The 113,279-nt window shown below is 72.6% G+C and carries 98 protein-coding genes, 1 tRNA gene and 2 pseudogenes (2 of these 101 running past the window's edge); 50 read left to right on the forward strand and 51 right to left on the reverse strand.

All coding sequences use genetic code 11. The features are described from left to right. On the forward strand, positions 1-1,615 hold the 3' portion of the coding sequence (locus tag ACQZOG_RS04685) for a putative bifunctional diguanylate cyclase/phosphodiesterase (protein WP_193455305.1). The gene continues 275 nt to the left of window position 1, outside the view; only the last 1,615 of its 1,890 coding nucleotides appear in the window; its start codon lies off the left edge, out of view; the stop codon is at positions 1,613-1,615. On the opposite strand, the gene ACQZOG_RS04690 is transcribed toward ACQZOG_RS04685, so the two are convergent. From ACQZOG_RS04690 to ACQZOG_RS04710, 5 genes are all read right to left on the reverse strand, one after another. After that, positions 1,591-2,724, reverse strand: a complete 1,134-nt coding sequence (locus tag ACQZOG_RS04690) for an LLM class flavin-dependent oxidoreductase (RefSeq protein ID WP_051747621.1) — start codon at positions 2,722-2,724, stop codon at positions 1,591-1,593. The genes ACQZOG_RS04685 and ACQZOG_RS04690 overlap by 25 nt on opposite strands. 135 nt (positions 2,725-2,859) lie before the next feature. Then, entirely contained in the window at positions 2,860-4,209 is a 1,350-nt protein-coding gene (locus tag ACQZOG_RS04695) for an AAA domain-containing protein (protein ID WP_193455304.1), read from the reverse strand. Continuing rightward, positions 4,206-5,807 (reverse strand): hypothetical protein, encoded by a 1,602-nt coding sequence (locus tag ACQZOG_RS04700; RefSeq protein ID WP_430741302.1) that lies wholly within the window; start codon positions 5,805-5,807, stop codon positions 4,206-4,208. Before ACQZOG_RS04700 ends, ACQZOG_RS04695 begins: the two co-directional genes overlap by 4 nt. Continuing rightward, positions 5,798-6,946, reverse strand: a complete 1,149-nt coding sequence (locus ACQZOG_RS04705) for a hypothetical protein (RefSeq protein WP_359519424.1) — start codon at positions 6,944-6,946, stop codon at positions 5,798-5,800. The genes ACQZOG_RS04700 and ACQZOG_RS04705 overlap by 10 nt, the downstream gene beginning before the upstream one ends. After that, positions 6,897-7,850 (reverse strand): phosphatase PAP2 family protein, encoded by a 954-nt coding sequence (locus tag ACQZOG_RS04710; RefSeq protein ID WP_033274735.1) that lies wholly within the window; start codon positions 7,848-7,850, stop codon positions 6,897-6,899. Before ACQZOG_RS04710 ends, ACQZOG_RS04705 begins: the two co-directional genes overlap by 50 nt. 185 nt (positions 7,851-8,035) lie before the next feature. Here ACQZOG_RS04710 and ACQZOG_RS04715 point away from each other — a divergent pair, with 185 nt between their 5' ends. Beyond that, positions 8,036-8,632, forward strand: coding sequence for a histidine phosphatase family protein (locus tag ACQZOG_RS04715; RefSeq protein ID WP_037639727.1), 597 nt, complete (start codon positions 8,036-8,038; stop codon positions 8,630-8,632). A gap of 134 nt (positions 8,633-8,766) precedes the next feature. Here ACQZOG_RS04715 and ACQZOG_RS04720 read toward each other — a convergent pair whose 3' ends face one another. Beyond that, positions 8,767-9,363 (reverse strand): TetR/AcrR family transcriptional regulator, encoded by a 597-nt coding sequence (locus ACQZOG_RS04720; RefSeq protein ID WP_058916220.1) that lies wholly within the window; start codon positions 9,361-9,363, stop codon positions 8,767-8,769. A 122-nt stretch (positions 9,364-9,485) separates the two neighbouring features. On the opposite strand from ACQZOG_RS04720, the gene ACQZOG_RS04725 reads away from it, so the two are divergent. Then, entirely contained in the window at positions 9,486-10,058 is a 573-nt protein-coding gene (locus tag ACQZOG_RS04725; RefSeq protein ID WP_033274732.1) for a hypothetical protein, read from the forward strand. Between the two features lie 69 nt (positions 10,059-10,127). Here ACQZOG_RS04725 and ACQZOG_RS04730 read toward each other — a convergent pair whose 3' ends face one another. Continuing rightward, on the reverse strand, positions 10,128-11,582 hold the full coding sequence (locus ACQZOG_RS04730) for a hypothetical protein (protein WP_430741303.1): 1,455 nt from the start codon (positions 11,580-11,582) through the stop codon (positions 10,128-10,130). Between the two features lie 284 nt (positions 11,583-11,866). Between ACQZOG_RS04730 and ACQZOG_RS04735 the strand changes: the two genes are divergently transcribed. Together ACQZOG_RS04735 and ACQZOG_RS04740 are read left to right on the forward strand one after the other, a co-directional pair. Continuing rightward, positions 11,867-12,256 carry a hypothetical protein gene (locus ACQZOG_RS04735; protein ID WP_106963411.1) on the forward strand — a complete coding sequence of 130 codons (390 nt, stop codon included), beginning with the start codon at positions 11,867-11,869 and terminating at the stop codon, positions 12,254-12,256. A gap of 61 nt (positions 12,257-12,317) precedes the next feature. Then, complete coding sequence (locus tag ACQZOG_RS04740) at positions 12,318-13,187, forward strand: spermidine synthase (RefSeq protein ID WP_430741304.1); 870 nt, start codon at positions 12,318-12,320, stop codon at positions 13,185-13,187. A 17-nt stretch (positions 13,188-13,204) separates the two neighbouring features. Here the strand turns inward: ACQZOG_RS04740 and ACQZOG_RS04745 are convergent, their stop codons facing one another. Continuing rightward, entirely contained in the window at positions 13,205-13,762 is a 558-nt protein-coding gene (locus tag ACQZOG_RS04745) for a hypothetical protein (RefSeq protein ID WP_033274729.1), read from the reverse strand. A 145-nt stretch (positions 13,763-13,907) separates the two neighbouring features. Here ACQZOG_RS04745 and ACQZOG_RS04750 point away from each other — a divergent pair, with 145 nt between their 5' ends. The 3 genes from ACQZOG_RS04750 (at position 13,908) to ACQZOG_RS04760 (ending at position 17,198) form a co-directional block, all read left to right on the forward strand. Further along, the gene (locus tag ACQZOG_RS04750; protein WP_156703063.1) at positions 13,908-14,642 is read left to right on the forward strand and encodes a response regulator transcription factor; all 735 of its coding nucleotides are present in this window, start codon (positions 13,908-13,910) and stop codon (positions 14,640-14,642) included. Beyond that, complete coding sequence (locus tag ACQZOG_RS04755) at positions 14,639-16,048, forward strand: sensor histidine kinase (protein ID WP_430741305.1); 1,410 nt, start codon at positions 14,639-14,641, stop codon at positions 16,046-16,048. Before ACQZOG_RS04750 ends, ACQZOG_RS04755 begins: the two co-directional genes overlap by 4 nt. A 112-nt stretch (positions 16,049-16,160) precedes the next feature. Continuing rightward, positions 16,161-17,198 (forward strand): chitinase, encoded by a 1,038-nt coding sequence (locus tag ACQZOG_RS04760; RefSeq protein WP_033274726.1) that lies wholly within the window; start codon positions 16,161-16,163, stop codon positions 17,196-17,198. 259 nt (positions 17,199-17,457) lie between these two features. Here the strand turns inward: ACQZOG_RS04760 and ACQZOG_RS04765 are convergent, their stop codons facing one another. From ACQZOG_RS04765 to ACQZOG_RS04780, 4 genes are all read right to left on the reverse strand, one after another. Then, entirely contained in the window at positions 17,458-18,897 is a 1,440-nt protein-coding gene (locus ACQZOG_RS04765) for a GH1 family beta-glucosidase (protein ID WP_037639718.1), read from the reverse strand. Between the two features lie 114 nt (positions 18,898-19,011). Further along, positions 19,012-19,917, reverse strand: coding sequence for a carbohydrate ABC transporter permease (locus ACQZOG_RS04770; protein ID WP_033274724.1), 906 nt, complete (start codon positions 19,915-19,917; stop codon positions 19,012-19,014). Positions 19,918-19,928: 11 nt separating this feature from the next. Next, entirely contained in the window at positions 19,929-20,939 is a 1,011-nt protein-coding gene (locus tag ACQZOG_RS04775) for a carbohydrate ABC transporter permease (protein WP_058916217.1), read from the reverse strand. Between the two features lie 5 nt (positions 20,940-20,944). Then, positions 20,945-22,303 carry an ABC transporter substrate-binding protein gene (locus tag ACQZOG_RS04780; RefSeq protein WP_033274722.1) on the reverse strand — a complete coding sequence of 453 codons (1,359 nt, stop codon included), beginning with the start codon at positions 22,301-22,303 and terminating at the stop codon, positions 20,945-20,947. Between the two features lie 342 nt (positions 22,304-22,645). Between ACQZOG_RS04780 and ACQZOG_RS04785 the strand changes: the two genes are divergently transcribed. After that, the gene (locus tag ACQZOG_RS04785; RefSeq protein ID WP_033274721.1) at positions 22,646-23,701 is read left to right on the forward strand and encodes a LacI family DNA-binding transcriptional regulator; all 1,056 of its coding nucleotides are present in this window, start codon (positions 22,646-22,648) and stop codon (positions 23,699-23,701) included. Between the two features lie 116 nt (positions 23,702-23,817). Here ACQZOG_RS04785 and ACQZOG_RS04790 read toward each other — a convergent pair. The 4 genes from ACQZOG_RS04790 to ACQZOG_RS04805 form a co-directional block, all read right to left on the reverse strand. Continuing rightward, a tRNA-His gene (locus ACQZOG_RS04790) sits at positions 23,818-23,890 on the reverse strand. A 119-nt stretch (positions 23,891-24,009) separates the two neighbouring features. Further along, positions 24,010-24,612 (reverse strand): oligoribonuclease, encoded by a 603-nt coding sequence (gene orn, locus ACQZOG_RS04795; protein WP_191883461.1) that lies wholly within the window; start codon positions 24,610-24,612, stop codon positions 24,010-24,012. A 155-nt stretch (positions 24,613-24,767) separates the two neighbouring features. Next, positions 24,768-26,003: a helix-turn-helix domain-containing protein gene (locus tag ACQZOG_RS04800; protein ID WP_191883462.1), complete on the reverse strand. Its 1,236-nt coding sequence runs from the start codon at positions 26,001-26,003 to the stop codon at positions 24,768-24,770. Between the two features lie 378 nt (positions 26,004-26,381). Beyond that, the gene (locus ACQZOG_RS04805) at positions 26,382-26,639 is read right to left on the reverse strand and encodes a hypothetical protein (RefSeq protein ID WP_037639714.1); all 258 of its coding nucleotides are present in this window, start codon (positions 26,637-26,639) and stop codon (positions 26,382-26,384) included. 394 nt (positions 26,640-27,033) lie between these two features. On the opposite strand from ACQZOG_RS04805, the gene ACQZOG_RS04810 reads away from it, so the two are divergent. Continuing rightward, entirely contained in the window at positions 27,034-27,561 is a 528-nt protein-coding gene (locus tag ACQZOG_RS04810) for a universal stress protein (RefSeq protein ID WP_033274717.1), read from the forward strand. A gap of 123 nt (positions 27,562-27,684) precedes the next feature. On the opposite strand, the gene glmS is transcribed toward ACQZOG_RS04810, so the two are convergent. From glmS to ACQZOG_RS04875, 13 genes are all read right to left on the reverse strand, one after another. Then, entirely contained in the window at positions 27,685-29,502 is a 1,818-nt protein-coding gene (gene glmS, locus ACQZOG_RS04815) for a glutamine--fructose-6-phosphate transaminase (isomerizing) (RefSeq protein ID WP_037639712.1), read from the reverse strand. Positions 29,503-29,514: 12 nt separating this feature from the next. Beyond that, on the reverse strand, positions 29,515-29,772 hold the full coding sequence (locus ACQZOG_RS04820; RefSeq protein WP_006131553.1) for a hypothetical protein: 258 nt from the start codon (positions 29,770-29,772) through the stop codon (positions 29,515-29,517). Positions 29,773-29,847: 75 nt separating this feature from the next. Next, positions 29,848-30,738: a DUF4429 domain-containing protein gene (locus ACQZOG_RS04825; RefSeq protein WP_430741306.1), complete on the reverse strand. Its 891-nt coding sequence runs from the start codon at positions 30,736-30,738 to the stop codon at positions 29,848-29,850. A 126-nt stretch (positions 30,739-30,864) separates the two neighbouring features. After that, entirely contained in the window at positions 30,865-32,637 is a 1,773-nt protein-coding gene (locus tag ACQZOG_RS04830; protein ID WP_387786186.1) for an IucA/IucC family protein, read from the reverse strand. Further along, a complete protein-coding gene (locus ACQZOG_RS04835) occupies positions 32,634-33,176 on the reverse strand; it encodes a GNAT family N-acetyltransferase (RefSeq protein WP_230228100.1) in 543 nt (180 codons plus the stop codon). The genes ACQZOG_RS04830 and ACQZOG_RS04835 overlap by 4 nt, the downstream gene beginning before the upstream one ends. Then, positions 33,173-34,465: a lysine N(6)-hydroxylase/L-ornithine N(5)-oxygenase family protein gene (locus ACQZOG_RS04840; RefSeq protein ID WP_351033362.1), complete on the reverse strand. Its 1,293-nt coding sequence runs from the start codon at positions 34,463-34,465 to the stop codon at positions 33,173-33,175. The genes ACQZOG_RS04835 and ACQZOG_RS04840 overlap by 4 nt, the downstream gene beginning before the upstream one ends. Then, entirely contained in the window at positions 34,449-35,891 is a 1,443-nt protein-coding gene (gene desA / locus ACQZOG_RS04845; RefSeq protein ID WP_033274711.1) for a lysine decarboxylase DesA, read from the reverse strand. Before desA ends, ACQZOG_RS04840 begins: the two co-directional genes overlap by 17 nt. A 159-nt stretch (positions 35,892-36,050) precedes the next feature. Next, positions 36,051-36,920, reverse strand: a complete 870-nt coding sequence (locus tag ACQZOG_RS04850; protein ID WP_033274710.1) for a siderophore-interacting protein — start codon at positions 36,918-36,920, stop codon at positions 36,051-36,053. 67 nt (positions 36,921-36,987) lie between these two features. Beyond that, the gene (locus ACQZOG_RS04855) at positions 36,988-38,031 is read right to left on the reverse strand and encodes an ABC transporter substrate-binding protein (RefSeq protein WP_037639702.1); all 1,044 of its coding nucleotides are present in this window, start codon (positions 38,029-38,031) and stop codon (positions 36,988-36,990) included. Positions 38,032-38,226: 195 nt separating this feature from the next. Further along, positions 38,227-39,387, reverse strand: a complete 1,161-nt coding sequence (locus ACQZOG_RS04860) for an acyl-CoA dehydrogenase family protein (protein WP_033274770.1) — start codon at positions 39,385-39,387, stop codon at positions 38,227-38,229. 5 nt (positions 39,388-39,392) lie between these two features. Then, entirely contained in the window at positions 39,393-40,340 is a 948-nt protein-coding gene (locus ACQZOG_RS04865; RefSeq protein WP_203550774.1) for a hydroxymethylglutaryl-CoA lyase, read from the reverse strand. Then, on the reverse strand, positions 40,337-42,361 hold the full coding sequence (locus ACQZOG_RS04870; protein ID WP_203551755.1) for an acetyl/propionyl/methylcrotonyl-CoA carboxylase subunit alpha: 2,025 nt from the start codon (positions 42,359-42,361) through the stop codon (positions 40,337-40,339). The genes ACQZOG_RS04865 and ACQZOG_RS04870 overlap by 4 nt, the downstream gene beginning before the upstream one ends. Positions 42,362-42,387: 26 nt before the next feature. After that, entirely contained in the window at positions 42,388-44,004 is a 1,617-nt protein-coding gene (locus tag ACQZOG_RS04875) for a carboxyl transferase domain-containing protein (protein WP_033274706.1), read from the reverse strand. A gap of 87 nt (positions 44,005-44,091) precedes the next feature. On the opposite strand from ACQZOG_RS04875, the gene ACQZOG_RS04880 reads away from it, so the two are divergent. The 3 genes from ACQZOG_RS04880 (at position 44,092) to tesB (ending at position 46,884) form a co-directional block, all read left to right on the forward strand. Continuing rightward, the gene (locus tag ACQZOG_RS04880) at positions 44,092-44,688 is read left to right on the forward strand and encodes an SACE_7040 family transcriptional regulator (RefSeq protein ID WP_033274705.1); all 597 of its coding nucleotides are present in this window, start codon (positions 44,092-44,094) and stop codon (positions 44,686-44,688) included. A gap of 127 nt (positions 44,689-44,815) precedes the next feature. Further along, entirely contained in the window at positions 44,816-45,973 is a 1,158-nt protein-coding gene (locus ACQZOG_RS04885) for an acyl-CoA dehydrogenase family protein (RefSeq protein ID WP_033274704.1), read from the forward strand. A gap of 35 nt (positions 45,974-46,008) precedes the next feature. Next, entirely contained in the window at positions 46,009-46,884 is an 876-nt protein-coding gene (tesB, locus tag ACQZOG_RS04890; protein ID WP_351033374.1) for an acyl-CoA thioesterase II, read from the forward strand. 61 nt (positions 46,885-46,945) lie between these two features. Here the strand turns inward: tesB and ACQZOG_RS04895 are convergent, their stop codons facing one another. Continuing rightward, on the reverse strand, positions 46,946-47,734 hold the full coding sequence (locus ACQZOG_RS04895; protein WP_037639690.1) for a phosphatase: 789 nt from the start codon (positions 47,732-47,734) through the stop codon (positions 46,946-46,948). 87 nt (positions 47,735-47,821) lie between these two features. Beyond that, the gene (locus ACQZOG_RS04900) at positions 47,822-48,793 is read right to left on the reverse strand and encodes an NAD(P)-dependent alcohol dehydrogenase (protein WP_430741307.1); all 972 of its coding nucleotides are present in this window, start codon (positions 48,791-48,793) and stop codon (positions 47,822-47,824) included. 97 nt (positions 48,794-48,890) lie between these two features. On the opposite strand from ACQZOG_RS04900, the gene ACQZOG_RS04905 reads away from it, so the two are divergent. Next, positions 48,891-49,574, forward strand: a complete 684-nt coding sequence (locus ACQZOG_RS04905) for a TetR/AcrR family transcriptional regulator (RefSeq protein WP_051747620.1) — start codon at positions 48,891-48,893, stop codon at positions 49,572-49,574. Between the two features lie 565 nt (positions 49,575-50,139). Here the strand turns inward: ACQZOG_RS04905 and ACQZOG_RS04910 are convergent. Beyond that, positions 50,140-51,618: a helix-turn-helix domain-containing protein gene (locus tag ACQZOG_RS04910; RefSeq protein ID WP_430741308.1), complete on the reverse strand. Its 1,479-nt coding sequence runs from the start codon at positions 51,616-51,618 to the stop codon at positions 50,140-50,142. A 185-nt stretch (positions 51,619-51,803) separates the two neighbouring features. Between ACQZOG_RS04910 and ACQZOG_RS04915 the strand changes: the two genes are divergently transcribed. From ACQZOG_RS04915 to ACQZOG_RS04940, 6 genes are all read left to right on the forward strand, one after another. Then, positions 51,804-53,282, forward strand: a complete 1,479-nt coding sequence (locus ACQZOG_RS04915) for a sodium:solute symporter (RefSeq protein WP_430741309.1) — start codon at positions 51,804-51,806, stop codon at positions 53,280-53,282. 55 nt (positions 53,283-53,337) lie between these two features. Further along, on the forward strand, positions 53,338-54,306 hold the full coding sequence (gene speB, locus ACQZOG_RS04920) for an agmatinase (protein WP_033274697.1): 969 nt from the start codon (positions 53,338-53,340) through the stop codon (positions 54,304-54,306). Then, on the forward strand, positions 54,303-55,988 hold the full coding sequence (locus ACQZOG_RS04925) for a thiamine pyrophosphate-binding protein (protein ID WP_430741310.1): 1,686 nt from the start codon (positions 54,303-54,305) through the stop codon (positions 55,986-55,988). Before speB ends, ACQZOG_RS04925 begins: the two co-directional genes overlap by 4 nt. A 922-nt stretch (positions 55,989-56,910) precedes the next feature. Next, positions 56,911-57,117, forward strand: a complete 207-nt coding sequence (locus tag ACQZOG_RS04930; protein WP_380825845.1) for a hypothetical protein — start codon at positions 56,911-56,913, stop codon at positions 57,115-57,117. A 205-nt stretch (positions 57,118-57,322) separates the two neighbouring features. Further along, on the forward strand, positions 57,323-57,742 hold the full coding sequence (locus tag ACQZOG_RS04935) for a hypothetical protein (RefSeq protein ID WP_033274695.1): 420 nt from the start codon (positions 57,323-57,325) through the stop codon (positions 57,740-57,742). Beyond that, positions 57,739-59,946 carry a tetratricopeptide repeat protein gene (locus tag ACQZOG_RS04940; RefSeq protein ID WP_380825848.1) on the forward strand — a complete coding sequence of 736 codons (2,208 nt, stop codon included), beginning with the start codon at positions 57,739-57,741 and terminating at the stop codon, positions 59,944-59,946. Before ACQZOG_RS04935 ends, ACQZOG_RS04940 begins: the two co-directional genes overlap by 4 nt. A 26-nt stretch (positions 59,947-59,972) precedes the next feature. On the opposite strand, the gene ACQZOG_RS04945 is transcribed toward ACQZOG_RS04940, so the two are convergent. Both ACQZOG_RS04945 and ACQZOG_RS04950 read right to left on the reverse strand, forming a co-directional pair. Further along, positions 59,973-60,194 carry a DUF397 domain-containing protein gene (locus tag ACQZOG_RS04945; RefSeq protein ID WP_193468007.1) on the reverse strand — a complete coding sequence of 74 codons (222 nt, stop codon included), beginning with the start codon at positions 60,192-60,194 and terminating at the stop codon, positions 59,973-59,975. Beyond that, positions 60,187-60,981 (reverse strand): helix-turn-helix domain-containing protein, encoded by a 795-nt coding sequence (locus ACQZOG_RS04950; protein WP_430741311.1) that lies wholly within the window; start codon positions 60,979-60,981, stop codon positions 60,187-60,189. The genes ACQZOG_RS04945 and ACQZOG_RS04950 overlap by 8 nt, the downstream gene beginning before the upstream one ends. 77 nt (positions 60,982-61,058) lie before the next feature. Between ACQZOG_RS04950 and ACQZOG_RS04955 the strand changes: the two genes are divergently transcribed. Further along, positions 61,059-61,538, forward strand: coding sequence for a hypothetical protein (locus ACQZOG_RS04955; RefSeq protein WP_261675075.1), 480 nt, complete (start codon positions 61,059-61,061; stop codon positions 61,536-61,538). Beyond that, on the forward strand, positions 61,535-61,903 hold the full coding sequence (locus tag ACQZOG_RS04960) for a hypothetical protein (RefSeq protein WP_033274691.1): 369 nt from the start codon (positions 61,535-61,537) through the stop codon (positions 61,901-61,903). Before ACQZOG_RS04955 ends, ACQZOG_RS04960 begins: the two co-directional genes overlap by 4 nt. A gap of 60 nt (positions 61,904-61,963) precedes the next feature. Here the strand turns inward: ACQZOG_RS04960 and ACQZOG_RS04965 are convergent, their stop codons facing one another. Continuing rightward, positions 61,964-62,800, reverse strand: coding sequence for an endonuclease I family protein (locus ACQZOG_RS04965; protein ID WP_033274690.1), 837 nt, complete (start codon positions 62,798-62,800; stop codon positions 61,964-61,966). A gap of 215 nt (positions 62,801-63,015) precedes the next feature. Here ACQZOG_RS04965 and ACQZOG_RS04970 point away from each other — a divergent pair, with 215 nt between their 5' ends. The 3 genes from ACQZOG_RS04970 (at position 63,016) to ACQZOG_RS04980 (ending at position 68,813) form a co-directional block, all read left to right on the forward strand. Further along, positions 63,016-66,723, forward strand: coding sequence for an ABC transporter ATP-binding protein (locus ACQZOG_RS04970; protein ID WP_033274689.1), 3,708 nt, complete (start codon positions 63,016-63,018; stop codon positions 66,721-66,723). 160 nt (positions 66,724-66,883) lie between these two features. Further along, complete coding sequence (locus ACQZOG_RS04975; RefSeq protein ID WP_033274688.1) at positions 66,884-67,273, forward strand: hypothetical protein; 390 nt, start codon at positions 66,884-66,886, stop codon at positions 67,271-67,273. Positions 67,274-67,379: 106 nt separating this feature from the next. Then, entirely contained in the window at positions 67,380-68,813 is a 1,434-nt protein-coding gene (locus tag ACQZOG_RS04980) for a S28 family serine protease (protein ID WP_359519462.1), read from the forward strand. A gap of 13 nt (positions 68,814-68,826) precedes the next feature. Here the strand turns inward: ACQZOG_RS04980 and ACQZOG_RS04985 are convergent, their stop codons facing one another. The 3 genes from ACQZOG_RS04985 to ACQZOG_RS04995 all read right to left on the reverse strand — a co-directional run bounded on the left by ACQZOG_RS04985 (position 68,827) and on the right by ACQZOG_RS04995 (position 72,814). Further along, complete coding sequence (locus ACQZOG_RS04985; protein WP_051747619.1) at positions 68,827-69,453, reverse strand: hypothetical protein; 627 nt, start codon at positions 69,451-69,453, stop codon at positions 68,827-68,829. Between the two features lie 254 nt (positions 69,454-69,707). Then, the gene (locus ACQZOG_RS04990) at positions 69,708-71,552 is read right to left on the reverse strand and encodes a glycoside hydrolase family 3 protein (protein WP_382001882.1); all 1,845 of its coding nucleotides are present in this window, start codon (positions 71,550-71,552) and stop codon (positions 69,708-69,710) included. Between the two features lie 344 nt (positions 71,553-71,896). After that, a complete protein-coding gene (locus ACQZOG_RS04995) occupies positions 71,897-72,814 on the reverse strand; it encodes a LysR family transcriptional regulator (protein ID WP_037639664.1) in 918 nt (305 codons plus the stop codon). A gap of 106 nt (positions 72,815-72,920) precedes the next feature. Between ACQZOG_RS04995 and ACQZOG_RS05000 the strand changes: the two genes are divergently transcribed. The 4 genes from ACQZOG_RS05000 to ACQZOG_RS05015 all read left to right on the forward strand — a co-directional run bounded on the left by ACQZOG_RS05000 (position 72,921) and on the right by ACQZOG_RS05015 (position 77,254). Then, the gene (locus tag ACQZOG_RS05000; RefSeq protein ID WP_359519465.1) at positions 72,921-73,856 is read left to right on the forward strand and encodes an EamA family transporter; all 936 of its coding nucleotides are present in this window, start codon (positions 72,921-72,923) and stop codon (positions 73,854-73,856) included. 597 nt (positions 73,857-74,453) lie between these two features. Beyond that, positions 74,454-75,311 carry a CPBP family intramembrane glutamic endopeptidase gene (locus tag ACQZOG_RS05005; protein ID WP_430741312.1) on the forward strand — a complete coding sequence of 286 codons (858 nt, stop codon included), beginning with the start codon at positions 74,454-74,456 and terminating at the stop codon, positions 75,309-75,311. A gap of 22 nt (positions 75,312-75,333) precedes the next feature. Next, positions 75,334-76,560, forward strand: a complete 1,227-nt coding sequence (locus ACQZOG_RS05010; RefSeq protein WP_430741313.1) for a sensor histidine kinase — start codon at positions 75,334-75,336, stop codon at positions 76,558-76,560. Positions 76,561-76,564: 4 nt separating this feature from the next. Further along, positions 76,565-77,254 carry a response regulator gene (locus ACQZOG_RS05015; protein ID WP_037639656.1) on the forward strand — a complete coding sequence of 230 codons (690 nt, stop codon included), beginning with the start codon at positions 76,565-76,567 and terminating at the stop codon, positions 77,252-77,254. Between the two features lie 411 nt (positions 77,255-77,665). Here ACQZOG_RS05015 and ACQZOG_RS05020 read toward each other — a convergent pair whose 3' ends face one another. Both ACQZOG_RS05020 and ACQZOG_RS05025 read right to left on the reverse strand, forming a co-directional pair. Continuing rightward, positions 77,666-78,466, reverse strand: coding sequence for a sugar phosphate isomerase/epimerase family protein (locus ACQZOG_RS05020; RefSeq protein ID WP_430741314.1), 801 nt, complete (start codon positions 78,464-78,466; stop codon positions 77,666-77,668). Between the two features lie 225 nt (positions 78,467-78,691). After that, positions 78,692-79,738 (reverse strand): LacI family DNA-binding transcriptional regulator, encoded by a 1,047-nt coding sequence (locus ACQZOG_RS05025; RefSeq protein ID WP_203550787.1) that lies wholly within the window; start codon positions 79,736-79,738, stop codon positions 78,692-78,694. Between the two features lie 291 nt (positions 79,739-80,029). Between ACQZOG_RS05025 and ACQZOG_RS05030 the strand changes: the two genes are divergently transcribed. Genes ACQZOG_RS05030 through ACQZOG_RS05040 form a run of 3 tightly spaced genes read left to right on the forward strand, consistent with a single transcriptional unit; the run spans position 80,030 to position 83,165 of the window. Beyond that, entirely contained in the window at positions 80,030-81,181 is a 1,152-nt protein-coding gene (locus ACQZOG_RS05030; protein ID WP_430741315.1) for a Gfo/Idh/MocA family protein, read from the forward strand. Further along, positions 81,178-82,335: a dihydrodipicolinate synthase family protein gene (locus tag ACQZOG_RS05035; RefSeq protein WP_033274676.1), complete on the forward strand. Its 1,158-nt coding sequence runs from the start codon at positions 81,178-81,180 to the stop codon at positions 82,333-82,335. Before ACQZOG_RS05030 ends, ACQZOG_RS05035 begins: the two co-directional genes overlap by 4 nt. Next, positions 82,332-83,165 (forward strand): sugar phosphate isomerase/epimerase family protein, encoded by an 834-nt coding sequence (locus tag ACQZOG_RS05040; RefSeq protein ID WP_430741316.1) that lies wholly within the window; start codon positions 82,332-82,334, stop codon positions 83,163-83,165. The genes ACQZOG_RS05035 and ACQZOG_RS05040 overlap by 4 nt, the downstream gene beginning before the upstream one ends. Before the next feature lie 208 nt (positions 83,166-83,373). On the opposite strand, the gene rbsD is transcribed toward ACQZOG_RS05040, so the two are convergent. The 6 genes from rbsD to ACQZOG_RS05070 all read right to left on the reverse strand — a co-directional run bounded on the left by rbsD (position 83,374) and on the right by ACQZOG_RS05070 (position 89,790). After that, positions 83,374-83,763 (reverse strand): D-ribose pyranase, encoded by a 390-nt coding sequence (gene rbsD, locus ACQZOG_RS05045; protein WP_037639647.1) that lies wholly within the window; start codon positions 83,761-83,763, stop codon positions 83,374-83,376. Next, a complete protein-coding gene (locus tag ACQZOG_RS05050; RefSeq protein WP_430741317.1) occupies positions 83,760-84,665 on the reverse strand; it encodes a ribokinase in 906 nt (301 codons plus the stop codon). Before ACQZOG_RS05050 ends, rbsD begins: the two co-directional genes overlap by 4 nt. Positions 84,666-84,738: 73 nt before the next feature. Then, positions 84,739-86,697: an ABC transporter permease/substrate-binding protein gene (locus tag ACQZOG_RS05055; RefSeq protein WP_359670574.1), complete on the reverse strand. Its 1,959-nt coding sequence runs from the start codon at positions 86,695-86,697 to the stop codon at positions 84,739-84,741. Further along, positions 86,687-88,219 (reverse strand): sugar ABC transporter ATP-binding protein, encoded by a 1,533-nt coding sequence (locus tag ACQZOG_RS05060; protein WP_397663463.1) that lies wholly within the window; start codon positions 88,217-88,219, stop codon positions 86,687-86,689. The genes ACQZOG_RS05055 and ACQZOG_RS05060 overlap by 11 nt, the downstream gene beginning before the upstream one ends. Further along, positions 88,216-89,256, reverse strand: a complete 1,041-nt coding sequence (locus tag ACQZOG_RS05065; protein ID WP_397663460.1) for a LacI family DNA-binding transcriptional regulator — start codon at positions 89,254-89,256, stop codon at positions 88,216-88,218. The genes ACQZOG_RS05060 and ACQZOG_RS05065 overlap by 4 nt, the downstream gene beginning before the upstream one ends. Positions 89,257-89,427: 171 nt before the next feature. Further along, positions 89,428-89,790, reverse strand: coding sequence for an ATP-binding protein (locus ACQZOG_RS05070; protein ID WP_397663457.1), 363 nt, complete (start codon positions 89,788-89,790; stop codon positions 89,428-89,430). 89 nt (positions 89,791-89,879) lie between these two features. On the opposite strand from ACQZOG_RS05070, the pseudogene ACQZOG_RS05075 reads away from it, so the two are divergent. The 7 genes and pseudogenes from ACQZOG_RS05075 to ACQZOG_RS05105 form a co-directional block, all read left to right on the forward strand. Then, positions 89,880-90,065: pseudogene (locus ACQZOG_RS05075) on the forward strand (Scr1 family TA system antitoxin-like transcriptional regulator); the annotation flags it as partial. An 8-nt stretch (positions 90,066-90,073) separates the two neighbouring features. Beyond that, positions 90,074-90,271: a DUF397 domain-containing protein gene (locus tag ACQZOG_RS05080; protein ID WP_033274669.1), complete on the forward strand. Its 198-nt coding sequence runs from the start codon at positions 90,074-90,076 to the stop codon at positions 90,269-90,271. Between the two features lie 134 nt (positions 90,272-90,405). Further along, positions 90,406-91,053, forward strand: a complete 648-nt coding sequence (locus ACQZOG_RS05085; RefSeq protein ID WP_037639641.1) for a hypothetical protein — start codon at positions 90,406-90,408, stop codon at positions 91,051-91,053. Between the two features lie 44 nt (positions 91,054-91,097). Beyond that, positions 91,098-91,844: a hypothetical protein gene (locus ACQZOG_RS05090; protein ID WP_430741318.1), complete on the forward strand. Its 747-nt coding sequence runs from the start codon at positions 91,098-91,100 to the stop codon at positions 91,842-91,844. Positions 91,845-92,064: 220 nt separating this feature from the next. Continuing rightward, complete coding sequence (locus ACQZOG_RS05095) at positions 92,065-92,520, forward strand: VOC family protein (protein ID WP_033274666.1); 456 nt, start codon at positions 92,065-92,067, stop codon at positions 92,518-92,520. 37 nt (positions 92,521-92,557) lie between these two features. Further along, the gene (locus tag ACQZOG_RS05100) at positions 92,558-92,905 is read left to right on the forward strand and encodes a GntR family transcriptional regulator (RefSeq protein WP_037639637.1); all 348 of its coding nucleotides are present in this window, start codon (positions 92,558-92,560) and stop codon (positions 92,903-92,905) included. Positions 92,906-92,997: 92 nt separating this feature from the next. Then, complete coding sequence (locus ACQZOG_RS05105; RefSeq protein ID WP_430741865.1) at positions 92,998-93,918, forward strand: DUF1648 domain-containing protein; 921 nt, start codon at positions 92,998-93,000, stop codon at positions 93,916-93,918. Here the strand turns inward: ACQZOG_RS05105 and ACQZOG_RS05110 are convergent. After that, positions 93,887-95,014 (reverse strand): epoxide hydrolase family protein, encoded by a 1,128-nt coding sequence (locus ACQZOG_RS05110; protein ID WP_033274665.1) that lies wholly within the window; start codon positions 95,012-95,014, stop codon positions 93,887-93,889. The genes ACQZOG_RS05105 and ACQZOG_RS05110 overlap by 32 nt on opposite strands. Before the next feature lie 104 nt (positions 95,015-95,118). On the opposite strand from ACQZOG_RS05110, the gene ACQZOG_RS05115 reads away from it, so the two are divergent. After that, positions 95,119-95,595 carry a MarR family winged helix-turn-helix transcriptional regulator gene (locus ACQZOG_RS05115; protein WP_037639634.1) on the forward strand — a complete coding sequence of 159 codons (477 nt, stop codon included), beginning with the start codon at positions 95,119-95,121 and terminating at the stop codon, positions 95,593-95,595. Between the two features lie 200 nt (positions 95,596-95,795). On the opposite strand, the gene ACQZOG_RS05120 is transcribed toward ACQZOG_RS05115, so the two are convergent. Then, positions 95,796-96,368, reverse strand: coding sequence for a CGNR zinc finger domain-containing protein (locus ACQZOG_RS05120; RefSeq protein WP_037639632.1), 573 nt, complete (start codon positions 96,366-96,368; stop codon positions 95,796-95,798). 160 nt (positions 96,369-96,528) lie between these two features. On the opposite strand from ACQZOG_RS05120, the gene ACQZOG_RS05125 reads away from it, so the two are divergent. The 6 genes from ACQZOG_RS05125 to ACQZOG_RS05150 all read left to right on the forward strand — a co-directional run bounded on the left by ACQZOG_RS05125 (position 96,529) and on the right by ACQZOG_RS05150 (position 103,718). Further along, on the forward strand, positions 96,529-96,993 hold the full coding sequence (locus tag ACQZOG_RS05125; RefSeq protein ID WP_037639631.1) for a VOC family protein: 465 nt from the start codon (positions 96,529-96,531) through the stop codon (positions 96,991-96,993). 137 nt (positions 96,994-97,130) lie between these two features. Next, positions 97,131-98,048 (forward strand): pyridoxamine 5'-phosphate oxidase family protein, encoded by a 918-nt coding sequence (locus tag ACQZOG_RS05130; RefSeq protein ID WP_430741319.1) that lies wholly within the window; start codon positions 97,131-97,133, stop codon positions 98,046-98,048. A gap of 233 nt (positions 98,049-98,281) precedes the next feature. Continuing rightward, on the forward strand, positions 98,282-98,491 hold the full coding sequence (locus tag ACQZOG_RS05135) for a ferredoxin (RefSeq protein WP_163089180.1): 210 nt from the start codon (positions 98,282-98,284) through the stop codon (positions 98,489-98,491). After that, positions 98,488-99,726 (forward strand): NAD(P)/FAD-dependent oxidoreductase, encoded by a 1,239-nt coding sequence (locus ACQZOG_RS05140; protein WP_037639626.1) that lies wholly within the window; start codon positions 98,488-98,490, stop codon positions 99,724-99,726. Before ACQZOG_RS05135 ends, ACQZOG_RS05140 begins: the two co-directional genes overlap by 4 nt. Before the next feature lie 130 nt (positions 99,727-99,856). Next, entirely contained in the window at positions 99,857-102,250 is a 2,394-nt protein-coding gene (gene recD2 / locus ACQZOG_RS05145) for an SF1B family DNA helicase RecD2 (RefSeq protein WP_033274658.1), read from the forward strand. Between the two features lie 178 nt (positions 102,251-102,428). Then, positions 102,429-103,718 (forward strand): citrate synthase, encoded by a 1,290-nt coding sequence (locus ACQZOG_RS05150; RefSeq protein ID WP_024887427.1) that lies wholly within the window; start codon positions 102,429-102,431, stop codon positions 103,716-103,718. Positions 103,719-104,525: 807 nt separating this feature from the next. Here the strand turns inward: ACQZOG_RS05150 and ACQZOG_RS05155 are convergent. Next, the gene (locus ACQZOG_RS05155; RefSeq protein WP_401455310.1) at positions 104,526-106,793 is read right to left on the reverse strand and encodes a heavy metal translocating P-type ATPase; all 2,268 of its coding nucleotides are present in this window, start codon (positions 106,791-106,793) and stop codon (positions 104,526-104,528) included. 159 nt (positions 106,794-106,952) lie between these two features. Continuing rightward, positions 106,953-107,192 (reverse strand): heavy-metal-associated domain-containing protein, encoded by a 240-nt coding sequence (locus tag ACQZOG_RS05160; RefSeq protein WP_401455307.1) that lies wholly within the window; start codon positions 107,190-107,192, stop codon positions 106,953-106,955. A gap of 203 nt (positions 107,193-107,395) precedes the next feature. Between ACQZOG_RS05160 and ACQZOG_RS05165 the strand changes: the two genes are divergently transcribed. Continuing rightward, positions 107,396-108,439: a zinc-dependent alcohol dehydrogenase family protein gene (locus tag ACQZOG_RS05165; protein WP_397663444.1), complete on the forward strand. Its 1,044-nt coding sequence runs from the start codon at positions 107,396-107,398 to the stop codon at positions 108,437-108,439. Positions 108,440-108,503: 64 nt separating this feature from the next. Here ACQZOG_RS05165 and ACQZOG_RS05170 read toward each other — a convergent pair whose 3' ends face one another. Then, positions 108,504-108,695, reverse strand: a complete 192-nt coding sequence (locus ACQZOG_RS05170) for a helix-turn-helix transcriptional regulator (protein WP_033274654.1) — start codon at positions 108,693-108,695, stop codon at positions 108,504-108,506. Positions 108,696-109,154: 459 nt separating this feature from the next. Between ACQZOG_RS05170 and ACQZOG_RS05175 the strand changes: the two are divergent. The 3 genes and pseudogenes from ACQZOG_RS05175 to ACQZOG_RS05185 form a co-directional block, all read left to right on the forward strand. After that, a pseudogene (locus ACQZOG_RS05175) lies at positions 109,155-109,283 on the forward strand (5-deoxy-glucuronate isomerase); the annotation flags it as partial. A 179-nt stretch (positions 109,284-109,462) separates the two neighbouring features. Next, a complete protein-coding gene (mmsA, locus tag ACQZOG_RS05180; protein ID WP_033274653.1) occupies positions 109,463-110,965 on the forward strand; it encodes a CoA-acylating methylmalonate-semialdehyde dehydrogenase in 1,503 nt (500 codons plus the stop codon). A 133-nt stretch (positions 110,966-111,098) separates the two neighbouring features. Continuing rightward, a protein-coding gene (locus tag ACQZOG_RS05185) for an alpha/beta fold hydrolase (protein WP_430741320.1) crosses the window boundary here: on the forward strand, positions 111,099-113,279 show its 5' portion. Its footprint extends 465 nt past the window's final position; 2,181 of the gene's 2,646 nt are visible here — the first part of the coding sequence; it begins with the start codon at positions 111,099-111,101; its stop codon lies beyond the right edge, outside the window.

Genomic DNA, 113,279 nt, shown 5'->3' on the forward strand with positions numbered 1-113,279 from the left:
CCTCACCGGCGCCGTCGCCGCCGACCTGGTCGACCTCGCCTCCGACGCCCGCACCTGGCACGCCTACCGCGAACTGCTGCGCGGCCGCCGCGCCCGCCTGCGCTGCACCCGCCGGCTGAAACACCCCGAGGGGCACGCCCTGTGGGTGCGGGTCACCGTCGCCCCGCTGCCCCCCGACGACGGCGGCGTCCTGGTGTCCGTCGCCGACATCAGCGACCACCGCGCCCTGCAGGCCCGGCTGCGCCACCTCCGCATGCACGACCCGGTGACCCGGCTGCCCAACCGCACCCTGTTCTTCGAACGCCTGACCAGCGCCCTGGAGGCGGAGTCGTACGCGGAGAGCGGCACCGGCCGCATCGGCGTCTGCTACCTCGACCTGGACGGCTTCAAAGCCGTCAACGACACCCTCGGCCACCGCGTCGGCGACCAGCTGCTCGCCGCCGTCGCCGACCGGCTCACCCGCTGCGCGCAGGACGCGGGGCGGGCCCGGGCCGGTATCCCTCTGGTCGCCCGGCTCGGCGGCGACGAGTTCGCCCTGCTCGTGGAGGACTCCACCGGCACCGAACAGCTCGCCGACCTCGCCGAGTCGCTGCTCGACGCGATCCAGGAGCCGTTCGACGTGTCCGGCCGCCGCCTGAAGGTGTCCGCCTCCATCGGCGTGGTCGAGCGGCACGCCGCCGGAACCACCCCCACCGCGCTGATGCAGGCCGCCGACACCACGCTGTACTGGGCGAAGGCCGACGGCAAGGCCCGCTGGACGCTGTTCGACCCCGAGCGCAACGCCAACCGCGTCACCCGGCAGGCCCTCGCCTCCTCCCTCCGCCCGGCCATCGACCGCGGCGAGTTCGCCCTGGAGTACCAGCCGCTGGTCGGCATGGACGACGACCGCGTGCACGGCGTGGAGGCCCTGATCCGCTGGCACCACCCCCGCTTCGGCACGCTCACGCCGAATCGGTTCATCTCCCTGGCGGAGGAGGACGGTTCGATCGTGCCGCTCGGCCGCTGGGTGCTGCGCACCGCCTGCCGTCAGGCGCGCGACTGGCAGATCCAGCACCCGGACGAGCCGCCGATCTTCGTCAGCGTGAACGTGGCGGTCCGTCAGGTCTGGGACTCCGACCTGGTGGCGGACGTCGCCGACACCCTGAAGGAGACGGGGCTGCCCCCGCATCTGCTGCAGCTGGAGCTGACCGAGTCCGCGGTGATGGGCTCCTCGGGCCGGCCCCTCCAGGCGCTCAAGGCCCTCAGCGACATGGGCGTGCGCATCGCCATCGACGACTTCGGCACCGGCTACTCCAACCTCGCCTACCTCAGCAGGCTGCCGGTGTCGGTGCTGAAGCTCGACGGCTCCTTCGTCCGCGGCTTCCAGATCGAGGACCGCGCCGCCAAGACCAGCCCGGCGGACGAGGTCATCGTCGAGGCGATGGTGCAACTCGCCCACCGGCTGGGGCTGACGGTCACCGCGGAGTGCGTCGAGACCTCCGCGCAGGCCACCCGGCTGCGCCGGATCGGCTGCGACACCGGCCAGGGCTGGCTGTACTCACGGCCCGTCCCGGCCGACCGCATCTCCGAACTGCTCGGCACACCCGGGGTTCAGGCGGGCGTCGGCAACCCGTAGGCGTCGGCGATCAGTTCGTACGACCGCACCCGGACGTCACCGCCGTGCGCGTTGGCGGTGAGCATCAGCTCGTCGGCGCCGGTGCGCTTCTGCAGGTCGTCCAGACCGGCCCGGACCTCGTCCGCCGTGCCGTGGATGACGTTGGCGTTCCAGGACTCCACGAACTCCCGCTCCATCGGGCTGAAGTCGTACGCCTCCGCCTCCTCCGGCGTCGGCACGAGCCCCGGGCGTCCGGTGCGCAGCCGCACCATGTTCAGGGCGGCGGCCAGCACCTGGCGACGCGCCTCCTTCTCCTCGTCGGCGGCGAGCGCGGCGACCCCGATCAGCGCGTAGGGCGCGTCGAGCACCTCGCTCGGCCGGAAGCTCTCCCGGTACAGGTCGAGCGCGGGGACCGTGTTCTGCGCGGAGAAGTGGTGGGCGAAGGCGAACGGCAGGCCGAGCATGCCGGCCAGCTGCGCACTGAATCCGGAGGAGCCGAGCAGCCACACCGGCGGCCGGTGCGGGGACTGCACCCCGCCGGGCGAGGTCGCCTGCACCGGTCCGGGGACGGCGTGGATGCGCCGGTAGGGGTGCCCGTCCGGGAAGTCGTCGTCGAGGAAGCGGGTCAGCTCGGCGAGCTGCTGCGGGAAGTCGTCGGCGCCCTCGTTCAGCCGGTCGGTGCGGCGCAGGGCGGCGGCGGTCGCGCCGTCGGTGCCGGGGGCCCGTCCGAGCCCCAGGTCGACCCGCCCCGGAGCCATGGCCTCCAGCGTGCCGAACTGCTCCGCGATCACGAGGGGCGCGTGGTTGGGCAGCATCACACCGCCCGACCCGAGCCGGATCCGCTCCGTGTACGCGGCCAGGTGCGCGAGGATCACCGCAGGCGAGGAGGAGGCCACGCCCGGCATGGAGTGGTGCTCGGCCACCCAGTACCGGTGGAACCCGCGCGCCTCGGTGAGCTTCGCCAGGTCGACGCTGGTGCGCAGCGCGTCGGACGCGGTCCGCCCGGCCCCCACGGTCACCAGATCGAGCACGGAGAGGGGCACGGGGGCGGTGCCGTGTGCCGTGCCCCTGATCTCGTCGCCTGCGGTCACGTGGGTGCCTCCTGTCGGACGTCCTCGCACTCGGTGCATGTGCGGTGGGGGAACAGGGGGTGGTCCCCGGTTATTCCCCGGTCAGGGACAGGCCGGCTCACCCGCGGAACACCTCGCTCCGTCGTCGGCCGACGGTCTACGGGGACCCCCACTTCTGTCGCCGGAAGCCGCTCCCTACGGCTGCCACCGCACCCTGTGCTCCGCCAGATGCGACAGCACCGCGTGGTTCGCCTCCCAGCCGTCCGGGAACTTCACCAGCGTCCCCAGCTGGACCGGTTCCGTGGACGGGTAGTCGTCCAGGAGGTCCGTCACGCCCTCGCGGCAGACCACGATGCACGCGTGGCGGTGGCGGGAGGCGAGGACGCAGAGGCGGCCCGTCTCCAGGTGGAACGCCGTCGCGTCGGGGCGGCCGGACAGCGGGTGGAGGACGACCGTCACGTCGTACTCCCGGCCCTGGAGCCGGTTCGCCGTGTCCACGGTCACGTCCGTCACACCCAGGTCCGCCAGCGCCGCACGGATCGCCGCCGCCTGGTCGCGGTGGGCCGTGCCGACCGCGACGCGGTCCGCGGTGAGCGGCGTCGGGTCGGGGGAGCGCTCGGAGACCGCCGCGCCGCCTCGATCCAGCAGCCGGCGAACCACCTGCGCGACCGCCCCCACCGCCTCCGGGTCGGTGCGCGGGGTGTGGCGGGCGGGCAGCTCCAGCAGTCCCCAGCCGGACTCGGCGGCCTCGTCGATCACCCGGTCCGGGCCCGATCCGTCCGACGGGACGGCCAGGGTCAGGGCGCGGTCGCCATGGTCCGTGCCGCTGCGGAACGGCGTGAACGGGTAGAACGCGTCCGACACCAGCGGCGCCGCCGAGGCGGGCAGCCGCCAGGACACCGGAAGCCGGTGCTGCGGCAGGTCGGGGTTGTGCGCGAGCAGCGTCGTCACGGCCGAGCCCGACGGGTCGTACGACAGCCCCGCCCACTGCTCGGCGCCCACGATGGAGAACGGGTCCAGCTGACCCGGGTCGCCCACGAACAGCGCCCGCTCGAACAGCCCGGCCACCGCGAGCAGCGCGTCCGAGCGCATCTGGTACGCCTCGTCGACGATCGCGTGCCGCCACGGCTCCACGTTCTTCACGTGCGCCCACTTCGCCGCCGTCGACAACACCACCGGCAGCCCGGCGAGGTCCGCCGCCTTCGCCGACGTGCGCACCTGCTCCAGGCCGTCCAGCGCCTTGTCGTACGGGTCGGAGTCGCTGCTGTGCAAGCGGCCCACCGGCAGGTCGGGGTTCTTCTCGGCGAGGCGCAGCACCAGGTCGTCCACCTGCGCGTTGGTCTGCGCGACCACCATCAGCGGGCGGCCCGCCTCCGCCAGCTCCAGCGCCGCGCGCACCACCAGCGTGGACTTGCCGGCGCCGGGCGGGGAGTCGACGACGACACCACGCGCGGGGCCGTGGAGCGTGTCGTGGAGGATCGCGTCCGTGGCGCGGGCGGCCGCGGAACCGGGGTCGAACACCGTCTCCTCGACGGGGGCGGTCACAGCACGTCCTCCTCGGTCACCGGGTCGGCGGGCTCGGGGGCGGGCTCCTCACCGGGCGGCCCGCCGTGGGTCCACGGCGTCTCCTCCGGGTCGGGCAGCTTGGCGCCGCCGCGCGGCTCGTGCTCGAAGAGCGTGAAGCACAGCCGGTCGCCCTTCTCCGGCACCGAACCGGGCTCCGGCTCCTTGCCCCGCCCCATCTTGTCCATGATCCGCAGCACCAGCAGGCCGTCCTCGGGCCCCGCCGCGTACTCCACGAACTCCGCCGTCTGCGGCTTCCCGCCCAGCGAGCGGTACGCCTTCACCCGCTCGCCCAGGTGCGGCCGGTCGTCCGTGCGGACCGTGACCAGCGGGCGCGGGCTCGGCCGCTTGCTCTCGCTGTACGCCATCACCACGTCGACGACCTCCCCGGCGAACGCCTCACCGGACAGCCGCCGGGCCGCCATCACCAGCGGGTCGTCGAGCGCCTCCTGCGCCTCCAGACGCGCCTGCTCCCGCTCGCGGGCCGCCAGCTTGTTCGCCGCCGTCACCGCGTCGTCGCGGCGCGGCTGCGGCGGCTCCCCGGCCGCCACCCGGTCCCGGTGGCTCGTGAACGACCAGCGGTCGCGCGTCCAGCGGTCCTCCACGCGGGCGCCCTCCGGCAGCTCCCGCAGCAGGTCCAGGCCCCGCCACACCGCGTCCCAGGTGGGCCGCGTGCGGCTCTCCACCAGGGCGCGGATCTCCCGCTCGGCGGCGGTCAGCGCGCCCAGCCGGTCGTCGGCCTCCACGCCGTCCTCGGCGGCGGCGAGCGCCGTCCGCGCGCGGTCGTAGCGCTCGATGGCCGGGGCGAGCAGCTTGTTGTCGAACGCCGGGTCGGTGGCCGGACCCGCGGGCGGGCAGATCAGCTGGCCGTCGTCGTCCCGCTTCAGCTCCGCCTCCTCGGCGGCCTCCGCCCCGGAGCGGCCCTCGGGCGGGTCGATCCAGGCGAGCAACGCCCCCAGGTGCTGGTCCTCCAGCGTGGACTGGCCGGTCGCCCAGTGCCGTCCCAGCACGTCCGTCACCGCGAGCAGCAGACAGGACCCGGGCACCCGGGCCCGCTCCCCGAAGTGCGTCAGCCACCGGCCGAGCAGCGGCACCCTGGGCGGCGCCGGGAACGGGGTCTCCGGGTCCTGCTCCGCGGTGCGCCGGAACCTCATCGACCGGCCGAGCAGGCGCACGAGGTCGACGCCGGCCCGGCTCGGCACGATCATCTGCGGCGCGTCCGCGCACAGCTCGACCTCGACCTTGACCCGTTTGCCCGTCTCCGGGTCGGTCTCCGAGCGCTCGGCCGCCTCCACGGCGTCCGCGAACCCGTCCACGTACGGCAGGACGACGTCCGCCAGCTCGGCGAGGAACGCGAACCGCAGGTCGCGGTCGCGCGGCTGCGGCACCACAAGCAGCCGCGGCGCGTCCCGGTCGGTGCCCACCAGCGCGCCGAGCGGGGCGCCCGCCTCACCGGCGGTGATGAGCGGCACGAACACCAGCGGCCGCTCGGACAGATGCCGGTGCCGGACGGTCGCGGCGGGCTGCGCGCGGCCGGTGTCGACCGCCTCGAGCCGGGCGAGGGTGGAGATCAGCGACACCCGGCCACCTCCCGCGCCGCCTCGGCGGCCGACGCGAGCGCCTCCGCGCGCAGGGCGGCGGCCCGGCGCAGCGCGGCCACGGCAGGGTCGTCGGGGTCGCCCGCCTCGCCGCGGGCCGCCGCCAGCACGTCCTCCACCGTGGTCAGACCGCCCAGCTCCGCCCGCACCGGCCGGCCCAGGGAGGTCACGGCGCCGGCCGCGCGGGAGCGGTCACGGCAGTGGAAGGCCAGCTCGCAGGCGGACAGGCACTCGGGCGCGTACGTCGCCGGGACGGACTCCACGGACCACTCGAGCTGCTCGGGCGGCAGCTCCGGGGCGAAGCACACGCCGTCGGGCAGCGTCCCGGCGATCTCCTCGATGCGGGTGAGCCGGGCCAGCTGGCGCGAGGTCACCGCGCGCTGCTTGCGCACGTCCACGGCGGAGGCGGTGGGCAGGTTGGAGAAGTCCTTCGGACACACCAGCAGCACACGGTGACGCACCCGGGGCGCCGGGTCGAGCCGCTCGGCGACCCGCTCCAGCGCCAGCACGTACACCGCGGCCTGGCGGGCGGCCGCGCCGACCTTCGCCGGGTCGGCGGCCCCGTCGAGCATGGGGAACGACTTGATCTCGACGACCGTCCAGGTGCCGTCCGGGTGCACCACCACCGCGTCCGGCTCCAGGAACGCGGGGGAGCCCGCCACGTCGAGGGCGAGCATCGGGTGGTCGAGGAGCGTCCATGCGCCCCGCTCGGCGGCGGCCTCGCGCAGTGCCTCCTCCGTGCGCCGCGTGCGGCCCTCGGAGTCCTGGGCGCCCAGGTCCGGCAGGCGAGCGCCCACGGGCGGCTCGGCCGTACGGTCCAGCTTCTCGGCGGCGAGGCGCAGCAGCTCCGTGCCGCCGTCGGCCTTGACCTTCGCCTCGAAGGCGTTGCCCCGGACGAACGCGAACTGCGACTGGCCGAAGACCGACGGCGAGCCCAGCGCGCTCGCCAGCTTCCCCTTGTCCACCCCGGCGCCGTCGAGGATCGCGCGCCGTCTGCAGCCCGGGTTGGCGGCGAGGGCGGCCAGGGCACGGGCGTCCAGCGCCCTGGGCTTCACCTCGGGACCGCGCAGCTCAGCGAGCCGGTGCCCGAGCCTCTTCTCCGGCGTCCGTGGGGGTGGCACCCGGTTCGGCTCCGTACCGCGACTCGGGCTGCCGCTGCCGTGGAATTCGCTCACCCGCGGAAGTCTGGCATCCGTCACTGACAATCGCGGCATCCGTGCCGGACGAGACCGCCGGGACGGCCGTCGCACCGATCCGGAAGCGGGCCTTGACGACGTCCGCGTACCGCGTCACGTACGGGGCCAGCAGATAGCCCGCGCCCATCACGGCGGCGCCGGCGAGCGCGTCGAGGAAGTAGTGGTTGGCGGTGCCCATCACCACGAGCGTGGTGACCAGCGGGTAGACGACCGCGGCCGTCCTGGCCCAGCGCCCGCGCCCGTACTTCCAGAGGATCACGCCGCACCACAGCGCCCATCCCACGTGCAGGCTGGGCATCGCCGCGTACTGGTTGGTCATGCCGCCGAGGCCGCGCGGTGCGCTCGCCTCGCCGCCCCACCAGCCCCACGAGCTGTAGTAGGCCATCGTGTCGACGAAGCCGTGGCTCGGGTCGAGCAGCCGGGGCGGGCAGGTGGGCAGCAGGGTGAAACCGATCAGGCCGATGAACGTCGACGTCATCAGCCAGGTCCTGGCCGCCCGGTAGCGCACCGCCCGGGAGCGGAACAGCCACACCAGGAGCGCCGGGGTGACCAGGTAGTGCAGGGAGGCGTACCAGAAGTCGGCGGGTATGCCGATCCACGGTTCGCGGGTGAACAGGCGGTTCAGCGGGTGCTCGGCGTTGAGGTACAGCGCCTTCTCGATCCGCAGCAGCGCCAGGCCGTGGTCGACGGCGTCGGAGACGTCACCGCGGACGACGAGGCGTCCCGCGGAGTAGCAGGCGTACACGAGGAGGATGAGCGGCAGCTCCGTCCACCAGCGCATCCGGGTCGCCGGGACCGCCTCGGTGCCCGGTGTCTCGGTGTGCGGCATCCGATCGCTCCCCCTTCGTCCTCGTGCTGTCCTGGTCGGCGGCCAGCCACTCTACGGTGTGTGCGCGTCTTCCCGCGTACACGCTCCCGGAACCGGGAAGACGCGGAGATCGCCCCCCGGGTTGCCCCCGACCAGGGTGAGCGATGATGGACGGGTCCCGCCTGTGTTTTCCCGGAAGGTTCCCCATGGCTCCGCGCATCCTGCTGGCCCGGCACGGACAGACCGCGTGGTCGCTGTCCGGCAAGCACACCGGCAGGACCGACGTGCCGTTGCTGGAGGAGGGCCGCCAGGGGGCGAAGCTGCTCGGCGAGCGCCTGCACCGGCAGCCGTACGACGGGCTGCCGGACGTCGAGGTGCGCACCAGCCCGCTGTCCCGCGCGCGGGAGACCTGTGAACTGGCCGGCTTCGGCGACCGCGCCCGGCACTGGGACGAGCTCCTGGAGTGGGACTACGGCGCCTACGAGGGCATGACCCCGGCGGAGATCCAGGCGGTGCGGCCGGGCTGGCTCATCTGGCGCGACGGCGTCCCGGAGGGCGAGACGCTCGCGGAGGTGACGGCCCGCGCGGACGAGGTGGTCGCCTGGGCGCGCTCCGCCGACCGTGACGTGCTCGTCTTCGCCCACGGCCACATCCTGCGCTCGATCGGCGCCCGCTGGCTGGGCCTGCCGCTGGACTTCGCGGCCCGCATCCGCCTCAACCCCACGTCCCTGTCGGTCCTGGGGTGGGCGTACGGAGAGCCGGCCCTGGAGAGCTGGAACGACGTGGGGCACCTCGTCCCCTGACGGTGCGCGCACGCGCGCGAAGACGGTGCGCAGGCGCGCGCGAAGACGGTGCGCAGGCGCGCGCGAAGACGGTGCGCCCACGCGCGCGTGACGCGTATCTCCGCGCGGGCGCCGGCCGCGTCTCCTCGCGCGCGTCAGCCGCGCGGCACGGGGGCGCCCGTGGTGAGCAACGACTCGACGCCGCTCAGGAAGGTCTCGCAGACCAGTTCGGGGTCGAAGAGGCAGCCGGCCGCCATCGCGCCGTCCCTGAGCATCACGAAGTGCCGTCCCGCCGCGTCGGCGGGCTCGAGCCCCGCGCGGCCGAGCAGCCCGGTGACGGTCTCCAGGAACCACTGCCGGTGCGCCAGCACGGTCCGGTGCACCGGGTGGTCGGGGTCGGGGTACTCCGCCACCGCGTTGAGGAACGCGCAGCCGCGGAAGCCGGGGGAGCGGATGCCGTCGGCGATGGCCCGCGCCGCCGCCCGTACGTCGTCCTCCGGCGAGGCGTCCGGTGACAGCGCGCCGGTGATCTGCGCCCGTATGCCCTGGTCCGCCTGGTCGAGGTAGGCGAGGACCAGCTCCTCCTTGCCGGTGAAGTGCCGGTACAGCGTGGCCCGGGTGACCTGGGCCTCCTCGATGATCCGGTCGACGCCCACGGAGTGGATCCCCTCGGCGTAGAAGATCTTCGTCGCTGTTCCGAGCAGCCTGGTCCGCGCCTCGGACGGCTTGCCGCTTCGTGTGCCCCGGTTCATGGCTGCGAGCGTACCAAAGCGTGAGGGAGAACGTTCGGTCTTGACGTATGGCCGTGAGGGGTCTTCAATCAAAGGAGACCGAACGTTCTCCCTCACAGCTTCGCCCGTCGAGAGGCACTCCCATGGACACCCTCGTCACCACCGCCCCGGCCCCCGCGCCCACCGCCGCTCCCGCGGCCCTGCGCCGGCTCTACTTCGTGCGCTTCGCCTTCGCCGCCGTCTGGGCCGCCCTGCTGTTCGCCACGGCCGACACCCTCGGCCCGCTCAGCGCGACGCTCCTGGTGATCTATCCGCTCTTCGACGTCGCCTGTGCCGTCGTCGACGTACGCTCCGCCGCCGCGGACGGGGGTCCCGCCCGGCACCTGTACCTGAACATCGCGCTCAGCGCCGCCACCGCCGTCGGCCTCGCCGTCGCCGCGACCTCCGGCATCCCGGCGGTGCTGCGGGTCTGGGGCGCCTGGGCCGTCACCGCCGGACTGGTCCAGCTCGTGGTGGGCGTCGCCCGGCGCCGCATGGGCGGGCAGTGGGCGATGATCGCGAGCGGCGGCATCTCCACCCTCGCCGGTGTGTCCTTCGCCGCGCAGGCGGGCGGCGCCGACGCCTCCCTGAAGACCCTGGCGGGCTACGCCTTCCTCGGCGGCGTGTTCTTCCTCGTCTCCGCCCTCCGCCTGGGCCGCGCCGCCAAGAGCGCGTGACCCGGCCCGGACACCGCGGGGCCCCGCCGGCGTTCCCCCTGCGCCGGCGGGGCCCCGCGGTCCGTGACGTCACACCATGCGCGGCAGCGAGGCGTGGCGGTCCAGGAACTCCGAGACGCCGGGCGTACGGCGGTGCGGCAGCAGCACGCGCGAGGTGCCGGACAGCATCGAGCGGACGCGGGACGACTGGACCTCGCCCAGCAGGTCCAGGGCCCGCATCCCCGCCTGCGCGGCCTCGTCGGGATGTCCGCCGCGGGCCAGGTCGTCGGCCAGCTCCGCCGTGTACAGCGCGATGTTGCGGGTGAAGTGCGGGTCCTGGAGCTCAGCCGCCCGCCGGGCGTGCCGCGCCGCGCGCGTCCAGTCGCCCAGCGTGGACCAGCACTGCGCCTTCAGGCCCTCCAGCTCCGCCTCCCCGTAGAAGGTCATCCACTCGGGGTCCGCCTCCGCGGGCCCGCGGTCGAAGTACGCCTGGGCCCGGACCAGCGCCTGCTCGCACCCCGTGCGGTCGGCGAGCCCGGCCCAGCCGCCCGCCTCGCGCAGCGCCAGCAGCGACATCAGCCGGGGCGAGCCCAGCGGCCGCGCCGCCCGCTGCGCCGCCTGCGCCGCCCGCACCGCCTCCCGGGGGCGGCCCGCGTCCCGGGCGAGGAACGCCGTGTTGCAGAACGCGTGCGCCTCCAGCGCCGCGTCGCCCGTCACCCGGGCGGTCGCCAGCGCCTCCGCGTAGTGCGAGCGCGCGTCGTCGAAGCGGCCCGAGTCGTGCGCCAGCCAGCCCACCGAGATGGCCAGCTCCCCGGCGCCCGCGTACAGCCGGTCCGCCGTCCGCTGCCGGGTCGTCCCGGCCTCCAGCAGTTCGTACGCGGCCCGCAGCGGGGCGGCCGCACGGCGGTAGAGCCCGTCCGCCCCGTGGCGGTCGTCGAGCACCCGGATCCGGCGTACGGCCTCCTCCAGGGCGCACGCGTCCGACGTCCCCGCACGGCGCACGGGGCGCTGTGCCGCCGAAGCCTCCGGGGCGAGCCCGTACGGGCTCAGGGCGGCGGCCACCGTGGCGCCACCGCCGGTCATGAATGCGCGACGCAGCACGTCGCTCTCCTCGTGGTCGTGCGGGTCGAACTCGTCGTACGGGTCGTACCTGTTGTGCGTCTCATACGGCTCGGACGCCCCGCTGGTCTCACTCGTGGCGTTCGCCGGGTTCTCGGGAAGGGCCGCGGGCCGGTCCCCGGCGGCCCGGGTCCGGCGTCCGCGGACCGACGAGCGGGGCGCGAAGCCCAGGTCGGTCAGCGTGCGGCCGGGGAACATGTGCAGGAACACCCGTTCGTAGGCGTAGTTGGGGCAGCGGATCTCGCCTGCCTCCACGCGGTGCACGTACCGCGCGTCACAGCTGACCCGCTCGCCGATCTCGCGGGCGGCCCGCCGTACCGCCGCGGCGAACTCGGCCGGCGAGCGCGATCCGCGCAGTTGCCGGAAGACGAGATTCGGCCGTTGCGGCCGGGCTGGCTGGGACGGGGGCACCGTTGACGACGCCATGGCCGGGTCCTCTCTGCGAACCGTCGAACCATGCCGGAAACGGGGTGGCTTGTCCGAGTGCCACCCTGTTTCCGGCGGGCATGAACGTACCTGCTGTGACGAGCTGGGTACGCTGAGTTTGACTACATACCGGATATGTCATCCGTGATCTGCCATGAAGTGCCATCCTTTGCGGCGGACTTCCGGCGTAGCCCTTGACGGCGAGGCTCGTTGGACTCTGTGGACCGGGAGCCCCCCGACTCCCGACCCCTCGTCCGAGCGTGATCCGTGTGGTGGAGGCCGGGATGATGACGACCAGCCGGAAGAACGACCCTCTCGAACCCTCCGGCCCGGACTGTGACGTGGTCACCGTCCCGGCCCGGCAGGGCCTGGAGGCGGTGGACATCCTGCGGCGCGGAGCCGGGGACGCGGTGGGTCCGGTGCTGCACGACGGCGGGTGCGACACCCTCGGTTTCCTGGTGCCGCCCGGCACCGCGGCCGCCTGGGACGTCCCCGGCAGCGTCTGTACGGAGACCGACGGCCGCGGCATCTGCCTGACGCCCGACCGCCCGGCTGAGGGGTCCGACTGGCTGGTGCCGCCCGGCGAGGCCGACCTGGCGACCGACCCCGCGGTGCTGCGCGAGGCACTGGGACAGGCCCAGCGGATGATCGACGCGGCGGACAGCTGCAGCTGATGTGCGGGCCGGGCAGCGGGCCTCGGCGGGGTGCGGACGCGCCGCCTGGGACAATGGCCGCATGGCACGGGGCACGAACAGCGGACGGGGACAGGCGGCCGTCGAGGCCGTCACCGAGCAGGTCGACGGAGGGACCGCCCGGCTCGTCCCGGACCGCGACCGGTCACGTGCCTGGACGCTGCTGATCGACGACGCCCCCCAGTCGCACGTCGACCTCGACGACCCCTCCCGCCTGTCCTTCGAGTACCAGCGCCGCTTCGGACACGTCGTCGACCTCGCCGCCCCGCCCGGAAAGCCCCTGCGGGCCGTGCACCTCGGCGGCGGCGCCCTCACCCTCGCCCGGTACGTCGCCGCCACCCGCCCCCGCTCCACCCAGCAGGTCGTCGAGCGTGACGGGGCACTGGTCCAGCTCGTCCGGCGGGAGCTGCCCCTCGACCCACGGGCGCGGATCCGGGTGCGCACGGCGGACGCCCGCGAAGGGCTCGCCAAGGTGCCCGACGGCTGGGCCGGCCTCGTCGTCGCCGACGTCTTCGGCGGCGCCCGCACCCCGGCCCATCTGACCTCCACCGAGTTCCTCGACGGGGTCCGCAGGGCGCTCGCCCCCGGCGGCGTCTACACCGCCAACCTCGCCGACGGGCCGCCGCTCGCGCATCTGCGCGGCCAGATCGCCACCGCCGCCGCCCGGTTCGCGGAACTCGCGCTGATCGCCGACCCGGCCGTACTGCGCGGCAAGCGGTTCGGCAACGCGGTCCTGGTCGCCTCCGACGCGCCGCTGCCGCTCGCCGAACTGACCCGCAGGGCCGCCTCCGACCCGCACTCCGGCCGGGTCCTGCACGGCCGGGAGCTCACCGACTTCACCGGCGGCGCAGCACCCGTCACCGACGTCGAGGCGGTCGCGTCCCCGGCGCCGCCCGCCGACGCGTTCCGCTGAACGCGCCCGGTTCGGCGTCAGTACGTGGCGACCTCCACCCGCGGCGGACCGTCGTGCCAGGTGCAGAACACCGTCACCCGGTCCGCGCCCGAGGCGAACTCCACCCGGATCCACGTCTCCGTCTTCCACACCTGCATCGACCAGCCGGCCCCCGGCGTCGCCGACACGAGCGACGCGGACGCCTCCCCGACGTCGAACACCGCCCGGCCGCCCCGGGTGTCGTAGCTCTTGACCTCGCCGGCGGCGGCCGTCTCCGACGCCGGCGGCGGCTCGGACGGGGAGGCGGTGCGCGAGGGCGTCGGGTCCGGCGGGGCGGAGTCGGTGGCCACAGGCGCCGACGGCTCGCGGGACGTCCCGGTCCGGCCGGCGTCCTCGTCCGTGGAGGGTCCGGGGGACGGGCGGTGCGTGGACGACGACACCGCCCGCGCCTTCTCCTCGCCCGCCGGGATCGGCAGGGCGCGCGGCGGGTCGTAGGCCGTGCCCTCCATCACCGTGCTGACGCCCCACCACGACAGCGTGACCGCCGCGCCCGTGGCGAGCAGCCAGGCCAGTACGTGTAGGAGTCCTCTGCGCATCGTCGGCCCATAGTGCCCCACGCGCCCCATCCGTGTCGTGCCCCCGGACGGCCCGGACCGGCCGTCCACAGGCCTTCGGGAAGCTCGTCCGGAGTTGTCCACAGGCCCCGGCCGCCCCCGCCCGGCATGGCGTACGGTGCCGCCCATGGCAAGTGTTCTCGTGGTCGAGGACGACCAGTTCGTACGCTCGGCGCTGATACGGCAGTTGACCGACGCCTCGCACACCGTGCGCAGCGTCGGGACCGCGCTGGAGGCGCTGCGCGAGGTCGCCCATTTCCGCTTCGACGTGGTCGTCCTGGACCTCGGACTGCCGGATCTCGACGGCTCCGAGGCCCTGAAGATGCTCCGCGGCATCACCGACGTCCCGGTCATCGTCGCCACCGCCCGCGACGACGAGACGGAGATCGTGCGGCTGCTCAACGCCGGCGCGGACGACTATCTGACCAAGCCGTTCTCGGTGGAGCACCTCTCCGCCCGGATGGCCGCCGTGCTCCGCCGCGCCCGCGCCGGAGGCGGCGAGGCCGCGCCCTCCCCGGTGATCCGGGTCGGCGGCCTCACCGTAGACCCGCTGCGCCGCCAGGCCGAGCTGGACGGCGCCCGACTGGACCTGACCCGACGCGAGTTCGACCTCCTCGCCTTCCTCGCCGGACGGCCCGGCGTGGTCGTGCCCCGGCGCGAGCTGCTCGCCGAGGTGTGGCAGCAGTCCTACGGCGACGACCAGACCATCGACGTCCATCTGTCCTGGTTGCGCCGGAAGCTGGGCGAGACCGCCGCCCGCCCCCGCTACCTGCACACCCTGCGGGGCGTCGGCGTGAAGCTGGAGCCCCCGGCCGACGCGGCCGGACCCGTGCACGCGCCCGGAGCGGAGCCGCCGCGATGAGATGGGCCCTGGTGAAGGTGTCGCTGGCGGTGACCGCGATGGTCGTGGTGGCCTTCGCCGTCCCGCTCGGCCTGGTCATCCGCGAGATGGCCCGCGACCGTGCCTTCGCCGGCGCCGAGCGGGAGGCGGCGGCCGTCGCCCCCGCCCTGTCCATCACCACCGACCGCGCCCAGCTGGAGCGGGTCGTCGCCTCGGCCGGCTCGGGCACCGCCATGGCCGTGCACCTTCCGTCCGCCGGTGGTGAACAGCCCCTGGACATAGGGCGGCGGCGGGCCTCCGACGAGGACGTCGCCGCCGTGCGGAAGCTGGGCCGCGCCTCCACCTCCACCGTGCCCGGCGGCTCGGCGCTGCTCCAGCCGGTCGCGCTCAGCTCCGGCGAGATCGCCGTCGTCGAGGTGTTCGTCCCGGAGTCGGCGGTCACCAACGGCGTCGGCACGGCCTGGGCGGTCCTCGCGGCCGTCGGCGCCGCCCTGGTCGTCGGCTCGGTCGCGGTCGCCGACCGGCTGGGCGTGCGCATGGTGCGCCCCGCCCAGCGGCTGGTCGAGGGGGCGCACGAACTGGGCGAGGGCAAGCTCGGCGCCCGCGTGCCCGAGGAGGGACCCACCGAACTGCGCCTGGCCGCCGTGGCGTTCAACTCCATGGCCGACCAGGTCGTCCAGCTCCTTGCCAACGAGCGGGAGCTGGCCGCCGACCTGTCCCACCGGCTGCGCACCCCGCTCACCGTGCTGCGGCTCAACGCCGCCTCCCTGGGCGACGGTCCCGCCGCCGAGCAGACCCGCGCCGCCGTGGAGCAGCTGGAGCGCGAGGTCGACACCATCATCCGCACTGCCCGCGACGCCAAGCCGCAGACGGCCGCCGCCGGACCCGGCGCGGGGTGCGACGCGGCCGAGGTGGTGCGCGAACGGATGGGGTTCTGGTCGGCGCTCGCCGAGGACGAGGGCCGCAAGTGGCGCGTCGCCGGGGCGGACCGGCCGGTGCGCATCCCCGTGGCCCGCGCCGACCTGGCCGCGGGTCTCGACGCCCTGCTCGGCAACGTCTTCCGGCACACCCCCGAGGGCACCGCCTTCGCGGTCGACGTGCACAACGGCGAGGACGCGGTGATCGTGCTCGTCTCCGACGCGGGCCCCGGCATAGCCGACCCCGAGGCGGCGATGGCACGCGGCCGGGGCTCCGGCACCGACGGCTCCACCGGGCTCGGCCTGGACATCGTGCGCCGCCTCGCCGAGTCCACCGGCGGCGACGTGCGGATCGGCCGGTCGGTGCTCGGCGGGACCGAGGTGCGCATCTGGATCCAGCTCGACGGCCGCGACCGGTCGCCGCGTCGGCGCGGTCACCGGGGGAGCGTCCGCCGCCGCAGGGCGGGCCGCGGCGCCCTGTCCTTTAACCGCTCCCGATCCCTCCCTTAAGCGGACCCTAAGGTTCCCTGCCGCCGTCCGGATCAGGAGAGTTGTCCGGTTCCGGATCACTAGCGTGCTGCCGCACCCTCCCCCCACGAACGGCAACGAAGGCAGGCACGCGATGAACACGCACCGGCGCAGGATCAGCGGCAGGAACAAGACGATCGGCGCGGTGGCGGCCGCGGCCGTCGCCGCAGGCGGAGCGTTCCTGTTCACCAACACCGCACTGGCCACGGACGAGACGGCCGACGGCTCCACCAAGGCGGCCGGCGCGGGCTTCGCCCCGTACGTCGACACCTCCCTCAGCCCGGCGTTCGACCTGTCGGCGAGCGCCGAGGCGACCGGCGTGAAGGAGTACACCCTCGCGTTCGTCACCGACGGCGGCGGCTGCACCCCCAGGTGGGGCGGCACCGGCGGCCTCGGCGACAACCCGGTGGCCGCGCAGATAGGCGCGCTGCGCGAGGCCGGCGGCGACGTCCGCGTCTCCTTCGGCGGCGCGGCCGGCTCCGAACTCGGCACCACCTGCGGCTCGGTGGAGGCGCTCACCGCCGCCTACACCGAGGTCGTCGACGCCTACGGCCTGACCAAGGTCGACTTCGACGTCGAGGGCGGCGCGCTGCCGAACGCGGAGGCCAACACCCGCCGCGCGCAGGCGATCGCCGCCCTGCAGAAGTCCCACCCGGACCTGGACGTCTCCTTCACCCTCCCGGTGATGCCGGAAGGGCTCACCCAGGACGGCGTGAACCTCCTCGCCGACGCCAAGGAGAACGGCGTGCGCGTCGACACCGTCAACATCATGGCGATGGACTACGGCCCGGCGTACAGCGACGACATGGGCACTTATGCCGAGCAGGCCGCCACCGCCACTCAGGCGCAGCTCAAGGAGGTCCTCGGGCTCGGCGAGGCCGAGGCGTGGCAGACGGTCGCGGTCACCCCGATGATCGGCGTGAACGACGTCGTCACCGAGATCTTCACGGTCGAGGACGCCACCCAGCTCGTCGAGTTCGCCCAGGCCAAGGGCCTGGGCCGGCTGTCGATGTGGTCCGGCACCCGCGACCAGCAGTGCCCCGAGGGCGAGAAGCCGGCCGCCGACGCCACCTGCAGCTCCATCCTCCAGGACAAGTTCGCCTTCTCGAAGGCGTTCGCGGCCTACAACTGATCCGCCGGGTCGACTGATCCGCCGGGTCGACCGAGCTGCTGGATCAATCGAGCCACCGAGCCACCTGGAACAACGGGGAACGCGTGCCCCGGCCGGACCTCCCCCCACCCGGCCGGGGCACCCGTGCGTCCGGCGACAGGTCCGCGGGCCTGCGTGGCAGGGCCCGGACGCACACGAGCGGGGCGCGGCACTCCCCGGGGATCACCGCGCCCCGCCCCCCGTGCCCCGCGCCCCGTTCCCTCCGGACTCCGAGGACCGGTCAGATGCCCTCGGGGTCCGGAAGCTCACCGGCCTTGGCCGCACGCGCGTACCACAGCGCGCTCGACTTCGGCGTCCGCTTCTGGCTGACGTAGTCGACGTACACCGCGCCGAAGCGCTTCTCGTAGCCGTACGCCCACTCGAAGTTGTCCAGCAGCGACCACAGGAAGTAGCCGCGCACCTCGGCGCCGTCGTCGATGGCCCGGCGCACCGCGGAGAGGTGGCCGTGCAGGTAGGCCACGCGCTCCGGGTCGTGGACCTTGCCGTCGGCGTCCGGCTTGTCGTCGTAGGCTGCGCCGTTCTCCGTGATGTAGAGGGGCAGGCCGGGAGCCTCGCGGTGGTAGCGCATGATCAGCTCGTGCAGACCGGTCGGGTCGACCGACCAGCCCATCTCGGTCTGCTCGCCCGGCGACTGGTGGAACGCGACGTCGTCGGCGGCGGGCCACGGCGAGTGCTCGCTGGCGCCGTGACCGTCGGCGCGCGGGCCCTTGTCGTCGGGGTCGGCGGCCGACACCAGGGTCGGCGTGTAGTAGTTGAGGCCGAGCGCGTCGACCGGCTGGTGGATGGTGTCCAGGTCGCCGTCCTCGATGCACGACCAGTCGGTCACCGAGGAGGTCGCCTCCAGCAGCGTCTCCGGGTAGGCGCCGTGCAGGATCGGGCCGTGGAAGATGCCGCCCGACAGGTCGTCGATCTTGCGGGCCGCCACCAGGTCCGCGGGGGAGTCGGGGTTCAGCGGGCGCACCACGGAGGTGTTGAGGCTGAGGGAGATCTGGTTGCGGGCCGGCATCACCGAGCGCAGCGCCTTGGTGCCGAGGCCGTGCGCCAGGTTGAGGTGGTGGGCGGCCTTGAGCGCGGCGGCCGGTTCGGTGCGGCCGGGGGCGTGCACGCCGGAGGCGTAGCCGAGGAAGGCGGCGCACCAGGGCTCGTTGAGCGTCATCCACGTCTCGACGCGGTCGCCGAGCGCCTCGCCCATGATCTGCGCGTACTCGGCGAAGCGGTAGGCGGTGTCGCGCTCCGGCCAGCCGCCCGCGTCCTCCAGCTCCTGCGGCAGGTCCCAGTGGTAGAGGGTGACGGCCGGCTTGATGCCCTTCTCCAGCAGCTCGTCGACCAGCCGGCGGTAGAAGTCCAGACCGCGCTGCACGGCCGGGCCGCGGCCGGTGGGCTGCACCCGGGACCAGGAGACGGAGAAGCGGTACGCCTGGAGGTTGAGGTCGGCCATCAGCGCCACGTCGTCGCGGTAGCGGTGGTAGTGGTCGACGGCGACGTCACCGGTGTCGCCGCCCGCCGTCTTTCCCGGCGTGTGACTGAAGGTGTCCCAGATGGAAGGGGTACGTCCGTCCTCCCGCACCGCCCCCTCGATCTGGTACGCGGAGGTCGCGGCGCCCCAGAGGAAGGCCGGAGGAAAGGTCACCGGGGTCGCCGGCGTGGCGGAGTCAGACATGGAAGCGCTCCCATAGAGGTCGCATAGGGGTCGTGGAAGACCGACGGATACGTGAGAAGAAGGAAGGGGGCCGAGACGGCGGCGACCCGGCCCCACCGGATTCGGGTGCGGGCGTCAGCCCTTCACCGCGCCCTGCATGATGCCGCCCACGATCTGCTTGCCGAAGATCGCGAAGACCAGCAGCAGGGGCAGCGTGCCGAGCAGCGCACCCGCCATGATCAGGGACTGGTCGGGGGTGTACCCGCGGCCGAGACCCGCGACGGCGACCTGCACGGTCGGGTTGCCGGTCTGCGTCAGCACCAGGAACGGCCACAGGAAGTCGTTCCACGCCTGCACGAACATCAGCATGCCCAGCACGGCCATGGCCGGCCGAGCGGCGGGGAACACCACGTGCCACACCACGCGCCAGCTGCTCGCGCCGTCCACCCGCGCGGCCTCGATGACCTCGTCGGGCAGCGCCTGGAGCAGGTACTGCCGCATGAAGAACACGCCGAACGCGCTCACCAGCGACGGGAAGATGACCGCCTGGAGCTGGTCGGTCCAGTCCAGCTTCGCGACCATCATGTACAGCGGGATGATGCTGAGCTGCGGCGGGATCATCATCGTGCCGATGACCACCAGCATCAGGGCGTTGCGGCCCTTGAAGCGCAGCTTGGCGAAGGCGAACCCGGCGATCGTCGACAGCACCACGATGGTGACGGCGGAGGTGCCCGCCACGATGGTGGTGTTGAGGAACGCCTTGCCGAGGTTGGCGTCGCTCCAGGCGATCTCCAGGTTCTTGAACAGGTTGGAGCCGAACCAGAACGGCGGCGGGTTCTCCGCCAGGCGCTGGTTGTCGCGGGACGCGGCGATCGCGGTCCACACCAGCGGGAACAGCGACACGATCATGAACACGGCGAGGATCGCGTACGCGATCGGTCCGCCGTGCAGGGTCCCGCCGGCCCGCGCCGACTTCGGCAGGCGCGAGCGCTTCTGCTCCTTGACGATCGGTGTCTCGGGGGGCGTCACAGTCGTCGTCACGGCCACACTCCTTAACTGCTGGCGCGCAGCCGGCGCGAGATGAGCTGGTTGATGAGGCCGATCACGATCAGGATCGCGAACATGGTCCAGGCGATCGCCGAGGCACGGCCCAGGTGCTGGTTGACCCAGCCCTGCTCGTACAGGTACAGGCCGAGCGTCTGGAACTGGTGCTCCGCGCCGCCCGACGCGCCCTTGTTGGGGTCGAACAGCAGCGGCTCGCCGAAGACCTGGCTGGCGCCGATCGTCGAGACGACCACGGTGAACAGGATCGTCGGACGCAGCGAGGGCAGCGTCACGTGCAGGAACTGCCGCCAGCGGTTGGCGCCGTCCAGCGCCGCCGACTCGTACAGGTCCTGCGGGATCGCCTGCATCGCGGCCAGGTAGATCAGCGCGTTGTAGCCGGTCCAGCGCCAGATGATGATGGTCGAGACGGCTATCTGGCCGGGCCACTTGTCGTCCTGCCAGCCGATCGGGTCGATCCCCACCGCGTCGAGCGCCCAGTTGATCATGCCGTAGTCACGGCCGAAGAGCAGCACGAACACCAGGGTCGCGGCGGCGATCGAGGTGGCGTACGGCGCGAGCATCGCGACCCGCCAGAACGTGGACGCCCTCAGCTTGTAGTTGAGGATGTGGGCGATGCCCATGGCGATCATCAGCTGCGGAACGGTGGAGATGATGCCGATGGTCAGGGTGTTCTGCGCCGCGTTCCAGAAGAAGTCGTCGTCGAAGATCCGGGTGTAGTTCTTCAGACCGACCCAGTCCATGTCGGTCGGCGCGGTCAGTTCCACCTGGTGCAGCGAGGCCCACCCGGTGTAGAGCAGCGGGAACAGGCCGAAGGCCGCGAACAGCACGAAGAACGGGGCGACGAACGCGTACGGGCTCCAGCGCGCGTCGCGCTGCCAGCGGCGCGACAGCTTGGCCTTGCGCCGGTCTTCCTTGTCCGCGGAGCGGCTGCCGGGCGTACGGCCCGGGGCCGCGCCCCCCTTGACGGGGGACGCGGCGATGTCGGAGCGGGTGGCCATGCGGGTCACTGGTCCAGGTTGTTGTCGATGGTCTTGGTGGCCGTCTCCCAGGCCTCCTTGGCCGACTTGCCCTTCGTCACGAGGATGACGCCGTTGTCGGTCAGACCCTGCTGGATGATCTGGTCCTTCGGGCCGATCACCTGGACCGGGATCTGCTTGGCGGCCTCGGAGAAGATCTCACCGATCGGCGCGTCACCGGTCATCTCGTTGGTGGCGCCGGTCACCTCCGGGCTGTCGTACGCGGCCGGGGCGCTCGGGAAGGAGCCCTGGACCTTGAACAGCTTCGCCTGCTGCTCGGGCGCGGTCAGCCACGCGACCAGCTTCTGCGCCTCCTCGACGTTCTTGCCGCTCTTCGGCACGCCCAGGAAGGAGCCGCCCCAGTTGCCGGACTTCGGGGCCACGGCGACGTCCCACTTGCCGGCCGCGTCGGACTTCGACTTGCCCTTGATGTAGCCGAGCATCCACGGCGGGCAGGCGACGGTGGCGAACTTGCTGTTGGCGATGGTGGTGTCCCAGGCCGGCTGGAACTGCGTCTGCGACTGGACCAGGCCCTTCTCGGCGGCCTCGGCGGTCAGGTCGAACGCGTCCTTCACGGCGGGGTTGGTCTTGTAGATGACCTCGCCGGAGGCGTCGTAGAACTTCTCCTTCTCACTGCTGAGCACCGCGTTCAGCAGGCCGCCGGGGGAGTCCATGAAGAAGGTGTCCTTGCCGGCCGCCTTCTTGTACTTCTCACCGGTGGCGATGAACTTGTTCCAGTCGCCCGCCCAGAGCTTGCCGACCTCCGCGCGGTCGCTCGGCAGCCCGGCCTTCTCGAAGAGGTCCTTGCGGTAACAGATGGCCATCGGGCCGACGTCCGTGCCGAGCGCGATGGTCTCGCCGCCCTTGGCGGTGGCCTGCTCCCACTTCCAGGGCAGCCAGCCGTCCTTCTTCACACCCTCGACCTTGGACATGTCCGTGAACTTGTCCGCCTGGGTGCCCACGACCTCGGCGATGTTGGCGACCTCGATGGCCTGCACGTCCATCAGCCCGCTGTTGGTGGTCAGGTGGTTGACGAGAGCGGGGTAGTAGTTCTCGTTCCGCTCGACCACGTTCTCCTGGATCTTGATGTCCGGGTTGAGCTTCTCGTACTCGGCGTAGAGGCCGGCCTCCTTGAAGCCCATGGTGCCGAACAGGCCCAGGGTGATCGTGGTCTTGCCCTCGCCGGACGACGAACCACCGGAGCTGTCGTCACCGCCGTCGTCGGCGCAGCCGGCCAGCAGCCCGGTGCCCAGCGACACGACGGCCGCGACCGCCAGCGCCTTGCGGGCGAAGGGCTTCCCCCCGCCCGACCGCTGCCTGGTGAGGGGCAGGGTACGTGCTCGCATTGCGTCCTCCTGTTGCCCTGACGTGCCGACCCCCCGGCCAACGGCGTTGTTGACCCGTATTCTGCGCGTTGCGGCTCGGGCGGGGAACGTGCGGGTTGTGTATGTGTCAGGTACTGTGGGAGCGCTCCCACAAGTGATGTGTTGAAGAGTCGCGGGTCCGGGCGGGGGTGTCAAGGGAACAGACGCCGCAAAGTGCGTTCAGTTATCTGCCCGTTAACTTGGCCCGGCGGCCCACTCCTTCGGAACGCCGGGGTCCGCACGGACGCCCTCGCGGGTGGTCACCGTCACTGCCGGGGCTGTTACATTCCAGGCCAGGGTGACACACAAGGAAGGCGGGGGCGGATGGCAAGCCACGGAGTGCGGGGCCGGAGCGGTGGCCGCCCCACCCTCGAAGAGGTGGCAGCGCGCGCCGGAGTGGGCCGCGGCACCGTGTCGCGCGTGATCAACGGCTCCCCGCGGGTGAGCGAGGCCACACGCGCCGCCGTCGAGGCGGCCGTCGCCGAGCTGGGTTACGTCCCCAACACCGCGGCCCGCGCGCTGGCGGCCAACCGCACCGACGCGATAGCGCTCGTGGTGCCCGAGCCGGAGACCCGGTTCTTCACCGAGCCCTACTTCTCCGACATGCTCCGCGGCGTCGGCGCCGCGCTGTCCGACACCGAGATGCAGCTGCTGCTGATCTTCGCGGGCAGCGACCGGGAGCGGCAGCGGCTCGCCCAGTACCTGGCGGCGCACCGCGTGGACGGCGTGCTGCTGGTCTCGGTGCACGCCGACGACCCGCTGCCCGACATGCTGTCCCAGCTGGAGATCCCGGCCGTGATCAGCGGTCCCCGCTCCGCGGACGAGACGCTCACCTCGGTGGACTCCGACAACTACGGCGGCGCCCGGCAGGCCGTCGAGCACCTCGTCTCCCGGGGCCGGCGCACCGTCGCGCACATCACCGGCCGGCTGGACGTCTACGGCGCCCAGCGCCGCGTCGACGGCTACCGGGACGCGCTGCGCGAGGCGGGTCACCAGGTGGACGAGCTGCTCATCGAGCCGGGCGACTTCTCCGAGGGCGGCGGCCGCCGCGCCATGGAGGCCCTGCTGGAGCGCCGCCCGGACCTGGACGCGGTGTTCGCCGCCTCCGACGTCACGGCGGCCGGCGCCCGCCAGGTGCTGCGCGAGGCGGGCCGCCGCATCCCGGACGACGTCGCACTGGTCGGGTACGACGACTCCGCGATCGCCCGCCACATGGAGCCGCCGCTGACCAGCGTGCGCCAGCCGATAGAGGAGATGGGCCGGGCGATGACCGACCTGCTGCTCCGCGAGGTCGCCGACCGCCGCCCGTCCGCGACGCGGGAGCTGGAGCGGCGTCAGATGGTGCTGGCGACGGAGCTGGTGGAGCGCGCGTCGTCCTGAGCCGGTCTGTCCGGCCGGGGACACCCTGGTCCAGGGGCGCGGGCCGCCGCCCGCGCCCCCGGCCGGAAACGCCAGAAGCCGGTGACCTCGTCGAGGTCACCGGCTTCTGCGGTGAGGGTGAGTGACGGGACTTGAACCCGCGACATCCTGGACCACAACCAGGTGCTCTACCATCTGAGCTACACCCACCACGGCCTGGTTCCGGGAGGTCAGTGACTTCCCCGACCGGCCGAGAAAAAGTGTACAGGGTCCGAAGGGGTGCTCGCGCACACCTTTCCGCGCGGCCCCCCTGCGCCCCCTCGACGTCCCTACTGAGCAGGCAGGACGTGCTTCGCCGCGATCTTCTTCGCGGTGTCGGAGTCGGGCCCCGGCTGCGGCACGAAGACGGCCTCCCGGTAGTAGCGCAGCTCCGCGATGGACTCGCGGATGTCGGCGAGCGCCCGGTGGTTGCCGTTCTTCTCGGGGCTGTTGAAGTACGCCCGCGGGTACCAGCGGCGGGCCAGCTCCTTGATGCTGGACACGTCGACGATCCGGTAGTGCAGGTAGCTCTCCAGGGTCGGCATGTCGCGCAGCAGGAAGCCGCGGTCGGTGCCGACGGAGTTCCCGCACAGGGGCGCCTTGCCGGGCTCCTTGACGTGCTCCTTGATGTACGCGAGGACCCGCTGCTCGGCGTCCTCGAGCGTCGTGCCGTTCGGCAGCTCCTCGAGCAGCCCCGACGCGGTGTGCATCGCGCGCACCACCTCCGGCATCGTCTCCAGGGCCCGCTCGGGCGGGCGGACGACGATGTCGACGCCCTCGCCGAGCACGTTCAGCTCGGAGTCGGTCACGAGGGCGGCCACCTCGATGAGCGCGTCGTCCGACAGCGAGAGGCCGGTCATCTCGCAGTCGATCCACACCATGCGATCGTTCATGTGTCTCACCTTACGGTGCGTGACGCCGGGCGTGACCGGGTGGTGAAGCGGGGATTCCCGGGATTCGCCGTACGGCGGTGAGGCCGGCGGTGAGGCCGTGCCGCGCAGCGGTGAGGGCCGGAGGCACACGGCCTCCGGCCCTCACCGCGGTCACCTCAGGGCGCGCCGCGCTGCCCGGGGACGCCCGGCGCCGACGCGGTGAGGGGCGAGCCCAGCGCGCCGGCCGCCGCCGTCCGGCGCGCCTGGTGCGGGACCCCTCCGTCCGAGTGCAGCTGCTGCGGCATCGAGTGCCCCGCGGGCTCCGGCCGGCCGGCCGGGATGCCGCCCGCCTGGGCGCCGTGCGCGGTCCCGTCGTCCTGGCCCCGCTCGGCCTGCGGACGCCGTGCCCGGTACGCGGCCCGGTAGGCGGCCGGGGACGAGCCGAGCTGGCGCCGGAAGTGGCCGCGCAGCGCGACGGGCGAGCGGAAGCCGCAGCGTCCGGCCACCTCGTCGACCGAGTAGTCCGACGTCTCCAGGAGGCGCTGCGCCTGGAGCACCCGCTGCGTGATCAGCCACTGCAGCGGCGCGCTGCCGGTCAGCGAGCGGAACCGGCGGTCGAAGGTACGGCGGCTCATGTACGCGCGGGCGGCGAGCGTCTCCACGTCGAACTGCTCGTGGAGGTGCTCCAGCGCCCAGGCGACGACCTCGGCGAGCGGGTCGGCGCCGATCTCCTCCGGTAAAGACCTGTCGAGGTAGCGCTCCTGGCCGCCGCTGCGGCGCGGCGGGACCACCAGGCGGCGGGCGAGCGCGCCGGCCGCCTCGTTGCCGTGGTCCGTGCGCACGATGTGCAGACACAGGTCGATGCCGGCCGCGGTGCCCGCGGACGTCAGCACGTCGCCGTCGTCCACGAACAGCTCGCGTGGATCGACGTGCACCGACGGATAGCGCTTGGCCAGCGTCGGCGCGTACATCCAGTGGGTGGTCGCCGGACGGCCGTCCAGCAGACCCGCCGCCGCGAGGACGAAGGCGCCGGTGCACAGCCCGACGATGCGGGCGCCCTCCTCGTGGGCCCGGCGCAGCGCGTCCAGGGCGTCGTCCGGCGGCGGGGAGGTGATCGATCGCCAGGCCGGCACCACGACGGTGCCCGCCCGGGATATCGCCTCCAGGCCGTGTGGCGCGGTGAGTTCCAGGCCCCCTGTGGTCCGCAGCGGGCCCTCTTCGCCGCCGCACACCAGCAGGCGGTAGCGCGGTACGCCGGCGTCCTGGCGGTCAACCCCGAACACCGACAGCGGTATGGAACTCTCGAAAATGGGGCCGCCGCTGAACAGCAGCACCGCGACGATCTCCTTGCGGCGGCGCCCGGAGAGTTTCCGGGCCGCGTTTTCCGGCGCGGCAGTGGAGTCGTGGCTCATCCTGCTAAGCCCCCCTCGGTGGTCGCGGCTCCTCGGTTGTGTCGCTCCTGCACGTTTCCCCTCGGTCCTGCACGAGTCCCCCGCCGTAAGACAGTCAAGATCGAATCTACTGTGTCCCGTCGCGCACCGGTGGCCAGTTCGGCACTCGGTGCATTGTCGACTTGGCAACTTGGCGTGAAGCATTCGATCACGAAGCGTTGCACTCGCGCGCCGTGCAGGGAAGTGCGCCTCGTCGCGGTGGCCAAAGCACGTAGGGTGCGCGGGGCCCGCGAGGTGCTTTCCGTGCAGGTGGAACGGGGGTTGGGGGGCGGTCACGGCACCGGGTGCGCCAGAACCGGAAGTTGGCTGAAAAGAGACGGGCGGGGGTGCGGAAACCGGTCAACCGGCCGGTGAGTCTACGGCGTCCCGTGGGGCGTACGCCCGCGCATGGGAAGAGACGCCGGCGCGCCGGGAGCGGCGGATCAGCACGCGGGAGGCGGCGGTGACGGCCGCCAGGCCGCAGGCCACGCCGGCCGCGGTGAGGAAGGGCGCCCCGCGCCACAGGAGGACCGCCGGGGCCAGCAGGCAGCCGAACGCCGCCCAGCGCAGGAGATCGTCCTCCGGAGGCCGGACGGGTGCGTGGGCGGGGCGGGGCATCGGGGCGCTTCCTGTCGCGGGGAGCCGTCGTGGCTCTCGTGTGGTTCTCGTCGTGGTTCCACCATCCCAACGGGCGGGCCGCCCGTCGGTCACGCGCGGGGCGTCCGTCGGTCACGTACGGGGCGTGCGGTGCGGACGGTCCGGGTGTCACCGGTGCGATGGTTCAGGTGTCAAGCGAATACCCCGCAAACCGCCTGTACAGGCCAGCAACCGTTGCGTCGTGGGCGGACCCTCGTGCATGCTCCGGGGAACCCGCCTCCCGGCTCGCGCGGGATCTGGGCCCAGGAGGCGTGCCGCCGTACCCTTGGGGGTATGGGGTTGGGAAGATACTTCCCGGACACAGCTCCGCCGCACACTGTCGTCCCCATAAAAGGATCACAACCCCGAGACAGCCATGGCCGGTCACGAATTCTTCGAACCCGCGGACCGCAAGCGGCCGGTCGCCGATCCGACGGCGGCCGAACCCCTGGCGGCGGAGGAACCACGCCATGCGTGCGACCCCGCCTTCCGGCACGGGGTGGTGGTCGGCTTCGACGGTTCCACGTCCAGTGAACGGGCCCTCGCGTACGCCATCGGCATGGCGCGGCGCTCCGGGTCCGGACTGATCATCGTCCATGTGGCGAACCGGCTGCCCACCACGGTGTGGGCGGGCTGCGAGCCGCCGGTCTTCGTGGACGTCCCGGATCACCGCACGGAGGTGCTGGGGCTGGAGCTCGCCTGTGCGGACTACCTGGCCGAGGTGCCGTGGATCCTCGTCGAGCGGGGCGGGGACATCTGCCACGAACTCGAAGAGGTGGGGCGGGAGTACGAGGCGGACGCGATCGTCGTGGGTTCCACCCACGGGCTCGTGGGGCGGCTGTTCGGGTCGGTCGCGGGGAGGCTGGCGAAGCGGGCGCAGCGGCCTGTTGTCGTCATTCCATGACGTGAGCTTGCACAGGCGGGCCCCTACGTGTTGATCGGCAACACGTAGGGGCCCGTTCTGTTTGCACGGCCTGTGCGGGTGGGTGGGGGCTTGTCGCGCAGTTCCCCGCGCCCCTTGGGCGGCCTACTCGACCGTGACCGACTTCGCCAGGTTGCGGGGCTTGTCGATGTCCCGGCCGAGGGCCAGGGCCGTGTGGTAGGCGAGGAGCTGGAGCGGGATGCCCATGAGGATCGGGTCCAGCTCGTCCTCGTTCTTGGGAACCACGATCGTGTGGTCCGCCTTCTCCTGCTCCTGGTGCGCCACGGCGACGATCCGGCCGCTGCGGGCCTTGATCTCCTCCATGGCCGCGCGGTTCTTCTCCAGCAGGTCGTCGTCCGGGACGATGGCGACCGTCGGGAGGGCCGGCTCGATCAGGGCCAGCGGGCCGTGCTTGAGCTCGGAGGCCGGGTAGGCCTCGGCGTGGATGTAGGAGACCTCCTTGAGCTTCAGGGAGGCCTCGCGGGCCACCGGGTAGCCCCGGACGCGGCCGATGAAGAGCATCGAGCGGGCCTCGGCGTACTCCAGCGCCAGCTTCTTGATCTCCTCCTCCTGCTCCAGCATCTCGGCGATCTGGGCGGGGAGGCGGCGCAGGCCCTCGATGATCCGCTTGCCGTCGCGCACGGACAGGTCACGGGTGCGGCCCAGGTGCAGGGCGAGCAGCGCGAAGGCGACCGTGGTGTTGGTGAAGCACTTCGTGGAGACGACGCAGACCTCGGGTCCCGCGTGCACGTAGACGCCGCCGTCGGCCTCGCGGGCGATCGCGGAGCCCACCACGTTGACCACGCCGAGGACCCGGGCGCCCTTGCGCTTCAGCTCCTGCACGGCGGCCAGCACGTCGTACGTCTCACCGGACTGGGAGACCGCGACGTACAGGGTGTCGGGGTCGACGACCGCGTTGCGGTAGCGGAACTCGGAGGCCGGCTCGGCGTCGGCGGGGATGCGGGCGAGCTCCTCGATCATCTGCGCGCCGATCATGCCGGCGTGGTACGAGGTGCCGCAGCCGAGGATCTTCACACGGCGGATGCGGCGGGCCTCGCGGGCGTCCAGGTTGAGGCCGCCCAGGTGCACGGTGGAGAAGCGGTCGTCGATCCGGCCGCGCAGCACGCGGTCCACGGCCTCGGCCTGCTCGTGGATCTCCTTGTGCATGTACGTGTCGTGGCCGCCCATGTCGTAGGAGGCGGCCTCCCACTCCACGGTGGTGGGCTCGGCGGTGGTCCGCGTGCCCTCCGTGGTGTAGGTGCGGAAGTCGTCGGCCTTGAGGGTGGCCATCTCGCCGTCGTCGAGGGTGACTATCTGGCGGGTGTGGGCGACCAGCGCGGCGATGTCCGAGGCGACGAACATCTCCTTCTCGCCGATGCCGAGGACGACCGGCGAGCCGTTGCGGGCGACGACGATGCGGTCCGGGAAGTCGGCGTGCAGCACGGCGATGCCGTAGGTGCCCTCGATCAGGCGGACCGTCTCGCGGACCTTGTCCTCGAGCTTCTCGGCCTGCGAGCGGGCGATGAGGTGGGTGAGGACCTCGGTGTCGGTCTCGGAGAGGAACTCGACGCCGTCCGCCTCCAGCTTGCGGCGCAGGTCGGCGGCGTTGTCGATGATGCCGTTGTGGACGACGGCGACCTTGCCCTCGGCGTCCAGGTGCGGGTGGGCGTTCACGTCGGACGGGGCGCCGTGGGTGGCCCAGCGGGTGTGGGCGATGCCGGTGGTGCCCTTGAAGCGCGCCGGGACCTTGGCCTCCAGGTCGCGCACCCGGCCCTTGGCCTTCACCGTCTTCAGGGTCCCCGTCTTGGGGGAGGTCACGGCGATGCCCGCCGAGTCGTAGCCGCGGTACTCCAGACGCTGGAGGCCCTCGAGCAGCAGGGGGGCGACCTCACGCCTGCCGATGTAACCGACGATTCCGCACATACAGGTATGTTCCTAGCCGTAGACGATGCGGCGCAGCTGCCGGAGCGAGAGCTCGGGCGGCGCCACCGCGCGGTATCTCAGGTCCGCCTCGATCCGTTGGAAGATCGTCGCGTTCACCAGGCCCTGGGCCTGGAGCTCGCGGTGGCGGCGACGGACGTACTCCTCGGTCGTCTCGTCGAAGTAGGCGAGCACGTCCTGGATCACACGCAGCGCCTCGCCCCGGCTGAGGGGCGTGGACCGCGTCAGATGATCGACAAGTTCGTCGTGCACCCGATGATCCTGGAGTACCGGAGACCGTTTCGCAAGAAACGTGCCCGATTTCGGGCAGGCCGAGCCGGGTGGCCTCTACATGCGCTTCAGGACGGCCTGCTTGGCGAGGGTGAACTCCTCGTCGGTGAGGACCCCGGACCGGTGCAGCTCGCCCAGTTCCCGCAGCCGGCGCAGGAGTGCGTCGTGGTCGTCCTCGGCGGGGCCGGCCGGTGCGGGCCGTTCGCCCTCGGGGGTGCGCGGGCCGTCCAGGGCCGGGGCGGCGGGGGTGGACGGGTGCGGCAGCCGGGCCTGCACGGCGGCGGCGACCAGGGCCATCAGCGGGTCCTTCTTGAACCCCCACAGCTCCACCGCGTTCGGGTCGTACTTGGCCGGGACCTTGGTGGGGGCGTGCCGCACGAGGAGGCGCAGGTGGCCGTTCTCCAGCCCGGCCGCCGGCTGCCAGTCCACGCCCTCCAGGTCCTGCACCGCGAGGGTGCGGGGGCCCGCGGCGGACTTGGCGTCCTCGGTCTTCCAGTTCCACTCCAGCCGTACGCGCTCCCCGTCGAAGCTGACGGTGCCGTCCCCGGCGGAGACGGACAGGGGCAGGGGCGGGCCGGGCAGCAGGTAGGCGGTCACCGGACCTGACGGGATCTGCTCCAGCAGCAGGGCCGTGCGGACCTCCTCGGTGAAGTACTCGGCGACGCCGTAACGGTCGGACTCGACGGCCAGTTGGTACGGGTCGTGCGGTTCGGTGAGGCGGCCGCCGGTCGCGTGCAGGAGCGGGTCGGCGCCGTCGCGCAGCCGGAGCCTCAGCCGGCCCGACTTCTTGCCCTGCTCCAGGGAGATGCCCGCCAACGCCTCCAGCGGTACCGCCAGTTCACCCAGCGTGCGGCGGAGCAGGCCGACGTTCTTGTCGCGGCCGGGGGTCAGACGCAGGGTCTCGCCGTCGAACGTCCACGTGCCGTCCTTCTGGATGATTTCCGCCATGAGGCGATTGTTCCACCGCCACGCTCCCTGGCAGGGGCGGGAGTTGGGGGAGGGATGGCCGGGGAAGGCGGGAGTCCCCCGGAGGACCGTACTCCGGGGGCTGGTCCGCTCGACGGGTCAGACGGGTCAGAAGGCCGACAACGGGTTCTTCAGGGTGCCTACGAGCTGCAGGGCGCCCGAGGGGTCCGCCAGGTCGACCATCTGCCTGTTGTTGCGCAGCTGGAGGCGGTTCAGGCAGGACAGGGCGAACTCCGGGGCGAACATGTCGTACCGGGCGAACTTGTCCGCCAGCTCCGGCACCGACGCCTGGTACTCCCGGGTGACCTCCGCGACCGTCCGCCAGAAGCCGTCCTCGTCGAGGACGCCCTCCTCGGCGAGGTTCGCCGCGAGGAAGCGGAAGAAGCAGTCGAAGACGTCCGTGAAGATCGACAGCAGCTTGGTGTCGTCCGGGACCTCGACGCGGATCCGGGACACCTCGGGCGGCAGTACCGCGTCCGGGTCCATCACCGCGATCTCCTCGGCGATGTCCTTGTAGACCGCGCGCTTCACGGCGCCGTCCTCCAGCACCAGGATGACGTTCTCGCCGTGCGGCATGTACACCAGGTCGTAGGCGTAGAAGCTGTGCAGCAGCGGGACGTAGTAGGCCCGCAGATAGCGCCGCAGCCACTCCTGCGGGGCGAGCCCGGAGCGCTCGATCAGGGCGGCGGCGAAGGACCGGCCCTCGTGGTCGACGTGGACCAGGGACGCCATGGTGGCCAGCGACTCGCCGTCCTCCAGGGACGCCACCGGGCTCTCCCGCCACAGCGCCGCCAGCATCTTGCGGTACGGCGAGTAGCGGTCGGTGGCCTGCTCGTACTCCAGATGCCGGTAGCCCACGGCGGCGCGCTCCCGGATGATCGACAGTCCCGTGGACCGCAGCACCGGGTCGTTGTCGATCAGGCGGGCCAGCCAGTCGTTGATCGCCGGGGTGGCCTCCATGTAGGCGGCGGACAGACCCCGCATGAAACCCATGTTGAGGACGGACAGGGCCGTCTTCACATAGTGCTTCTCCGGGTGGGAGCGGTTGAAGAAGGTGCGTATGGACTGCTGCGCCAGGTACTCGTCGTCGCCCTCGCCCAGCAGCACCAGGTGCCGGCGGGCGACCTCGGCGGCGAAGGTGACGGACAGCTTGTTCCACCACTGCCAGGGGTGGACGGGGATCAGCAGGTAGTCGGCGGGGTCCAGGTCCTGCGCGCGCAGGACGTCGTGGAAGCCCTCGACGGTCTCCTCGCCCAGCTCCTGGCGGACGAACGACTCGTACTCGATGCCCACGCCCGCCGTGAACGCGGCCCGCGAGCGGTGGGCGGCCAGCCACACCAGCCTCACCGGGTTCTCGGCCTCCGGGGCGTACTGCCGGTACTCGTGGACGCCGAAGCCGAGCCGCCCGTTGTTGGCGACGAAGCAGGGGTGGCCCTCGGTCATGCCGGTCTCGATCGCCTGGAACCCGGCGTCGACCAGCTCGGCCGAGGTGACCTCCGGCTTGGTCAGCTTGTAGCAGGTGCCGGACAGGGTGGAGGAGATCTCCTCCAGATACACCGGCAGGATCTCGTCGCTCAGCCCCAGGGACTTCTGCAGCTCGATGAAGAAGTCCAGCGCCTCCAGCTCCCGCTCGGCGCCGTCGCGGTGGCGGGTGATCGAGTCGGCGTCGACCTGCCAGTGGTCCAGGCCGCGCAGCTTCGCGGCGAACGTGTAGCGGGTCTCGCCGTCGTCGCTGCGGACGACGAACCGGCCGTCACCGGCCGGCTCGGGGGTGACGAGCCGCTCGTGCGCGAACTCGGCGAGCGCCTTGCGGATCAGCAGACGGTTGGCCCGCGCCCAGCGGTGGGGGGACAGGTGCGCCACGGCGTCGGACAGGGTCATGCGGAAGCTCCTCGGGCGGCCTCGAACTGTTCACGCGTGCAGAAGCTCAGCAGCGCGCGCTTCTCCGGCTTGTCGATCTCGCGCTCGGGTTCAAAGCCCACGGCCTCGTTCAGGGCGTGCACGGCCTTGTTGCCGACGTCCGGCTCCACCACGACCCGGCGGGTGGCCGGGTCGGCGAACAGCTCCTCCATCACGGCGGTGATGACGGCGCGGGTGAAACCGTGGACGGGGCGGTCGGTGGGGGCGACCAGGAAGTGCATGCCGACGTCACCGGGCTCGGGCTCGTAGAGGCCGACGAGTTCGACGTACCGGGGGTCGTACTTCTCCATCAGGAAGGCGGGTTCGCCGTCGTGCAGGCCCAGGTAGGCGTGGTGGTGCTCGTGGGCGGCGATGCGCAGGTACTCGCGCTCGACGTCCTCGGGTGTCGCGTCCTGCATCATCCAGAAGGCCGCCTTGGGATGCGTCACCCAGCGGTGCAGCAGCTCCGCGTCCCTCTCCGGGTCGAGCGGGCGGATCGTGAACGTACCGATGGTGCTCATACGGCGAACTCCTGGAAGGCGATGCTCTTCTCGACCGGGTAGTACTCGGTGCCCAGCAGCTCGCGGACGATCGAGGCGTTGCGGTAGGCGCCCATACCCAGGTCGGGGCTGGTGATGCTGTGCGTGTGCACGCCCGCGTTCTGCAGGAACACGCCGCGCCCGGTGACGTCGATCGCGTAGTTGCGGGCGACGTCGAAGCGTCCGTGGCCGTCGAAACGCAGCCGGTCGCGCACCGGCTCCAGGAAGGCGGGCTGCTCGTAGTGGTAGCCGGTGGCGAGCACCAGGCCCTCGGTGGCGATCTCGAAGTCCTTGCCCTGCTCGTCCTGTCGGAAGCCGAGCGTGTACGTGCCGTCCTGGTACCGGGCGGTGGTGAGCGAGGAGTTGGTGAGGAGCCGGGTGGGCACGCCCCGGCCGCCGCTCTCCACGTTCTTCTGGTACAGCAGGTCGAAGATCGCGTCGATCAGCTCCGAGTTGATGCCCTTGAACAGGCCCTTCTGCTGCTTCTCCAGGCGGTAGCGGGTGTCCTCGGGCAGCGCGCGGAAGTAGTCGATGTAGTCCGGGGACGTCATCTCCAGGGTCAGCTTGGTGTACTCCAGCGGGAAGAACCGCGGGGAGCGGGTGACCCAGTTGAGCTGGTAGCCGTGGGCGTCGATCCCGGAGAGCAGCTCGTAGTAGATCTCGGCGGCGGACTGCCCGCTGCCGACGATCGTGACCGACTTCTTCTCCAGCAGCTCCGCCTTGCGGTGCATGTACTGCGCGTTGTGGAAGAGGTCGCCCTCCAGGCCCCGGCACGCCTCGGGCACGAACGGCACGGTGCCGGTGCCGAGCACCAGGTGCCGGGCGCGGTACGTCGTACCGGTGTCCGTGGCCACGACGTACACCTCGGCCGCCTCGTCCCACGTGACCTCGCTGACCGTGGTGCCGAAGCGGATGGAGCCGAGCTGCGCGGCGGCCCAGCGGCAGTAGTCGTCGTACTCGACGCGCAGCGGGTAGAAGTTCTCCCGGATGTAGAACGAGTACAGCCGGCCCTTCTCCTTCAGGTAGTTGAGGAAGGAGTAGGGGGAGGTCGGGTCGGCGAGGGTGACCAGGTCCGACATGAACGGCGTCTGCAGGTGCGCGCCGTCGAGGAACATCCCCGCGTGCCACTCGAAGTCCGGCTTGGACTCCAGGAAGACCCCGGCGAGTTCGTCGATCGGCTCGGTCAGGCAGGCCAGCCCCAGGTTGAACGGGCCCAGCCCGATGCCCACGAAGTCGTAGGTCGGTTCCGTGGTGTCAGCAAGCGCGGTCAAGGGACTCTCCCAGGTACTGCTCGGCGTGGCCGGCGATCAGGTCGAGGACGGCCGTGATGTCGGCCGTCGTGGTCTCGGGGTTGAGCAGGGTGAACTTCAGGTGGTGGCGTCCGGACACCTTGGTGCCCGCGACCACCGCGTCGCCGGAGGCGAACAGGGCCTTGCGGGCGTACAGGTTGGCGCGGTCGATCTCGGCGGGGTCGGTGACGGCGGCCGGGACGTAACGGAAGACCAGGGTGGACAGGCTCGGTTCGACCACCACGTCGAAGCGGGGGTCGGCGGCGAGCAGTTTCCAGCCCTCGGCGGCGAGGTCGCACACCTCGTCGAAGAGCGCGCCGATCCCGTCGGCGCCCATCACGCGCAGCGTCATCCACAGCTTGAGCGCGTCGAAGCGGCGGGTGGTCTGGAGGGACTTGTCGACCTGGTTGGGGATGCGCTCGGTCACCATGCGGCGCGGGTTGAGGTACTCCGCGTGGTAGGTGGCGTGCCGCAGGGTGGCCGCGTCGCGCACCAGCACGGCCGACGAACTGACCGGCTGGAAGAAGGACTTGTGGTAGTCGACGGTGACCGAGTCGGCGCGCTCGATGCCGTCGATGCGGTGCCGGTACTTGCGGGAGGCGAGCAGCCCGCAGCCGTAGGCGGCGTCCACGTGCATCCAGGCGCCGTACTGCTCGCACAGGCCCGCGATCTCCGGCAGCGGGTCGATCGAGCCGAAGTCGGTGGTGCCCGCGGTGGCGACGACCGCCATCGGGATCAGCCCCGCCTCGGCGCAGCGCTCCAGCTCGTGGGCGAGGGCGACGGTCTGCATCCGCTTGTCGTGGTCGACGGGGACCACCACCACGGCGTCCGGGCCGAGGCCGAGCAGTTTCGCGGACTTCTGCACGCTGAAGTGGCTGACCTCGGAGGCGAAGACGCGCAGCTTCGTCAGCTCGTCGGTCTTGGTCTCCTCCCGCGCCAGCAGCAGCGCCTGGAGGTTGGACTGGGTGCCGCCGGAGGTGAACACGCCGTCGGCGGCGGGTCCGAGGCCGATGCGGGCGGCCGTCCAGTCGATCAGTTTCCGCTCGATCAGGGTGCCGCCGGCCGACTGGTCCCACGTGTCCAGGGAGGAGTTGACGGCGGAGAGCACCGCCTCGCCGAGCACGGCCGGGATGACGACCGGGCAGTTGAGGTGGGCGAGGTAGCGGGGGTGGTGGAAGTAGACCGCGTCCCGGAGGTAGACGTCCTCCAGTTCGTCCAGCACCGCGGTGGTGTCGCCCAGCGGCTGGTCGAGGTCGATCGCGTCGATGCGCGGGGCGAGGTCGTCGACCGTGACGCCGGTGAACGGCCGGTCGGTGGCGGCGAGTTGGGCGGCCACCCGCTCGACTCCTTCGGTCACGGAGCGTCGGTAGTGCTCCGTGGTGGTGTCGTTGAGCAGGTGCGAGCGCATGTGGGGGTCCTCCGGTGGGGACGGTCCGGTGCGGGGAGAGGTCCAGTGCGGTTCAACTTAGGTTAGCCTAACCAAACTTTTTCTCGGCCAATCCCGTTTCCGCCGTGACCGTCGTCACGTCCTCGGCAGGACGTGACAAAGCCTCAACTCGCGTACGGCTCAAGCCTGTTCGCGGAGCTGCTCCTCCGTCAGGCCGCGGCGCCAGTAGCCCACGAACGTCACCCGCCGACGATCGACTCCACGCTCACGGACGAAGTGCCGGCGCAGCTGCTTCACCTGACCGGACTCCCCGGCGATCCACACGTAGGCGCGCTCGGGGGAGGGGAGGGCGGTCTGCCGGACGGTGTCCAGTGCCGGCGGGACCTCCGGTGCGGCGGCGCCCTTCCGCACGAACCAGGTGATCTCCGCGTCCGCCGCCGTCGGCAGCTCCTGGACGTCCCCGGCGTGCGGCACCTCCAGCCAGACGTGGGCGCGGATGCCGGCCGGGAGGGACTCCAGGACGGCGGCCGCGGCGGGCAGGGCGGTCTCGTCCGCCCACAGCAGCACCGTCGAGGTGTCCTCGGGCAGGCGGAAGCGGATCGCGCGGTTGTCGGCGATCGCGGGGCCGAGCAGCAGCACCCGGTCGCCCACGGCGGCGCGGGCGGCCCAGCGGGACGCGGGACCGGCCTCGGCGGACGGGCCCGCCTCGCCGACGCCGTGCAGCACGAAGTCGACGTCGATCTCGGCGGTCTGCCCCAGGGCGTCCGTGCGCAGGGCCCGCAGCGTGTACGAGCGCATCACCGCCCGTACGTCGTCGGGCAGCTCGCGCCAGCCCTGCCACCACCCGTCCCCGAGCTCCAGCGGGACGACGGGCGCGTCCTGCCCCGGGTGGGGCAGGAACAGCGACAGGGACTGGTCACGCCCGTCGGAGCGGAAGTCGCGCAGCTCCGGCCCGGTGAAGGTGACCCGGACCAGCGACGGGCCGAGCCGCCGCGTCCCGGCGACCTGAAGGGCGAAGAAACGGAACGGGGCGGCCACGGCAGTCGTCACGGCGTACTCCTGCGAGTAGGGGTCGGCCGGACCGTGCGGGGGACCGGCGCGGGGGACCTGATGAGGGTCAGCTGACCTTCTTGGCCTTCTCGATGGCCTCGGCGAGCGCCTCCACGGGCGCCACGCACTTGTCGTAGGACAGGATCGGCTCGGTGGAACGGGCGATGACCTGGCCGGCCTTGACGGCGGGCAGCTGCTTCCAGGTCGCCTCGGTGATGTCGGCGGGCTGGATGGCCGAGGAGCGGTCGTCCATCATGATCACGTCGGCCTTGTGCTTGTCGACGTTCTCCCAGCTCAGGCTCTCGAACCAGCCGCCGGTGGCCTTCTTGGCCTCCTCCGTGGGCTCCACGAAGTTCACGCCGAGGGCCTTGAAGTACTCCAGGTCGATGGAGAGGTTGGTGCCCGAGACGTAGAACAGCTCCGGGCTCGCCGAGCCGACCAGCACCTTGATCTCGGGCTTGGCCTTGGCGGCCTTGCGCAGCCGCTCCGAGGCCGCCTCGAACCGCTTCTTGGCCTCGGTGACCTTCGTGTCCGTCATGTCGGCGCCGAGCGACTCGGCCAGCTCCCACATCCGCTGGAGCGGGGCGGTGAGCTGACGGTCGAACACGGAGATGCCGACGCTGGGCGCGAGCTTGGCGATCTTGTCCTTGGACGCCTCGGGGACGTACCAGAGGGTGCCGGCGTCGTCGAACATCGTGGAGATGAGCACGTCGGGCGCGAGGGCCGCGTACTTCTCGACGTTGAACTGGTCCCAGACGTTGCCCAGGACCGTCACCTTGCTGACGTCCATGTCGCCGGCCTGGACGTCGGCCTTGCCGTCCTTGGTCGTGGTCGGGCCGAACACGCCCTTGACCTCGATGCCGTAGTCGTACAGCGCGGCCGCCACGCCCGTGAACGCGACGATGTTCTTCGGCGCCTCGTCCAGCTTCACCGTGGTGCCGCGGTCGTCCTTGAAGCTCCAGGGGCCGGACTTGGCGGAGCCCTTCGTGTCCGCGCCGCCGTCCTTCGCGTCGTCGTCCCCGCAGGCGGTGAGCACGGCGCCGAGGCCCAGGGCGCCGCCGGCGGCGAGCAGTCCACGACGGGAGAGGCGTGCGGTTCTGGCGTTCGGCATGGAAGGGTCTGCTTTCGTGCGTACGGGACGATGTACAAACAGCGTTAGGTTAGCCTAACCAAACGATCTGTCCAGAGGGTCTTCAGGGTTCCATGTCCGGCATACGCCGGTTCGGCGCCGTGATTCGGGTCACCCGGCCGCACGGCGACGGCCCGCGCCGGGTCGGCGCGGGCCGTCGTTCTGCCGTCGGAGGCGTCAGCCTGTCAGGCCCAACTCCCGTGCGATCAGCATGCGCTGGACCTCGCTGGTGCCCTCGCCGATCTCCAGGATCTTCGAGTCGCGCCACATGCGGGCCACCGGGTACTCGTTCATGAAGCCGTAGCCTCCGTGGACCTGCGTGGCGTCACGGGCGTTGTCCACGGCCACCGTGGAGGAGTACAGCTTCGCCAGCGCCGCCTCCTTCTTGAACGGCTCGCCCGCCACCAGCCGGCTCGCCGCGTCCCGCCACGCCAGGCGCGCCGTGTGCGCCTTCATCTCCATGTCGGCGATCTTGAACTGGATCGCCTGGTTGGCGCCGATCGGACGCCCGAACGCGTGCCGCTCCTTCGCGTACTTCACCGACTCGTCCACACAGCCCTGTGCGAGGCCCGTGGCGAGCGCCGCGATGGCGATGCGGCCCTCGTCGAGGATGCGCAGGAACTGCGCGTAGCCGCGGCCCTCCTCGCCCAGCAGGTTGGCCGCCGGGACGCGGACGTCCTGGAAGGACAGCTCGCGGGTGTCCGAGGCGTTCCAGCCGACCTTGGAGTACGGGGCGGCCACCGTGAAGCCGGGGGTGCCGGACGGCACGACGATCGCGGAGATCAGGGGCTTGCCGTCGGGCTTGCGGCCGGTGACCGCGGTGACGGTGACCAGGCCGGTGATGTCCGTGCCGGAGTTGGTGATGAAGCACTTGGTGCCGTTGATCACCCACTCGTCCGTCGCCTCGTCGAGACGGGCCGTCGTGCGGGTCGCGCCCGCGTCGCTGCCGCCGTCCGGCTCGGTCAGCCCGAACGCGCCGAGTATCTCGCCCGAGCACAGCCGGGGCAGCCACTCACGCTTCTGCTCCTCCGTGCCGAACAGGTGCAGCGGCATGGCGCCCAGCGAGACGCCCGCCTCGAGGGTGATGGCCACCGAGGAGTCCACCCGGGCCAGTTCCTCCAGGGCGATGCCGAGGGCGAAGTAGTCGCCGCCCATGCCGCCGTACTCCTCCGGGAACGGCAGCCCGAACAGGCCCATGCGGCCCATCTCCCGCACGATCTCGTACGGGAACTCGTGCCGCTCGTAGAAGTCGCCGATCTTCGGCGCCACCACGTCGTGCGCGAACTCCTCGACCGTGCGGCGGAGTTCTTCGAGTTCGGGGGAGAGCTTGTGGTCCATGGTCGTCACTGCTCCTGGTGGGAGAGGGCTCGTACGGTGCGGGACGGGCTGGGTCGGCCCAGGTGGGCGGCCATCCAGACGCTTGTGGCGACCAGACGGCCGAGGTCGACGCCGGTGTCGATGCCGAGGCCCCGCAGCATCCACACCAGGTCCTCGGTGGCGAGATTGCCGGTGGCGGACTTCGCGTACGGGCAGCCGCCCAGCCCGCCGGCGGAGGCGTCCACCGTGGTGACGCCCTGCTGGAGCGCGGCCAAGGTGTTGGACAGGGCCTGGCCGTAGGTGTCGTGGAAGTGGACGCCCAGCGCGGGCACGGGCACGCCCGCCTCCGTGAGCGCGCGGATCAGGGCCGTCACATGGCCCGGGGTCGCCACCCCGATCGTGTCGCCGAGGCTCAGCTCGTCGCAGCCCATGTCGAGCAGCGCCCGGCACACCCGCACCACCTGGGGGACCGGGACCGCGCCCTCCCAGGGATCGCCGAAGCACATGGAGAGGTAGCCGCGTACGTGGACGCCCTGCTCCTTCGCGCGGGTCACCACCGGCTCGAACATGGCCAGCGCCTCGTCCACCGTGCGGTTGAGGTTGGCCTTGGCGAAGGACTCCGTGGCGCTGGCGAACACCGCCACCCGGCGGGAGCCCAGCGCGAGCGCGCGGTCCAGTCCGCGCTCGTTGGGCACCAGCACCGGCAGCTCGACCGGCAGGCCGGACACCGCCGGGTACAGGTCCTCGGCGTCCGCGAGCTGCGGCACCCACTTGGGGTGCACGAAGCTCGTCGCCTCGATCGTGGTCAGGCCCGTGCCGGCCAGCCGGCGGACGAACTCCGCCTTCACGGCCGTCGGCACGGTCGCCTTCTCGTTCTGCAGGCCGTCGCGGGCGCCCACCTCGTGGATCCGCACCCGCGAGGGCAGTCCCTCGGCCGGCACGGCCATGGGCAGGCCCAGTTCGGTGGCGTTCACGCCGTCTCTCCTTCCGCCGGTTCCGCGGTCTCCACGGGCGCGATGACCGCGAGCACCTGGTCCATGGCGACCGTCGTGCCCGGGGACACGTCCAGCTCCGTGACCGTGCCGGCGTGCGGGGCGGAGATGACGTGCTCCATCTTCATCGCCTCCACCACCAGCAGGCTCTGGCCCGCGTCCACCTCGTCGCCGACGGCGACCTTCACCACCGTCACCGTGCCCGGCATCGGCGCGGTCAGCGAGTCGGCGCCCGCCTGACCCGCCCGGGTGAGGGACGCGGCGACCGGGTCGTGGTCCCGCACCTGCCAGGCGTCGCCGTCCCGGCCCAGCCAGGAGCCGTCCGGCAGGGCGGCGAAGGTGTGCGCCACGCCGTCCAGCGCACAGGTGAACCGGTGCCCCTCCAGCGGCCCCGCGGACGCCCGCAGCGGGGTGTCCGCGCCGGGCAGCAGCAGCTCCGTGCCGCCGTCGGCCGTGGCCCGCACCCGCACGGTCACCGGGTCGTGGCCCGCCACCCGCAGCGGGTGCGCCGTCCAGGCCCGGCCGCCGCCCATCCGCCAGCCGTCGGCGGCGTCGAACGGGTCACGCCAGCCGGACGCCGCGGCGGGTTCGAGGGCGGCCTGACGCAGCAGCGCCGCCGCCGCGTACACCTCGGCCGGCACCTCGCCGCCGACCAGGGAGTCCGCCTCCCGCTCCACCAGACCGGTGTCCAGGTCGCCCGACACGACCGCCGGGTGCGCCAGCAGCCGCCGCAGGAAGCCCGCGTTGGTCTGCACGCCCAGCGTCACCGTCCCCGCGAGCGCCGCCCGGAGCTTCCGCAGCGCGGTCGCCCGGTCGGGGCCGTACGCGATGACCTTGGAGAGCATCGGGTCGTAGAGGCTGCCGACCTCCGTCCCCTCGGTGAGTCCGGAGTCGGTGCGCACGCCGTCGCCCTGCGGCTCGCGCAGCCGCAGCACCGTGCCGCCGGAGGGCAGGAAGCCGCGCGCCGGGTCCTCGGCGCACAGCCGCGCCTCGACCGCGTGCCCGGTGAGCCGTACGTCGTCCTGCCCGAACGGCAGTCGCTCGCCGGCCGCGACCCGCAGCTGCCACTCCACCAGGTCGAGCCCCGTGACGAGCTCGGTCACCGGGTGCTCCACCTGGAGCCGGGTGTTCATCTCCATGAAGTAGTACCGGGACGGGTCGCCGCCCGGCACGATGAACTCCACCGTGCCCGCGCCCCGGTAGCCGCAGGAACGGGCCGCCTGCACGGCCGCCTCGCCCATCGCCGCCCGGGTCGCCTCGTCGAGGAGCACACTGGGCGCCTCCTCCACGATCTTCTGGTGGCGCCGCTGGAGCGAGCACTCGCGCTCGCCCAGGTGCACCACGTTCCCGTGGCCGTCGGCCAGCACCTGGATCTCGATGTGCCGGGGCCGGTCGATCCACCGCTCCACCAGCAGCGTGTCGTCGCCGAAGGAGGCGCGGGCCTCACGCCGGGCGGCGGCGATCTCCTCCGCCAGCCTCGCCTCGTCCCGCACCAGGCGCATGCCCTTGCCGCCGCCGCCCGCCGACGGCTTCAGCAGCACCGGCATGCCGATCTCCCGGGCCGCGTCGACGAGCTGCCCGTCCGTCAGCCCGCTGCCGCTGGAGCCGGGCACCACCGGCACCCCGGCCGCCTTCACCGTCTCCTTGGCGCGGATCTTGTCGCCCATCAGGGCGATGGCGTCCGCGGGCGGGCCGATGAACGCCAGTCCCGCCGCCTCGCAGGCCCGCGCGAACTCCGCGTTCTCCGCGAGGAAGCCGTATCCCGGGTGCACCGCCCGCGCGCCGGTGCGGGCGGCCGCCTCCAGCAGCCGGTCCGCCGACAGGTAGCTCTCCGCGGCCGGCGCCGGGCCGATCCGCACCGCCGTGTCGGCCTCCCGCACGTGCCGGGCGTCCGCGTCCGCGTCCGAGTACACCGCCACCGAGCGCACGCCCAGCGACCGCAGCGTGCGCTCGACGCGTACGGCGATCTCGCCCCGGTTCGCCACCAGCACCGTGTCGAACATCTGATCAGTCATCGTCAGGGGTCCCCTCACATCCGGAAGACGCCGAACTGGGGGTCACCCAGGGGCGCGTTGGCGCACGCGGTCAGGGCCAGCCCCAGCACCTGCCGGGTGTCCATCGGGTCGATCACGCCGTCGTCCCAGAGGCGGGCCGTCGCGTAGTAGGCGTTCCCCTGGCGCTCGTACTGGGCGCGGACCGGGGCCTTGAACGCCTCTTCCTCGTCCGCGGGCCACTCCTCGCCGCGCGCCTCCAGCTGGTCCCGCTTGACGGTCGCGAGCACCGAGGCGGCCTGCTCGCCGCCCATCACCGAGATCTTGGCGTTCGGCCACATCCACAGGAAGCGGGGGGAGTAGGCCCGGCCGCACATCGAGTAGTTGCCCGCGCCGTAGGAGCCGCCGACCACGACGGTCAGCTTCGGCACGCGCGTGCAGGCGACGGCGGTGACCATCTTGGCGCCGTGCTTGGCGATGCCGCCCGCCTCGTAGTCCTTGCCGACCATGAAGCCCGAGATGTTCTGCAGGAACAGCAGCGGGATGCCGCGCTGGTCGCACAGCTCGATGAAGTGGGCGCCCTTCTGGGCGGACTCGGAGAACAGGATGCCGTTGTTGGCGACGATCCCCACCGGGTGGCCGTGGATGTGCGCGAAGCCGGTGACCAGGGTCTGCCCGTACTCCGCCTTGAACTCGGCGAACCGGGAGCCGTCGGTGATCCGGGCGATGATCTCGCGGACGTCGTAGGGGGTGCGGGAGTCCACCGGCACCGCGCCGTACAGGCCCGCGGGGTCCACCTTGGGCTCGGCGACCGGCTGCACCCGCCAGGGCAGCTCGCCGCGCGCGGGCAGGGTGGAGACGATCTGGCGCACGATCCTGAGCGCGTGCGCGTCGTCCTCGGCGAGGTGGTCGGTCACCCCGGACACCCGCGAGTGCACCTCGCCGCCGCCCAGCTCCTCCGCCGTGACCACCTCGCCGGTGGCCGCCTTCACCAGCGGCGGGCCGCCGAGGAAGATCGTGCCCTGGTTGCGCACGATCACCGCCTCGTCGCTCATCGCGGGCACGTACGCGCCGCCGGCCGTGCAGGAGCCGAGCACCGCAGCGATCTGCGGGATGCCGGCGCCGGACATCCGGGCCTGGTTGTAGAAGATGCGGCCGAAGTGGTCCCGGTCGGGGAAGACCTCGTCCTGCATGGGCAGGAAGGCGCCGCCGGAGTCCACCAGGTAGACGCAGGGCAGCCGGTTGTCCAGGGCCACCTCCTGCGCGCGCAGGTGCTTCTTCACGGTCATCGGGTAGTACGTGCCGCCCTTGACGGTGGCGTCGTTGGCGACGACCACGCACTCGCGGCCCGCGACCCGGCCGATCCCGGCGATCACCCCGGCCGCCGGCGCCTGCCCCTCGTACAGCCCGTCCGCCGCCAGCGGGGCGAGCTCCAGGAAGGGTGAGCCGGGGTCCAGGAGGGTGTCCACCCGGTCGCGCGGGAGCAGCTTCCCGCGCGCGGTGTGACGGGCGCGGGCCCGCTCGCCGCCGCCGAGCGCCGCCGCGGCCAGCTTGCCGCGCAGCTCCTCGACGAGGGCGCGGTGCGCCTCCTCGTTGGCCCGAAAGGCCTCCGACGCGGGGTCGGCCGCGCTGTGAAGCTCCGGTGCCTCGTGCATCCTGCGGGTCCCCTCACCTTGTTAATGAGCGTTAACGCATTTCCTTCAGGTTAACGACCGCTAACCTCCCTGTCTAGAATCGTCCTCATGGCCACCAGAACCGACGCCCCCACCCGCCGCGAGCAGATCCTCAAGGAGGCCGCGCGGCTCTTCGCCGAGCGGGGCTTCCACGGGGTCGGCGTGGACGAGATAGGCGCCGCCGTCGGCATCAGCGGGCCCGGGCTCTACCGGCACTTCGCGGGCAAGGACGCGATGCTGGCGGAGCTGCTGGTCGGCATCAGCGAGTCGCTGCTGAGGGGTGCGAAGCGGCGGCTCGAGGAAGCCGAGGGCGTGGCTCCCGGGGCGGTCCTCGACTCGCTGATCGAGGGGCACATCGACTTCGCGCTCGACGACCGCCCGCTCATCACCCTGCACGACCGTGAGCTGGACCGCCTCCGGGACGCCGACCGCAAGCTGGTGCGCCAGCTCCAGCGGCAGTACGTCGAGCTGTGGGTGGGCGTGGTGCGCCGCCACTACCCGGACCTCCCCGAGCCCGCGGCCCGCTCGGCGGTCCACTCGGTCTTCGGCCTCCTCAACTCCACCCCCCACCTCACCCGCCCGGGCTCCCTCCCGGACCGCGCGGGCACGGCGGAGCTGCTGCACCGGATGGCGCGGGGGGCGTTCGCGGCGGCGGCGCGGTCCTGAGGGGCGCGCCCCCCTCGCGGAGTGACGAGCGTTACGGGTCGCCCGGTCTGGACGCCTGTGGATACTCGCCGGTACCTTGTTCTGAGCAAGCGCTTAGACATGCCCAGGTCGCGGAGGTGGCGAAAAAGTGCGCCGTACGGTTTTCAACGAGGATCACGAGGCGTTCCGGGAGACCATCCGCGCCTTCATCGAGGCCGAGGTCGTCCCCGTCTACGACGAGTGGTTCGCGGCGGGCCAGGCGCCCCGCGACTTCTACTACAAGCTCGGTGAGCTGGGCATCTTCGGCATCAGCGTGCCGGAGGAGTTCGGCGGCGCCGGCATGGACACCCACAAGTTCGAGGCCGTCCTCTACGAGGAGACCGCCCGCGCGGGCGTCCAGTTCGGCGGCTCCGGCGTGCACGTGCTGCTCGCCCTGCCGTACATCAAGATGCTCGGCACCGACGAGCAGAAGAAGCGGTACCTCCCGAAGTTCGTCACCGGCGAGGAGATGTGGGCCATCGCGATGACGGAGCCGGGTACCGGCTCCGACCTCGCGGGCATGAAGACCACCGCCAAGCTGAGCGAGGACGGCACGCACTACGTCCTCAACGGCGCCAAGACCTTCATCACCGGCGGTGTGCACGCCGACAAGGTGATCGTCTGCGCCCGCACGGCGGCCCCCACCGCCGAGGACCGCCGCCACGGCATCTCCCTCTTCGTCGTGGACACCAAGTCCGAGGGCTACTCGGTCGGCCGCAAGCTCGACAAGCTGGGCCTGCGCACCTCCGACACCGCCGAGCTGGCGTTCGTCGACGTGAAGGTCGCCGCCGAGGACCTGCTCGGCGAGGAGAACAAGGGCTTCTACTACCTCGGCCACAACCTGGCCTCCGAGCGCTGGGGCATCGCCTACGGCGCCTACGCCCAGGCCAAGGCCGCCGTCCGGTTCGCCAAGCAGTACGTGCAGGAGCGCACCGTCTTCGGCAAGCCGGTCGCGCACTTCCAGAACACCAAGTTCGAGCTGGCCGCCTGCCAGGCCGAGGTGGACGCCGCCGAGGCCGTCGCCGACCGCGCCACCGAGGCCCTGGACGCCGGCGAGCTCACGCCCGCCGAGGCCGCCAGCGCCAAGCTGTTCTGCACCGAGGTCGCCCACCGCGTCATCGACCGCTGCCTCCAGCTGCACGGCGGCTACGGCTACATGAACGAGTACCCGATCGCCCGCCTGTACGCGGACAACCGGGTCAACCGCATCTACGGCGGCACCAGCGAGATCATGAAGTCGATCATCGCCAAGGACATGGGCCTGTAAGGTCCCGGAAATCCCTGCCGTATACAACTGATTCCATGAGTCAGGCTCTACAGGAACTCCTCGATCTGCTCGACCTCGAGCAGATCGAGGAGAACATCTTCCGCGGCCGGTCCCGCGCCTCCGCCGTCCCCCGCGTCTTCGGCGGGCAGGTGGCGGCGCAGGCCCTGGTCGCCGCCGGGCGCACCGTCCCGGCCGACCGGCCCCCGCACTCGCTGCACGCGTACTTCCTGCGCATCGGCGACCCGGGCGCGCCGATCGTCTACACCGTCGACCGGATCCGCGACGGCCGGTCCTTCACCACCCGGCGCGTGGTGGCCGTCCAGCACGGCAAGCCGATCTTCCACCTCTCCGCGTCCTTCCAGACGCACGAGGAGGGGCTGGACCACCAGGAGCCGATGCCGGCCTCGCCGGACCCGGAGACGCTGCCCACCTCCGAGGAGCGGCTGCGGAGCTATCCGCACCTGTCGGCGGACGTGGTGCACCGCTACCTCGGCGCCCGCGCCGCCGTCGACATGCGCTACGTCGACGACCCGCCGTACGGCCGTTTCGGCGAGCCGCGCGACCCGCACAGCCAGGTGTGGTTCCGCACGAACGGCAAGGTCGAGGGCGACGACCCGCTGCTGCACGTCGTGCTCGCCACGTACGTCTCCGACATGACGCTGCTCGACTCGATCCTGCTCGCCCACGGGCGCGGCGGCTGGGCCGTCGGCGACGTGGTCGGGGCGTCCCTGGACCACGCGATGTGGTTCCACCGCCCGTTCCGCGCGGACGAGTGGCTGCTGTACGACCAGCAGTCCCCGTCGGCCCACGGCGGCCGGGGTCTCGGCCAGGGCCGCATCTACACCCAGGACGGCCGCCTCGCGGTGTCCGTCATCCAGGAGGGCGTGGTCCGCGTCCCGCGCGACGACTGACCCCGCGGGGTGAGGCCGCGGCGCCTCCACGGGGTTGCCGCGGCCCGGAGGCGCGTCCGCCTCAGCCCAGGCCGGCCTGCGCCAGCAGGTAGGCCGTCATCGGGTCGTAATGGCGGGGGCTGGTCACGTGGTCGTCGAGCGGGACCGTCACCTGCACGGTGCCCTCGGCCTCCGCGAGGAACAGCGCCGGGTCGTTGCAGTCGGCGTACCCGACCGAGTCCACGCCGTACTGGCCGGCGGCGCCCGCCCAGCCGTGGTCGGCGACCACCAGGTCGGGCAGCGGTCTCCCCTCCCGCTCCAGCGCCGTCAGGATCGTCTTCATCGGCGCGCCCGAGTGGGTGTGCCACAGCGTCGCCCCGTGCTCCAGCACCGCGATGTCCGCGAACTGCATCACGTAGCCCTCTTCGGTGGTCAGCCCGTCCGGGATCACCACGATCTCGCAGCCCGCCGCCCGCAGCGCGGCGGCCGTCGCCCGGTGCACGTCCAGCAGGCCGCCCGGGTGCCCGGTCGCCAGCAGCACCCGCTGCCGTCCCTCCGCCGCCTTGCGCAGCCGCCCGGCCATCCGCTCCAGGCCGTCGACCGTCAGCTCGGGGTCGATGGTGTCCTGCCCGTACCGGTGCTCAGGGTCGTCGTTCACGCCGACCCGCTCGGCCATCACCGCGAGCACGTCCTGCTCGTCGGTCCAGCGCTCGCCGAGCTCCAGGCCGAGCCAGTAGTGCCGGTCGCCGTTCGCCAGCTTCCGGTAGTGGGAGAGGTTGTTCTCGCGCGGCGTGGCGACCTCGCCCGCGATGCGGGTGGCGACCAGGTGTTCGACGAGTTCGGCGCGGCTGGGGGTCCCGGGTATCGGCATGCGTCCATTGTGAGGCAGGGAACAGGGGGCGTCCCTGGCGTATCGCGCGCTGGGACGTGCGTCACGTACTCAGACGACTGCGTACGGCTACTCAGCCGCGACCCGCACCACGTACTTGCCTCTGACCCCGCCCGCCTCCAGCGCCCGGTGCGCCGCCGCCGTCTCCTCCAGCGGGAAGACCCTGTCCACCACCGGACGCAGCGCGCCCTCGGCGACATGCCGGGCCAGGACGTCGAAGTCGGCCTGCCGGGGGTCGCCGCTGAAGAAGCGCACCCGGCCGCGGCCGTGCAGCGCGCTGACCGCGATGTAGCCGAGCGACGTGACGGGCCGGCCCGGGTCGAAGGCGATGGTCACCATGCGCCCGCCGGGGTTCAGCAGGGCCCGGTGGGCGCGCAGCTCCGTCCCCGCCGTGTCCAGGACGACGTCGAAGCGGCCCAGGTCCGCCGGCCGCACGCTCCGGTGGTCGACGGCCTCGTGCGCGCCGAGCCCCCGGACCAGGTCGAGGTTGGCCGCGCGGGCGAGGGCTGTGACCTCGGCGCCGTAGGCCCGTCCGAGCTGGACGGCGACGTTGCCGACGCCGCCCGCCGCGCCGCGCACGAGGAGCCGTTTGCCTGGGCGCAGCCCGGCCTTGTCGCGCAGCGCGGTGACGGCCGTCGTGGCCACCGGGAGCGCGGCCGCCTCCACCGGATCGAGGCCGTCGGGGAGCAGGCCGGCGCGGTCCGCGGGCACGGTCACGTACTCGGCGGCGCTGCCGAACCCGGAACTCCGGCCCAGGACCCCCCACACGCGGTCGCCGGGCGTGAACCGGGCGACCCCGGTTCCGAGCGCGGCGACCTCGCCGGTGAAGTCCAGGCCCACGCGCTTGGGGAAGCGGCGGCCGAGCAGCAGGCGGAGACGGCCGGAACGGGCCGCCAGCTCGCCTCCGTTCACGCTGAACGCGTGCACCTTCACCAGGATCTCTCCCGGGCCGGGCTCGGGCCGGGGCACGCGGCCCACGTACAGCACGCCGGGGCCGCCGTAGCGGTCGTAGAGCACTGCCTTCATCGTGCGGTCGTCCATCGCCGTCTCCTTCGTGTCAGGGGGTTCGGGGGGTTCGGGACCGACCGTAGGCTGGTAAGCGGACGAGATCGTCCGTTTACTGCGGAAGCGAGAGACAGTGACGACGGAATCCTCTCGGAACGCGGCCCGGGACACCGTGCGGGCGGACGCCCGGCGCAACCGGGAGCGCCTCCTCGCCGCGGCCCGCGCGGTCTTCGCCGAGCACGGGATCGACGCGCCGATGGCGACCGTGGCCCGGCGGGCCGGGGTCGGCGTGGCGACGCTGTACCGGCACTTCCCGACCCGTGACGCGCTGGTGCGGGGCGCGTTCGCACGGCAGATGAGGACCTGCGGCCGGGCTCTCCACGACGCCTTGGCCGCCGAGGACCCGTGGGAGGGTCTGACGCACCTCGTCGAGACGGTCTGCGCCCTGCAGCGGGAGGAGCGCGGGTTCCCGGCCGCGTTCCTCGACGCCTTCCCGGAGACCACGGCGGAGCACGCGCGCACCCGTGAGCAGGCCGAACGGGATCTCACCTCCCTGGTGCGCAAGGCCCAGGCGTCGGGAGCGCTCCGCCCCGACTTCCACCCGTCCGACCTCGTGGTCGCCCTGGTGGCCCACTGCGGCCTGGTGGCAGCCCTCCCGGACGACGCCAAGGCGTCCCGCCGCCTGGTGGCCTACCTGCTCCAGTCCTTCCGAGCCACCCCGTCCGACGATCCCCTCCCTCCGCCGACGACGCTGACGCTGCGCGGCTTTCCGGCGACCGTGGAGAACGGGGGCCGAGCGTCCCCCCGCCGCGGATGAGCAGGCGCCTCGCGGCGCCGGGGCGGCTTCGGCGGACGTACGGGGTCGGTCACGTCCGCGCGTGAACCGGTGACGGCGTCGATCGGTCAACCCCGCGCGGCGCGCGGCGCGCGCCTACGGCCGCCGCCGAGCTGTGTTCGGGGGTGCGCCCTCATGAGGCGGGCGCGGCGCCCGGGTCGCGGGGGGAGCTGCGGCGCCCGCGCGTGAACCGGTGACGGCGTCGGCCGGTCGATGTCGCGGGGCTTTCCCGGTGGCCGTTGCCGCCGGGGCCGAGGCGCGGGCTTTTGGGCTGGCGGTCCGCGGGTGGGGCGGCGCTCGGTGACGGGCGCCGCCGAGGTGCGTTCGGGCTGCGCCCTTATGGGGCGGACGCGGCGCCCGGTCGCGGGGGAAGCTGCTGCGCCCGTGCGTGAACCGGTGACGGCGTGGCCGGTCCACCTCGCGTGACCCTCCCGGCGGTTGCTGCCGCCGCGTCCGGGGGACCGGCGGCCCGCGTGCCCGGCAGCGGTGGTCGGCGACCGTCGCGTCCGAGGCGCGTGACCGATGGCCGCCGCGCCCGCGCGCCTCGCTAGGTCCGCCGCAGGGCGAACCACAGTTCCATCCGGACGTCCGGGTCGTCGAGGTCCGCGTCGAGCAGGGTCGCGCAGCGGGTGATCCGCTGGCGGACCGTGTTGCGGTGGACGTCGAGGGCGACCGCCGTGCGGTCCCAGCTGCCGTGGAGGGAGAGCCAGGTGCGCAGGGTGTCGACCAGGGCCGGGGCCTGCGCTATGGGCGCGAGGAGGGTGCGGGCGTGGGCGTCCGCCTCGCCCGGGGGGACCAGGTCCGTCAGCGCCGTCGGGCGGTCGCCGTGGCGCAGCAGCGGGGTGCGGGTGGCGCGGGCGCGGGCCAGGGCGCGGGCGGCCTGGCTGTCGGCGACCGGCCAGTCCCGGGGGGCCGCCGCCGCGCTGACGCCGAGCGTCCAGCCCGGCACCCGATCCACCGCACGCCCGTCGGGCACCAGCACCCGCACCACCTCGCCCGCCACGTCCACCAGGGACGAGCCGAGGGCGGCGCCCAGCGCGGACGCGGCCACCGGGTCCGGCGCCGCCCGTCCGTCCGGCCTGCCGTGCACCACCCGCCACCGGTCCCCGCCGAGCAGCGGAGCCACCTCCGCGGGCGCCGCGCCCAGCAGCAGCCGTACCAGGGCGAAGGAGCGGCCGGCGCCCGAGCCGCTGTGCCGCTCTCCGGTCAGCAGGGAGAGCAGCACGGCCGCGACGGACGCGATGGTGTGGTCGCCCGCGTCCCGCTGCGGGGCGGCCGTCCCGAGCACGAACCCCTCGCCGTTGCCCAGCGCGTGCGCGACCAGCCGCGTCCCGGCCACCGTGTCGGACGCGGAGGAGGGGCGGGCGTCCGAGGGCTCCTGCCCCGACGGCCGGACGACCTCCGCGAGTTTCGCCAGCGCCGTCCGCACCTCCTCGCCCGGCTCCGGCCCCGCGCCCGCGAGCCGCGTGCCCTCGGGGCCGTACAGCACCGCGCGGCCGCCCAGGCGGCGGGCGAGCTGCTGGAGGACGGAGGGCACCGGGTCGGGGCGGGCGGCGGCGGTGGCGAGGCTCTGCTGCGCCTCGGTGACCCGCCGCAGCTCGGCCGTGCGGGCCTGCGCCATCAGCTGCCACAGCGCCCGCGCGACCGCCGAGAACGTCGTCCGGGGCGGGACCTCGACGAGCGGCAGGCCGTGCATCTCGCACGCCTCCACCAGCGCCCCGGGCACCGTGTCGTGCACGGGTGCGACGCCGAAGCCGAGCGCCGCCCCGCCCGCCGCGACGATCCGCGAGACGTACGCGTCGAAGTAGCCCGCGCCCGCCCCGTCCGGGACGTGCACGCCCGCCGACAGCAGCAGTTCGCCGCCCAGCAGGTACGGGTAGGGGTCGGCCATCTCCGAGGTGTGCGCCCAGTGCACCACGACCGCCGGGTCCGCGGGGCCCGCGATCCGGCGCAGACCCAGGTCCGCGCGGGCGAGCAGCGCGTCCAGGGGGACGGGAGGGGTGGGCGGAACAGTGGGGTCCGGCATGGTGGACGTTTCCTCCATCCCAGGCTGCCGATCTGGATGAAACGTACACTTCGCAGTCGCTTTTCGGCCACCTAAGGTCGGGTCACCGGCAACCCGCGGGTACGGGCGGATGTCCCCGCGCGGCGCCGGTGAGCGCGATCCGTCTGCACGACACGCCACCGACAGTGCGCGAAGGAGGCCCCCGCATGGCCGTGGACTACCTGGTCATCGTCGTCTATCTGGCCGGCATGCTGGCCATGGGCTGGTGGGGCATGCGCCGCGCCAAGTCCAAGAGCGAGTTCCTGGTGGCGGGCCGCCGGCTCGGCCTCGCCATGTACTCGGGCACTATGGCCGCCATCGTCCTCGGCGGCGCCTCCACCATCGGCGGTGTGGGCCTCGGCTACCAGTACGGACTGTCCGGCGCGTGGATGGTGTTCACCATCGGCCTCGGCCTGCTCGCCCTGTCCGTCTTCTTCTCCGCCCGCATCGCCCGGCTGAAGGTCTACACCGTCTCCGAGATGCTCGACCTGCGCTACGGCGGCCGGGCCGGCGTGATCTCCGGCCTCGTCATGTGGGCGTACACCCTGATGCTGGCGGTGACCTCGACGATCGCCTACGCCACGATCTTCGACGTCCTCTTCGACATGAACCGCACCCTCGCGATCGTCCTCGGCGGCTCGATCGTCGTCGCGTACTCCACGCTCGGCGGCATGTGGTCGATCACGCTCACCGACATGGTGCAGTTCGTCGTGAAGACCATCGGGGTGCTGCTCCTGCTGCTGCCCATCGCCGTCGTCAAGGCGGGCGGCTTCAGCGAGATGAAGGCGCAGCTGCCCACCGAGTACTTCGACCCGCTGGGCATCGGCGGCGAGACGATCTTCACCTACGTGCTGATCTACACCTTCGGCATGCTCATCGGGCAGGACATCTGGCAGCGCGTCTTCACCGCCCGCGGCGACCGCACGGCCCGCTGGGGCGGCACGATCGCCGGCACCTACTGCCTCGCCTACGCCGTCGCCGGCGCGGTCATCGGCACCGCGGCCAAGGTGCTCTACCCGAAGCTCGCCAGCCCCGACGACGCCTTCGCCACCATCGTCAAGGACGAACTGCCGGTCGGCGTGCGCGGCCTCGTACTGGCCGCCGCCCTCGCCGCCGTGATGTCGACGTCCTCCGGCGCGCTGATCGCCTGCGCCACCGTCGCCAACAACGACATTTGGGCGCGGCTGCGCGGCATCGTGCGCCCCGAGGGCGAGCAGCACGACGAGGTCAAGGGCAACCGCGCCTTCATCCTGCTGATGGGCCTCGCCGTGATCGTCACCGCCATCGCCCTCAACGACGTCGTCCAGGCGCTGACCGTCGCGTACAACCTGCTGGTCGGCGGGCTGCTCGTGCCCATCCTGGGCGGGCTGCTGTGGAAGCGCGGCACCGCGCAGGGCGCCCTCGCCTCCGTCGCCGTCGGCGGGCTCGCCGTGATCGGCCTGATGGCGGCCTACGGCATCCTCGCCAACGAGCCCGTCTACTACGGCCTCCTCGCCTCCCTCGCGGCCTACGTCGTCGTCTCCCTCGCCACCCGACCGACCGACGCGGCCGTCCTCGCCGCCTGGCGCGAGCGCCTCGCCGGACGCGCCCCCGAGCCGGGCACCGTGTCCGAAACCGTGTCCGAACAGGTCCCGGCCGCCCAGTAGCATCGTGGGCAGTCCGCACATACGCGACGAAGCGTAGGAAAGAGAGCAGTCCTTCATGAGCAGCAACGAGACGCCCCGCGGCCCCGTCGACTCCTCCCGCGTGCCGCGTTACGCGGGCCCCGCGACCTTCGCCCGGCTGCCCCGCCTCGACGAGGTGGGCCGCGCCGACGTCGCCGTCGTGGGCGTGCCGTTCGACTCCGGCGTCTCCTACCGGCCGGGCGCCCGCTTCGGCGGCAACGCCATCCGTGAGGCGTCCCGGCTGCTGCGCCCCTACAACCCCGCGCAGGACGCCTCCCCCTTCGCCCTCGCGCAGGTCGCGGACGGCGGCGACATCGCCGTCAACCCGTTCAACATCAATGAGGCCGTCGAGACGATAGAGGCCGCCGCCGACGACCTCCTCGGCACCGGCGCCCGCCTGATGACCCTCGGCGGCGACCACACCATCGCCCTGCCGCTGCTCCGGAGCGTCGCCAAGAAGCACGGGCCCGTCGCGCTGCTCCACTTCGACGCGCACCTCGACACCTGGGACACCTACTTCGGCGCCGAGTACACGCACGGCACGCCGTTCCGCCGGGCCGTCGAGGAGGGCATCCTCGACACCGAGGCCCTCTCCCACGTCGGCACCCGCGGCCCGCTCTACGGCAAGCAGGACCTCACCGACGACGAGAAGATGGGCTTCGGCATCGTCACCTCCGCGGACGTCTACCGCCGCGGCGCCGACGAGGTCGCCGACCAGCTCCGGCAGCGCATCGGCGACCGCCCGCTGTACATCTCCATCGACATCGACTGTCTCGACCCCGCCCACGCCCCCGGCACCGGCACGCCCGAGGCGGGCGGCATGACCTCCCGCGAGCTGCTGGAGATCCTGCGCGGCCTCGCCTCCTGCAACCTCGTCTCGGCCGACGTCGTCGAGGTGGCGCCCGCCTACGACCACGCCGAGATCACCTCGGTCGCCGCGTCCCACACGGCGTACGAACTGACCACGATCATGTCCCGCCAGATTGCGGAGGCCCGCGCCAAGTGACGCACGACCACGACCTGGAGCTCCGCCCGACCGCCGCGCAGACGGAGGCGGCGCTGAACCCCCCGCCCGGCCGCAACGGCGGAGACCTGGTCGTGGAGACCCTGGCCGGGCTCGGCGCGACCACCGTCTTCGGCCTGCCCGGCCAGCACGCCCTCGGCATGTTCGACGCGCTGCGCCGCTCCGACCTGCGGTACGTCGGTCTGCGCGTGGAGAACAACGCGGGCTTCGCGGCCGACGCCTACGGCCGGATCACCGGCGAGGCGGCCCCGCTGCTGCTGTCCACCGGCCCCGGCGCGCTGACCTCGCTGGCCGCGCTCCAGGAGGCGGCGGCGGCGTCCGCGCCGGTGCTGGCGATCAGCAGCCAGGTGCCGACGGCGGGGCTCGGCGGTGGCCGCCACGGCTATCTGCACGAACTCCCCGACCAGTCCGCCTCGTTCCGGGGCGTCGTCAAGTCCGTGCACACCGTCCGTACGGCCTCCCAGATCCCGTCGGCGATCGCGGCGGCGTGGAAGTCCGCGCTCACCGTCCCGCACGGGCCGGTGTGGGTGGAGATCCCGCAGGACGTGCTCCTCGCGGAGACGGTCCTGCCGGTGGTGACGGCCATGGACGCCACCCCGGACGAGCTGCCCCCGCGCCCCGAACTCACGGCATTGGCAGCGCACTTGCTGTCCGGGGCGGAACGCCCCGCGATCGTCGCGGGCGGGGGAGTGGTCCGCTCGGACGCCTCCGGGAAGCTGCGGCAGCTCGCCGAGCGGATCCAGGCGCCGGTGGTGACCACCCCCGGCGGCAAGGGCGCCTTCCCGTGGACCCACCCGCTGTCGCTCCAGTCCTGGATCGAGGACCGCCACACGACCGACTTCCTGGAGGACGCGGACGTCCTGCTCGTCGTCGGCTCCGGACTCGGTGAACTCTCCTCGAACTACCACACGTTCGCGCCCCGCGGCCGGGTGATCCAGATCGAGGCGGACCTCGGCAAGCTGGAGTCCAACCACCCCGGCATCGGTATCCACGCCGACGCCCGCCTCGCCCTCCAGGCGCTCCTGGAGACCGTCGAGCCGCGCGAGGACGACACCGCCCCGGCGCGGGTGCGGGAGCTGCTGGACCGGGTGCGGGCCCGCATCGACGGGCAGGACCTGGCGCTGGAGCAGCAGGTGCTGACGGCCGTGCGGCGCGCCCTGCCGACCGGTTCGCCGTCCTTCTGGGACATGACAATCCTCGCCTACTGGGCATGGTCCGCCTTCGACGCGATGGGCCCGAACCACCTGCACTCCGCGCAGGGCGCCGGCGGCCTCGGCTACGGCTTCCCCGCCGCCCTCGGCGCGGCGGTCGCCGACCCCACCCGCCCGGTGCTGGCGGTCTCCGGCGACGGCGGCGCGCTGTACTCGATCGCCGAGCTGGCCACGGCCCGCCAGTACGACCTGGACGTCACCTGGCTCATCGTCGACGACGGCGGCTACGGCATCCTGCGCGAGTACATGACGGACGCCTTCGGCGAGCCCACGGCGACGGAGCTGACCCGCCCGGACTACGTGGCCCTGGCGGAGTCCTTCGGCGTCCCGGGCATCCGCACCACCCCGGAAACCCTGGAGGAGGACCTCACCAAGTCCCTCTCCACGCCTGGCCCCTCGGTGGTCGTGCTCCCGGCGGTCCTGAGGATGTTCGCGCCGACGCACCTGGGCTGAGTCGGGCGCGGTGGCACTCTTGCGGCGCCGGGTGCGGGTCGTCTGTGGTTGAGCGCGCAGTTCCCCGCGCCCCTGGGGGGTGGGGGGGGGGGGGGGGGGGGCGCCGCAGCTGCGGGCAGTCGTGCCGCTGGGGCGGCAGGGGTGGGCGCGGTGGCACTCTTGCGGCGCCGGGTGCGGGTCGTCTGTGGTTGAGCGCGCAGTTCCCCGCGCCCCTTGGGGGGCGCCGCAGCTGCGGGCAGTCGTGCCGCTGGGGCGGCAGGGGTGGGCGCGGTGGCACTCTTGCGGCGCCGGGTGCGGGTCGTCTGTGGTTGAGCGCGCAGTTCCCCGCGCCCCTTGGGGGGCGCCGCAGCTGCGGGCAGTCGTGCCGCTGGGGCGGCAGGGGTGGGCGCGGTGGCACTCTTGCGGCGCCGGGTGCGGGTCGTCTGTGGTTGAGCGCGCAGTTCCCCGCGCCCCTTGGGGGGCGCCGCAGCTGCGGGCAGTCGTGCCGCTGGGGCGGCAGGGGTGGGCGCGGTGGCACTCTTGCGGCGCCGGGTGCGGGTCGTCCGTGGTTGAGCGCGCAGTTCCCCGCGCCCCTTGGGGGGCGCCGCAGCTGCGGGCAGTCGTGCCGCTGGGGCGGCAGGGGTGGGCGCGGTGGCACTCTTGCGGCGCCGGGTGCGGGTCGTCCGTGGCTGAGCGCGCAGTTCCCCGCGCCCCTGGGGACGCCGCAGCTGCGGGCAGTAGTGCCTTGCCGGCCTGGGGGGACCCCCAGAGCGGCACGGGTGGGCGCAGCGGCACCCCAGCGGCGCGCCTTGGGAAGACCGTCCCCGGGGCACGCGTACCGGACGCGACCCGGCGGGTGCGTCCGCGCGGGACCCGGGTCGGCGGGGTCAGGACACGCGAGGTCCGGACGGGGCGGCCAGGGTGGGCGGGCGGCCGGCACGCCGTGCTGCACCTGGAGAACGTGATGGGCGAGCTGCACGCGGTGACCATCCGCGACAATCTCGCCTTCCCCTTGAACCGGGTGGCGTGGGCGGACGGCCGTCCCCAGGACACCGAGTCCGCGGGCTACGCGAAGAAGCTGCTGGACCAGCTCGCCTGGTGGGCGAGCACCCTTCGCACGGCCCGGGAGACGGTGCCGTACCCGGCGTGAGGAAGCGGAGGGCGGTGGTGTCCGGTCCGGGCCGGCAGACGCCCGGGCCCACCCCGTAAATCCGCCCGCCGAAGGCGCCCGACCGTGAAGACCGAGGCGGGCCTCAGAAACCCGCCTCGGTCTTCACATGGGTGCTCGGTCGGAAAACCCCGCCCCGGGTGCGGCTCGGGGACCTAGGATCGGGAGCCGGCCATAGGGGGGAACCGTGGATCCGGAGATCGCCGCACTGGCAGGGACGGCGGGTACGACCGTCGTCACGTTGATGGTGACGAACGCCTGGGAATCGGCGAGGGACGGCATGGTCGCCCTGTGGCGCCGCTTCCAGCCCGCCAGAGCCGAAGGCATCGGCGAGGAACTGGAAGCGGGCCGTGCGGACCTGCTCCTCGCGCGCCAGGCCGGTGACGCCGAGTCGGAGGCCGAGCTGACCGTCGAATGGCAGGGCCGCCTACGGCGGTTCCTGCTCGCACGGCCTGAGGCCGCCGAGGAACTGCGGCGCGTTCTGGACGAGCTGACCCCGCAACTGCCCGGGGACACCGCGCCGGAGCAGATCCGCATGGAGGCCCGGGCGTCGGGCAGTGCCCGGATCTACCAGGCCGGACGAGACCAGCACATCACCGACCGATGAGTGCGCCGACGCCGATGGAGGGCCACGCGTCGGACAGCGCCCGGGTCTACCAGACCGGCGGCGACCAGTACATCGAAGAACACGTCCACCACTACGCCCCGGGCGCTGCCCCGCTGTTCGGCCGCCACGTGGTGACCCCTGCCGAACCCAGGCGGGCCGCTCCCGACTCCGTCCGCCTCCCCCTGGTCGGCCGCGCACCCGGCGTCCTGCGCGACCGCACCGACCTCATGGAACGCTTACGAACGGTGGTGGCCGGACCCGGCGGCGACATCCAGGTCCTGCACGGCATGGGCGGCTGTGGCAAGACGGCGGTGGCCCACGCCCTGTTCACCGAGGCCGTGCGGGATCACGGCCGGGTCGGCCTGTGGGTCAACGCCTCCGAAAGGGTGTCGCTGCGCGCGGGCATGCTCGCCGTCGCGGGCGACCGCGGCGCCACGGGCGGCGAACTGGCCGCCGCAGCCGGTGGCCGGCGCGCCGCGGCCGACCTGGTCTGGCACTACCTGGACCACTCGGCGGAACCCTGGCTGCTGGTCCTCGACAACGCCGACGACCCGGCCGTCCTGGAGGAAGGTGCCTGGCTGCGCGCGAGCCCTTCGGGGACGGTGCTGGTGACCACCCGCCACGCGACCTCCCCGCTCTGGCGCGCCCCGGCGGTGAGCAGTCACCGGATCGGTGTCCTGCCCCTGGAGGACGCCACCCAGGTCCTGCGTGACCTGGCCCCGGAGGCGGGTACACCGGAGTCGGCACGGAAGGTGGCCCGGCGATTGGGCTGCCTGCCCCTGGCGCTGACCCTGGCCGGGGCGCACCTGTCCCACCAGTTGCTGGAGTCGTGGACCATGGACGAGTACGACCGGAGGCTGGGCGAGGAGTCGACGGCCCTGGTGGACCGGGGAGCGCCGGCCACCGGCGCGGGGCAGTCCCGCCGCCTGGTGGGCCGTACCTGGCAGCTGTCGCTGGACACCCTGGCCGAGAGCGGTCTGCCGGAGGCGACCACCCTGTTGCGGCTGCTGTCCTTCTGGGCCGCGGATCCTGTCCCGCTGTCGCTGCTGATGCCCGCGGCGCGGGGCACGGTCGCCGGTCCCGGGCACCTCGATCCGCCGCTGCCCCCCGACCGCGTCGAGCCGGCCCTGCGCGCGCTCCTGGACCACTCGCTGGCGGAGCTGGTCGAGACGGACGGGCACCGCTGCGTGCAGGCCCACGGGGTTCTGCTGGACAGCGTCGCCGCGGGCGTGTCCGACGCACAGCGCACCCCCCTGGCGAGCATGGCGGTCGGGCTGCTGCGGGCGGCGCTGCCGCCGGAGGGCGCCACGTCCCCGCGCGGACGTTCCCAGGTGAGGCTCCTGGCACCGCACGTGACCGGCCTGCTGCACCGGGCCCGCCGTTACGGACTGGTGACGGCGGAGTCCGTACGGACCGCCACGCGCGTCGCACGGCTGGTGTACGAGGCGGGGGACTGGACCGCCGCGCTGTCCCTGGCCGACACGGCCGCGAAGACCGCCGCAGAGCACCTGGGGGACGAGGACCCGGCGACCATCGAGGCGCGGACCGGCCAGGGGCCCATCCTGTTCCGGCTCGGCCGGTACGCCGAAGCCGCCGACCTCCTGCGGCCGGTCCACCGGGACGCGCTGCGCATGCTCGGACCCCGGGACACGCGCACGCTGGACGCGGCCTACGAACTGCAGCGGGTGCTGCACCGCCTCGGCGACCTGGACGAGGCCCGGACGCTCCTGGAGGCGGTGCTGGACGGCCGTCGCGACGCACTCGGTGACGACCACGTCGCCACCCTCAAGACCCGCTGCGAGATGCTGGAACTACGACTCGCGCAGGACGAGTTCGACGACTACCTGTCGATCGCCGAGGAACTGGTGGCCGACTGCGGGCAGCATCTCGGCCCCGAGCACCTCGTGACCGTGTGGGCACGCGACGCATGGGCGCGGGGGCTGCTGCGCGCCGGCCGGGGCGCCGAGGCGGAGGACCTCTTCCGCCGCGTGCTCGCCGGACAGCGAGCCGGGTACGGGGACGACCATCCGCTGGTCCTCGGCGTGCTCATCCAGGTCAGCCGCGCCCAGTACGCGCAGGGCAAGCGGGTCGAAGCCGCCGAGAGCGCGCACGAGGTGGCCGAGCAGCGGGCCGCGATCCTGGGCGAGGACCACCCCGAGACGGTCGCGGCCCGGGCCTGGTACGCCGAGGTCGGTCGACCCTGAGCACGGAGAGGATCGCGGGGGATCGGTCAGGCGGAGAGGCTTCCGTCCTTGACCGCGGTCACGAACGACGTCCAGCCGGCCGGCCGGAAGACCAGGGCGGGCCCCTCGGGGGCCTTGGAGTCGCGGACAGGGACACCTATGGGGTGGTCGTCCACGACCTCCAGGCAGCTGCCGCCCTCGCTGCCGCTGTAAGAGGACTTCCGCCAGCCGGTCAACGCGGCAGCGTTCGAGATGATCGGTTCAGCCATGACGTCCGTGATCCTTTGCTGTCGCCTTCAGCAGGGCCAGTGACTCCTTGAGTGGCAGAGCATCGCTCAGTGCGAGATCGTAACGGCCCTGCAGTTCCTGAACCATGGCCGGGGAGTCGTGCACCTTCCCCATGCGGACCCCTTCGCAGTAAGCCACCGGCGGCTGATCGTCGAACCACATCAGCGTCAGCATGCTCTCCAGCAGGGGGTGGAACCCCAAGGAGTGCGGTAGTACGTGCACGCGGACCCGTCGTGACTCCGCCAGCCCGACGATGTGTGTGATCTGCTCGGCCATGATCTCTGGGCCGCCGATCGGCCGGACCAGGACGCTCTGGTCGAGAAGCGCCCACACTACGGGTGACACGGGGTCCTCAAGGATCTTCGCCCGCTCCAGCCGTGTGACAACGAGCCTGTCACATTCCTCTTCACCCAGAGGAGGGTAGGAGGAGCTCAGGACCGCACGTGCGTACCCTTCGGTCTGGAAGATGCCAGGCACGAAGGAGAGAGCGAACTCGCGGATCTCGATCGCCTGCTGTTCGAGAGCGTGAGCCGCTTCGAAGTGCTCGACCACAGCGGTGTCGTCGTGCGGAAGGAAGCTGCTGAGCACATCGCCCGTGTTCAGCGCCCTGTCGAGGCGTCGCGCGTCCTCCTTGGACGGGGTGCGCCGGCCTGCCTCGATGTGCGCGATGTGCGAACGCGTCATGACGGCGGCCGTCGCCAGCTCCTGTTGCGTCAGCCCGGCCGCCTCTCGCTGCGCCTTCAACCACTCCCCATAGATGTTGCTCATCGCCAACTCCCGTGTGACAGATGCTTCGTCACATCCGACCCTCTGGCGAGCCTAGCCCGACCCGTCTCACTCTGTGAGTGGATCGCTACACAGCGATGTCCATGCACCTCTACCTGCCCTCGGGCACGGAAGACCCCCGCGACCGCTACCGACGGCCCGGGGGCATGGCCCTCAACCGCAACGGAGTTGAAGACGTGTTGCACCGTATCGCCTGTCTCCTCGAGCCGCTGCTGCGGCTCCTGTGGCCCGCCTCCGGGCGCCATCGGCACGGGAGCCGGCACCGCGCCGGGGGAGCGGCGTCCACCCCCGAGCCGACCGCCCCCGTCGCACCCGGCCGCCGCCCCTCCCCGTACGAGGCACTCCTCCGCGGCGAGGACTCCCGGCTCGTGCGCCCCTACCTCCTCGCCCATGAACAGCGAGCGCGGGCCAAGCAGCAGCGCGCCCGGCGCCGGACCCTCTGGTTCGCCGTGCACGGCATCGACGTAGGGCCACGTCGTATCCACGGTGTCGACGTCGGCTCCCGCAGGATGCGGGGCAACGAGGTGACCGCCGCGTGATCTACGAGAGCCGAGACGTCGCCGCGACCGCAGTCGCCCGGCCCCGCCTCCTCCCCTGGTCCAACCTCGACGGCAACCCCTGCTACCTCGTCACCGACGACACCGGAACCGGCCGTCTCTCGCGCCTCGCCGACGAGATCGAAGCCGTCCAGCTCGGCATGGCGGACGACCTTCTCGGCCACGCCGTCGAGCTCCTGGGCGACACCAGGGCCACCGCGCCCCAGCTCCGTCACCTCGCCGCCTGCCTGGCCGAGGCGCTCCACGACGTCCACCGCATCGCCCGTAGCAGGGGAGCGCGTCTCCACGTGTCCGACGGTGACGAGGAGGACGCCGACGCCGTCCCGGAAGGGGGCCGGGGCGACTGACCCACCGCTGGGGCGGGCCGGCCGCCCTCTTCGTCTGAGGGAGGCCGGCCGAGGTGACGCCTACCAGATCGACTCGACCCACTCCGGGTGGTCGATGAACGGATTGCGGTTGTGCTGGAACGACTCGTAGATCACGTCGTTGCGGCGCTGCTCGAAGGCGTCCGGCGGGTCCTGCTCGTTCCAGGCCTTGAGTACGTCGAGCTTGCCGATGTACGGCGCGCTGCCGTTGTTCACGCTGCCGTTGGGCTCCAGGTCGGGCCAGCCGTCGGTGCCCTCGTAGCGGACCGCCATGTAGAAGATCATGCGGGCCACGTCGCCCTTGACCGCGTCGCGCGGCTCGAAGGAGTCGGAGTCGGTGAGGCTGCCGCCGCCGTTCGCGACGGCGCTGCCGCCGTTGTCGAAGTCCTTGTTGCCGCGGGCGCTGTTGACCTGCACGTCCGACGGGCGCAGGTGGTGGATGTCGGTGCCGGGGCCGGTGGAGGTGCCGAAGTCGCCGTGGGACTTGGCCCAGACGTGCTCGCGGTTCCAGTCGCCGGTGTTCCCGCCGTTCGCGCTCTTGCTGCGGGAGACGCCGGAGTACAGCAGGATCACGTTCCCGCTGTTCGACGGGTCCTCGTCGGTCTCCTTCAGGGCGTCCCAGACGGCCGAGTACGAGAGCTTCGTCTGGTCGCTGACGATCGAGTTGAGGGCGGACCTGAGGGCCTCGCCGGTCTTGCCCTCGGCGCCCTCGTAGTAGTCGGCCACCGCGGCCACGCGGTCCTGGGCGGCGGGGGCCCCGTGGGCGGGCGCGGAGGCGCCGGCGGTGGCGGGGGTCAGGGCGGGGACGGCGAGTCCGGCGAGGACGGCGGCGCTCGCCAGCGCCACCGCCTTCCGGCGGCGTATGCGTACAGCAGGCATGTGGGGTGTCCGATCTACGCGGGTTGCACAAGGGAGATACCCGAGAGACTGGCATGCACATGCAGTCAAGCGCGTGGAGACAGCGTGTCGATTGCGTGACGAGAATCCGACGTCGCGTAGGGCGGGCGCGTCCGCGGAATTGTTGCGGAGGGATGAAATCCGGTTCGGGCGGCGTTGGAGCCTTCCGGTAGATCAGGACGAGCGAAGGGCACCGCGTGACAGCGCAACGGGGATGGGCACGACGACTGGCCGCCTACGCGTGGCGGCACCCCAGGAACGTCGTCCTGGCCCTCGGCTCCTCCCTCGCGGGCATGGCCGTGATGGCCCTGGTCCCGCTGATCACCAAGGTGATCATCGACGACGTCATCGGCGACAAGACCCGGGACATGGGCACCTGGGCCGGCCTGCTGGTCGGCGCCGCCCTCGCCGTCTACGTCATGACGTACATCCGCCGCTACTACGGCGGACGCCTCGCCCTCGACGTCCAGCACGACCTGCGCACCGAGATGTTCGGGTCGATCGCCCGGCTCGACGGCAGACGCCAGGACGAACTGTCCACCGGACAGGTCGTCGGCCGCGCCACCAGCGACCTCCAGCTCATCCAGGGCCTGCTCTTCATGCTGCCGATGACCATCGGCAACCTGCTGCTGTTCGTGATCTCCCTGGTGATCATGGCGTCGCTGTCCCTGCCGCTCACCGCGATCGCCCTCGCCGTGGCCCCCGCCCTGTGGTGGATCGCCAAGCGCAGCCGCACCCGGCTGCACCCCTCCACCTGGTACGCCCAGGCGCAGGCGGGCGCCGTCGCCGGGGTCGTCGACGGCGCGGTCAGCGGCGTCCGCGTGGTCAAGGGCTTCGGCCAGGAGGACCAGGAGACCGGCAAGCTCCGCGAGGTCGGCCGCCGGCTGTTCGCCGGACGCCTGCGCACCATCAAGCTGAACTCCCGCTACACCCCCGCCCTCCAGTCCGTGCCCGCCCTCGGACAGGTCGCGATGCTCGCCCTCGGCGGCTGGCTCGCCGTGCGCGGCCACATCACGCTGGGCACCTTCGTCGCGTTCTCCACCTACCTCGCCCAGCTCGTCGGCCCCGTCCGGATGCTCGCCGTCGTCCTCACCGTCGCCCAGCAGGCCCGCGCCGGCACCGAACGCGTCCTCGACCTGATCGACACCGAGCCGTCCCTCACCGACGGCACCAGGGAACTGCCGGCCGACGCCCCGGCGACCGTGGAGTTCGACGACGTCGCCTTCGGCTACGACCCCGAGCGGCCGGTCCTCGACGGCCTGTCCTTCGAGATCCGCCCCGGCGAGACCCTCGCCGTGGTCGGCGCCTCCGGCTCCGGCAAGTCCACCGTCTCCCTGCTGCTGCCGCGCTTCTACGACGTCACCCGCGGCGCCGTCCTGGTCGGCGGCCACGACGTCCGCGAGCTGACCACCGCCTCGCTGCGCGCCGCCATCGGCCTGGTCCCGGAGGACTCCTTCCTGTTCTCCGACACGGTCCGCAACAACATCGCGTACGGCCGCCCCGACGCCACCGACGAGCAGATCCGGGCCGCCGCCCGCGCCGCCCAGGCCGACCGCTTCATCGACGAGCTGCCCGACGGCTACGACACCACCGTCGGCGAGCACGGCCTGACCCTCTCCGGCGGACAGCGCCAGCGCGTCGCCCTCGCCCGCGCGATCCTCACCGACCCGCGCCTGCTCGTCCTGGACGACGCGACCTCCGCCGTGGACGCCCGCGTCGAGCACGAGATCCACGAGGCGCTCAAGAGCGTCATGCGCGGCCGCACCACCCTGCTGATCGCCCACCGCCGCTCCACCCTGAACCTCGCCGACCGCATCGCCGTCCTCGAGAACGGCCGCCTCGCCGCCCTCGGCACCCACGACGAGCTCCAGCGGACCTCCCCGCTGTACCGGCGGCTGCTCACGGACCCGGACGAGCTGGGCGCCGTCTCCCCGGGCCACACCCCGCCCGCGGGGCCGCGCGAGGAGGACACCTCCGTGCGCGCCGAGCTGGACGCGGAGTTCGACGCCGAGCGGGGCGTCACCCCCCGCCTGTGGACCGGCGACCGCGAGCCCAGGGACACCGCCCTCGACGGCGCCCCGGCCACTCCGGAACTCCTCGCACAGGTCGCCGCGCTGCCCCCGGCCGACGACGTGCCCGACGTCGACGAGGCCCGCGCCGTGCGCCCCGAGGACTCCTACGGCCTGCGCCGCCTGCTGCAGGGCTTCCGCACGCCCCTGCTGATCAGCCTCGCCCTGGTCGCCGTGGACGCCGGCATGGGCCTGCTGCTGCCGATCCTGATCCGGCACGGCATCGACGAGGGCGTCACCGAGGCCGCCCAGGGCGCGGTCTGGGCCGCCGCCCTGCTCGGCCTGCTCACCGTGCTCACCCAGTGGGCGGCGCAGACCGGTGAGATCCGCATGACCGGACGCACCGGCGAACGCGTCCTGTACACGCTGCGGCTGAAGATCTTCGCCCAGCTCCAGCGGCTCGGCCTCGACTTCTACGAGCGTGAGCTGACCGGCCGGATCATGACCCGGATGACCACGGACGTGGACGCGCTGTCCACGTTCCTCCAGACCGGCCTGGTCACCGCGTTCGTGTCGGTGGTCACCTTCTTCGGCATCATGGTCGCCCTGCTGGTGCTCGACGTCGGCCTCGCCCTCGTCGTCTTCGCCACCCTCCCGCTGCTGATCGTTGCCACGTACTTCTTCCGCCGGGCCAGCGTGAAGGCGTACGAGCTGGCGCGGGAGCGGGTGTCGGTGGTCAACGCCGACCTCCAGGAGTCCGTCGCCGGACTGCGGATCGTCCAGGCGTTCCGCCGCGAGCGGGACGGCGCCCGGCGGTTCGACGAGCGCAGCGCCGCCTACCGCAGCGCCCGTATCCGCGGCCAGTGGCTGATCTCGGTGTACTTCCCCTTCGTGCAGCTGCTGTCCTCGGTCGCCGCCGCGGCGGTGCTCGTGGTCGGCGGCGGCCGGGTCGACGACGGCACGCTGGCGATCGGCTCGCTGGTCGCGTACCTGCTCTACATCGACCTGTTCTTCGCGCCCGTGCAGCAGCTCTCCCAGGTCTTCGACGGCTACCAGCAGGCGTCCGTCTCCCTCGGCCGCATCCAGGAGCTGCTGCGCGAGCCGACCTCCACGAAGCCCCCGGCGAAGCCGCTCCCGGTGACGTCCCTGCGCGGCGAGATCGCCTTCGAGGACGTGCACTTCTCCTACGGCGACGGCGAGGAGGCCCTCACCGCCGTCGACCTGACCGTCCCGGCCGGGCAGACCGTCGCGTTCGTCGGCGAGACCGGCGCCGGCAAGTCGACCCTGGTCAAGCTGGTCGCCCGGTTCTACGACCCCACCTCCGGGCGGGTCACCGTCGACGGCACCGACCTGCGCGACCTGGACCTCACCGCGTACCGGCACCGGCTGGGCGTCGTGCCGCAGGAGGCGTACCTCTTCCCCGGCACCGTCCGCGACGCCATCGCCTACGGCCGTCCCGACGCCACCGACGCCGAGGTGGAGGCCGCGGCCCGCGCGGTCGGCGCGCACGAGATGATCGCCACCCTCGACGGCGGCTACCTCCACGAGGTCGCCGAGCGCGGCCGCAACCTGTCGGCGGGCCAGCGCCAGCTGATCGCGCTCGCCCGCGCCGAACTCGTCGACCCGGACGTGCTGCTGCTCGACGAGGCCACCGCCGCCCTCGACCTCGCCACCGAGGCGCAGGTCAACGCGGCCACCGACCGCATCGCGGGCCGCCGCACCACGCTGGTGGTCGCCCACCGGCTGACCACCGCCGCCCGCGCCGACCGGGTCGTCGTCATGGACCACGGCCGCGTCGCCGAGGACGGCACCCACGAGGAACTGCTGCGCAAGGGCGGCCGCTACGCCGCGCTGTGGCGGACGTTCGTCGGCGAGGACGTCCCCGCACCGGCCTGACCGACCGACCCCGCACCGGCCTGACCGACCGACCCCGCACCGGCCTGATCCGGCCGTCCGTCACCCGCGCACCCCGGCTCGCGCAACCGTGCGACCTACGCCCTGCGTCCGTACACGCGTACGCCGTCGTACGCGGCGAGCGCGCTACGGGAGGACGACTGTGCGCAGTGGAGCGATACACCGGCGGCTCGCGCCGGCCCTTGCGGTGCTGACCGCGGCGGGGCTGCTCGCCCTGGCGGCCCCGGCGCAGGAGGCGGAGGCGGCCGCGCTGTGTCCCGGACGCAAGGTACGGACCCTGCCGTTCTCCACCGGGTCGGTGCACGTCTACAAGCGCGGCGGATACGTCTGCGCCGTCACCGTCGCCAAGAAGCAGGGCGTGAAGCGGAAGATGGCGGTGAGCGTGCGGGCGCGCGGCGGACGGCCCGTGGTCGACGAGGGGCAGTTCGCTTACCACGCGGGCCCGGTGACCGTGCACGCCGGACGTCGCTGCGTCTGGGTCACCGGCCGGGTCGCGGCGGGCTCCGTCAGCTCCGGCTGGATCCTCTGCTGACCCCTCCACTCCGCCGCCGTGCACAGGGTTTTCCCTATGTCCCCTGGTGCGGTGCCGAGTTGGTCGAGTAGCTTCCGGCGCACATCTGTCTCACAGGGGAGTGCGCATGCGCAAGGCGCTCAGATGGCTGCTGGCGCTCACGGTGCTCATAGGCACACTGGGCACGGCCGGGGCGGCCACCGCCGCCGAGCCGGCCGCCACCGGCACCACTGACATCAAGGAGAGGCTGCTCGCGATCCCGGGCATGAGCCTCGTCGAGGAGAAGCCGTACACCGGGTACCGCTTCTTCGTCCTGAACTACACCCAGCCGGTCGACCACCGCAGGCCCGCCAAGGGCACGTTCCAGCAGCGGATCACCGTGCTGCACAAGGACACCGCGCGGCCCACCGTCTTCTACACCGGCGGCTACAGCGTCTCCACGACGCCCCGCCGCGCCGAGCCGACCCAGATCGTGGACGGCAACCAGGTCTCCATGGAGTACCGCTTCTTCACCCCGTCCCGGCCCGAGCCGGCCGACTGGAGCAAGCTGGACATCTGGCAGGCCGCCAGCGACCAGCACCGCATCTTCACCGCGCTGAAGAAGATCTACGGTGAGAACTGGCTCTCCACGGGCGGCTCCAAGGGCGGCATGACCGCCACCTACTACGAGCGCTTCTACCCGCAGGACATGGACGGCGTCGTCGCCTACGTCGCCCCCAACGACGTGGTGAACAAGGAGGACTCGGCCTACGACCGCTTCTTCCGCACCGTCGGCACCAAGGAGTGCCGCGACCGGCTGAACGGCGTGCAGCGCGAGGCGCTGGTGCGCCGCGCCCCGCTGGAGAAGAAGTACGCCGCCTACGCCGCCGAGAACGGCTACACGTTCGACACCATCGGCAGCCTGGACCGCGCCTACGAGGCGGTCGTCCTGGACTACGTCTGGGGCTTCTGGCAGTACAGCACCGTCGCCGACTGCCAGGACATCCCGGCGGACGCCAAGAACGCGACGGACGACGAGATCTGGAACTCCGTCGACACGATCTCCGGCTTCTCGTTCTACACGGACCAGGGCCTGGAGCCGTACACGCCGTACTACTACCAGGCCGGCACCCAGCTGGGCGCGCCGACCATCCACTTCCCGCACATCGAGAAGAAGTACGTCCGCTACGGCTACCAGCCGCCGCGCAACTTCGTGCCGCGCTCCATCGACATGAAGTTCCAGCCGAACGCCATGCGTGACGTCGACACCTGGGTCCGCCACAACGCCCGGCAGATGCTGTTCGTGTACGGCGAGAACGACCCGTGGGGCGCCGAGCCGTTCCGCCTCGGCAAGGGCGCGCGCGACTCGTACGTCCTCACCGCGCCCGGCATGAACCACGGCGCGAACGTGGCCGGCCTGGTCGAGAAGGAGAAGGCGCTGGCCACGGCCCGCATCCTGGAGTGGGCGGGCGTCGCCCCGAACGCCGTCCAGGCGAACCCGGCGGCCGCCAAGCCGCTGGCGAAGTTCGACGCGAAGCTCGACAAGCGGGACGTCGAACCGCGGCACGCGCTGCGTCCGTGAGGCGGGGGCGGGGTCACACCGGGACGGCGCAGCCGACCGGTGAGGGCCCGCCCAGCCGGACGTAGAGGGCCGTGGACGCCGGGCACTCCGACCGGGCGTCCACGGCCTTCGTCACCTTGAACTCCGGTCTCCTGGGCCCGCTTCCGTCGCAGGCCGTCTCCCGCACCTTGCCGCCGGCGAGGGCGTACACGCAGTCGCCGACGACCGTGCGCGGACCGCCCCCGCCGCCCGGGTCGCCCGGGTGCGGCGGCTGGAGGTTCCGCATGCAGGCGTGGCCGCGCGGCACCATCCCGTCGCCGTCCTCGTCGGCGGCGGGCCACCGCTCGCTGATGTGCAGCACGAAGTCGGTGGCGGGCGGGCACGGCGGGCCGTCGCGCGTGGTGCCGTCGTGCCGGGCCACCACCCGGGCCGCCGCGCGCTCGCTCCGGCAGGACACCTCGGTGAAGCTGGTGCGCCCGAAGGAGCTGCACTCGCCGACGTCCAGGAACACCGCCCCGTACCCGGTCGGCCGCACGGGCGACGCCACGGCCGCCGTCCCGCCCGCCGCGTCCGGCGCCGCCTCCCGGCACCCGACGAGCAGCACGAGCCCCGTCAGGGCGCCTGCGGCCCGCGTCCCCCACCCACTCACGCTCACAGTCATCCCCCCGGCAGATCCCCCGGCCCAGTCTGACCGGCCGATCCCGGGACACGCCGGACATGTGGCGTGGTTCGCCCACATGGGGTGGTCCGTCCCGCGCGGGTGACGTACCGGGACCTACGCCCCGGTGAGGAGGCGGGGGGTGTGCGTGCGGGTTGGAGGTGACAACGCCCCCGCCGGCCGCCGTGCGAGGCGCGGCATTCCAGGCGACCCCCGCCCCCACGTCCGGCGTGGGGGCGAGGCGTCGTCGGCCGCTGCTAGTACCTCAGCCCGTGCCCCACCGGGTACAGCACCGCCGTCGGGTCGTCGGCGCGCTGGACCGGGACCGGGAGCGTGCCGCGGGGGCGGACCTTGCCGGCGATCGCGCGGGCCGCCGCGCGCACCTCGACGTCCGTCCAGGAGTACGAGGCGAGGAACGCCTTCACGCCCGGCAGGTGGGCCACGTCGTACGGGTTGCGGATCGCCACCGCGACGACCGGCTTCCCGGTCGCCAGCAACTGCTCGACGAGCGTCTTCTGGCTGCTGGACGCGGTGACGTTGTACGTCCCGACGACCACCGCGTCCGCGTCCCCGGCGGCCGCCACGGCCTTGGCGATCGTGGCCGCGGAGGGCGCCGTGCCGGTGGACAGGGCGGTCGCGGTGAAGCCAAGCTCCGTCAGGGCGTCCGCGAGCACCCCGGTGGGCGGGCCCGTGGTGCCGGACGGGGACGCCGGGTCGGCGCCGACCACCAGCACCTTGGGCGTGCGGCGGCGGGACAGCGGCAGCAGCCCGCCCTCGTTGACCAGCAGGGTCGTGCCGTGCTCGGCGATCCGGTCGGCGGCGGCCAGGTGTGACCGGGTGCCCACGACCCGGTCCACGCCCGCCCGGCTGACGTACGGGTCGTCGAAGAGGCCCAGACGGGCCTTCAGGCGCAGCACGCGAAGAATCGATTCGTCGAGGCGCGCCTCCGTCAGCTCGCCGTCCCGCACCGCCTGGAGCACCGCGTTCCACGCCACGTCCAGGGACGGCGGGTTGAGCAGCTGGTCCACGCCCGCCTTCAGCGCCAGCACCGGCACCCGGTCGTCGCCGTACTTGGTGCGGACGCCCTCCATGCCGAGGGAGTCGGTCACCACGACGCCGTCGTAGCCGAGCTCCTCGCGCAGGATGCCGGTGAGGATCGGGTGGGACAGCGTGGCCGGGTCCTCGGCCGCGTCGAGCGCCGGGACGACGATGTGCGCGGTCATGATCGAGTCGATGCCCGCGGCGACCGCCGCGCGGAACGGCGGCGCGTCCAGCTCCTCCCACTGCTCGCGGGTGTGGTGGATCGTGGGCAGGTCCTCGTGGCTGTCGGTGGTCGTGTCGCCGTGCCCGGGGAAGTGCTTGGCGGTGGCGGCGACACCGGAGGACTCGTAGCCCTTCACCTCCGCCGCGACCAGCTCGGCGACCGCGTCCGGTTCGGAGCCGAAGGAGCGCACACCGATGACCGGGTTGGCCGGGTTGACGTTCACGTCGGCGACGGGGGAGTAGTTCTGACGGATGCCCAGGGCGCGCAGCTCACGGCCCGCGACCCGGCCCAGGTTGCGCGCGTCGGAGCGGGAGCCGCCCGCGCCGACGTTCATCGCGCCCGGCATCAGCGTCGCCGGCGCGCCCACGCGGGCCACGATGCCGTGCTCCTGGTCGGTGGAGATCAGCACGGGCAGACCGCGCGGCAGGCCGAGGGACGCCTTCTGGATGCCGTTGGACAGGTCGGCGATCTGGTGCGGGTCGCGGGTGTTGTGCGCCCAGGCGAAGTAGATGATGCCGCCGACGCGGTACTTGGCGACCAGCTCGGCGGCCGTACGCACCCCGATCTCGGACAGGTTGGCGTCGATGTCCGCCTGGTCCGGGTCGGTGGCGGAGTGGCCGTAGACCCGCATCACGAAGAGCTGGCCGACCTTCTCCTCCAGCGTCATACGGGAGATGAGGGCGCGCAGCTTGCGGTCGTCGGGACGGTGCGCGCCGGTGGCCGCGTGCACCGTGCCGCCGGCCGCCAGGACGGAGGTGACGCCCGCCGTCGCGGCAAGGACGGTACGTCTGGACGGACGGGCGGTGCTTGCCGTGGATCCGGGGCTGCTGTCGGGCACGTGCGCTCCTTTGGGAGGTGATCCGCGGGGACCGGGGATCCGCTGAAGGAAACTGCCAGGAGGCCACGAATATCCGGGAAGTTTCTGCCAGTCAAGGGCATGTGCAGCATCCGGAGGGGGAGGAAGGTGCCGTCGTCGGCGCGGCGGGAGGGGGGCGGCGCCGACGACGGCGGGCTGCCGGCCGGGGCGCGGCGCCGAGGGGGACGGCGGCCGCGGCCGGCGCGGGGTTCCGGCACGGCGTTGCGCACCGGGCCGGACCGGCAGCTCGGCGGTGGGACGTACGAGGGCGGCGACGGGTTCCGCCCTTGCGGAGGGCGTTTTCCGTGTCTCTCGTGCGTCCGGTGTCAGCGGGGCCCGTGCGCCGACACGTCCGGCCAGTGCGCGACCAGGGTGCGGACCGTCTCCGCGATCGCCGGACGCCGCGCCGCGCCCGTGCGCCACAACGCGTACAGCCGCCGTACGGGCATCGGGTCGAGCGGCACCTCGACGACCCCGGCCGGCAGCGGACCGCGCCCCAGCCGGGGGATCAGCGCGATGCCCAGACCGGCCGCGACCAGGGCGACGAGGGTCGGGTTCTCGTCGGCCATGTGCACGATCTCCGGCTCCTGCCCGGCCGCCCGCAGGGTCCGCACCAGCCACTCGTGGCAGACCCGCCCCGGCGGCTGGCAGATCCACCGCTCCCCGGCCAGTTCGTCCCGCCGTACGCCCGTCCGGCCCGCGAACCGGTGGTCCTGCGGCACCAGCAGGTCGCACAGGTCGTCCCCGATCACCGTCTGCTCCACGTTCGCCGGGGCGGGCAGCGGCGCGATGTCCCAGTCGTGCGCCACCACCAGGTCGACGGCTCCCTTGGCGACGAGGTCCACCGACAGATGGGGGTCCACCTCGGTGAGCCGGGTGTCCAGCGCGGGGTGCCGGCGCGCCAGGTCGGCCAGCACCGGCGGCATCAGCCCGCGTGCGGCCGAGGCGAACGCGGCGACGGTCAGCCGTCCGGACGGCACCCCGCGCCGCTCCTCCAGCTCGGTCTCCGCGCGCTCCACGATGGCGATCAGCTCCCGCGCGGCACGCACCAGTTGATGCGCCTCGTCGGTGAGCCGCACGCCGCGGCCCTCGCGCTCCAGCAGCACGGTCCGCGTCTCCCGCTCCAGCTTGGCGATCTGCTGCGACACGGCGGACGAGGTGTAGCCGAGCGCCGTGGCGGCGGCGCCGACGGTGCCGTGCACGGAGACGGCGTGCAGGGCGCGCAGACGCTGGAGGTCGAGCATGACCGCTCCTGTGGTCGGATCGCCGGTGATTGTTCAGCGATGCTTCATCCAACCATGCAGGGATCGTCGCTGGTGCTGAAGTGTCGTCTCCGGTGATGCTCTTCGCATGCGACCTGCACATGTCTTGCTCGCCGTCCTCGTCGCCGCCGTGTGGGGTGTGAACTTCACGGTCATCGAGGTCGGCCTCGGCCACTTCCCGCCGCTGCTCTTCTCCGCGCTGCGGTTCCTCGTCGCGGCTCTGCCCGTGGTGTTCCTCGTCGGCCCGCCGAAGGTCGCCTGGAAGTGGATCGTGGGGGTGGGACTCGCCCTCGGCGTCGCCAAGTTCGGCCTGCTCTTCATCGGCATGGACATCGGCATGCCCGGCGGCCTGTCCTCGCTGGTCCTCCAGGTCCAGGCGGTGTTCACGGCCCTGTTCGCCGTCGCGCTCCTCGGGGAACGTCCCACCCGTGTCCGCGTCGCGGGCATGGCGGTGGCGCTGGCCGGCATCGGGGTGGCGGCGGTCGACGAAGGCGCCTCGGGCCCGCTGACCGGCTTCGCCCTCGTCGTCGCGGCGGCGGCCTGCTGGGGCGTCTCCAACATCCTCACCCGCAAGGCGTCGCCGCCCGACTCCCTCAACTTCATGATCTGGGTCAGCACGGTCCCGGTGCTCCCGCTGCTCGCCCTCTCCCTGCTCCTGGAGGGCTGGTCGGCGGACCTGGCGGCCCTGCGCTCCCTCGACTGGTCGGGCGCGGGCACGGTCCTCTACGTCGCCTGGGGCGCGACGGTCTTCGGCTTCGGCGCTTGGGGCTGGCTCCTCCACCGCCACCCCGCGTCCACGGTGGCCCCGTTCTCCCTCCTGGTCCCGGTCTTCGGCATGACATCGGCGGCCCTGTTCCTGGGCGAGTCCATCACCCCCCTCCGGTGGTGCGCGGCGGCACTGCTGGTGGGCGGGGTGGCACTGACGTCCCTGACCCCCGCGAAGCCCCGGGAGGCGCAACCTCCCAGGGGCGCGGGGAACTGCGCGATCAACCACGAGGAACCCGCACGGACGGATGCCGCGTGACCACCCCCCGGGGGCGCGGGGAACGGCGCGCTCAGCCACGACGAACCGGCACGGACGAACGCCGCGTGACCACCCCCCGGGGGCGCGGGGAACGGCGCGATCGACCACGACGAACCGGCACGGACGAACGCCGCGTGACCACCCCCCGGGGGCGCGGGGAACGGCGCGATCGACCACGACGAACCGGCACGGACGAACGCCGCGTGACCACCCCCCGGGGGCGCGGGGAACGGCGCGCTCAGCCACGACGAACCGGCACGGACGAAAGTCGCGTGACCACCCCCCGGGGGCGCGGGGAACGGCGCGATCGACCACGACGAACCGGCACGGACGAACGCCGCGTGACCACCCCCGGGGGCGCGGGGAACGGCGCGCTCAGCCACGACGAACCGGCACGGACGAAAGTCGCGTGACCCCCAGGGGCGCGGGGAACTGCGCGATCGACCCCCACCCACCCGCACCCGCCCCCCACGTAGGGAACGTCATCCCCCGTAAGAGCTACAGCAGTTGTCCATCCGGGGGTGATCCCCCGCCACCCCCGGATTCCTAGCGTGGTCCCAGGTCGCCGAACGCGCGACCACTCCCGGGGAGGCCACCATGGAAGCGACGAAACAACCCAGCACGCCCGGCCGCGCAGGCCGCATCACCCGCGCCCCGCTCGGCTGGATGCTCATAGGAATGGCCGCCGTAGGCCTGGTCTCCGCCCTCACGGCGACCGGCCCCGGCCCCGTACCGCTCCTCGGCGCGGCCGCCGCGATCGCCGTGTACGCACTGGTCATGCGCCGCGTCGCGCACCGCCCCACCCCGGAGATCGCCCGCCCCGGCGCCGCCCGGGAAACCCTGCGCGGCGCCGCCGTCGGCCTGGGCTTCATCCTCCTCTCCGCCCTCTGCATCACGGCGTTCGGCGGTTACTCGTTCTCCTGGGCCGGCGACGGCGTCGTATCGGTCGTGTGGACCGCGGTCATGGTCCAGGCCGGCGCCGCGGTCACCGAGGAACTGCTGTTCCGCGGCCTCGCCCTGCAAGCTCTCGAGCAGCTGTGGGGCAGCCGGGCCGCCCTCGCCGTCACCTCACTCTTCTTCGGTGTGGCCCACCTCGGCGCCGACGGCGCGACCCTGTGGAGCGGCGTCGCGATCGCCGTGGAGGCGGGCGTCCTGCTCGGAGCCGCGTTCCTGTGGCGGCGTAGCATCTGGTTCGTCGTGGGCCTGCACTTCGCCTGGAACACCACGGAGCAGCTGCTCGGCATCCCGGTCTCCGGACACGCCCCCGACGGCCTGTTCACCGTCGACGTCCACGGCTCGGCCCTCCTGACCGGCGGGGCCTTCGGCCTGGAGGCGTCGCTCGTGCCCGTCCTGGTCAGTGTGGCCCTCGCCGTGCCCATGCTCGTCCTGGCCCGCCGGGCCGGCCGTATCAGGGCCCGCCACGACGCACGCGCCGCCGACACCGGCCGACCGTAGCCGACCGTAGGAGAGAACGGACATGACGTTCCCTCGGGGACCCTGGAGCCACCCACGGCTCCGTGCCGCACTCGACCGCTGGCAGGAGCAGGACGCCGTCCTCAAGGACGGTGTCCTCGCCCTGGCACTCACCGCGCTGGCCTTCGTCCCCACCCTCTCCGGCGTCGGCGCGCAGATCGGCGACCTGCCCGAGCGCCCGCAGGACGCGCTGTCCCTCGCGCTGGTCCTGGCCCAGACCCTCCCGCTCGCGACCCGCCGCAGATGGCCCGCGGCCTGCTTGGTCGCCGTCGCGGCGGCGTTCGCCGCACACCAGGCGCTGGGCTACCCCACGACCTTCGCGAGCATCGGCCTGTACGTGGCCCTGTTCTCCACCGGAGCCCACCAGGTCCGTTTCCGCCGAGGTCTGGCCGTCGCCGCGAGCGCGGGCTATGCCGCACTGGCCGTAATCCTGGACCGCCTCGGCTCACCCAACGACGTACCGGACTACCTGGCGTTCGGCCTGATCCTGGCCGCCGTCAGGCTGGCGGGGAGTTCGATGCGCAGACGGCGTACGGAGGAGGCCGAGCGGCGGAGGCTCGAAGCGGAGGCGGCGTCGGCCGCCGAGCGGGCGCGGATCGCCCGCGAGCTGCACGACGTGGTCACCCACCATGTGACGGCCATGGTGGTCCAGGCCGACGCCGCGCAGTTCCTGCTGACGTCCGCGCCGGACCGCGCCGGTGAGGGCATGGCGGCTGTCAGCGACACCGGCCGCCGGGCGCTGACCGAACTGCGGTACCTGCTGGGCGTCCTGGAGGCGACCGGCGAGGCCGCGTCCGCCGACCTGGAACGCGCGGGCGGCGACCGGGCGCCCGCCCTGGGACGGGTGGGTGACCTCGTCGAGCAGGCGCGCAGGTCGGGCCAGCCGGTCGAGTTCGCCGAGCACGGGGAGCGGCGGCCGCGCGGCGTGGACGTGGAGCTGGCCGCGTACCGGGTGGTGCAGGAGGCCCTCACGAACGCCCTGAAGTACGCGGCGGGCGAACCGACCCGGGTCGTGCTCCGGCACGGCGGGGAGACCCTCGGCATCGAGGTGACCACCGACGGACCGGCCGATGTACCGGCCCCGCGCAAGCCGGATCTGACGGGTGGGCGCGGACTGGCCGGACTGCGTGCACGGGTGCGGCTGCTCGATGGTGAACTGGAGGCCGGTCCCCGGCCCGAGGGCGGGTTCGAGGTCCGCGCGACGATTCCGTCCCAGCCCGTTCAGGAGTGACCCCGTGAGCGATGCGCAGCCACCGATCCGTGTGCTCGTCTGCGACGACCAGGAGCTGGTGCGGACCGGCTACGTCACCATCTTCTCCTCGCAGCCCGACATGGAGGTCGTCGGGGAGGCGGAGAACGGCCACGAGGCCGTCGAGGCCGCGCGGCGGCTGCGGCCCGACGTGGTCGTCATGGACGTACGGATGCCCCTGCTCGACGGCATCCGGGCGACGTGGGAACTGGCCGGCCCGGACGCGGAGGACGCGCCCAAGGTGCTGGTGGTCACGACGTTCAACGTCGACTCCTACGTCTACGACGCGCTGCGCGCCGGGGCGAGCGGCTTCCTCCTCAAGGACTCGCCCCCGGCGGAACTGGTCAACGGCATCCGCACCGTCGCCCGCGGCGAGGCACTCCTGGCGCCTGCCGTCACCCGCCGCCTCATCGGCCACTTCGCCCAGCACGTACGCCCCGTCGACACGGCGAGCCCGGCCCGCCGGAACGTGGTGGACACGCTGACGCCGCGCGAGCTGGAGGTGTTCCGGCATATCGCCGAGGGCCTCTCCAACGCGGAGATAGCCACGGCGCTGACCATCACCCCGGAAACGGTCAAGACGTACGTCTCCCGCATCCTCGCGAAACTCCACCTGCGCGATCGCGTCCAGGCGGTCGTCCTCGCCCACAAACTGGGCCTGGCCCCAGCCCCATAAGGGGCGCGGGGAACGGCGCGCTCAACCCCCACGCACCCGCGCGTGCGGACGGCGCGCAGCCACCCCTCCAGGGGCACGGGGAACGGCGCGATCAACCACGACGAACCGGCGCGTGCGGACGGCGCGCAACCGCCCCTTCAGGGGCGCGGGGAACTGCGCGCTCAGCCCCCACGCACCCGCGCGTGCGGACGGTGCGCAACCACCCCTTCAGGGGCGCGGGGAACTGCGCGCTCAACCCCACGCACCCGCGCGTGCGGACGGCGCCCAACCACCCCTTCAGGGGCGCGGGGAACTGCGCGCTCAACCCCACGCACCCGCGCGTGCGGACGGCGCCCAACCACCCCTCCAGGGGCGCGGGGAACTGCGCGACCAGCCACAACACACCCGCACCCGATCCGCACCCCCCACCCCTCAAGCGGACTCGTTCAACAGCCGAGCCACATGCTCCCGCCCCGCCCCCAACAACCCGGGCAGCGGCTCCGCCGCCGCATACCACCGCGCCTCGTACTCCCAGCACAGCCACCCGTCCCACCCGTTCCGCGACAACACCTCGACGACGTCGGTCAACGGCAGCACCCCCGCCCCCAGCGCGACAGGCGTCGTGTCCTCCGCCGAGGCGATGTCCTTCACCTGCACGTACCCCAGGTGCGGCGACAACGCCGCGAAGCTGTCCACCGGCTGCTCACCGCCGAGCCACGTGTGCATCACGTCCCACAGCGCGCCCACCTGCCGGTGCCCGACCAGCCCCAGCACCCGCATGGCGTCCGCACCGGTGCGGTGGGAGTCGTGCGTCTCCATGAGGATCCGTACGCCCCGGTCCGCCGCGTACTCCGCCGCCGCCCCCAGCCGCCGCGCGGCCGTCGCGTCGGCCTCCTCCGCGCTCTGCTCGTCACCGCCGCCGGGGAACACCCGTACGTACGGCGCGCCGATGTCCCGCGCGAGATCGATCAGCGCGCGGACCTCGGTGAAGACGGGCTCGTCGTCGCCGGGCGCGGCGACGCGGGCGTACCCGGCGACCCCCAGGATGTCGAGCCCGGCCGCCTTGAACGCGGCGGCCACGTCGGCGCGCTGCTCGGCGGTGAGACCCGTGTGCACGGGCTCTTCGGGGTGGGCGCGCAGCTCCACGCCGTGGTAGCCGTGCGCGGTCGCCAGGGCCGTCACCTCGGAGAGGGGGAGGCCGGGGACACCGAGGGTGGAGAACGCCAGTTTCATGGATACGGGACTACCCCCGAGGCGCGGGGACGACTCCTCCGCGTCACTCCGGTGCCGCAGGCGTCTTCGGCGGTTCGCCGGGGCGCGGGCCGGTGGGGGCTGGTCGCGCAGTTCCCCGCGCCCCTGCAACAGTGGTTGCGCCCCGTGCGCACGTGCGGGCCGGTGGGGGTTGAGCGCGCAGTTCCCCGCGCCCCTTGGGGCGTCACCCCCAGCCCCTCGAAACAGTCAGCCGCGCGGCCCCGCCGTGGACCCCCTCACCATCAACTCCCCCCGCACCGAAGCGATCCCCCCGGGCGGAGCCTCCTCGCGTCCCATCGCGATCCGCCCCGCCCGCGCCCCCGCCTCCGCGAGAGGGAGCCTGACCGTGGTCAGTGCCGGCACCGCGTCGATGCTGAACGGCAGGTCGTCGAAGCCGGCCACCGACACGTCGTCCGGGATGCGCCGGCCCGACTCCCGCAGCGCCGCGCACGCGCCCAGCGCGACGGAGTCGTTCGCCGCGACGACGGCCGTCAACGACGGGTCACGGCGCAGGAGTTCCAGCGTGGCCTCGTAGCCCGACCGCCGGTCGTACCGTCCGTGGACGGTCCAGCGCGGGTCCTCCTCGATGCCGTGCGCGGCCAGCGCGTCCCGGTGGCCCTCCAGGCGGTGCCGGGTCGTGGTGCGCTCCTCCGGGCCCGCGATGTACCCCAGCCGCCGGTGCCCGAGCCGGATCAGGTGCTCGGTGAGTTCCTGCCCGCCGCCCCGGTTGTCGAAGGTGAGGGCGATCGCCCCGGTCTCCGGCGCCTGCGGCCGCCCGCACAGCACCACCCGCGTCCCGGCGTCCGCCAGCTTCCTCAGCTTGGCGTCCATCGCCGCCTTGTGCTGCGCGTCCTCGATCGCCCCGCCGGTCAGCACCACCGCCGCGGCGCGCTGCCGTTGCAGCAGCGTGAGGTAGGTCAGTTCGCGTTCGGGGGAGCCCCCGGTGTTGCACACCACCGCGAGTCTCTCGCCGCCCGCCCGCCCGCCCGGCCCCCCGATCTCCGACTGGATGGCGCTCGCCATGATCCCGAAGAACGGGTCGGCGATGTCGTTGACGAGGATGCCGACGAGGTCGGAGGTGGCGGCGGCGAGGGCGCTGGCGGGGCCGTTGAGGACGTAGTCGAGCTCGTCGACGGCCTTGAGCACCCGCTCGCGGGTGGACGCGGCCACCGGATAGTTCCCGTTCAGCACGCGCGACACCGTCGCGGGGGAGACCTGCGCGCGCGCCGCCACGTCCGCCAGGGTCACCGTCATGTCTCGTCCTCCGCCTCGCCGCCGTGCCGTCCGCCCCGTGTCGTACGCCGTCGTACACACCCACGCCCACACCGGTGGTTCCGACCAGACCTTACGGCCAATCCGTGCCGTTGTTCGCCCCCTCGAACAAGCCGGGGCCGGCGGCGGTCTTGTCCGCACGTCGTCCAGGGGCTAGCTTCGGACACGTAGAAAGCGCTTGCTGTCACGTTCACCAGTCCCGCCGCCCCTCCAGGGGCGCGTGGGGCGGGTGCGGCGTACGCGGCGCGCGGAACCGCGTACGAAGGGAACGACGTGACACGCAAGACGGTGCGCATCGCCATGAACGGTGTGACCGGACGCATGGGCTACCGCCAGCACCTCGTCCGCTCCATCCTGGCCCTGCGCGAGCAGGGCGGCCTCGACCTCGGCGACGGCACCGTGCTGTGGCCCGAGCCGGTGCTGATCGGCCGCCGCGAGTACGCCCTGAGGGCGCTCGCCGAGCGCCACGGCCTGGAGCACCTCTCCACCGACCTGGACGCGGTCCTCGCCGACGACACCGTCGACGTCTACTTCGACGCCCAGGTGACCTCCGCCCGCGAGGAGGCGATCAGGAAGGCGATCGCCGCCGGCAAGCACGTCTACACCGAGAAGCCCACCGCCACCGGTCTCGACGGCGCCCTGGAACTGGCCCGCCTGGCGAACGCGGCCGGCGTCCGGCACGGCGTCGTCCAGGACAAGCTGTTCCTCCCCGGCCTGCTCAAGCTGAAGCGTCTCGTCGACGGCGGCTTCTTCGGCCGGATCCTGTCCGTGCGGGGCGAGTTCGGGTACTGGGTCTTCGAGGGCGACTGGCAGGAGGCGCAGCGCCCGTCGTGGAACTACCGCGCGGAGGACGGCGGCGGCATCGTCGTCGACATGTTCCCGCACTGGGAGTACGTGCTCCACGAGCTGTTCGGCAGGGTGACGTCCGTGCAGGCCCTCACCGCCACCCACGTCCCGCAGCGCTGGGACGAGAACGGCAAGCCCTACGACGCCACCGCGGACGACGCCGCCTACGGCGTCTTCGAGCTGGAGGGCGGCGCGATCGCCCAGATCAACTCCTCCTGGGCGGTCCGCGTCCACCGCGACGAACTCGTCGAGTTCCAGGTCGACGGCACCGAGGGATCCGCCGTCGCCGGCCTGCGCGGCTGCCGCGTCCAGCACCGCTCCGCCACCCCCAAGCCGGTCTGGAACCCGGACATCCCCGCCACCGAGGTGTTCCGCGACCAGTGGCAGGAGGTGCCGGACAACGGCGAGTTCGACAACGGCTTCAAGGCCCAGTGGGAGCTGTTCCTCAAGCACGTCTACGCCGACGCCCCCTACCACTGGGACCTGCTGGCCGGCGCCCGAGGCGTCCAGCTCGCCGAGCTGGGCCTGAAGTCCTCCGCCGAGGGCCGCCGTCTCGACGTACCGGAGATCGCCCTGTGACCCTCCACCTGCCCGACGCGCACGGCACCCTGCGCGCCTACGAGCCCCGCACCGAGCCCCTCGCCCCCACCCCCGGGGCCCCCTTCACCTCCCGTACGGTCTTCTCCGCCGCCCACGTCGTCGCCGACCCGTACGCGGACACCACCCCCGACTCGCCCGCCGCCGTCGACTGGGACGCCACCCTCGCCTTCCGCCGCCACCTGTGGGCGCACGGGCTGGGGGTCGCCGAGGCGATGGACACCGCGCAGCGCGGCATGGGCCTGGACTGGGCGGGCGCGGCCGAGCTGATCCGCCGCTCCGCCGCCGAGGCGAAGGCGGCCGGCGGCCGTATCGCCTGCGGTGTCGGCACCGACCAGCTCACGGGCGGTCCGGCGACCCTCGCCGAGGTCCGCGCGGCCTACGAGGAACAGCTCGCGGTCGTCGAGGAGTCGGGCGCGCAGGCCATCCTCATGGCGTCCCGCGCCCTCGCCGCCACCGCGCGGGGCCCCGAGGACTACCTGGAGGTCTACGGCCACCTCCTCCGCCAGGCCGCGGAACCGGTGATCCTCCACTGGCTGGGCCCCATGTTCGACCCGGCGCTGGAGGGCTACTGGGGCGCGTCCGACCTGGACGCGGCGACGGACACCTTCCTCGACGTGATCGCCGCCCACCCCGACAAGGTCGACGGCATCAAGGTCTCCCTCCTCGACGCCCGGCGCGAGGTCGACCTGCGCCGCCGCCTGCCGAAGGGCGTCCGCTGCTACACCGGCGACGACTTCCACTACCCCGAGCTGATCGCGGGCGACGAGCAGGGCTTCAGCCACGCCCTGCTCGGCATCTTCGACCCGCTCGGCCCGCTCGCCGCCGAGGCGGTCCGCGTCCTCGACACCGGCGACACGGACGGCTTCCGCGCCCTCCTCGACCCGACCGTGGAGCTGTCCCGCCACCTCTTCCAGACGCCCACCCGCTTCTACAAGACCGGTGTGGTGTTCCTGGCGTGGCTGGCCGGTCACCAGACCCACTTCACGATGGTCGGCGGCCTCCAGTCCGCCCGCTCCCTGCCCCACCTCGCCCGCGCCTACGAACTCGCCGACCGCCTCGGCCTGTTCCCCGACCCGAAGCTGGCCGAGGACCGGATGAGGACCCTGCTGCACCTGTACGGAGTGACCCCGTGAGCGACCTGACCCGCTTCAGCATCAACCAGATGACCGTCAAGCAGCTCACGCTCCCCGAACTGGTCGCCGCCTGCCGCGACCTGGGCGTCCCGGCCGTCGGCCTGTGGCGCGCCCCGGTCCAGGAGTACGGCGTGGAGGCGGCAGCCAAGCTCGTACGGGACGCGGGCCTGGCGGTGACGACGCTGTGCCGGGGCGGTTTCCTCACGGCGGTCGACCCGGAGGAGCGGGCGGCGGCCCTCGCCGACAACCGCCGCGCTGTCGACGAGGCGGCCGCCCTCGGCACGGACACCCTGGTCCTCGTCTCCGGCGGCCTTCCGCCCGGCACGAAGGACCTGCGGGCCGCCCGCGAACGCATCGCGGACGCCCTGACGGAACTCGCCCCCTACGCCGAGGACCACGGGGTGAAGCTGGCGATCGAACCGCTGCACCCCATGTTCGCCTCCGACCGCTGCGTCGTCTCCACGCTCACCCAGGCCCTCGACCTCGCCGAACGCTTCCCGGCCCACCAGGTCGGCGTCACCGTGGACACCTACCACATCTGGTGGGACGACACGGCCCCCGAGGCCATCGCCCGCGCCGGCGCCCAGCACCGCATCCACACCTTCCAGCTCGCCGACTGGATCACCCCGCTCCCCGAGGGCGTCCTCAACGGCCGCGGCCAGATCGGCGACGGCGCGATCGACATGCGCGAATGGCAGGGGCACGTGGAGGCGGCCGGCTACACGGGCTCCATCGAGGTGGAGCTCTTCAACGAGGAGCTGTGGGCGAGGGACGGCCGCGAACTCCTGGCCGAGACCGCGCGGCGGTGGGCGGAGAACGTGGAGGTGTGAGCGGGACCCGAGCCGCCGCCGGAGGGCCTTTCGGCCGTCCGCAAAAAAATTCCGGCGACCGTACAACCCTCTCCCCACCCCGCCTGTCTACGTAGCGTCAGGACTTCCGGGTGGGGACCCGGGGGGGACTTCAGGGAGGTCCTGGCGGGGGAGGGAAGCGAGGGGCCCGGTCGACGGACCGGGCCCCTCGAAGTTCGTCCGGACGGAGTCAGAAGAAGACCCCGCACCGCAGCAGCACGTTCGCGTACGGGCTGGCCTCGCCCGTGCGCACCACGAGCCGTGCGCCGGACGTGAGCTGCTTCAGCCGCTCGTGCGGGACGTACGCCAGGTCCGGGAAGTGGCCGGTCAGCAGCGACGCCGCCGCCGGGTTGGCGTCCCGCACCTCCTCCGCCGCCGTGGCGCCCTCGACGGCCAGCTCGCCCAGCAGGCCCTCCAGCACCTCCGCGAACGACGGCACCCCGGCCCGGAAGGCCAGGTCCACCACGCGCGGCCCGTCCGGTATCGGCATGCCCGCGTCGCACACCAGCACCCCGTCGGTGTGGCCCAGTTCGGCGAGGGCGCCGGACAGGTGCCGGTTGAGGATCCCGTGCTTCTTCACAGCTCCGCGACCTCCGCCGCCGTCGGGAACGACACCTGCGCGCCCTCCTTGGTGACCGTCGCCGCGCCCACCCGGGCCGCGTAGGCGGCGGCCTCGGCGAGCGGTTCGCCCGTGCCGAGCCGCCATGCCAGCGCCGCGGTGAACGCGTCCCCGGCGCCCGTGGTGTCCACGGCCTCCACCTTCACCGACGGCACCCGCGTCACCCCGGCCGAGGACGCCACGAGCGCGCCCTCCCCGCCCAGGGTGACGACCACCGAACGCGGGCCCTTCGCCAGCAGCAGCCGCGCCCAGTCCTCGGGTTCGTCGCTCACCCCGGCGCTGTCGCCGAGGATCACCTTCGCCTCGTGCTCGTTGACGATCAGCGGGTCGCAGGCCGCCAGCACCTCCGACGGCAGGGGGCGCGGAGGCGACGGGTTGAGCACGAAGCGGCTGTCCGGAGCCAGGCTCCGCACGACCTCCCGCACCGTCTCCAGCGGGATCTCCAGCTGCGTCGACACCACCCGCGAGGCGTGGAAGAGGGTCGCCGCGGCCCGTACGTCCGACGGGGTCAGCCGGCCGTTCGCCCCCGGCGAGACGACGATGCTGTTGTCGCCCGACGGGTCCACCGTGATCAGCGCGACGCCGGTCGGCGCCCCGCCCACCAGCACGCCCACCGTGTCCGCCCCGGCCTCGCGCAGCGAGTCCAGCAGCAGCCGGCCGTGCTCGTCGTCCCCGACGCGCGCCAGCAGGGCGGTGCGCGCGCCGAGCCGGGCGGCGGCCACCGCCTGGTTCGCGCCCTTGCCGCCCGGGTGCACGGCCAGGTCGGAGCCGAGCACCGTCTCCCCGGCGCCCGGCCGGCGCTCCACCCCGATCACCAGGTCGGCGTTGGCCGATCCGACGACCAGGAGGTCGTAGTCGTACATGAATCGCTCCCCGATCCGCTGAGGAGGGCGGGCGGCCTCGTGACCGCCCGCCCGTGTGCCCCTGTGCCCGGTGTCAGCCTTCGAAGCCGGCCACGTTCTCCTTCGTGACCACCTTCACCGGGACCTTCACCATCTTCTCCACCTTTTCGCCGTCGGCGGCCCGCAACGCGTTCCGCACGGCGATCCGGCCGAGTTCGCTCGGCTGCTGGGCGACGGAGGCGTACAGCGTGCCCGCCTCGACCGCCTTCAGCCCGTCCGGCGTCCCGTCGAAGCCGACCACCTGCACCGACTTCCCGGCCTTGGAGCCGAGCGCCTTGATCGCCCCGAGCGCCATCTCGTCGTTCTCGGCGAAGACGCCGTTGAGGTCGGGGTGCGCCTGGAGCAGGTTCGTCATCACGTCCAGGCCCTTGGTGCGGTCGAAGTCCGCGGGCTGCTTGGCGACGACCTTGATGCCCGGGTAGTCCTTCAGGCCCTCGGCGAAGCCCGCCCCGCGCTCACGGCTCGCGGAGGTACCCGCCTGGCCCTGGAGGATCACGATGGTGCCCTTGCCGCCGAGCTTCTCGGCGAGCGCCTTGGCGCCGAGCGCGCCGCCCTCGACGTTGTCGGAGGCCACCAGCGCGGAGGTGTCCGCCTTGTTCACGCCGCGGTCCACGGCGACCACCGGGATGTCCGCCTTGTTCGCGCCGCGCACCGAGGGGCCGGCCGCGTCGGAGTCCACCGGGTTGACGACGACCGCGTCCAGCGAGCCGCTGGTGAAGTTCTGCAGCTGGTTGGCCTGCTGGGAGGCGTCGTTCTGCGCGTCGGTGACGGTCAGGTCGACGCCCAGCTTCTTCGCCTCCTCCTCGGCGCCGTCCCGGATCTGCACGAAGAACGGGTTGTTGAGCGTCGACAGGGACAGGCCGATCTTCGGCTTGGCCGTCGCGGACGAGCCGCCGTGCAGCAGCGAGGTGGCGCCGACGACCGCGACGGCGACGACGGCCGCGATCACGTACGTCAGTGCCTGCTTGCCCTTGTTCCCGCCGCCGGACGCGCCGGCCGCCGGAGCGCCCGCGCCCGCCTTGCGGCGCACCGTGTCGAACAGCACCGCCAGCGCGATGACCACGCCGATGACGACCTGCTGCCAGAACGCGGACACCGACAGCAGGTTGAGGCCGTTGCGCAGCACCGCGAGGATCAGCGCGCCGATCAGGGTGCCGGACGCCTTGCCGGTGCCGCCCGCGAGGGAGGCGCCGCCGATGACGACCGCGGCGATCGCGTCCAGCTCGTAGCCCTGCGCGGCCTGCGGCTGCGCGGACGCCAGCCGGGAGGCGAGCACGATGCCCGCGGCGGCGGCGAACAGCCCGGAGAAGGCGTAGATGGCGAGCTTCTGCTTCTTCACCCGCAGGCCGGACAGGCGCGCGGCCTCCTCGTTGCCGCCGATCGCGTACATGGACCGGCCGATGTACGTGCGGCCCAGGACGAACGCGGTCAGCAGCCCCATGACGACCATGACGAGCACCGGCACCGGCAGCCAGCCGCCGAGCGTGTCGCCGAGGTGGGAGACGGAGTCGGGGAAGACGATGGGGGAGCCCTGCGAGATCACCAGCGACAGGCCGCGCGCCACCGACAGCATCGCCAGGGTGGCGATGAACGGCGGGAGTTTGCCGTACGAGACGAGGAAGCCGTTGACCAGGCCGCAGACGATGCCGGTCAGCACGGCGAGGACGACCGCGAGGGCCACCGGGATCCCGGCCTCCGTCGCGCTCCACGCCAGTACGGTCGCGGACAGCGCGGCGACCGAGCCGACCGACAGGTCGATGCCCGCCGAGACGATGACGAAGGTGACGCCGAACGCGAGGATCGCGGTCACGGCGGCCTGGACGCCGACGTTGAGCAGGTTGTCGGCGGTGAGGAAGTCCCCGGACAGCGCCGACATGGCGATCACGAGGACGATCAGCGCGGTCAGCGCGCCGTTGTCGAGGAGCAGCCGGCGCAGGCCGCCGGTGGCGCCGCCCTGCGCGCCCGGCTTGCTCTTGAGCGTGTCAGTGGCCACCGGGGGCCTCCGTTCCGTTGCTGGGGGAAGTGGTGCCGACGGCGAGGGCCATCACGGCGTCCTGGGTGGCGTCGGCGGCGTCGAGTTCGCCCGCCAGCCGGCCCTGCGCCATGACCAGGACCCGGTCGCTCATGCCGAGCACCTCGGGCAGGTCGCTGGAGATCATGAGCACCGCGGCGCCGGCCGCCGTCAGCTCGTTGATCAGCTGGTAGATCTCGACCTTCGCGCCGACGTCGATGCCGCGCGTCGGCTCGTCGAGGACGAGCACCTTGGTGTTCGCCAGCAGCCACTTGCCGATGACGACCTTCTGCTGGTTGCCGCCGGACAGGGTGCGGACGTGCTGGCCGAGACCGGCCATCCGCACGCCGAGCTGCCCGGCGATGCGGGCGGCGGCCTCGCGCTGTCCCTTGAGGTCGACGAGCCCCGCGCGGGAGGAGGAGCGGAGGGTGACGAGACCGAGGTTCTCCTCGACGGAGGCGTCGAGGACGAGCCCCTGCCCCTTGCGGTCCTCGGGCACGAGCCCGATCCCGGCCTCCATGGCGGCGTTCACGTCGTGGCGGCGCAGCGGGGTCCCCGCGACGTGCACGGTCCCGGCGTCGTACGGGTCGGCCCCGAACACCGCGCGGGCCACCTCGGTCCGCCCGGCGCCGACCAGCCCCGCGATGCCGACGACCTCACCGGCCCGCACCTCGAAGCTGACGTCGTGGAACACACCGTCCCGCGTCAGCCCTTCGACCTTCAGCAGGGCGTCCCCGGTGTCGGCGCGCTCGCGCGGGTACTGCTGGTCGATGGACCGCCCCACCATGAGCCGTACGAGCTCGTCCTCGGCCGTGGAGGCGGGCACCTGCCCGACGCTGCGGCCGTCCCGGATGACCGTGACCCTGTCTCCCAGGGCGGCGATCTCCTCCAGGTGGTGGGTGATGAAGACGATGCCGACGCCGTCCTCGCGCAGCCGCCGCACGATCGCGAACAGCTTCTCGACCTCCTCGGAGGTCAGCACGGCGGTCGGCTCGTCCATGATGAGCACGCGCGCGTCCAGGCTGAGCGCCTTGGCGATCTCGACCATCTGCAGCCGGGCGATGCCCAGTTCCCGCACCCGCGCCCGGGGCGACACGTCGACCCCGACGCGCTTCAGCAGCACCTCGGCGTCCGCGTCCATCCGCCTGCGGTCGATCATCCCGAACCGGCGCGGCTGGCGCCCCAGGAAGATGTTCTCCGCGACCGTCAGATCGGGGACCAGGTTGAACTCCTGGTAGATGGTGGCGATCCCGAGCTTCTCGGAGTCCTGCGCACCGCTGATGCGCACCTCCTCGCCGCCGACGGTGATCCGGCCGGCGTCGGGCGTGTAGGCGCCGGAGAGCATCTTGATCAGCGTGCTCTTGCCGGCGCCGTTCTCGCCCAGCAGCACGTGCACCTCGCCACGGCGCAGATCGAAGTCCACGCCGTCGAGCGCGACCACGCCGGGGAAGGTCTTGCGGATGCCCTCGATGCGCAGCAACTCGTCAGGACTGCGGCTGCTCACGGCGTACTCCTTCGTACGGGGGAGGGGGAAATCGCGATTCCGGGCTCGCCCTCGCCGCAGGAGCGGCGCACGACGAGCCGGGCCGGGAGGGTGACCGAGGCGCCGGGCCCGCCCTCGATCCGGTCGACCAGGGCGCGCACGGCGGCCCGCCCCAGGTCGCGGACCGGCTGGGCGATCGCGGTGACCGGCGGGTCCGTGTGCACGAACCAGGGGATGTCGTCGAAGGCGGCGAGCCCGATGTCGTCCGGCACGCGCAGCCCGCGGGCGCGGACGGCGTCCAGGGCGCCGAGCGCCATCAGGTTGTCGGCGGCGAAGACGACCTCGGGGGGCTGGGGGAGGTCGAGGAACCCCTCGGTCACCCGGCGCCCGCTCCCGGCCTGGAAGTCGCCCTGCCCGATGTAGACGTCGGGCAGCTCGAGCCCGTAGGCGGCGAGGGCCTCACGGAAGGCATCCACACGCTCCCGGCCGGTCGTGGTGGCGGCGGGCCCGGCGATGATCGCGAGCCGACGGTGCCCGAGCGCGTGCAGATGCGCGACGAGGTCCCGTACGGCGGCCCGCCCGTCCGAGCGGACCACGGGCACGTCGACACCCGGGATCCACCGGTCGACGAACACCATCGGCGTCCCGGCCCGCGCGGCGCCGAGCATGCCGGGCGAGCCGCCGTCGGTCGGGGAGACGAGCAGGCCGTCGATCCGGCGGTCCAGCAGCGTGGTGACGTGGTGGTCCTGGAGGTCGGGCCGCTCGTCGGCGTTGCCGATGATCACGCTGTACCCGAGCGCGCGGGCCTCCTCCTCGACGGAGCGGGCCAGCTCGGTGAAGTAGGGGTTCATCACGTCGCTGATGACCAGACCGAGGGTGCGGGTCTGGTCGGTGCGCAGGGACCGGGCGACGGCGTTCGGCCGGTACCCGAGCCGCTCGACGGCCTCGGTCACCCGACGCCGGGCGTCCTCGCTGACCGACGGATGCCCGTTGAGCACCCGCGACACCGTGGCCACGGACAGCCCCGCCTCGGCGGCGACGTCCTTGATACCCGCCATGCCCGACCCACCTCCTCGTGGAATCGATTACACGGAGGATTGGAAACGATTACATCGGGCGGGGGCAAGGGGGTGGAGGGGGACGCAATCGAATCGTGACCCGGGTGCCGGCCTGGCTTCGCCGGGGGGCGGGGAGTGGGCGTGCCACGCCGCGGAATGCCGGATGCGCCTCTATGCGGCGCCCAGCTCGCACCACACGAACTTCCCCCGGCTGCCGTCCCGGGCGAGGGGCTGCCATCCCCACACGTCGGCGCACGCCCGTACGAGCGCGAGTCCGCGTCCGTCCTCCGCCTCCAGCACGGCGGTGAGCGTCTGCGGCGGCTGAGGCGGGGAGGGGTCGGCGTCCCACGCCCCGATGCGGAGCGTCCCGGGCGGCGACCATCGCACACGCAGGGCGGCGGGACCCTTGGTGTGCCGTACGGCGTTGGCGACGAGCTCGGCCGCGAGCAGCTCGGCGACGTCGACGAGGGTGATGAGCGGGCATGGAGAAGTCCGTTCGTGGTGGGGTGGGTTGAGGAGCGGGACCGGTGTCATTGCCGCGGCCACCATGGCGGGGCGGAGCGGTGCGCTTCCGGTATCCGGTTTCGCACGGTGTGCGTCTCGTCATCGAACGTAAATCCACAACGCACCTCGGTGGTCACGTGCCGAAACTGGACACCGTCGTGCGCGACGCACCACACGGTGCGCTGTTCATCCACTCCGAAGCCCAACTGCACGCGCACAGACCCCGGTTCCTTAGGGTGGAGGCAGTGGCGATCGAACCCGACCGGTCACGTGACTTCATCCGCAGGTTGGCGAAGGAGCTGTGAGGCACACGATGGACAACTGGCGTAGGTCGTCCTACTCCGGCGGAGGCGACGGCAACAACTGCGTCGAGATCGCCGGCTCGCCCGACCGCGTAGCGGTCCGCGACTCGAAGGCCCCGAAGCGGGGTGTTCTCGCCTTCCGTGAGACGACGTTCGCCATCTTCGTCGCAGGGCTCAAGGAGGCGAAGGCCGGGAGCGGGCCGCGCTGACATGACCTGTCGACATCCGCCCAGCGCTCTCCCGCCCTGGCGACAGCGGTGAAGCACGGCCACGCGGTCGTGTCCTTCTCGGCGTCCTCACAAGGACCCCACTCCCCCGACCTCGACAAGGCAGACGACTGACCGTGAGACAGCACCACACATTCCTCGTCCCGGCCGTGATTCTCGCGGCTACGTTGAGCGGCTGCTCCGGTGATGACGGCAAGGGGAGGCCTGAAGGGAGGGACAGCGCGAGCGTATGTGGCGCGTTCGCCGAGCGAGCGGACGCCGCCTCAGCGCTGCGAGACGTCACCGGCACGAACAGCTTCACGGAGGACCGCTCCAAGCCGGACGAGACCCTGCAATCTCTGCGGAGCGCTGACGGAGAACTCGAGGGCGAAGAGATTCTGGGTTCCCCTTACTGCAGACTCCGGTCGGCGGACGGCGGGGAGGACGTGCTCGCCGTCAATTTCCGGGAGGCTCTCGCAGTGCTCAAGGCCGATGCCGACCGCGAGAAGAGGTTCACCTTCTACCGGACCGGCGAGTCCGCCTTCGCTTCGGAGCACACCGCCGCCCTCTACTTCCGTTGCCGCATGAACGCCCCGGCGAAGGAGGTCCTCATCCACGCCGACCTCGAACGCCTTCGCGCTGTGGACATATCGGACACCCGGTTGTCGCGCGCCAACATTCACGTCCTGAACGCCGTCGCGCGACAGGTGGCCAGTGAACTGGGCTGTAACTCTCCTGGGCTCGTCGCCGGAGCTCCACGTCCGGTGTCCGGACTGCACGCGTGAAGGGGGTTCGACGAGTGACATGGCTGCCGTTCGCAATCCGCTGCGTGACGTCGCTGACGGTGGAAGGGCTTCGAGTGCGTGAGCGTAGGCGACCGACTGAGCTGGTAACGGTGCGTAAGGCCGCCGTCTTCCTTGGTTCTCTGTCTTTGCTGCTGGCTTTGCCGGGATGTGCCGAGAGCGGCCCCGCCGAAGGTGATGACGACGTGGCGGCATGCAAGCAACTTCTTGGTGCAGCGGGTGTCGACTGGGTGAAGAGAAACTCCGAATCCGAAACAGGTGTCATGCCGGGGTTCGAAGACCTGAACAGCGCGAAAGACCTGTTCGAGAAGCAGGCGACATCCTGGGACTCAAGGAGTGCCGACATTCCGTCTTATGTCGGCTCCGAGCTCTGTCGGATCGTCGAGAGAGCCGGAACCGCAGATCGCAGCCTGACGATCAGGTACGGCGCTTCCATCCTGCCTTTTGGTCACACGTTCGGTGATGATTGGGTGGTCAAGGGTCTCAATGCCGACGTCAAGTTGGTGTACGGAAAAGAGGCAGCCGGAAGAACGCGGTACACCGTCCGCATAAGGTGCCAGGTCAAGGGCTCTGCGGCCGGACAGAAGGATGAGGTGCCGCTTGAGGGTGTCATGGTCGACACCCTGACGAACGCGGATAGCGCCGACGAACACTCCATGTATCTGCTGCACTCAGCCCGGACGGTACTCAAGACGTTCGAGTGCCTGAACGACCCTCAAGTGCCGGCAAGTTTGGCGGACGGGACGGGCGGTGAGAAACGAACGTCACGGTGAAGCGAGCCGCAGGTCGATGCTTACGGGAAAAGTGACTGTGTCTCTCTGAAGGGCGAGTTCAGGAACCTGCCTCCACGCCGTGGCGTCGCTGCCACCGGTGCCGACAGCAGCTGCGACCTCCTTTGCTCCGCCGCCTCCGGGACGGCGGGTCACCGTTGGCCCAACCTTGCTTTCGTCCCTGAACTGACCAGTTGTCAGTCCCTTCTGGCAGCCTCCGTCCATGGAGATGACACTGCAACTCACGATCGACTGCTCCGATCCCCAGCGGATGGTGGCGTTCTGGGCCCCCGCCCTGGGATACGTCCCCGAGCCCGCCCCGGAGGGCCATCCCTCCTGGCGCGCCTACTGGGAGGCGATGGGCGTGCCCGCGGAGGAACTGCCGCCCGGGGCCGGCGATCTCGCGGAGTCGATCGTGGACCCGACGGGCCGCGGACCGCGTGTGTGGTTCCAGCAGGTGCCCGAGCCGAAGACCGTCAAGAACCGCTGGCACTTCGACCTGAAGGTCGGCGGTGGCCGTGACGTCCCGCTCGCCGTCCGCAGGGAGCGGGTTGACGCCACTGTGGCGCGGCTGGTCGACGCCGGTGCCACCGTACTGAGGATCAAGAACGAGCCGGACGCGGGGTTCTACGCCGCGGCGATGCGGGACCCGGAGGGCAACGAGTTCGACGTCGTCTGAGGGCGTAAAGGCACATGGTGCTATTGTCATTAGCGCCATGCTGCTGAGACTGAACGTCGCCGACCACCGCCCCCTGCACGAGCAGGTGGCCGGTGCGATCCGGCGGGCCATCGCCGAAGGGGAGTGCGTGCCGGGCGACCGGCTGCCCCCGGCGCGGGACCTCTCGCAGGCACTGGGCGTGAACGTCAACACGGTGCTGCGCGGCCTGCGCGCCCTGCGCGACGAAGGGGTGCTGGAGTTCCGCAGGGGACGTGGGGTGACGGTGGCTCAGGGGGCGGGCGACCGCTCGGCCTTGTTGGACCGCATCCGTGAGGTCCTGGCCGACGCGGAACGTCTGGGATACGGCAAGGACGACGTCATCGACATGATCAGGGGGGTCACGTGACTGAGCGGGCGGAGCGGGCAGAGCGGGCAGGGCAGGCACCAGGGCGGGGGAGCGCGGCGGTATGGGGTTCCGGCGCCTGGGTCGTAGGAGTCCTGGCGCTCCTGGTGGCCTTTCCTCTGGTTGCCAGGGACCGGCTGCCGGACCGGCTGGCGACTCACTGGGGGACGGGTGGTGATCCGGACTCCTCGATGCCGTTCTGGGCCGCGACAGTCTTCCCGGCACTGCTCTGGCTGGCCCTGGCGGTCGCCGTCCTGCTGACCCTGTGGCGCGCTCGCCGAAACTCCGGCGGGGCGACGGCATCCTCGTGGATAGGCGTGACCCTCGGCTTCACCGGCGTGACGCTCCTCGGGGCTCAGGCTTCCATCGTGCGGGCGAATCTGGACCGGACGGACTGGCGCGACGCCGGATCGGTGACGGTGTGGGCGGTCGTGACCCTGGCCGGCGCGGTCGCCGTGGGCGCGGTCGCCCTGCTGATCGGCCGCCGGGCGCGGGTGACGGTGCCGCCGGTGGCCGGGCCGGCGCTGGAGATACCCGAGGGTCAGCGGTTCGTGTGGCTGTCGCGGGTGTCCAACCGCTGGCTCCATCTCACGGCGGCCGTGTGCGGGATCGTCTCGGTCGGGGCGGCGGTGGCGGCGATGGGCGGCCTGGCCGGGCTGCACACCGTGTGGTCGGCCGCGACCTTCGCCCTCGGCGCCGTCGCACTGCTCGCCTGCGCCTCCGTCCAGGCCCGGGTCACCGAGAAGGGCCTCGAAGTCGCCTTCGGACCCCTGGGGTGGCCGGCCCGGCGCTGGGCCGCCGACGCCATCGCCTCCGCCTGGGTCGAGAACCGCTCCGCCATGCAGGTCGGCGGCTGGGGCTACCGCCTGAGCGGCCTCGGCACCACCGTCATGCTCCGCGGCGGCGAATGCCTCGTGATCCGCACGGTCAAGGGCAAGGACTTCGCGGTCAGCGTCGACGACGCCGAACGCGGCGCGGCCCTCCTCAACTCCCTGATCGCGCAACGCGCGAAGTGACGGACTCGTCCGCCCCGACACCCGACCCCAGGAAGAACGTCCGTACGTCCTCCGCGAACACCTCCGGCACCTCCATCGCCGCGAAGTGGCCGCCCCGGTCGAACTCCGACCAGTGGCGGATGTCGTACAGCCGTTCCGCCAGGGGCCGTACCGGCTGGGTGATGTCGTGGGCGAACACCGCCACCCCCACCGGCACCGGGCACCGCTCGGTGCGCCGCATCGACTCGCGGTGCAGGCGGGCCGAGGAGGCCGCGGTGGCGGTCAGCCAGTACAGGGAGACGTCCGTCAGGATCCTCTCGTCGTCCACCGGCGAGCGCGGGTCCGTCCACTGGGCGAACCGCTCGGCGATCCAGGCCAGCTGGCCCACCGGCGAGTCGGTCAGCGCGTAGCCGATGGTCTGCGGGGTCGTGGCCTGCAGGGCCTGGTACGGCGGGCGGTTCGCCATCAGGTGCCGCACCTTGTCCAGCCGGGCCTCGTCCGAAGGGCTCAGGGCGACGTCGGCGGCCGGGTCGGGCCGGGTGGGCAGGTAGTTGACGTGCACCCCGACGACCCGCTCGGGCTCCACCGCACCCAGCGCCAGGGAGATGCCCGAGCCGAAGTCGCCGCCCTGCGCGCCGTACCGCTCGTGGCCGAGGCGTCGCATCAGCTCCGCCCAGGCACGGGCGACGCGGACGACGTCCCAGCCGCGCTCGTGGGTCGGCCCCGAGAAGCCGTATCCGGGGATGGACGGGATGACGAGGTGGAAGTCCCGGGACAGCGGCTCGATCACGTCGAGGAACTCCAGGAACGAACCGGGCCAGCCGTGGGTGAGGACCAGGGCGAGCGCGTCCGGCCGCGCGGACCGCACATGGACGAAGTGCACGGTCTGACCGTCGATCTCCGTGATGTGGTGCGGGAGTTCGTTGAGCCGGGCCTCGTGCGTACGCCAGTCGTAGCGGGTGCGCCAGTGCTCGGCGATCTCCTTCAGCCGGGCGAGCGGGAAGCCGTAGTCCCACCCGGCGCCGGGGATCTCGTCGGGCCAGCGGGTCCGGGCGAGACGGTCGGCGAGGTCGTCCAAGGCGGCCTGGGGGATGTCGATACGGAACGGGGTGATCATGGTCCCCTCCGGGAATCTCCGTGAATCGTTGGCGACGCAAACGTTTGTGGCACTAACGAAGCTAAACTGTTGGTGGCACCAACGCAAGAGGTGGAGGAACGCCCATGAGCACGCCCCCGGAACCGGCGCCCGCCCGCCTGCGCGCCATCCCCAGCCGCCTGCTGGCCGGGTCCGCACTGGTGGCCGACCGGCTCGTCGGTGAGCGCCTGGCCGCCGAGGGCGCCCACAAGTGGCACTTCGCGGTGCTGCTGACGCTCGCCGAGGCGGGTCCCGCCAGTCAGGCCGAACTGAGCCGCCGCACCGGCATCCACCGCAGCGACATGGTCGCGGTCCTCAACGAACTCGCCGACACGGACTGCGTACGCCGCGATCCCGACCCCGCCGACCGCCGCCGCAACGTCGTCACCCTCACCGCCGTCGGCCGTCGCCGCCTCGCACGCCTGGACGCCCTCATTCGCGAGGCCCAGGACGAACTCCTCGCCCCGCTCACTCCTGACGAGCGCGACGAACTCACCCGCCTCCTCGCCACCCTCGCCGACCACCACGGCCCCGCCCACCCTGGCCCGGACCGAACGCCTTAGCGGCCGTTCCGTCCGGCGTGGCCGGCTGCCGAGGCGGGGGCCGGTCCGGCGGCGACGCGGGCGTCCGCAGCCCGGGCGGAAGGGCGTCTCGAGCGAAAGGGTGTACACAGCCCGGGTGGAAGGACGTCCGTACGTCCCGATGCCCGCGCGCCCGGGTCCGTCGCCGGGTGTGCCGGCCCAGGAGGGTCTGGCTGCGGAGGTCAGGCCTTCTTCTGGCGTGCGTAGTGGCGCTGCGCCTTGGCCCGGTTCCCGCAGCCGGCCATCGAGCACCAGCGGCGCGTCCCGTTCTTGGACGTGTCGTAGAAGTGCAGGACGCACTCCGGGTTGCCGCAGGACCGGATCCGCTCGGGCCGCTCGGCGAGCAGGCGGAGGTAGTCCTCGGCGGCGAGCCAGGCCGGCAGCCAGGCGGGGCTCTCCACCTCGGCGTAGGTGTCCGGCCCGTCGGGGCGCAGCAGGAGCCCTCTGCGGCCATGGGCGAGGACGGCGTTGAGGGCCTCGACGGCACCGTCGGCGGGGTGCTGCGGATCACTTGCCGCCTGGTCCAGGGCGGCGCGTGCCTGGAGCAGGCACTGGAGCGTGTCGTGGTCCGCCTGGACCGGCGCGTCGCCCAGGGCCCGGCCGACCAGAGGTCCGGCGAGCCAGGTCGCCAGCCCGTCGAGCGAGTCCAGCAGGTCATGGCGGCCGGCCGCGTCGATCCAGCGGGTGTTGAGCAGGTCGATGGCGAGCGGTTCCCCGGTCAGGGGGCGGGGGTCGGCCCCTGGAGCTGGCGGCACGGTGCGCTGTCCTTCCTCGGCGACGACGGCGGTCTCACGAACACCACCGTAACCGGTGAACGCGTGATCACCGGTTGACGTCTTCTCTGTCTAACCCCTAAAGTCCATTTCAACGGTTGCGAGAGGGCTCGTGACGCTGAGTGAAGGCGTGTGAGAAACCATGGCTGAGGCCAAGACCTTGCAGACCCTGCAGACCGGGCATGTGGGAGTGAACGTCACCGACCTCGAGCGGTCCCTGGCCTTCTACCAGGCCGTGTTCGGCTTCGACGTGATGGCGGAGGGCAAGGAGGCCGGCCGCCGCTGGGCGTTCCTCGGCCGGGAGGGCCGGCTGCTCGTGACGCTGTGGCAGCAGAGCACGGGCTCGTTCGCCACCGGCCGGCCGGGGTTGCACCATCTGTCGTTCCAGGTGGGGACCGTCGACGAGGTCAGAGCCGCGGAAGCGGTACTGCGCGGCCTGGGCGCGGAGTTCACCTACGACGGGATCGTCCCGCACGGCGAGGACGGCACCTCCGGCGGCATCTTCTTCACCGACCCCGACGGCATCCGCCTGGAGATCTACGCGCCCACGGGAGCGGACCCGGCCGACGCCCCGACCCCCGCCGCCCCCACCTGCGGCTTCTTCTAGGAACCAGGAACCAGGAACCAGGAACCAGGAACCCAGGAACCCAGAAACCCTCCGCTCGCCGGGGGCGCCGCAACGGCCCCCGGCCCGACCCGCGTCCCGCCGGACGACCGCACGCCGGCGCGGGGAAAGGAGCAGCCGTGCCCACGTATCACCGCGGCGAGATCGCCGTGCAGGAACGCGCCGGCCTGGCCCGGCAGGCGGAGTTCTCGCTGGGCGGCATCGGCGAGAGCATTCCGCCCGTCGCGAGGGACTTCCTCGCCCGGCAGCCCTGGATCGTGCTGGGCGGCACCGACCAGGACGGCCGCGTCTGGGCCACGCAGTTGACGGGCGGCGCCGGGTTCCTGCGGGTGCCCGACCCCCGCACCGTCGTGGCCGGCGCCCTGCCCCCGCCCGGGGACCCGCTCGCCGGGGTCCTGACCGCCGGACCGGCCGTCCCGATCGGCATGATCGCCATCGAGCCCGCCACCCGGCGTCGCATGCGCGTCAACGGCCGGGCCCGCCGGGAGGGGACCGGCCTGCGCGTCGACGTCGACCAGGTCATCGCCAACTGCCCCAAGTACCTGCAGAAGCGGAGCCACCGCTGGGCCGGACCGGACGAGGCCGGGACGGCGGAACGTACTGTCACCGACGGCACCGGCCTCAGTCCGGCCCAGCAGCGGAAGGTGCGCGCGGCCGACACGTTCTTCGTCGCCACCGCCTCCGACCGCGGCGACGCGGACGCCTCCCACCGCGGCGGCAACCCCGGTTTCGTCCAGGTACTCTCCCCCACCCTGCTGCGCTGGCCCGACTACACGGGCAACGCGATGTTCCTGACCCTGGGCAACCTGCTGCTCAACGCGTCGGCGGGCATCCTGGTCCCGGGCTGGGAGACGGGCGACGCCCTGCACCTGTCCGGTACCGCGCGCACCGTGTGGGACGCCGAGGACATCGCCGCGACGCCCGGTGCGCAGCGGCTGGTCGAGTTCTCCGTCGAGGCCGTGCGGGAGATCACCGCCGCCTCGCCCCTGCGGTGGACCAGCCCCGGCTACTCGCGCTTCAACCCCCCGGCCGGCTGACACCCGCACTTCAACCCCCAGCAGGCTGACACCCGCGCATGCCTGTGTGCACCACGTGTACCTGCGCGCACTGCACATGCCTGCGTGCACCGCACACACCGCGCGTACACACATGCCTGCGCGCACCGCATGTACCTGCGCGCACCGCACATGCCTGCGTGCACCGCACACACCGCGCGTACCGCGCGCACCCCACCCACCGACGCCCACCCCCGGACACCTACGGAGCGACCATGCAGATCACCGTGGACATGACCTTGTGCGAGAGCCACGGGCAGTGTGTCTTCGCCGCGCCGGAGATCTTCTCCTTCGACGACGACGACCGCCTCGTCCACGAGGCCTCTCCGCCCGACGCGCTGCGGGACAAGGCGGAGAAGTCAGCGGCCGTCTGCCCCGTCCGCGCGATCACCGTGTCGCCGGCCTCCCCGCCGACCGCCTCATGAGGGCTGCGGACCACCGTGAACTGGTCGTCGTGGGCGCCTCGCTCGCCGGGTTGCGGGCGGCCCGGTCCCTGCGCGAGCAGGGCTTCACCGGTGCCCTGACCATCGTGGGCGACGAACCGCATCCCCCCTACGACCGGCCGCCGCTGTCCAAGCGGGTCCTGAGCGCCCCCGGCAGGCCGGTCCGCCCCGAACTGCCCGTGCCGAACGGCCTGCGGGCGCGCTGGCTGCTGGGGCGGGCGGCCGTCCGGCTGGACCCGGCGGCACGGGCCGTCACCCTCGCGGACGGCACACGGTTGACCTACGACGGCCTGGTCGTCGCGACCGGGTCAACGGCCCGCGGCCGGCCTCCCGGGGAACCCCCGCTGCCGCCCGGCGTGGTCACCCTGCGCGGCTGGGACGACGCGCTGGCCCTGCGGGCAGCGCTCACCGAGGGCAGCCCGCTCGTCGTCGTCGGAGCCGGTTTCCTCGGCGGCGAGATCGCCGCCGCCGCCCGCGAACGCGGGCTGGACGTCACGCTCGTCGAAGCCGCGTCCCAGCCCCTGGAGGGCGCGCTGGGCGCCACCGCGGGCGCCTACGTCGCCGCGCTCCACCGCGAGGCGGGCATCGTGCTGCGCACCGGAACCACCGTGGAGGGGTTCCTGACCGGGGCCGACGGCCGGCTGGCCGGGGTCCACCTGGGCGACGGCACCACGGTTCCGGCCGGCACGGCGGTCCTGGCGTGGGGCGGGGTGCCCTCGACGGGCTGGCTGGCCGGCTCCGGCCTCGCTGTGGACGGTGGCGTCCACTGCGACCCGTGGCTGCGCGTCCTGCGCACCGACGGTACGGCCGTGCCCGACGTGGTGGCGGCCGGTGACGTGGCGCGCGTGCCGCAGCCGCTGGCCGGCGGCGCACGCATGGCGCTCGGCCACTGGACCAACGCCGTCGAACAGGGCGCGGCGGCCGCCGCCGCACTCCTGGCCGGGCAGGACCCGGACAGGACACCCACGCCGTTCAGGGCCGTGCCGTCCTTCTGGTCGGACCTGCACGGCGCCAGGATCCGCTCGGTGGGCCTGCCCGGCGCCGCCGACGAGACGCGGGTCGTGGAGCACGACCTGACGGGCCGCCGGCTGGAGATCGCCTACCACCGTGAGGGCCGGCTGGTCGGAGCGCTGACCGTCGGGCGGACAGGGCGGCTGGCTTCCTATCGCCGCGCACTGGAGGAGCACCTGGCCTCCGGGACGGTGAAGGCGCCCTGACGGACGCCCCGCGTCCGAGGGCCTCCCGGCGCCCGTGAGCCCGCCCCGGCGCCCGTGAGCCCGACCCGGCGCCCGGAAGCGCCGGCGGGCACGGGGACCCCCTGTCACCCCCCACCGGTACCGTCGACCCATGCCCACCCAGCCACCACCCGCACCCCCCGGCGAACGCCGGCTCGCCGTGCTCGAAGGCGTGTTGGAGCGCATCACCTACGCCAACGAGGAGAACGGCTACACCGTCGCCCGCGTCGACACCGGCCGCGGCGGGAACGACCTGCTCACCGTCGTCGGCGCGCTGCTCGGCGCGCAGGTGGGGGAGTCGCTGCGGATGGAGGGACGCTGGGGGTCGCACCCCCAGTACGGCAAGCAGTTCCACGTCGAGAACTACACGACCGTCCTGCCCGCCACCGTGCAGGGCATCCGCCGCTACCTCGGCTCGGGGCTGGTGAAGGGCATCGGGCCCGTCTTCGCCGACCGGATCACCCAGCACTTCGGCACGGACACCCTCCGGATCATCGAGGAGGAGCCGAAGCGGCTCATCGAGGTCCCGGGGCTCGGCCCCAAGCGGACCAGGAAGATCGCGGACGCCTGGGAGGAGCAGAAGGCGATCAAGGAGGTCATGCTCTTCCTCCAGACCGTCGAGGTCTCCACCTCCATCGCCGTGCGCATCTACAAGAAGTACGGCGACGCCTCCATCTCCGTGGTGAAGAACCAGCCCTACCGGCTCGCCGCCGACGTCTGGGGCATCGGCTTCCTCACCGCCGACAGGATCGCCCAGTCGGTCGGCATCCCCCACGACAGCCCGGACCGCGTGAAGGCGGGCCTCCAGTACGCGCTGTCGCAGGCCACCGACCAAGGCCACTGCTACCTCCCCGAGGAGAAGCTCATCGCCGACGCGGTGAAGCTGCTCCAGGTGGACACCGGCTTGGTCATCGAGTGCCTCGCCGAACTGGCCGCCGAGCCGGAGGACCCGGGGGAGGACCCCGGTGTCGTCCGCGAGAAGGTGCCCGACCCGGACGGCGGCGACCCCGTCACCGCCGTCTACCTGGTGCCGTTCCACCGCGCCGAAGTCGCCCTCGCCTCCCAGCTGACGCGGCTGCTGCGCACCGACCAGGACCGGATGCCCGCGTTCCATGACGTGGTGTGGGACAAGGCGCTCGGCTGGCTGCGCGGCCGTACCGGGACGGACCTGGCGCCCGAACAGGAGGCGGCGGTCAAGCTGGCGTTGACGCAGAAGGTCGCCGTGCTGACCGGCGGGCCGGGCTGCGGGAAGTCCTTCACCGTGCGGTCGATCGTCGAGCTGGCCCGCGCCAAGAGGGCGAAGGTGGTGCTCGCCGCGCCGACCGGCCGCGCCGCCAAGCGGCTCGCCGAGCTGACCGGCGCCGAGGCGTCCACCGTGCACCGGCTGCTGGAGCTGAAACCCGGCGGGGACGCGGCGTACGACCGGGACCGGCCGCTGGACGCCGACCTGGTCGTGGTCGACGAGGCGTCCATGCTGGACCTGCTGCTGGCGAACAAGCTGGTCAAGGCCGTGCCGCCGGGCGCCCACCTGCTGTTCGTCGGGGACGTCGACCAGCTGCCCAGCGTCGGCGCGGGCGAGGTGCTCCGGGACCTGCTCGCCGACGGCAGCCCCGTCCCCGCCGTCCGCCTCACCCGCGTCTTTCGCCAGGCCCAGCAGTCCGGCGTGGTCACCAACGCCCACCGGATCAACGCCGGCAAGCACCCCGTCACCGAGGGAATGAAGGACTTCTTCCTCTTCGTCGAGGACGACACCGAGGAGGCCGGGCGGCTCACCGTCGACGTCGCGGCCCGGCGCATCCCCGCCAAGTTCGGCCTCGACCCGCGCCGGGACGTGCAGGTCCTCGCCCCCATGCACCGCGGCCCGGCGGGCGCCGGCACCCTCAACGGGCTGCTGCAGCAGGCCGTCACCCCGGCCCGCCCCGACCTGCCCGAGAAGCGGTTCGGCGGCCGGGTGTTCCGCGTCGGCGACAAGGTCACCCAGATCCGCAACAACTACGAGAAGGGCGCCAACGGCGTCTTCAACGGCACCGTCGGCGTCGTCACCTCGCTCGACCCCGTCGACCAGCGCCTGACCGTGCTGACCGACGAGGACGAGGAGGTGCCGTACGACTTCGACGAGCTGGACGAGCTGGCGCACGCCTACGCCGTGACCATCCACCGTTCCCAGGGCAGCGAGTACCCGGCGGTCGTCATCCCCGTCACCACGGGCGCGTGGATGATGCTCCAGCGCAACCTGCTCTACACGGCGGTCACCCGGGCCCGGAAGCTGGTCGTCCTGGTCGGCTCCCGCAAGGCCATCGGCCAGGCGGTGCGCACGCTGTCGGCCGGACGCCGGTGCACGGCCCTCGACATGCGGCTCGCGGGCGGGGGAGCGGCCGGGGCGGGAACCCGTTCCGCCGGTTCCGGATCGGCACGCGGGGGACCCGGAGGGGACCGCCTCTCGGCGAGGGCGGATGCCGCTGTGAGGGCACCGTCATCAAAAAATGATCGATCAAATGAGTCGTGAAGGTCACACAGGGGTTCCGGATGGAGAACACAGGGGGCAGGATGGGCAAGTTGGCGGCACTCAGTGCCGTCAATAGGCCCGATGGTCGACCCCGAGTGCACTCTCCTGAGCCGAGTGGGGGATGGTAGAGACAGTCAGGGCACCTCGAAGATGAGGCACAACGTCGGTGAGGGAAGACGTGAGCGACAACTCTGTAGTACTGCGGTACGACGGCAGCGAGTACACCTACCCGGTGATCGACAGCACCGTCGGTGACAAGGGCTTCGACATCGGGAAGCTCCGCGCCCAGACCGGTCTGGTGACGCTGGACAGCGGCTACGGCAACACCGCCGCCTACAAATCCGCGATCACCTATCTCGACGGTGAGGCCGGCATCCTCCGGTACCGCGGCTACCCGATCGAGCAGCTGGCCGAGCGCTCCACCTTCCTGGAGGTCGCCTACCTGCTGATCAACGGCGAGCTGCCGACCGTCGACCAGCTGGCGGGGTTCAAGGACGACATCACGCAGCACACCCTGCTGCACGAGGACGTCAAGAACTTCTACCGGGGCTTCCCGCGCGACGCCCACCCGATGGCCATGCTGTCCTCGGTGGTGTCCGCGCTGTCCACGTTCTACCAGGACAGCCACAACCCGTTCGACGAGCAGCAGCGCAACCTCTCCACGATCCGCCTGCTCGCCAAGCTTCCGACGATCGCGGCCTACGCCTACAAGAAGTCGGTCGGCCACCCGTTCGTCTACCCGCGCAACGACCTCGGCTACGTCGAGAACTTCCTGCGCATGACGTTCTCCGTCCCGGCGCAGGACTACGAGCTCGACCCGGTCGTCGTGGCCGCCCTGGACAAGCTGCTCATCCTGCACGCGGACCACGAGCAGAACTGCTCGACCTCCACCGTGCGCCTGGTCGGCTCCTCGCAGGCGAACATGTTCGCCTCGATCTCCGCCGGCATCTCCGCCCTGTGGGGCCCGCTGCACGGCGGCGCCAACCAGTCGGTGCTGGAGATGCTCGAGGGCATCAAGGCCGACGGCGGCGACGTCGACTCCTTCATCCGCAAGGTGAAGAACAAGGAGGACGGCGTCCGCCTGATGGGCTTCGGCCACCGGGTCTACAAGAACTTCGACCCGCGCGCCAAGATCATCAAGGCCGCCGCGCACGACGTGCTGTCCGCCCTCGGCAAGTCCGACGAGCTGCTGGACATCGCGCTCAAGCTGGAGGAGCACGCGCTCTCCGACGACTACTTCGTCTCGCGCAGCCTCTACCCGAACGTGGACTTCTACACCGGCCTGATCTACCGGGCCATGGGCTTCCCGACCGAGATGTTCACGGTCCTGTTCGCCCTCGGCCGCCTGCCGGGCTGGATCGCCCAGTGGCACGAGATGATCAAGGAGCCGGGTTCCCGGATCGGGCGTCCGCGCCAGATCTACACGGGTGTCGTCGAGCGGGACTTCGTTCCGGTCGAGGAGCGCTGACACCTGCCGGTGCGGGGGGTGTGCGCGTAAGCGCCTGAGATTTCGTCTCCTGAGGGGCGTGGGCGACTGCGGGTCGGCTTCGGCTGGTCGCGCGGTTCCCCGCGCCCCTTTCGGCGTGTTGCGCCCGCGCGTCTTGGGGCGCTTGCCCCCACCGCAGTAATGCGCGTGAGCGTTTGAGGGCGCGGCGCCGAGGGGCGTGGGCGGCTGCGGGTCGGCTTCGGCTGGTCGCGCAGTTCCCCGCGCCCCTTTCGGCGTCGGCTTCGGCTTGGGCGTTTCCGCCGCCGTCGGTGAGAAGTGCGCAAGGAAAAGGCGCCCCGGCCGCCGGTCCCCCCACGGGCCGACGAACCAGGGCGCCTTCCCATGTCCCGGTGCGGATTCCCCCCACGGGATCCGGCCGGGCGCTTGTGAGGACAGCGCCTGAATCGCTGTGTGAGCACGGACGGACCTGAACCCGCCCGCACTCGTCGGTGTGCGGTCTGCCGGGACAACGCACGTCGGGAGGGCCGCTCAAAGCTTCCCTGGGCACGTGCCCCGGCAACGCAATCTCTGGAGAAGTCCCCCAAGACATCCCCAGATGCCAGGTAGCGCCCCCCAAGACGCTGCCCGACATCGCCAACTTAGACCTTCGAACCCCTTCGATGGTTACGTTCAGATCACTGTGATCTGCGTCTCTTGCATATGTCCCCACACTGCGCAGGAGGCCGCAAACCTCTCACGAGACCCAAGCGTAAGGAAGATGCGCGAGGCTTGTGAAGAGCTTATGTGAGGGTCTTACCGGACTCCAGGGGTACCGCCCAACTTGAGACCTCAATGAAATGACCGGAGCCGCAGACTGTTGGTCACCACGAAGACCGACGAGAAGGCCATGGCGGCCCCGGCGATCATCGGGTTCAGCAGTCCGGCCGCGGCCAGCGGCAGCGCGGCCACGTTGTAGCCGAAGGCCCACACGAGGTTGCCCTTGATCGTGGACAGGGTGCGCCGGGACAGCCGTATCGCGTCCGCCGCGACCCTCAGGTCGCCGCGGACCAGGGTCAGGTCGCCCGCCTCGATCGCCGCGTCCGTGCCGGTGCCCAGGGACAGACCCAGATCGGCTACGGCCAGCGCGGCCGCGTCGTTGACGCCGTCGCCGACCATGGCGACGCTGCGCCCCTCCTCCTGGAGCCGCCGCACCACGTCGGCCTTGTCCTCGGGCAGCACCTCGGCGATCACCCGGTCCTCGTCGATGCCGACGGTGCGCGCGACCGCCTCGGCCACCGCCCGGTTGTCACCGGTCAGCAGCATCGGCGTGAGGCCCAGCGCCCGCAGTGCGCGGACCGCCTCGGCGCTGGTCTCCTTCACCGTGTCGGCGACGGCGAGGACACCGCGTGCCGCCCCGTCCCAGCCGGCCACCACCGCGGTGTGCCCGGCGTGCTCGGCGTCCTCCTTGGCCCGCGCCAGCTCCGGCGGCAGCTCCCCGAACACCTCGGACAGCCGCCCCACGGCCACGTCACGGCCCTCCACGCGCCCGCGCACGCCCCGGCCGGGGACGTTCTCGAACCGCTCCACCTCGGGCAGCGTGCCCACGCGCTCCGCGGCACCGGCGGCGACCGCGCGGGCCACCGGGTGCTCGGAGGCGTGCTCCAGGGCGCCCGCGAGCCGCAGCAGCTCCCGCTCGTCGGCGCCCTCGGCGGCGTGCACCGCCCGCAGGGACATCCGGCCGGTGGTGACGGTGCCGGTCTTGTCCAGGACCACCGTGTCCACGCGCCGGGTGGACTCCAGCACCTCGGGGCCCTTGATGAGGATGCCGAGCTGGGCGCCCCGCCCGGTACCGACCATCAGCGCGGTCGGCGTGGCGAGACCGAGCGCGCAGGGGCAGGCGATGATCAGTACGGCGACGGCCGCGGTGAACGCGGCGACCGCGTCCCCGGTGTTGCCCAGCCACAGCCCGAAGGTGGCGGCCGCGATCAGCAGCACCACCGGCACGAAGACCCCGGCGATCCGGTCGGCGAGCCGCTGCACCTGCGCCTTGCCGGTCTGCGCGTCCTCCACCAGCTTCGCCATCCGCGCGAGCTGGGTGTCCGCGCCGATCCGGGTGGCCTCGACGACCAGCCGGCCGCCCGCGTTGACGGTCGCGCCGGTGACGGTGTCGCCCACGGTGACGTCCACCGGCACGGACTCGCCGGTCAGCATGGACGCGTCCACGGCGGAGGAGCCCTCGACGACCGTGCCGTCGGTGGCGATCTTCTCGCCGGGGCGCACCACGAACCGGTCGCCCACGGCCAGCCGCTCGGCCGGCACCCGCACCTCACGCCCGTCTCTCAGGACGGTGACGTCCTTGGCGCCCAGCTCCAGCAGGGCCCGCAGCGCGGCGCCCGCCTGCCGCTTGGAGCGGGCCTCCAGATAGCGGCCGAGCAGGATGAACGCGGTGACCCCGGCGGCGACCTCCAGGTAGATCATGGAGGCGCCGTCGGCACGGGACACGGTCAGCTCGAAAGGGTGCCGCATGCCCGGCTCGCCCGCGTCACCCAGGAACAGCGCCCACAGCGACCACCCGAAGGCGGCCAGCGTGCCCACCGACACCAGGGTGTCCATGGTGGCCGCGCCGTGCCGCAGATTGGTCCATGCGGCCCGGTGGAAGGGCGCGGCGCCCCACACCACGACCGGCGCGGCGAGCGTGAGGGAGAGCCACTGCCAGTTGTCGAACTGGAGCGGCGGGATCATGGCCAAGAGGACGACCGGCAGGGCGAGCAGTGCGGAAACGATCAGCCGGGTGCGCAGGGCGGCCGTCTCCGGGTCGGTCCCCGAAGAGGTTTCCTCTTCGTCGTCCCCCCGCGGGGGCGCCGGCTCCTCCGCCGTGTAGCCGGTCTTCACCACCGTGGTGATCAGATCGGCGACCTCGACGCCCGGCGGATACGTGACCCGGGCCTTCTCGGTCGCGTAGTTCACCGTGGCGGTGACGCCGTCCATGCGGTTGAGCTTCTTCTCGACGCGGGCCGCGCAGGAGGCGCAGGTCATCCCGCCGATGAGCAGCTCGACCTCCGAGAGGGCCGGCTGCCCGGCGGAGGCCGGCGCCTCGGGGGCGGTGGTGCTGGTCATGTCCGTGCTCCTGGGACGTCCGGAAATGCGGGCGCGGCGGCGGACCGGGCCGAGAGGCCGCAGGGGCCCGGGACGGCCGGGGTGTCCGGGAGTGCCGGGTGCCGGGTGGCCGGTGCGGCCCGGTTCACGCCGCGCGGGGTGCCTTCGGGAGGGCGTGGATCAGACCGTGCCGGCCAGCTCGAACCCGGCCTCGTCGACGGCGGCGCGCACGGCGGCCTCGTCGAGCGGGGCGGCGGAGACGACGGTCACCTCGCCGGAGGAGGCGACGGCCGTCGCCGAGCTGACGCCGGGGAGCTGGGAGATCTCGCCGGAGACGGCGCCCTCGCAGTGCCCGCAGCTCATCCCGGTCACCTTGTAGACGGTGGTGACGGAACCCTGGGTGTCGGTCTGGGACGTCATGTCGTTCTCCTCGTCGGGGCGTGTGGGGTGTGCAGGGGGTCGCAGGGGCCCCTGAGGACCCCGTACCTCTCACACTATACCCCTAGGGGGTATGAATCCAGGACTGGGGGAGCGCGAGGTCGGCGGGGTCGGGGGCCGGTGCGCGCCGGCCCGGGCGATAGCGTTCCGCCGACGGCGGCGATCACCGGAAGGCGGGACCTGGCATGCGAGCGGTGGTGTTCGAGCGGTACGGGGAGCCGGCCGAGGTGCGCGAGGTCGCGGACCCGGAGCCGGCGGAGCACGGGGTCGTGGTCCGCGTGGAGGCCACCGGACTGTGCCGCAGCGACTGGCACGCCTGGCAGGGCCACGACCCCGACGTCGCCCTCCCGCACGTCCCCGGTCACGAGCTCGCCGGAGTCGTCGAGGCGACCGGCCCCCGGGTCACCCGCTGGCGCGCCGGGGACCGGGTCACCGTGCCGTTCGTCTGTGCCTGTGGCTCCTGCCCCGCCTGCGCGGCGGGCGACCAGCAGGTGTGCGAGCGCCAGACGCAGCCCGGCTTCACCCACTGGGGTTCCTTCGCGCAGTACGTGGCCCTCGACCACGCCGACGTGAACCTGGTGGCCGTCCCCGACGGCATGGCGTACGCGACCGCCGCCTCCCTCGGCTGCCGGTTCGCCACCGCCTACCGGGCCGTGGTCCAGCAGGGCCGGGTCGCGGCGGGCGAGTGGGTGGCGGTGCACGGCTGCGGGGGCGTCGGCCTGTCCGCGGTGATGATCGCGGCGGCGGCCGGCGCGCGCGTGGTCGCGGTCGACGTGTCGCCGGGCGCCCTCGAACTGGCCCGGCGGTTCGGCGCGGCGGAGTGCGTGGACGCCTCCGCGGCGGACGACCCCGCCGCCGCGGTCCGTGAGCTGACCGGCGGCGGCGCCCACCTCTCCCTGGACGCCCTGGGCGCGCCCGTCACCTGCGCCGCCTCGGTGAACGGCCTGCGCAGGCGGGGCCGGCACGTCCAGGTGGGTCTGCTCCCCTCGGAGACGGGCACCACGCCCGTGCCCATGGCCCGCGCCGTCGCCCTGGAGCTGGAGATCCTCGGCAGCCACGGCATGGCCGCCCACGCCTACCCGCCGATGCTGGACCTGGTGCGCGCCGGGGTGCTCCGCCCCGACCTGCTGGTGACCTCGGTGATCGGTCTGGACGCGGTGCCCGCTGCGCTGGCGGCGATGGACACCGCCCCGGCCGCAGGGGTGACGGTGATCGAACCCTGGCGCTGACCGCACGCACGGACGCCGTGCCCCCGCGTGGTCGGAGCGGGGGCACGGCGTCGTGGTACGGAGGTCAGCCCCGGCGGTTGCGGTTGCCGGGACGGGCGGCGACCCAGCGGCGGACCGTGTCGGGGTACCAGTAGGGCTTCCCGCCCTCCACCCGGTCCGGCGGCGGCAGCAGGCCGTGCTTGCGGTAGGAACGCACGGTGTCCGGCTGCACCTTGATGTGGGCCGCGATGTCCTTGTACGACCACAGCTCGGTCATGTGTGCACCTCCCCGCGCCCGCCACGGCGGCGGCCGGGGGTGGCCGTCAGGGGGAGCCGGGCGTGCGCTGGCGATCGACAAGCGTCGTGCGGGAGAACGAGCCGTTCCGCTCACGGAGAGGGCTCGTGCGCGGGTGTGACGGAAGGGCCGCCCGCGTGTGACACCCGTGACGCGACGGGAGTGTTTGTGACAGGAGTGACGCACAGGCGCACTCCGGCACACCGGCGGGGCGCATTGACTCGGAGACCGTCCGCCCCGTAAGGGCGCCCCCTTTCGCCCCTCCGCTTCCGCGTTCTCGTCCGAATGTCCGGACAAAACATTGACAGGGCTTCATGGGCGGGGCTAGAACCGGGGTGAGCCCTCGGACCCCGCAGGGCGGACGAGACGTCCGAAGGGAGCGTCATGGCGAGCCTCCACCGCCGCCGGGCGCTTCCCGGCCGTCGGGGCGTCCACGGCGCCGCCCCGTCACAGATCGCCTCCGGCGCGGGAGGCCGCCTCGCTTTGGCAGGAGCGAGGTGCGAGCGACGACTCCCCGCCCGCCGCGGCCCCGCGCCGGAGGTACCGTCCCGGACGCCCGCCCCCGGGACCCAAGTGTCCACTCGGGGACCCGAACGGCCGACACAGTGTCGGGCCCGCCCGGCACCCCGGCCCTGGTGGGATGGACCCGTGGCCGCCGCCGCGGCGCGCCCGCCCGCGGCACCACCGCACGAGCTGTACGAACGGCACGTCTCCACCCGACGCCGCCATCTGCGAAGGAGTTCTCGGTCATGACGAAGATCGTCAACCACTGGATCGGCGGCAAGACCGCCGAAGGCGCCTCGGGAACCTACGGCCCCGTGACGAACCCGGCGACCGGCGAGGTCACCACCAAGGTCGCCTTCGCCTCCGTCGAGGAGGTCGACGCCGCGGTCGCCGCCGCCAAGGAGGCGTACCGCACCTGGGGCCAGTCCTCCCTCGCGCAGCGCACGTCGATCCTCTTCAAGTTCCGCGCCCTGCTCGACGCCCACCGCGACGAGATCGCCGAGCTGATCACCGCCGAGCACGGCAAGGTGCACTCCGACGCCCTCGGCGAGGTCGCGCGCGGCCTGGAGATCGTCGACCTGGCCTGCGGCATCAACGTCCAGCTCAAGGGCGAGCTGTCCACCCAGGTCGCCAGCCGCGTGGACGTGGCGTCCATCCGCCAGCCGCTCGGCGTGGTCGCCGGCATCACCCCGTTCAACTTCCCGGCGATGGTGCCGATGTGGATGTTCCCCCTCGCCATCGCCTGCGGCAACACCTTCGTGCTGAAGCCCAGTGAGAAGGACCCGTCCGCCTCCGTCCGCCTCGCCGAGCTGCTCGCGGAGGCCGGACTGCCCGAGGGCGTGTTCAACGTCGTGCACGGCGACAAGGTGGCCGTCGACCGCCTCCTGGAGCACCCGGACGTCAAGGCCGTCTCCTTCGTCGGGTCCACGCCCATCGCCCGCTACATCCACACCACCGCCTCCGCCAACGGCAAGCGCGTCCAGGCCCTCGGCGGCGCCAAGAACCACATGCTGGTGCTGCCCGACGCCGACCTCGACGCGGCCGCCGACGCCGCCGTGTCCGCGGCCTACGGCTCGGCCGGCGAGCGCTGCATGGCGATCTCCGCCGTCGTCGCCGTCGGCGCGATCGGCGACGAGCTGGTGGAGAAGATCCGCGAGCGCGCCGAGAAGATCAAGATCGGTCCCGGCGACGACCCCACCTCCGAGATGGGCCCGCTGATCACCGCGACCCACCGCGACAAGGTCGCCTCCTACGTCGCCGGCGCGGCCGACGAGGGCGCCGAGGTCGTCCTGGACGGCACCGGCTACACCGTCGACGGCCACGAGAACGGCCACTGGATCGGCATCTCCCTGCTCGACAAGGTGCCGACCACCGCCAAGGCCTACCAGGACGAGATCTTCGGCCCCGTCCTGTGCGTGCTGCGCGCCGACACGTACGAGGAGGCCCTGGACCTCATCAACGCCTCGCCGTACGGCAACGGCACCGCGATCTTCACCCGGGACGGCGGCGCCGCCCGCCGCTTCCAGCTCGAGGTCGAGGCCGGCATGGTCGGCGTCAACGTCCCGATCCCGGTCCCCGTGGGCTACCACTCCTTCGGCGGCTGGAAGGACTCCCTCTTCGGCGACCACCACATCTACGGCAACGACGGCACGCACTTCTACACCCGCGGAAAGGTCGTCACGACCCGCTGGCCCGACCCGGCGGACGCCCCCTCCGGCGTCGACCTGGGCTTCCCGCGCAACCACTGAGCCCGCTCAGGGGGAGTGTGTCCGTGTACCGCGACCGCGGTACACGGACACACCCGCGTACACCCCCGGGAGGTCCCCCGGTTCGGTCTCCGGTCGACAACGGACCGACAGGTGGACCCCGTACGGTTGACGCATGGATCTTCGACTGCCCCGCCTCCGGCGGCCGCGGCCCCGGCGTGCCCTCGCCGCCGCGGCCGCCGTCGTCGTGCTCGCCGGGGCCGGCACCTGGACCGCCGTCGCCTCCGACGACGAGCCCCCGGTGCGCCGCGCCGACCGCGTCATGGCCACGGACGACGGGGTGCGCATCGACACCTCCTTCTTCACCTCCGGCCCGGAGGGCCGCCGTCCCGCCGTGCTGCTCGGGCACGGCTTCGGCGGCAGCAAGGAGGACGTCCGCGCACAGGCCGAGGACCTCGCCCGCGACGGGTACGCCGTCCTCACCTGGTCCGCGCGCGGCTTCGGGAGGTCCACCGGGAAGATCGGGCTGAACGATCCCGAGGGCGAGGTCGCCGACGTCTCCCGGCTGCTCGACTGGCTGGCCGAACAGCCCGAGATCCAGCTCGACAAGGACGGCGACCCCCGCGTCGGCATGGCCGGCAACTCCTACGGCGGGGCCATCGCCCTCCTCGGCGCCGGGTACGACGACCGCGTCGACGCCGTCGCCCCCGCCATCACCTACTTCGACCTCGCCGAAGCCCTCTTCCCCGACGGCGTGTTCAAGAAGCTGTGGGCCGGCGCCTTCGTCACGTCCGGCGGCGGCTGCGCCCGCTTCGAGCCCGAGCTGTGCGCCATGTACGAGCGGGTCGCCGAGTCCGGCGTCCCCGACGCGCAGGCCCGCACGCTCCTCGAGGCGCGCTCCCCGGCCGCCGTCGCCGACCGCATCGACGTGCCCACGCTGCTGATGCAGGGACAGACCGACTCCCTGTTCCCGCTCGGCCAGGCCGACGCCGCCGCCCGCGCGATCCGCGCCAACGGCGCCCCCGTCAAGGTCGACTGGCTGGCCGGCGGCCACGACGGCGGCGACCCCGAGACCGACCGCCTGCACGCACGCGTCCGCGCCTGGTTCGACCGCTACCTCAAGGACGACAAGGGCGCCGACACCGGCCCCGCCTTCCGCGTGACCCGCACCGGAGGCGTCGACTCCACCGACGGGCGGGCCCAACTGCGCGGCGCGAGCGCCGACGCCTACCCGGGCCTGCGCAGCGGCGAGCGTTCCGTGCGGCTGACGGGCCGTGAGCAGCGCTTCGCCAACCCGGCCGGCGCCAACCCGCCCGCCGTGTCCGCCCTGCCCGGCATCGGCGGCTCCGGCGGCCTCTCCCAGCTCTCCTCCCTCGGCATCGGCGTCTCCCTCGACTTCCCGGGCCAGCACGCCCGCTTCGAGTCCGCCCCCGTCACCCACGACCTGCACGTCACCGGCTCCCCGACCGTCACCGCGCGGGTCAGGTCCACCAGCGACGACGCCGTCCTCTTCGCCAAGCTCTACGACGTCGGCCCGGACGGCCGGCAGCAGGTGCTGCCCTCCCAGCTCGTCACCCCCGTCCGCGTCGAGGGCGCCCGCGCCGGCAAGGACGTGGAGCTCACCCTCCCGGCCGTCGACCACGAGGTCCGCAAGGGCCACCGGCTGCGGCTCGTCCTCGCCTCCACCGACCTCGCCTACGCCTCCCCGGCCGCCCCGGCCACGTACACCGTGGCGCTGAGGAGCGACCTCACCGTGCCCACCGCGCCCGGCGTCACCACCGCCGCGGCCCCGCTGCCCGCCTGGGTGGTGTGGCTCCCGGTCGCGGGCGCGCTCGTCGCGCTCGCGCTGCTCCTCACCGCCCGCCGCCGCACCACCGCCCCGGCCCCCGACCCGGACCTGGCCGACGTCCCCCTCCAGATCACCGGCCTGAGCAAGCGCTACGCCCGCTCCGCCGACCGGTACGCCGTGCGGGACCTGTCGTTCCGGGTGGAGAAGGGCCAGGTGCTCGGTCTGCTCGGCCCCAACGGTGCGGGGAAGACCACCACGCTGCGCATGCTGATGGGCCTCATCAGGCCCGACGACGGCGAGATCCGCGTGTTCGGCCACGCCGTACGCCCCGGCGCGCCCGTGCTGTCCCGGGTCGGCGCCTTCGTCGAGGGCGCCGGTTTCCTGCCGCACCTGTCCGGACGGGAGAACCTCGAGCTGTACTGGGCCGCCACCGGCCGCCCGCCCGGGGACGCCCACCTCGACGAAGCCCTGGAGATCGCCGGCCTCGGCGACGCGCTCGCCCGCGCCGTGCGCACCTACTCGCAGGGCATGCGCCAGCGGCTCGCCATCGCCCAGGCCATGCTCGGC

This window comes from Streptomyces sp. P13-3-3, from assembly GCF_050571355.1.
Taxonomy (GTDB): Bacteria; Actinomycetota; Actinomycetes; order Streptomycetales; family Streptomycetaceae; genus Streptomyces; species Streptomyces althioticus.

Excerpts from the sequence above, each read along its gene's own strand:
- ACQZOG_RS04690 (WP_051747621.1), bottom strand. The coding sequence starts at position 2,724 with ATGCACCGAGTGCGAGGACGTCCGACAGGAGGCACCCACGTGACCGCA.
- ACQZOG_RS04710 (WP_033274735.1), bottom strand. The coding sequence starts at position 7,850 with ATGCCGCACACCGAGACACCGGGCACCGAGGCGGTCCCGGCGACCCGG.
- ACQZOG_RS04715 (WP_037639727.1), top strand. The coding sequence starts at position 8,036 with ATGGCTCCGCGCATCCTGCTGGCCCGGCACGGACAGACCGCGTGGTCG.
- ACQZOG_RS04720 (WP_058916220.1), bottom strand. The coding sequence starts at position 9,363 with ATGAACCGGGGCACACGAAGCGGCAAGCCGTCCGAGGCGCGGACCAGG.
- ACQZOG_RS04725 (WP_033274732.1), top strand. The coding sequence starts at position 9,486 with ATGGACACCCTCGTCACCACCGCCCCGGCCCCCGCGCCCACCGCCGCT.
- ACQZOG_RS04730 (WP_430741303.1), bottom strand. The coding sequence starts at position 11,582 with ATGGCGTCGTCAACGGTGCCCCCGTCCCAGCCAGCCCGGCCGCAACGG.
- ACQZOG_RS04735 (WP_106963411.1), top strand. The coding sequence starts at position 11,867 with ATGATGACGACCAGCCGGAAGAACGACCCTCTCGAACCCTCCGGCCCG.
- ACQZOG_RS04740 (WP_430741304.1), top strand. The coding sequence starts at position 12,318 with ATGGCACGGGGCACGAACAGCGGACGGGGACAGGCGGCCGTCGAGGCC.
- ACQZOG_RS04745 (WP_033274729.1), bottom strand. The coding sequence starts at position 13,762 with ATGCGCAGAGGACTCCTACACGTACTGGCCTGGCTGCTCGCCACGGGC.
- ACQZOG_RS04750 (WP_156703063.1), top strand. The coding sequence starts at position 13,908 with ATGGCAAGTGTTCTCGTGGTCGAGGACGACCAGTTCGTACGCTCGGCG.
- ACQZOG_RS04755 (WP_430741305.1), top strand. The coding sequence starts at position 14,639 with ATGAGATGGGCCCTGGTGAAGGTGTCGCTGGCGGTGACCGCGATGGTC.
- ACQZOG_RS04760 (WP_033274726.1), top strand. The coding sequence starts at position 16,161 with ATGAACACGCACCGGCGCAGGATCAGCGGCAGGAACAAGACGATCGGC.
- ACQZOG_RS04765 (WP_037639718.1), bottom strand. The coding sequence starts at position 18,897 with ATGTCTGACTCCGCCACGCCGGCGACCCCGGTGACCTTTCCTCCGGCC.
- ACQZOG_RS04775 (WP_058916217.1), bottom strand. The coding sequence starts at position 20,939 with ATGGCCACCCGCTCCGACATCGCCGCGTCCCCCGTCAAGGGGGGCGCG.
- ACQZOG_RS04780 (WP_033274722.1), bottom strand. The coding sequence starts at position 22,303 with ATGCGAGCACGTACCCTGCCCCTCACCAGGCAGCGGTCGGGCGGGGGG.
- ACQZOG_RS04785 (WP_033274721.1), top strand. The coding sequence starts at position 22,646 with ATGGCAAGCCACGGAGTGCGGGGCCGGAGCGGTGGCCGCCCCACCCTC.
- orn (WP_191883461.1), bottom strand. The coding sequence starts at position 24,612 with ATGAACGATCGCATGGTGTGGATCGACTGCGAGATGACCGGCCTCTCG.
- ACQZOG_RS04800 (WP_191883462.1), bottom strand. The coding sequence starts at position 26,003 with ATGAGCCACGACTCCACTGCCGCGCCGGAAAACGCGGCCCGGAAACTC.
- ACQZOG_RS04805 (WP_037639714.1), bottom strand. The coding sequence starts at position 26,639 with ATGCCCCGCCCCGCCCACGCACCCGTCCGGCCTCCGGAGGACGATCTC.
- ACQZOG_RS04810 (WP_033274717.1), top strand. The coding sequence starts at position 27,034 with ATGGCCGGTCACGAATTCTTCGAACCCGCGGACCGCAAGCGGCCGGTC.
- glmS (WP_037639712.1), bottom strand. The coding sequence starts at position 29,502 with ATGTGCGGAATCGTCGGTTACATCGGCAGGCGTGAGGTCGCCCCCCTG.
- ACQZOG_RS04825 (WP_430741306.1), bottom strand. The coding sequence starts at position 30,738 with ATGGCGGAAATCATCCAGAAGGACGGCACGTGGACGTTCGACGGCGAG.
- ACQZOG_RS04830 (WP_387786186.1), bottom strand. The coding sequence starts at position 32,637 with ATGACCCTGTCCGACGCCGTGGCGCACCTGTCCCCCCACCGCTGGGCG.
- ACQZOG_RS04835 (WP_230228100.1), bottom strand. The coding sequence starts at position 33,176 with ATGAGCACCATCGGTACGTTCACGATCCGCCCGCTCGACCCGGAGAGG.
- desA (WP_033274711.1), bottom strand. The coding sequence starts at position 35,891 with ATGCGCTCGCACCTGCTCAACGACACCACCACGGAGCACTACCGACGC.
- ACQZOG_RS04855 (WP_037639702.1), bottom strand. The coding sequence starts at position 38,031 with ATGCCGAACGCCAGAACCGCACGCCTCTCCCGTCGTGGACTGCTCGCC.
- ACQZOG_RS04860 (WP_033274770.1), bottom strand. The coding sequence starts at position 39,387 with ATGGACCACAAGCTCTCCCCCGAACTCGAAGAACTCCGCCGCACGGTC.
- ACQZOG_RS04870 (WP_203551755.1), bottom strand. The coding sequence starts at position 42,361 with ATGTTCGACACGGTGCTGGTGGCGAACCGGGGCGAGATCGCCGTACGC.
- ACQZOG_RS04875 (WP_033274706.1), bottom strand. The coding sequence starts at position 44,004 with ATGCACGAGGCACCGGAGCTTCACAGCGCGGCCGACCCCGCGTCGGAG.
- ACQZOG_RS04880 (WP_033274705.1), top strand. The coding sequence starts at position 44,092 with ATGGCCACCAGAACCGACGCCCCCACCCGCCGCGAGCAGATCCTCAAG.
- tesB (WP_351033374.1), top strand. The coding sequence starts at position 46,009 with ATGAGTCAGGCTCTACAGGAACTCCTCGATCTGCTCGACCTCGAGCAG.
- ACQZOG_RS04895 (WP_037639690.1), bottom strand. The coding sequence starts at position 47,734 with ATGCCGATACCCGGGACCCCCAGCCGCGCCGAACTCGTCGAACACCTG.
- ACQZOG_RS04900 (WP_430741307.1), bottom strand. The coding sequence starts at position 48,793 with ATGGACGACCGCACGATGAAGGCAGTGCTCTACGACCGCTACGGCGGC.
- ACQZOG_RS04910 (WP_430741308.1), bottom strand. The coding sequence starts at position 51,618 with ATGCCGGACCCCACTGTTCCGCCCACCCCTCCCGTCCCCCTGGACGCG.
- ACQZOG_RS04915 (WP_430741309.1), top strand. The coding sequence starts at position 51,804 with ATGGCCGTGGACTACCTGGTCATCGTCGTCTATCTGGCCGGCATGCTG.
- speB (WP_033274697.1), top strand. The coding sequence starts at position 53,338 with ATGAGCAGCAACGAGACGCCCCGCGGCCCCGTCGACTCCTCCCGCGTG.
- ACQZOG_RS04940 (WP_380825848.1), top strand. The coding sequence starts at position 57,739 with ATGAGTGCGCCGACGCCGATGGAGGGCCACGCGTCGGACAGCGCCCGG.
- ACQZOG_RS04945 (WP_193468007.1), bottom strand. The coding sequence starts at position 60,194 with ATGGCTGAACCGATCATCTCGAACGCTGCCGCGTTGACCGGCTGGCGG.
- ACQZOG_RS04950 (WP_430741311.1), bottom strand. The coding sequence starts at position 60,981 with ATGAGCAACATCTATGGGGAGTGGTTGAAGGCGCAGCGAGAGGCGGCC.
- ACQZOG_RS04965 (WP_033274690.1), bottom strand. The coding sequence starts at position 62,800 with ATGCCTGCTGTACGCATACGCCGCCGGAAGGCGGTGGCGCTGGCGAGC.
- ACQZOG_RS04980 (WP_359519462.1), top strand. The coding sequence starts at position 67,380 with ATGCGCAAGGCGCTCAGATGGCTGCTGGCGCTCACGGTGCTCATAGGC.
- ACQZOG_RS04985 (WP_051747619.1), bottom strand. The coding sequence starts at position 69,453 with ATGACTGTGAGCGTGAGTGGGTGGGGGACGCGGGCCGCAGGCGCCCTG.
- ACQZOG_RS04995 (WP_037639664.1), bottom strand. The coding sequence starts at position 72,814 with ATGCTCGACCTCCAGCGTCTGCGCGCCCTGCACGCCGTCTCCGTGCAC.
- ACQZOG_RS05000 (WP_359519465.1), top strand. The coding sequence starts at position 72,921 with ATGCGACCTGCACATGTCTTGCTCGCCGTCCTCGTCGCCGCCGTGTGG.
- ACQZOG_RS05005 (WP_430741312.1), top strand. The coding sequence starts at position 74,454 with ATGGAAGCGACGAAACAACCCAGCACGCCCGGCCGCGCAGGCCGCATC.
- ACQZOG_RS05010 (WP_430741313.1), top strand. The coding sequence starts at position 75,334 with ATGACGTTCCCTCGGGGACCCTGGAGCCACCCACGGCTCCGTGCCGCA.
- ACQZOG_RS05020 (WP_430741314.1), bottom strand. The coding sequence starts at position 78,466 with ATGAAACTGGCGTTCTCCACCCTCGGTGTCCCCGGCCTCCCCCTCTCC.
- ACQZOG_RS05025 (WP_203550787.1), bottom strand. The coding sequence starts at position 79,738 with ATGACGGTGACCCTGGCGGACGTGGCGGCGCGCGCGCAGGTCTCCCCC.
- ACQZOG_RS05050 (WP_430741317.1), bottom strand. The coding sequence starts at position 84,665 with ATGTACGACTACGACCTCCTGGTCGTCGGATCGGCCAACGCCGACCTG.
- ACQZOG_RS05065 (WP_397663460.1), bottom strand. The coding sequence starts at position 89,256 with ATGGCGGGTATCAAGGACGTCGCCGCCGAGGCGGGGCTGTCCGTGGCC.
- ACQZOG_RS05070 (WP_397663457.1), bottom strand. The coding sequence starts at position 89,790 with ATGACACCGGTCCCGCTCCTCAACCCACCCCACCACGAACGGACTTCT.
- ACQZOG_RS05080 (WP_033274669.1), top strand. The coding sequence starts at position 90,074 with ATGGACAACTGGCGTAGGTCGTCCTACTCCGGCGGAGGCGACGGCAAC.
- ACQZOG_RS05095 (WP_033274666.1), top strand. The coding sequence starts at position 92,065 with ATGGAGATGACACTGCAACTCACGATCGACTGCTCCGATCCCCAGCGG.
- ACQZOG_RS05100 (WP_037639637.1), top strand. The coding sequence starts at position 92,558 with ATGCTGCTGAGACTGAACGTCGCCGACCACCGCCCCCTGCACGAGCAG.
- ACQZOG_RS05110 (WP_033274665.1), bottom strand. The coding sequence starts at position 95,014 with ATGATCACCCCGTTCCGTATCGACATCCCCCAGGCCGCCTTGGACGAC.
- ACQZOG_RS05115 (WP_037639634.1), top strand. The coding sequence starts at position 95,119 with ATGAGCACGCCCCCGGAACCGGCGCCCGCCCGCCTGCGCGCCATCCCC.
- ACQZOG_RS05125 (WP_037639631.1), top strand. The coding sequence starts at position 96,529 with ATGGCTGAGGCCAAGACCTTGCAGACCCTGCAGACCGGGCATGTGGGA.
- ACQZOG_RS05135 (WP_163089180.1), top strand. The coding sequence starts at position 98,282 with ATGCAGATCACCGTGGACATGACCTTGTGCGAGAGCCACGGGCAGTGT.
- ACQZOG_RS05140 (WP_037639626.1), top strand. The coding sequence starts at position 98,488 with ATGAGGGCTGCGGACCACCGTGAACTGGTCGTCGTGGGCGCCTCGCTC.
- recD2 (WP_033274658.1), top strand. The coding sequence starts at position 99,857 with ATGCCCACCCAGCCACCACCCGCACCCCCCGGCGAACGCCGGCTCGCC.
- ACQZOG_RS05155 (WP_401455310.1), bottom strand. The coding sequence starts at position 106,793 with ATGACCAGCACCACCGCCCCCGAGGCGCCGGCCTCCGCCGGGCAGCCG.
- ACQZOG_RS05160 (WP_401455307.1), bottom strand. The coding sequence starts at position 107,192 with ATGACGTCCCAGACCGACACCCAGGGTTCCGTCACCACCGTCTACAAG.
- ACQZOG_RS05165 (WP_397663444.1), top strand. The coding sequence starts at position 107,396 with ATGCGAGCGGTGGTGTTCGAGCGGTACGGGGAGCCGGCCGAGGTGCGC.
- ACQZOG_RS05170 (WP_033274654.1), bottom strand. The coding sequence starts at position 108,695 with ATGACCGAGCTGTGGTCGTACAAGGACATCGCGGCCCACATCAAGGTG.
- mmsA (WP_033274653.1), top strand. The coding sequence starts at position 109,463 with ATGACGAAGATCGTCAACCACTGGATCGGCGGCAAGACCGCCGAAGGC.